Below are 113,495 nucleotides of genomic sequence, written 5' to 3' on the forward strand. Positions count from 1 at the left end.
AGCGGATGGTGTAGCCGATCCGGTCGGCGGCCATCTGCACGGCTTCGGGAAACCCGATCTGCTGGTGTTTTTGGAGGAATCCGAAAACGTCCCCGGATTCGCCGCAACCGAAGCAGTGGAATAGCCCGCGGTCGGGGCTGACATGGAACGACGGTGTGCGTTCGTCATGGAATGGGCACAGTCCCTGCAGCGACGTCCCGGCGGGCCGCAGCTCGACGTAGTCGCCGATGACGTCCGCGATCGGTGCGGCCGCGCGGATGGCTTCCTTGTCGCGGTCGGGGATTCTGCCGACGCGGCTCATAGCTGTGGCCTCCTGCGTGGCCCGGCCGCCGACGTTCCCGGGAAGGTAGTCCGCCGGTGGACGGGCTTGGCGGGTAGGAAGCGCGGGGTCGGCGTCAGTTTCGGCGTGGACGCCATCGTGGTGCGGGCCCGGTCGCACCCTGAGCCTACTGTCATCTCCGACACGAGTTTGCCGTCGCTGTCACGTCGTTCCACGCGTACACCGTCGGGGATCAGACCGGTGGGCATCGGGGAGGAGGTGCGAACGCTGTCTCGATAGGCCTGGGCGACGGTGGCGTTGGTCTGTGCCTGTTTCAGGTCGCTGTCGAATTCTCGGAGTATGTCGGCCGCTGCGGGAGAGTGCTCGGGATGGTTGGCCAGCAGGTCGGTGAGCGTGGCGTACTTCTTGTCGGTGTACAGCGGGATGCTGTTCGTGTCGATGGACTGGTAAATCCACTGGTATGGGCTGTAGTCGTCGGATGTCCATCCAATTCTCGGATCGAGCCCTGTGCCGGTGCCGTCGGAGATGCTGGTCCAGACGCCCTGGAATTTCAGCTCGGCCAAGTGCTGCTCGGCCCGGCCGATCGCCTCATCCAGATACGGGGTGTACGTCCTGTCCAGATCGGTCAGTCTCACGGGCCGGCTCCACTGGTCGATCTCCTTGACAGACCGGGTCGCCTGCTCGAGGCGCCCGGTGGATTGGGCGAAGTCGAGCAATTGCGTGCGTAGGTTGTCGCGGTGCAGGGCCGTCTCGAATGCCGGATCCGCGGCGCCGGGGTCGTTGAGTTGCTGAGAGGCGACCAGGTAATCGGTTCTCAGGGAGTCGATCCGCTTGGTATTGAGGTAGTCGTCGCTGGACCGGCGCACGCGGGGACTCAATGTGGCGATGCGTTCGAGCTGAGCGACGTGCTCGGCGACGGTCATGGCATGGGTCTGCCAGCACAGTCGCTGCGCTCCCGTGACGGGATCGGGCCGGTAGATCGCCGATCCCACAATCGCGTCCGGGTTGAGGGTCCAGCTCTGGTCCAGCAGCCACTGCCGCGCCACGGACTCGCTGGGATGGTAGGAGATGCGGTTGTTGCCGCCGCTGTCGATGAGCGATGCGAAGTAGGGTGTTTCGCTCTCGCCGGCGATCAGGCGCCGCCATACCGCTAGCTCGTTCACCCGCTCGGCCAGTGCCCGGCCCGCCCCGGGCCCGGGGCCGGGCAGCGAGGCGTCGGCGTCGAAGATATCGATGAGGTCGGCGTCCGACAGTTCGGTGAGGTCGTGATGCTGATATTCACCCAGCAGCTCATTGGTATGGCGGCGTTCGGTGGAGCTGAGACCTGCCCGGTTCAGCTGGATACCGAAGGCTTCGTGGGCCTCGGCCAGCCGTTGACCGATCGAAGAGGGTCCTCCGGAGGGCAGACCGCCAGCCTGCTCCGCCGCCGCCCGCAGGTAGGTGTACCGGTGCAGGGATTCGGCGACCGACTGAAACCCGGCCTGGCGGGCGGTGTCGATGATCGCGAGCCGGGTAGCGATATCGGCGGCGGGCGGGTCACCGGTTTCCAGGCTCTGCGCCAGAGACCAGGACTCGGTGACACCGACCTCCTTGAGCCACTGCACGAGGTCGTCGCGGCGGTCACCGATCAGGTATCCGAGCCCGTCGCGTTCGCCAGCGCGCAATGTCGCCGCAGGCATCAGGACGTCGGTGAGCTGACGGAGCAGATCCAGGTCGCGGCGGAGTGCGGCTTGAGGGTCGTCTACCTCGGGCCCCACCACGTATTGCCGCAGGATCTCGGTCGCTTGGGTCAGCTGGCGGCGCTGGCCGTCGGTGTCGGTGGGTGTGCGGGGAGCGGTGGGATCGGACGGTTGGGACATGGGGGTTCTCCAATCACGGTGTGCACTAGCCGACTGCGCCGCGGGCCGTGGCCGGGGCCTGTGGTCGTGGTCGCTCGATGAGGGCGTCGGCGGCGATCAGGCGCGCGTAGACGTGAGGGGTGTGGTGGCGGAGCGCGGGGTCGGCGAGCATGGCGGTGATCTCGCGTCTGCGGTGCTGTTGTGCGTGCAGGCCGGTGCGCCATGGCGATCCGGGGTCGGCGGCGCGGTGCTCGGCGTCGAGGCTGCTGAGGTCTGCGGCCCGGGTCTCGTAGTCGAGGACCAGCGACAGCAGGTGGAGCAGATCGAGATCGGGCAGGCCCAGCAGCAGGGTGCCGTCGAACTCGGTGACGGCGGCGAGGGTGTCTTCGATGTGGGCGGCGGTGCCGGTGACCAGGTGCAGGGATTCGCCGGTGCGGGCGTCGACGATCCGGGCGCGTAGCTGCTCGGTCGTGTTGTGCTCGGCGCGGGCGTGTACCTGGTGCATGAGGATTTCGCGGGCATGGCGGACGCTGGCGACGCGGGCGTGAACCAGCCCGCGGACGGCTGGTGGCGCGGCCGTTTCGGTGTGGCCGGGCAGTTGATCCAGGGCCGCGCGGATATCGCCGTCGGGGCGTTCCAGCAATGTCAGGTCGGCGCCGCGCAGCTCGATGGTGGCGCGGCGCCGGTCGGTGGGAGTGAGCGCGCCGACGCTCAGCAGCGTCGTGATGAGGCCGCGCAGATTGGCGCGGTAGCGGCTGTATTCTTCGCCGCCGCCGTGGTGGAGTCGTTGAACGCACCAGCGGTATTCGGTGAGCAGCAACGCCAGCACCGCGGTATCGGTATCGGCGATGTGGCTGGCCGGTGACAGGTCACCCCGAGCTTCACCGGCAACGGTGAGCGCGGCCACGACCTCGTCGGCAGGACCGGACGCGTCGTACACACCGCGCAGCTGCTGCGTGGTGGTGGCCAGGTCGGCCACCGCGCGGCACGGGGCGTTTCCCGCACGCGCCCCGTGATGCTGCAGCCAGGCACGGGCCAGCCAAGCCGAGCCGAAACGCGCCCGTCGGCGGGCGCGCACCTGACTGTAGGTGGAGTCGAGGATTTCGAATCGGGCATCGAACCGGCCGTCGTCCTGGGGAGGCGGGCACCAGCGGTGCCACAGCATCGCCGCGCCGGGGGCGTCGGAAGTGTCGGGGACAGGGTGCTCTGCTGGAGGTGCTCCCCCAGGACCGGAGGCGGCGTTGTTCGTCATCAGCTGGACTTTCTGTGCGGCAGCGAGGGTGGGAGCGTGGGCAAAGGCATGGGAAGTGCCGGTACTTGCGGTGGTGCGGCGCTGAGTTCGAGGGCGGCGGCACCCAGTACCAGCGCTGCGGCGATCAGGTCCGCGGCGGTGACGGCCGAGCCGACGATGACCGCGCCGACCAGGGTCGCGACCACGGCTTCGTTCAGGCCGATCAACCCCGTGGTGACCGTGCCCAAACCTGGTGCGGCCAGCCAGTAGAAGGCGAACCCGGGACCGAGCAGCAATGCACCGATCGCGGTCAGCACGATCGACTGTCCCGCGGTGGGTCCCGAGCCCGCGCACACCGCGGTGACGAAAAGGGGCGCGCTCAGGACCGCCGCCGCCAGCAACTGCAGCCCGGCCCCGCACTCACCGCCGCGTCCGGCCTCGCGGACCACCACGGTGATCAGTGCGGCGACGCAGGCGGCGCTGGCCACCGCGAGCAGGCAACCGGCCAGGGCGGGCCCCCACGCTGTGTCCGCCGGGGCGTGCCCGGCGATCAGCCACAGCGCCACCACCACCGCACCCAGTTCCGCGCCCACCGCGACGGTGAACCCTCGCCGGCCCCGCACGATCTGCCCGAGGATCATCAGCACCGGCGCGGTGAGATGTAGTGCGACGACCACCGGCAGCGGCCCGATCCGCAAAGCGGCGATGTAGCAGACCAGGTTCACCACTTCGAGGGCCCCGACCGTCAAGAAAACAGCGGGGGCTCTGCGGAATTGCTTGATCGGGCTGTACCCACGCACGGCGGCGAAGCTCAGTAGTGCCACCGCGCCGCCCGCGGCCACCGGAGCCGCGGCCAGCCCCGCCGCGCCGACCCCGGCGATCCCCGCGCTGGCCGCTCCCCACAGACTCGTCGCCACGACCATCAGCACCAGCGCACGACCGGCAGGACGGCGACCCTGACTCCGGTGCGCGCCGGTTGCGGTGGGCGCGGCGTTCGAGAAGGCCATGGCGTCAGACCCGGGTGCCCCGCCGGGCCCCGCCGTGGGCCCGGAACGTGCGGAAGAACTGGGTGCGGCGCTGGCTGGAGGTGAAGCGCTGGGTTCGAGCCGTGTTCTGGTGTCCTGGTGGCGGGGCCGCCCGTGGGACGCCCTGGTCGGTCGAAGCGTGCGTGTCGGTTGGGGAGCCGGGAGTGTGAGGGCGGGGCAAGGAGCGTTCGGCCCAGCGTGTTCTGCGTTCGCGGCCGCGGGAAGCGTGGGCGTTGGCGGCGCGGGCGTGGCTGTCGATGATCGAGCGGACTTCGATGCGGGTGCCCGGGGCGACGCCGGTGTCGAGCAGGTGTTTGCCCAGGCCGTCGACCGCGGCCTGGTACCGGCGTAGCAGCCGGTCACGGTTGCCGTCGTCGGCGGCGACGCTGGTGACCACGGCATTCAGGTTCTCCACCGTGGTGGCCACGATCGCGGCGTCGGTGCGCGGGAGCTGATCGGGGTCGGTGAGCACGCCGGTGTTGTCGAGCAGCTGGGTCAGCCGGGTGACCACGCGGTCGGGATGGGTGGCGAAGCGTTCGCCGGCGATATCGCCGCGCAGAAACGCGCGCACCGCGTCGTTGTCGGATGGCTGGATCGGCAGCGTGTCGAGCTGCTCGGCGAATGCGCGTGCGGCGGTGGTGAACTGGGTGCGCCGCTGTTGCAGAGGGCCGCTGTCCTCGCGGAGAGAGGCCATGATCTCGCGGAGCGGGCCGTGCAGGGTATCCGGTAGGCGTGAGGCCGTCACCGGGTCGCTGGACGGGAAAACCTGTGCGTTGTCGAGGACTTCGGTGACACGGGCGGCCATCGAGGAGGCGATGTCGGCGCCGCGGTCGCGGTGCCGCGCGGAGTCGATGCCGCGTTTGGTGGCCTCGTCGACCCAGATCAAGCCCGGGATCTCGGTTTTGCCTGCGTCGATGTCGTGGATCACGGCGCGGATCTGCGTGCGTTCGACCGGGGCCAGCCCGTGCCCGTGCTCGGCGACGGCGAGAAGCTGGCGGCGCTGGTCGCGCAGCCCATCGATCAGCAGCACCATGTCGTCGGTGACCTCGGTGCCGCCGGTGGCGATGGCATCGGCATGCCGATGCGCGGTCCGCACGTCCTCCAGGTAGGTGCGCAGCAGCCCGGTCACCGCTTCGCGGTCCACCGGCTCGGGCCCGGACGCGGGCGCCGCAGCCGCCCGGCCGCGCGCGACCCCCGGCTCCGCGCCATCCTGCCGGCCGCGAGCGCCGGTCCGTGGCGGCCTCTGCTTCCTGGAGCCGGAGCCGGCATTCGGTGCGCTGCCCGGTTCAGGTGTCGGGCCCGGGTGGTCCCCACCGGTCGCGGGTGGCTCGGTGCCAGAGTCGGGTTGCCCGCCTTGGCCGGTGGGTGGTGAACCGGGGGCGGATCGGGCGTCGTTGCCCGCGCTGTCGGCAGGGTTCGGCGGGCCGGCGGTGGAGGGTTGGGGCTCGGTGGCCGCTGTCGGCTGAGGCGCCGGGCCGGAGGGCGCTGGGGTAGGCAGGTAGATGGCGGTGTCGAGCAGGTCCAGGGAGGATTGGGGAGCGGCGCCGGTGAGGTAATCGACCAGGAACAGCGCCTGGGCGCGGTCTGCGTCGGTGAGCCCGACACCGGAGAGTTGAGTTTCCAGTTCTTCGCGGCGCCGCTGGACGGCCTCGGGTTCCAGCTCTGCGCCGTCGGGGTCGCCTGGGTCGGCAGCCCAGGTGGTGAGTGCCTCACTGGCCTGCCTCTGATCGACCAGCGGCAGCGCGGTTGTGGATAGCAGGTGATTGGTCGCGGCGAGCGCAGCTTGTTCACGCTGCAGTGAAGCCGCTCGCCCGACAGTGGCCTGGACTTCGGTGGCGGGGTAGTCGGGATCGACTGTCACGGTGCTGGCGGCCGGGTCGATTTTCAGCCCGTAGTTGCTGTCGTAGTAGCCGGCCAGCTGATCCAGGGCGGTTCGCGCGACGTCGGAGCTGTCGTGCCAGGCCAGCGCGTCGGTGAGGGCGGCGGCGATATCCTCGCGCGGCTGGTCGAAACGCAGTGTCCGCAGCCGCTGTTCGGCCGCGGCGCGGGCCGCAGTGACCCGTTCGGCGTGCCGGGCCAGGGCTTGTTCGTCGCCGTCGCCGATTCGGGCCTCGGCATCCTTGATCTCGCGGATCTGCTTGGCCGCGCGGCGCATGGCCAGCGCGACCAGCAGGTAGGCCAGGCGCTGGAGAATGCCCTCGGGCGCGGGCCCCGATCGGCGGGCCCCAGCGGGTGCGGTGGCGGTGTCGGCCATGGGTGGTGCTCCTTCACGCGGAATCGAGGGGGCGGCGCAACCGGTTGCGGTGACCGGTGAGCTGCAACGGTGGGTGCGGCGGCCACCGCGTCGCCGGGGCGGAGGGGGACGCGCGCCGGCGAGGCGCGGTGGCCGCCGCAGAAGCGGACAATCCTCGCTCGCGCGCCCGGGATGCCCTGGTGTGCAGGGATATCGGGGCGCGACAGAGACCGTCCGCAGTCAATGGGCATGCGGCCCGGCGCCGGTGGACGGCGCGGCTCGGGGCGGCATGAGGGGGCACCGGTCAGCCCGTCACTTTTTCTTGCGGCTGCGCACGTCGTCGTCGACGAAGTTTTCGAATCCCGTGTCGTCGACGGGCGTCTGGTGCCGGTAGGCGCAAGTGCCGCTGGTGCAGTCGCCGAGGAGCCGACCGACGCTGTCGATGATGTCGGGATACCACTGGACGTGCCACCCGACGAGGTCTTCTCGGTAGGCGGGCTGGGTCTCTTCGGGGTCGATCATGTAGACCGCTTTGTGCGCCACCATGAGCGCGGTGAGATGTTCGCGGACTGCGCGGTGGCGGAACCAGCAGGGCTTGATCTTGGTTGCCAGCTGGAAGGCGTCGCGCAGCCACGTGACCCACTCCGTGAGTTCGGTCCACAGGTCGCGCGCCTGGTCCTGGGTGAGGTCGTTCCACGACCACGGTCCAGGTACCGGTTTCTTCTTCTTGTCGTTGCTGGCGGTCTCGGTGTTGCTGTGTTCGTCGTCGATGACGCCGGAGATCATGGTTGTCACGGCTGGCCTCCTGGGATGGGCGGGTGTCCGTTCTGGTGGTATTTGTCGGGGACCTTGCGGTCTTTCACGATCGAGTCGAAGGCAGCCAGGCAAGCTTGGACGCGCCTTTTGGTCTCGGGGACCTGCCAGACGGTGGGCAGGTGCACGGTCATCGGGCGGGCGTTGCGGTAGAGCAGCAGCCCGTGGTCGGTGTCCATCTCGCGTAGTTCGGCCGCGGTCATGATCGGCTCGTCGTGTAGCTGGTAGCTGGGGCTGCCGCGGCCGATGGTGGCGCGCCATTCTTTGCGGTTGCCGATCAGGCGCGATATCTCGTTGAGTTCGTCGCCGCGCATCCCGGGCAGGATCAGCATCGCCGGTGCGGAGTAGGCGAGCATGAGACCGCCGTGATCGCCCCAACGCTGCTGGTTCTGGCGCTGGTTGTGCGCGAACGCCCACACGGTGATGCCGCGCCCGCCGGAGTCGGAGAAGATGCTGGGCAGATCGGGAATGGGTGCGACGTTGTTGACCTCGTCGAGGATCAGCCGCACCGGCGGGTCGAGGCGGCCGGAGGAATGCTTCTGGGAGGCGCGGTCGGCGACGTGGTGGACTTCGGCGGCGAGCGCGGCGACGAACGGCGCCATCGAGCCCGAGGTCCCCTTGGACACCAGATAGAGAGTGTTGTGGTGTGCGGTGTCGAGGACGAAGGGCTCGACGGCGAAGGATTCGTCTTGGGGGACGTCGATGGCGGTCATCAGTTTCGGTGAGGCCAATGGTTCGAGCAGCCGCGCCGCTGCGGCGATGACGTCGTCGGAGGATTCGGAGCCGGAGTCCAGGATCTGTTCGAGTTCACCGGCCCAGTCCGGCTGTCTGCGGGCCAGGATTTCGCGGGCGACGGTGGTGGTGCGTGAGGACACCCATTTGCGGACCTCGCGGATGCTGATCTTCTCCAAGGCTGCGGCGTGCAGGTAGCAGCGCAGCAGGGTGGCGGCTTTGGCTTCGAAGTAGCCGCTGTTCTTCGCGCCTTCCATGGGCATGGCCTTGGCCATGGCCGCGGCGCGCCGGATCGCGGTGTCGGGGTCCTCGCAGCCGGCCAGGACCGACCAGCGGATCGGGGCGGGCCAGCCGGTGAGGTCTTCGGGATCGAACACCGCCACCGCACCGAGTTTCGCGCGGTCGGCCAGCGTGGCGCCGAGTATGTCGCGGGATTTGGTGGTGGTGGCGAGCACGAACCCGGGTGCACTGTCGACGAGTTGGTAGGCCAGCCGCCAGGTTTTACCCGACCCGGTGGGGCCTTCCACCAGCACCGCGTCACGGTGCTGCAGGTAGACGGTTTGGTTGGGGTCCTCGGCCAGCGCGCCGAGCGGGACGGCCATCTTCGCCGGATCCAGCCGCGCCCGTGCCCGTGGTGTGAACAGTGAGGGCATCTTCATTTGCGCCACCTCCCGCGCGGGGCCAGGGTGCGTTTGCTGCGTGCGGCCAGAGTGGGGAATTCGTTGGCGGCCTTGTCGCTGGCGCTGCGGGCATCCAGGCCGGCGCGACGCAGGTCGCTGCCGGTGGCCAATCCGGAGCGGTTGCGGCGGTGGCGGCGGCGGGCGTCGAACTCCGCGCGGGCCATCGCCGCGGCGGAGGCGACGAGCAGGGTGACGGTGACGATGCACATCCAGGTCAGCCACGCCGGGCCCGGCCGCGGATCGGCCGGCCACGCGGCCGCGGGGTCGCCGGGCTCGCGGACCAATCCGCGCAATGTGTCGCCGATGCCGTGCCAGCCCGGGATTGGAATGCCGTTGCCCCACAGCAGCCCGGACACGGCGCCGCCGCCGAATATCCCGCACCCCAGCGACCAGGCGCAGAACAACCCCAGCTCCAGTCCGGCCGGGAGCAGGGACCGCTCACGCACGGGCGCCAACGGCATCGATTCGCGGGAATCATTGTCTCTCAACGGGTGTGACCTGCCTTTCGATACGAGCGGCTGCACGGGCCCGGAGGCCGTGCCGGGGTGCGCAAAAGGGGGCCGGTCATGCGGCGCGCCCTTTCACGGCGGTGTCGGTGTCGGTGAGCACGATTTCGTGCGGAGAGCGAATGTGTTCGAGCAGGAACGGGTCGCGGTTGCCGATCTTGACCATGGCCTGGCCGCGTCCGAGACGCATGAGCGCTTCCTCGGTGCCCGTCGGCAGCCGGTACATGCGCACGGTTTCGCGGATGTCGTCTTCGCGGTCCTGGCCGAAGAGCACGACGATGCTGGCTTCCTGCATCAGCGCGCGGGCCGGCGAGGTCTCGTCGATATCGCTCAGGTGGTGGAACGCCGACACGGCGCCCATCCCCAGGCCGCGGGAGAGTTTCAGGTTGGCCTGGAACACTTCACCGGTGGAGCCCTGGGCGACATGCCAGCCCTCTTCGACGATGAGTATCGTCTGCTGAAACCGTGAGGACCGGGCGGCCAGCCGGTTGGCCAACCACGTGTTGATGACGGTCATCACGATCCGCAGCGCGGGCCCGTCGGTCGGTAGCGCCGACAAATCGAAGTGCACCAGGCTGTGGTCTTCGAGCGCTTCGGTGACCTCGGGGCTGGTTTCCTGGTCGACGAGGCCTTTGAGGTCGCGGTCGGCCAGCCGCAGCAGCGCCAACCCGGGTTCGGGGCCCCATTCCAGTGCGCGGTCGGCCCAGCGGTCGCCGAACATGGTGCCGTCACCGCTGTTCGGGTTCAGCAGCCGCATGGCCAGATCGCGGATGACCGGTGCGCGCCCGCGTGCGCGGGCTTCGGCGTTGACCACTTCCAGCGCCATCCCGACCGCTGCTTTCTCGCGTTCGTCGAGATCACGGCCCATGCTGTCGGCCAGCACCGCGAGCACGAGCGCTTCCTGACCGGCCGGGACGACACCGTCGAGGCCGCCGGAATGTTCACCGCCGGTGGAGATGGCGGGGTCGAGCAAGTTCACACAGGCTCCCCCACCACCGGTTTTGAACCGGATCGATGCCGCACCCAAAGCCCGTGCGATCGGCGTGTACTCCCCGGCACCGGATTGGGGTTTGCGGTCCAGAACCACCACCTGCCGGCCCGCGACGAGTTGGCGCAGGCAGAACGCGCTTTTGATCATCGACGATTTGCCGCGCCCGATATCGCCGATCAGGCACACATTGATACCGGAGATCTCGTCGCCGTAGAGCGCGAACGGGTCCAGGATCTCGAGTTCCTGGCTGATCTTGTTCAGCCCGGCCGCGACACCTTCCTGGCGCGCGGATCGGCGGCTGGTGGCCAAGTTCAGCGCTTCGGCTTGCCGTGTCGTCGACCACGCGCCCTCGCTGCGCGGCTCGTACCAGCCGAGTTTGTCCAGCCAGCGGCGTCGTTTCGGGGCGCGCCGCCGTGCCGGTGTGGTGCCGCCGGACGGGGCTGCCGGGCGGGTGGTGCGTGGGCCGATTCCGAACAGGCGCCGCAGCAGTGGGCGCCGTGCCCGGGCACCGGCGGGTGCGGGCGGGGTGGTCGGTCTGAGCGTGGATGCCATGGCCGTGTCACCGGGTGTAGGAGGTGGTGGCCAGGCCGCGACCGAGCGGCAGGGTGGCGAACAGGCGGACGTCGTGGTCGTCGGTGGCCCACTCGATTTCGCTGATCGCGGAATCGTTAGCGGCTTCGGTGACCCGCAGGCAGGCCCGTTCGAGGTCTTCCTCGTCGCGGCCGGTGACCGCGACGGCCAGGGAGTAGATCACGCCGTGGTGGCCGGAGCCGGGCATCAGGTCCTGGCGGCGCCGATCCGAGGCCGACAGCAGCACATCGCTGCTGCCGTCGTCGATCTTGCCCTTGCGTGCCTCCTTGACCTTGCGCGCTTCGTCGGCGGTGAAGTCGCCGCGCGCCGCGGTGCGGGCCCGGGCCGCGGGCACGAAATCCAGGCGCACCGACACGGTGCGGATGGTGGGCATCGGCGCGGTTTCATCATCGCCGGGGTCGGCGTCGACCCCGGTCAGCAGCGGCGCCAGCCACAGCGGGCCCAGCGGGGCCGGCTCGATACCGCGGGCGGGGATGATCCCGACCCGGGTCCGCCACCGCCCGTGCGCGGATACCGCGACCGAGTCGCGGCCGCCGATATAGGTGGGCCAGCACGAGTCCCAGGCGGCGTCGCGGTGGCGGGCGAGCTGGAAGTCCGGGTCGATACAGGCGCGGAACACCGCGCACGCGCGGCGTTCTCCATACACTTCGACGTTGCCCATTCCGGCGTTGCTCAGCAGCCGCGACGCGCGCTCGGTCTCGTCACGGACCAGCTGCGCGATCGCCCCGTGGATGCTGGCGTTCTTGGTGCGGGCGATGCGCGCGGTCTCGGCCATGAACGCTTCGGTCTGCGGCAGGCGCAGGCACACATAGCTGCGATGCTCCTCGGCCAGCGGGGTCAGCACGTCCAGCAGCGCACCGTAGGAGGTGACCGCCGGAAGCAGCCGCGCGTCGTCCAGTGCTGCGACCTGGGCTTCGGCCCACCGCTCGTGCGGGGTCATGTCGTGGGGCACGCTGCGGTGCACGAGCTGGATCCCGCGGATGAAAGAGCTCGTTTTGGCCATGTTGGCCAGGAACGCACCGAAGGACGCCGAGGTCGCCGCGTACGCGGTGTCACCGCGCAGGCCGCCGGCGACACCGTCGACGGCGAGCACCACCGAGAAATAGGTGCGCTCTCCGGGGTTGGCGTGGCGCAGGATGAACATGTCGTCGAGGCCGGTGCCGGCGACATCGACCGGCGTGGTGTTGCCCAGCGGGACAGGTAGTTCCCATCCCGGGTCCAGGCCTGCGTCGCCGAATGCGGGATCGGTGGGGTTGCGGTAGACGTGCTCGCCGCGGCGGCGCCGATCGAAGGTCCGCACGGTGTGCAGACGCTGGGATGCCCAGGAGCGTTGCCCGTTCCATTCCATCGTGGCCGCGAACACCGCCGCCAACCCGAGAAGGATCGCCGCGATCGACCAGGTGGAGGTTCCGGCCAGCAGATACAGGGCGATCGCGGCCAGGATCGCGATCGCCCACGTGGCCATCACCGGCTGCGAAAGGCCCAGCCAGGACCGGCGCGCGATCTCCCCGCCGAGGATGTAGCTGCGCTGCTCGATCATTGCTGCTGCTCCGCTTCTCCGGGGGTGGCTTCGGCGGCGGAACGGGCTTTGTTCAGCGCGGCCGCCGAGGCCTGCGCTGCGACCGGCACGCCGATGGCGGTTGCCGCTCCGGCTGCCTTCCATGCCTGACGGCCAACAGTGCGCGCGCTGATCCCGCCGCGCCCCTTCGCCGCCGCCGCGGCAGCGGCGCCGCCTCCACCAGCTGCGCGGCGGTTCAGCATGTCGCCGAAGCGGGCTTCGGTGGCGCTGCGCCCGTCGCTGCGTCCGCTGGTGCGCCAGGCGGGCCCGGGGTCCCCGCCCCGCCCTGACTGCGATCTCCCGCCACCGGCGCCACCGGCGCCTCCGGTGTCCTTGCCGCCGCCACCGCCGCCGCCCCCGCGCCGATACCACATGTGGCTGCTGGCCACCCCGCCCAGCGCACCCGCCATCAGCGACCCGGAATGGGCGCCGAAACCGCTGGCATCCGCGCGGGTCGGCAGCAGAGGCGCGTATTTGACCAGCGACCACGGGGCCAGCCCGACGACGAGGAAGGAGACGACGAGCATGCACATCTTGCCCAGGGTTCCGGTGTCGCCGTGCATGCTGGTCTGGTCGGTCAGCGCGGCGTTGATCACCCCGGTCTGCACGGCGAGCAGGAAGAACAGCAGGGGTTTGGAGAACACGATGCCGAGGAACACCAGCAGCGGCCGCAGCGCTTTGGGCCGCCATTTCGGATGCACCCACATGCCGAACCCGATCCCGGCCGCCACCGCCAGGATCGGCAACGCATTGGCGTGCATGAGCAGCCCGAAGAACACGCCCAGCGCGCCCGCGATCAACAGCAGGAACAGCAGCAATCCCACGATCGCTCCGCCGGGTAGCGCGGGCGCGGTCAGCTCGCCGGTGAAATGGGTGAGGTTGGTGACCATCTGGCCCATGTCCGGACCCGAGACCCGGGTGATCGCTTCTGAGAGTGCGTTGGACAGCTCGACCAGCAGTTGGGCGAGCATCGGCGCGAACAGCATCATCATGACCCCGGCGGGGGCGTATCCGAGCAGGTCACCGGCGATGGACTTCACGGTTTCGCCTTTGGCCGCGGCCCGCCACAGCGCCAGGATCGTCATCACCGCCATGACCACGATGCCGAGACCGGTGGACATGGCATACCAGCGCAGAAACCACGGCGCGGCCGGATCGAACCCGCCGACACCGGCCAGCCCGGTGAGCACCTGGGAGGACAGCTGCACCGCGCCTTCTTTCGACGACACCGCCCAGTCGTCGATCACCGTTTGCGGGTCGGCGACGAAGGCCACCAGATCCGGGATCGCGGTGCCCCACACCCACACGAACGCGTCGACATAGGCCTTACCCGCCTGGAAATGGGGTGTGGAGGCGATCGCATCCTCGATGCGGTCGGTCAGCGAGGTGTTGGCGTCGATCCACTGCGCGGTTCCGGTGAACAGCTGCGCCACCGCCCGGTTCCACCCGACACACCGGCGCAGGTCGTCCTGGCTCGCATCGGCCCGCTCGCAGTCGACGAAAAATGCGTGGCTGCAATATATTGCGGGTACATCGCCACCGCAGGGCTGTGTCCATGCCTGTTCGGGCACCGACTCGAAGTTTGCGGCCTTGCTGATCTCGGCCATGGACTGCTTGTCCGGGGCCGAGGCCCATTCGAACCCCCAGGTGTTCCAGCTCGGGGTCGTCCACCGTTTCAGGTCGTCGGCGCAGTAGGAGGTGCGCATGCTGTAGGCGCGATCTCCGGCGGGAAAGGTGGGCGGAAACGCCGACTCGGGCGGAGCCCGCCCTTCTTCCACGATCTTTGCTGCCTCGTCCACGCCGGCCAGCGGCGCGCCGGAGACCGGCATCGCGGCGCGCACCAGCTCGGTTTTCGTTTCGTCGTCGGCGCTCCAATACAGCAGCCGGCTCTCGACGGCGAAGGCGTCGTTGATGTAGGCGCCGAGGTCGCCGCCGCGGTCACCGCAGGCGCCGGTGAACCAGTCGGCGGCCCGGAACTCCTCACTGCCGCCGATGAAGCGTTTCAAATCCTGGGGGAACCCGGTGGGCAGCGACGATGCCGGTGGGGTCGGGGTGCCGGGCCCGGATTCGGCCGGGGCGGCGACCGCGGGACCCGCCAGCACGGCACCGCAGGCCAGCAGCATCATCGCCACCGTGAGTGCGCGCCGCCACATCCCGATCACCACCCGCGGGCTCAGTTGACGTAGAAGCTGTAGTAGCCGCCGACCAGCGGCTTGGACAGAGGACTGGCCGCATCCGGGGCGACGACCTCATCGGGGGTCGGTCCGACCTGCCCGGTCTTCTCCTGCACCTTCCAGTCCTCGTCCTGCCACACCAGCGAGACCGTGTTACTGGTCCACAAGGTGGTGACCGAGACCGGATCCCCGGGTTCGATGGCGGCCCGTGAGACGCCCATCGTCCACACCGACACCTCGGCAGCGGTGTCGGTCACCGCGCTCACCGACACCGCCGCCGGAAGGACCGTGAGCACGTCTTCTTCGCTGCCGCGGTCTCGGCTGATCGCGATCGATTCCCGCAGCTGCGGCCCGGGATCGGTCGCGACCAGCACCCGTTCCACATCGGTCATGGCGATGCGCCCCTGCCCGGCTTGCGCGAGGGCCTGCACGGCGTTCACTGCCGCGGTGGCCGCGCCCTCGGCATCACGGGTGTAGCCGGCGGGCACGTTGTCCACGACGTGGCTCGGGCCGTGCGCGGCGCGCACGGTGAACCCCGAACCGGGCCCATCGCTGGTGTCGTCGCCGCTGCTCAACGCCACCAGAATGGACAGCAGCACCCCGACGGTCACGCCCGCGAGGATGATCAGCCGCAAATCCCAGCCCTTCGGCTTGTCCCCGGAGTCCGGGGGGCGATGTCCGGGGGCAGCCGCAGTGTCGCGGTGCGGGCGGGTGCTGTGATCCGGCGAGAGGTCGGCGAATCCTTTTGCTGCCACGAGGGTCTCCGTTTCGAGTAGGGGCCGGGGGTCAGCCGCCGACGACGAACAAAATGGCGGCGACGATCGGGCTGGCCAGCCCGGCCAGACCGAGGGACACCATGGCGTCCTGCAGGTCTTCCATCCCCTCGGACAGGTCGTTGGCGTAACCGCGGTTCTTGGCGCGGCGGACCTTGTAGGCGCCGACGATCACCCGCACCGTCGCGCCGATGAGGACCGCCGCCCACAGCGCGGCCACCACCCGCTTCCAGGCCGTGTCCAAGGCGGTACCGAACAGCGAGAAATTCGGGCGGACATCACCGAGCGGGTTGGGGATCCCCTGGGCCGCGGCGGGCCCGCCGCACAGCAGCGTCCACACGGTCAGCGTGTACAGCGTGGCGAGCGCGCGCATCGCGTGCCGCCACCGCCCGGAAGCGCGGCCGCGGGCCCGGTTCCGATGAGAGGTGTGGTCGCTCATCCCGCAGCCTCCCCGCCACGCCGGTACACACCGAGGTCGCCTTCGCGCGGCGAGCGCCGCGCCGGGCCGGCCGGGCGCGGCCCCCAGCGGGCATCGAATTCGGCGGGGGCCTCTCGTGATTGGGGTGCCTGCCCGGCGTGGATGATGGGTTCTCGGCGGGTGAGCACCTCGGCGGTGGCGTCGGCGACGACCGCCGCGACCCGGGTCCAGGCCCGCACGGTCGGTTCGGCGAGCCGGGAGAACACCAGGCGTTCCCCGCCGGCGAGGTCGGCATCGACCGGCACATGCAGCACGGTGTTGATCTCCGCGCGGGCCAGCGCTTCGTGCACGGCTTCGCGGGCCGCCGGGCTGGTGGCGGTGCCTTCGGCGAGCACCACGATCGCCGAGCGCACCAGATCTTCGTGACCGCGCGCGGCGATCCCGTCGAGGGTCCGCAGCACCATATGGGCGGCGTCGCGGCGGTAGGTCAACGGGACCACCAGCTGGGTGGCGTGGCGGATCGACCACCGGAACGCCTCGCCGCGTTCGTTGTTGCCGGTGTCGACGACGACCATCGTGCGGTGGCGGCGCAGCACGGCCAGCACCGCGGTGCACTCGGCCTCACCGATCATGTGCGCCCGTTTGCTGGACTGATCGCTGGCCAGCACCTCGTCACCGGTCGGCTGAGCCAACAGGAACCGGCCGACTGCGGAGGCCACCACATCGGCCGAACACAGTTGCGCGGCGTGTTCGAGCAGATCCCATGTGGTCGGCACAGCTTTCGCCGCCGCGGCCGCCCGGGTCGCCAACGTGCCACGGGTCTCGTTGTTGTCCCAGGCCACGACACCGTGACCGCGGTGGCGACCGAAAATATTGGACAGCATGAGCGCGGTGGGGGTCGTGCCGCCGCCGCCCTTGGGATTGCACACCACGATCAGCGGAGTCCCGGGCAAGGGCTGGCGGATCCGCTCGACCGCCCGCCGGAAATCGATCTCGTCCTGGCTCGGCTTGAGCCGGGCGCCCAGCGCGTTGGCCTTGCCGCGCCACCCCCACTGCGCCGGATCGGACTCCACACCGGCCGGGCGTCCCAGCACGCGACGCAGCTGCTCCTCGCGCAGCTCCTCGAGTTCGGCCGCCGAGATCGCCACCGCGGCGCCGCGATCGGCGCCCACCCCGTAGGGATCGGCCGGATCCGCGGTATCGCCGCCGGTCGGTGCGTCGGGGCGCAGCCGCAACGGAGCGGTGTCCCCGTCGGCGCGGGGGCGCAGTTTCTGATCACGCAGATTGACCGGTCGCTCGGCGGAATAGTCGCCGTGATCGCCGCGGCCACCGGAGTCCTCGCCGAAGAGCACAGGCTGCTGCTCGTGCTCGCCGGAGCGGGGGTCATCGTTGCTCGACATGGTTCACCTCCCACGTGGTGTCGGTGCGCGCCAGCACGACGCCGACCTTGCGCACCACGGTCTGAATCGGTTCCCCGCCCGGGGCGAACCAGCTCTGGGTCACCGCGTACACGCGGATCGCCTGGCTCGGGGTTTGCGGCGGCACGGCATCCACGGCCGGGTCCACTCGCACCGCCGCGGTCGCGTACCGGTCGGCCCACTGCCGCCAGTCCGCGCCGGGCCCGCGCACCGGCGCGGTCGCGGTCACCGACTCCCGCAGCGCCGCCGACAGCAGCGGCGCAGCCCGGGCGGCGGCGTCGTTGGGGCCGGCATCGACGTTGGGGTTCCAGGAAAACCACACCGTCAGCGCCGCGCGGGCGGTGGCATCGGGATCGGCGCGGTCGACCTGCCCGATATCCACGGGCAGCGCCGTGGCCGCCGTCAACTCCGGGCGCGGCGACTGCCCCGGCATATGCGGGGTCGGCGACCAGCGCTGTGCGCTGGCCGTGCCCGCTTCCTGCGGACCGGGGGCAGGCGAGCAGCCGGCCACCAGCGCCGTGCTCGCGCACACCGCACCCAGCAGCGCCCGCGACCCCGATCCTCTCCGCGTTATCGATGTCATCGTTGCCGCCCGAACTCGAACATGTACTGCCCCGGCGCGACTCCGCGCGCTGCTGCCCGCGACGGGCCTGCTACCGGTCGTATGTGGGTGCTGTCGCCGGTGGCCGCGCCCGGGTGCACGAGCCGGCCCGGCATCGGGGCCCGGTGTAGCGCGGCCGCGTCGTGGTCGCCGTAGGCGATCAGGCACGACGGGCCGCCGCAATTGGCGTCGGCGCGGGAGCCGTCGGGCCGGTAGAAATGCAGCCGCCCCCGCAGGAACAGCACCGCGGTGGCGGCCTCCCAGACATAACTGTGGAACCAGGTCGTATCGGTACGCGCGAACGTCAACGCTGTCCCCGTGCCGTGTTCGACGAGTTTCGACAACCACCGGCCGATGTGGCGCCCATAGGGCGGATTGCAGAACACCCGACCGTGCCAGCGTGCGGTGAGCCCATCCTCGGGTGGGCAGATATGCGTGGCCGCGGTGGGCCAGGGCCGCGGGTCCGGGCTGGCGGCCGGGTCGAGATCGAAATCGCCGAGCGAGGCCAGCAGCCCCGGCGGTGTCAGCCACACATGCGAACCCGCGCGCGTCGAGGCGTGCCCGCCGATGCCGTACCCGGTCATGACCGCCTCCCGTTCGGCGAGGAGACCGGGCCGGCCAGCACTGCGGCGCGGGCCGGAATGTTGCGGACATAGGCCATGGTCTCGGGGTTCTGACACACCCGCCCACCGGCCAGGGTGGCGCCCGGCCCGCAGTTGTACATCGACAGCCACAGCTCGGTCAGGTCCCCGGTGAGCGCACCGGCGGCGAGTTCGTCGCGGGCGATCGCGGCCAGTTCGCAGTCGTAGGCGGCCTGCGACATCACCGCGTCGGGGATGCTGCGCGGGTCGCGGCGGCCGTCGCCGTCCCCGTCGACGGCCTTGGCGTCCCAGGTTGCCGGGACGAACTGCGCGGGGCCTTCGGCTTCGGATGTCTCGTTGTAGGCATCGACCCGGAACCCGGACTCGTTCTCCAGCTGCGCGGCGATCAGCGGCCCGGTGACCTGCGGACACGTACTAGCGGCGCGGTTGATCCAGGGCACGAACGCCTCAGGGATGACACCGGCTTCAACGGGGGCGCCGGGGGCCGGTTCGTCACTGCATCCCGACGGTGCAAGCCCGGATTCCGGTGTGGCCCCGTAGGTTTGTCCCGGTGCCGGGGGCCCGCCGCCCTCGACGGTGATGTGGACGTGATCGAAGTGGTTGGCCGTGGGTGAGCCGCGGTCCTCCATCCGGTTGGGTGTTCCGTCGGCGGGGCGGTAGGTCTGCTGCCAGATGATGTAGACGATCTGCAGGGTGTCGCTGTTGGCCATCACGTAGTCGGCGATCGCGTCACCGAGGCGCCGTCCCTCGTCGGTGTCGAAGCCCGGGATCATGGCATCCACGGCGCGGCCGCTGGGATGGTCGGGGAAGTCGTCGCGTTCGCGCCACATCTCGAACCGCTGGATCTGCGGGAACACCGCGGCCAGGGTGCGTGCCACCCGGATCGCGTCGATCTGCATATTCGCCTCGCTGCCCTTCGCCACCGGCAGCGGTGCGAGCTCGGACGAGGAGGCCACAAGCCGCGGGTCGGCGGGCCCCGGGGCGCCTGCCTGTGGTCCGGCGTGCGTGGTGAGCCACGGAATCGGGTCCACCGCGCGGCCGCCGGACAGCCGCCCGCCCGGCACGATCTCGAAATGCAGGTGCGGGCCGCTGCTTTCACCGGCGTTTCCCACCGCGGCGATCGGCTGGCCCGCGGTGACCTCCTGGTCGAGGCGGACCTTCACCCCGCCGGGTTCCATGTGCCCGTAGACCGCCGACACTGTCGAGCCGCCGGAACCGGTGGAGTCCACGATGATCCAGTTGCCGAACCCGTCGGCAGGACCGGCCGCGACCACGGTGCCCGAGGTCGCCGACACGATCGGGGTCCCGGCGGGCGCGGCGAAATCGGCGCCCGCGTGATGGCCTCCGTCGCGCTGCCCGAACGGGCTCGATACCGGCGCGTCGATCGGCCACACGACCGCCCCGTCGTTGTCCGGTGCGGAGGGCATGTCGGGCAGGCAGCGCGGATCGGTGTCTTCGCGGGCACCCGATAATCCGATGACGAACGCGCCGATCAGCAGTACCGGTACTGCGGCCGCCAGCGGTGTCCACCGGCCGGCGGGCTCGGTTCCGGAGGTCATCTCGGTCATATCCCCACCTGCCGGATCCGGTTGGTGAACCAGTCGGTCAGCCAATCCAGTGCGGTGCGCCCGGCACTGTCGACGATGTAGCTGTCGTAGGACTGGTGGGCGTCGGAGGTGAAGAACTGTGCGGCGCTCAACCCCTCGCCGACCAGTTGGGTGAGATCCGCGGCGCCCTGCGAGGTCACCGACCCCAGCAGCACATCGGCGATACCGGCCAGGTCCCGGGCCTGCCCGACCGCGCCCGTGGGGGTGTCCAGCAGCGAGGGGTCGGTGGAGCTCGCGCTACCGGTGAGCGTGTTGACCGCCAGCGAGGCGAAACCGAGCAGTGTCGGGACCAACTCGGCGAACGCCCCACCGACCGCGAGCAGATCCCCTCCGCCGGTGATGGTTTCGACGATATGCCAGAGATTCTCTTGCAGGGTGCCGACCTGGCGGGCCAACCCGACCACATCCAGACTCGACAGGAGCGACAGCACCAACGACGCGATCTGAGCGGTTCCGGTGGGATCGGGAATCATCCGTACCAGCGGCGCCACCATCGACAGATCGATCCCGGCGGCCAACCGCACCAGCGGCTGGCACAACTCGTTGAGACTGCGGAAAATATCGTGGACCGCGCGGACCTTGCCCGGCACGTCGGTGGAGGGGTCGGTGACCGCGGTCCCGATCTGGCGGGCGGTGTCCAGGATTTCCGGGACGTTCGCGGCGAAACCGACGGTGTTGGTCGCGACCGAGGTGATCTGGTCGATCAGCGTGGCCGGTTTGAGCAGCGACAACACATTCGAGGCCTGCGAGAGCGCGTCGCTGCCCAGCGTGGTCAACGCCGAGGTCGAGGAGGTCAGCGTGCCTAGGGCCTGCGACAGCTCGGGGCTCGGCCCACCGGTGAGCCCGCCGGGCCGGTTGAGGTGGGCCACGATCGTGGCGGCCGCGCCGGCGGCGGCGCCGATATCGATCTGCTGCACGGTATCGAGGACCCGCCCGGCGTCCTGATCGGCCGACCCCGGTGCGCTCTCCGACATCTGCTGCCGAACTGCGGGGTTGTCGCCGACCCACCGGCCGAGATCGCCCAGTTTGGTCAGGATGGTACCCACCGATGCCGCGGTCGCGGCCAGCCCGGTGCCGCTGATGTCGCCCGAGCTGATCCGGCGGACTACGGCGTCGATATCGGCGGGTAGTCCGGCCAGTGATTGGGCGCTGAATCCGGCGTCCAGGGAACGGGTCAACTCTGCCGACCCGGCCGAGTCGGGTGCCGAGCCCGAGCCCGGGGTGGAGGGAGTGCGGGTCGGGGTGTCGCCGGGCTGGGACAGGACCTGCCCGAGGCCTGCCAGGATCGGGTGGGTGGCCGCGTCGGTGGCGCAATAGCGGTCACTGGGTTCACACAGTTGGGCGATGACCGCGCTCAGTGCGCAGAACCCATCGGGGCGTGACCCGCGGATCCCGTTGCCGTCCACGGCCGGTCCGACCAGCTTCCCGCCGCTGGTGCCCTGTTTCGGGTCCGCGATGAGCCCCACCGCCAGAATTCGTTGCGCAGGCACCGGGTCGTTGCGGCAGCCGATCGCCGAGGCGAGGTCCCCGGCAGCGTCCGCGCCTTGGGAGTAGCCGGAGAGCACGAATTTCGTTGCCCGGCACCGGTCCGCGATATCGGCCACCGTGTCCCGTGCGGCCGCGACGCCTTGGGCTTGGCTGTCGCCGTAGAGCATCCCGTCCATGGCCTTGGCCGCGTACGCGGGGAACACGGCCTCGAAACTGGCGCCGAACTGCTGCTCCAGTGCAGTCGCCACCGGCGCCAGCAACCCTTGTGGTCGATGAGGGTCCGCGGCCGTGGTGGTCTCCCAGGTGCCCGGCACGAACACCCCCACCACCGCCGGGCAGCCGGCGCCGGTAGTCCCAGCTGCAGGGCTGTTGCCCGGACCGGCCAGCGCCGCCGTGCCCGTGCCGGACATGGCCACGGCCAGAACCCCGACCAGCATCGCCACACGTGTGAGGACCACCCGGCCGACCCGGTGACACGGTCGCCGGGTCGCTGGTGTGGGAAGTGTGGTGGGCGCGGTCATCGCTGACCGATCCGGGTGATCAGTACCGTGCCATTGCGGCTGGTGGTGGTCACGGTCTGCAGGTATCGCTGTTCTCGTTCACCCGGACGGTATTCCGACAGGTCCACCGCCCAGGTATCCGGGCCCGCCGGTGTTACCCGGACACAGTGGGTCGTGCCCTGGGGGACCGAGTCGATACCTGCCTGGATCACCCCGGCAGCAGGGACCGCCGCATCCGGTGTGGTGAACGCACGCGCGGCCGTGCCACTGCGCTCGATGTAGTAGGCGTGCTCGAAACCCAGGATCGCCTCGGGTGCCGAGCCGGTGCCACCGCGTCCGGCGCCCGACACCGTGGCCCCCTCGATCCGGGTGGGGCAGTGCGCGGCCGCCGACGGCGCGACCGCTGGGGGTGCCGGTGTGGCGGAGACCAGCGATACCTCGACGACGCCGGTCTGTGTTTCCTCTGGGGCACCGCCGAACACGGCCACCGCTACCGCCACGACCAGCCCTACCGCGCCGGCGACGCCGAGCACAACCCTGCGGCCGGGGACCGGGCGCGCCCGCACTGGAGCCGCTGCGGTCGGAGCTTCGAGCAGCCGCTCCTCCAGTTCGTCGGCCCAATCCCGCGAACCCGCACCACCGTGGTCCCAGAACTGTTGCGCGGCCGCCGTGGTCGGCGGAGAGGGTGGACTCAAGTCGTCGAGATCCAGCGAGTCCCACCACTGCTCCACCTCGTGGCGTATGTCGCGGTCTGCCGCCATGGCGTTCACCTCACTGCGCTGCCCGGTCGTCAGCACGGCGGCGCGGGAGCGGGCGGAGGCGGCGGCAGTAGCTGGGCAGCGGCCCCTGCCAGCGCATCGACCACCGGCGCGGCCGCCACCCGCACCGCATCGATCACCGGGGCAGCGGCCTGCACAATCGGCGCGGCAGCGGCTTCGACCGCATCGATCACCGGGACCGCAGCCTCGACGACCGCAGGCACCGGATTCGGCATCGGGGCCGGTACAGGCTGAGCCTCGGGTGTGGGTGCCTCATGGCAGCCACAGCCCGAATCGGCCGGGACCGGAGGCGGCGGTGGTGGGGCGCCGAACTCGTGCAGGGCGGGCGGAGGCGGCACCGGTGTGGGGTCGGTGCTCGCGCCGAGTGCTGCGGCGAGTCCACCGCCCGCGGCCGCGCCGACCGCGCCACCCACCACAACACCCGGGATGCCCAGCAACGCCCCGCCGACCGGAATACCCACCGCGACCCCGAGCAAGGCTCCCGGTACGGCACCGACACCACCGGCCAACGAGCCGACCCCGGCGCCGACCAGCGCTCCGGCACCCGCGCCCAGCACCCCGCCGAGCGCGGCGGTCGGGACACCGACGAGCTCCGCGCCCACCAGGGCGCCGAGGGCGCCTCCGGTCACAGTGGACAGCGCGCGACGATCGGACTCGCTGCGCGGAATGCCGAGCGCGTCGTAGCGGATCGCGATTTCGGTTTCAGCCCACCGCAACCACGCCTCGATGTCCTCTTCGAGGTAGGAATCGACGAAGTCGGGAACCACGAACTCGGCGTCTCCGGCACGGATCGTGCGCGGCGCCGACGGCACGGGAGCAGGCGGCGGGGGCGTCGCCACCCCCGGTGCCGGTGCGGGTTCGGCAGGCCACTGCAGATCAGGGGTCGCGGGCTGTAATTCCGGTGCGGCGGTCAGGATTTCCGGCTGCGGTTCGGGAGCCGGGCGGTCGGGGACCGACGGCGGCGGCGGATCGGGCACCAGCACCGCGATGCCCTGCTCGGGCTGTGGCGGCTCGGCCGGGGTGGTCACCCCCGCCTGTGTCTCCGGCGTCACACCGGCCTGGCCGGGCGCGGCCTGCGCGGTGGACGCCATCGCCACGGCGACCGCCACCGGCAAGGCCCCAGCCAGCACGGCGCGTTGCAGGCGTCGGCAAAAAGAATCGTTCATGTCTGTCGTGCCCCTCGATCGATCCGGATGCCGAACCGGGGGATATCGAGTGACCTCGGAAACGCCTGGGGCAGAACGCCAGCGCGTCGTCTCCTGCGCACACCGCGCACCGCAACATCGACTCGGTTCGACGAACTGCGCACGACTCGAACCGTCGGAAAACAGCCCAACCAGCCGCAGCGCTACATCCGGATCCGCGAACGGCAGGACACCGGGAAACCCCGAGAACGGGGGTGCAATTGCAGCCTAAAGCCCACAGCCGGGCTTGGCAATCACTCTTTCACCCTGCCGACGTCGCGTTCGTGTCGGCGGCCTCCATGTCCTACCGCAGGTCGGGCACCGATTGGGCGCAGTCTCAACGAATTACGAAGAGAATTCACGGCCAACGCCTGTGCTAGCGTGAATTTGCACTTCACAGACCAGCACCGGGGATATTTCTTATGGATGAGCACAGTCTCGCGCAGCTCAGTTCTGCCCAATGGCGCGGTGGCGCTTTCGACGCGGACCAGGTCGCAATGGCCGTTGTCACCGCGTGGTGTGCCCGCGCCGCGGACCTGGTGCTGGCCGCGCCGACCCGCCGGGATGTGCGCCCTGACGCCATCGTCACCGACCTCGATCAGAACTGGATGATCCCGATCATCGTCAACGGCGTCGCTCGCGACGAATTCACCGTGTCGAAAGATCTCCTCGGCTCCGGCGTCGCGCTCGTGTGGGTGTTCCTCGGCGCCCCTGACGGCGGGCTCCCCTCCCACAGCAGGACCGAAATCGTCGTGCTGGACCCGGCAACAGCATGGGAGCTTCCAGCGAAAATCGGTGAGCAGGCCCCCGACGGACGCTCCAGTTACCACTGGCCGTCGGTACCCGCGGTGCTGCGCGACGAGCTCGCCGAACACACCGCGACCAGCCCTGAGGAGCTACGCGCGTTGCTCGGACAGCATGCTTGGCGCAAGCCCGGACTCTCCGTCTCCTCGTCCTGATCGAAAACGGCCCGGCTACCGCCATAGAGCCACTGCCGTGTTCTGATGGCCAGCTTCGCACTATCCGCGCTCTCCCCTCAACCGAGCTTGCGATGCCTACCGACCGCCGGACGCTTCGGCCGCGCCAACATCGCCTGACGTCGCTGCTCAGGGGACTGACGGACGACCGCCGCCGCCTGCGGGGACTGGGTACGGGCGGTTTCAGTACCCGACGACGCGGACTGCGAGCGCTGGAGCCGTTGTGCCTGCCCTAACAGATCGCGGACCCGGGCCGGTACCTCGACCGGATCGATACGACGACGGCTGCCCTCGGTGCTCGTGACGACAGCGCCCGCGTGCAGCGACGACAGCATCGCGTCGACGTTCGGGAAATTTGCTGCACCTTCGCTGCGACGCAAGTGCGGATGTGCCTCATAGCCTTGATAGGCCTGCACGGTCCAGCGGTCTTGGGCTGCGCGCAGGATCAGCTCACGATTCGGGTTACGTGGGTCTTTGAAGCCGATCGTGTAGGTGTCGACCGTGTCCTGTGCCGGCGGCTCCATCCGCTCGGCGGGAATCGGCGCGGCGACATACTCGGCGCGCTGCGTGGGGATCTCGTGTTGAGGGGCTTGCCCCAAACCACGCACTATCTGCCGCAGGGCCACTTTTTCCCCGCCGGTCAGGTGCGGGTGGTTGCTGATGCGTGGCTCCAAATGCATGCGCTGATCAAGGAGTGTCGGACGCAGCGCCTCCCGCTCCCGATTGGATCCCCGCTCGGCAGCGACACGAGTCAACTGGTGGAGCCGCAGTAAGGCATCCACATCAGCGCCCCGGCCGTCCGGCCCAGCCCGGAACGGTGCATCCAGCAGTTCGTCGGCACGCTGGCGGATTGCCGCGGGCGCAGGCATCTGGAATACCGGTGAATACCCTTGCATCGGTGTCTCGATCGCGCGCTGCACATCCTCACGCACGGCGATGCGCTCGGTCGCAGTCAGAAGGGGGCTGGGCAGCAAGGCATCGATGCGGGCCCGCACCTCTCCCGCCAGGGCTGCGAGCCTGCGCTGCTCCGGCCCTTGTTTGCTGGCCAGCTCTGATTGCAGGAGATGATGCTGGTCCAGCGCGATCTGCAGATCCGCCTGGACGAAGCCCGAGGACGGGCAGCCGACGATATCGCTGACAGCGTTCGGGCCGCGTGTCTGATGCGCATCGGCCGCGGCCAGCACCGGCCGCAGGGCGGGGAGCTGATCGATCATCCGGGGGTCGGTCACCATCTCCGCGATCTCGGTGCCGAGCCGGCTGTAGCGCGAGGGAGCCAACCCTATCCGTGTGGCGGCGAAGGCTCCCGGGCTCGCGCTCACCGGCTGGAACGCTGGCGAATCGTTGGCTGCTTCCTGGTAGGCCTCGACCAGGCTCGCCAGCCTGTCCCGGTCCACGCCGGCCACGCCGGTGACCAGGCTGCCGTCGTAGTCGACCTGTTCCCCCAGCCTGGTCGCGACATCTGTGGGCCGTCCGGCTTCGCTCCGCACGGTCACGGTCGTGCCATCGGCGCGGTTCTGCACGATCAGAGCCTGCACTTGACCTGCCTCGGCCCCGAGAATCCCGCATTGAGCACCCAGCCACTCGCGGGCATGGCGGGCACTGTCGAACTGCTGCCGACGCACCGCCAGAGGCCGGGTCGGCTGATCACCGGAATCCGAGCCGACACCAGGAGCACCGCCGGCAGCGGAATCCAACAGTGCGGTGTAGGCCCCTGTGGGGCGAGCCAAAGGGACCAGATCGATGGAAGCGACGATCGCGGCCGCCCGGTCACGATCCGTGCCGACCATCCTGTCGGCGGTCAACCTCAGATCATGGCGCAGGCCTTCGCGTTTCCCGGCCAGGGCACCGTCCCATTTGACGCGGGCGGCCTCAGCAGTGACCTGTTCGTAGAGTTGGGCCAACGGCCCGAACTCGGCCGCCGCGTTGAACGGCGCGCCCGATGCGAGGGCTCGCACGACCGTGGGAACCCGGAGGTCCTCCAGAGCCCGGGCGACCTGCTCGGCAGGCCCTTCCAGCGAATACAGCCTCGAGGCGAGGTGAGGCTGAGCGATCGTGTCGCTGATATTCACTCGCACCGTGCCGGAACGACGCTGAGCCCGCAACTGCCGACGTACCCACTCCCGTGCTTGGGACGGGTCGAGGAAATGGTCTTCTGCTGGTGTACTGACGGGATTGCCCTCGGAAAGAACTGCCACCGAGGCGATGTAGCGGGTGACGGGGGTGTCGTCGAAGTTCAAGTTCGGGGAGGTCATGGCGTGGTCCCGCTCTCTGTATCAGCGGCCGCCTCCGCGTGATTCGATGGTGAGTGCGAAACTCCGCCGAAGGATGACGGCCGTACTGGATCAGTGGAAACCACGCTGCGCGGGCGAACCGCGAAGGACAGCAGTGGCGCTACATCCGGATACGCAACCAGCGAGCTACCCGGGAAGCCTTCCCCAAGAACCAGGAAGGTGCATTCCCAGAGTAGGCAGCGGCTCGACATCGTGGCAACACCCCGGTTCCCGCAGCTCGATCCCGATGTTGCGGCTTCGTGGAGGGCCGCAGGCGGCAGCCCAGGACCGCCCGCGCGGTGGCGCGGACGCTGTGTCGTGGACCGCCGGGTACCGATGCCGGTATGTCGCTGGAGATTGCTCGTGTGACCGATATGTCGGTCACGGAGATCCTGTGGTCGGGTTTCCGAGGGTGTGCACGTGTCCACGCTGCTGCGAACGCGCGCTCGGAGACATGGTTGCTCCACTCCCACATTGCCGTGACACCAGCCTTTCACTCGTCGCCTGGAACTGCGCCCAGCCCCGCCGGTCACCCGAAGCGATGGGATGTGCCCGAGCGAGCCACAGCGGGGCGGGTTCTCTGGCTGTCACGGGTGAGGCTGTTTCAGTAGGGATCCGCACCGCCGGAGAACCGATCGGGATCGCTGAGGTGGATGTCGAGAAGAGCTTGTGGCGTCGGGTCGCGTATCAGCACGTCCCATTGCGCGTGCACCCTCGTCCAAGGTGAGCGTTCGTCGAATCGCAGACGCCAGCTGCACCGTGCCGAGTCGGCGCCGGCGAGCAGCCGTGCCCGGGTCGTGGACAACTGTGCGAGGTCATCGGTGTGCACAGTGGGGATTTCATTCATCCACCGGTCCAGCGGCGCTCGTCCGCGTCGTACCCATTCATGCACCAGCCCGGTCCGCACATCGATCACACCGATCCCATGCTCGTGCGGGGTGGGCAATGCGTCGATCAGCCGGGTGGCGATCGCCGGTCTGGGAACCGGTCGCGTGAGGCTGACATCGGTGACCAATGCCGCGACACTTCGCTGACCTGCGGAACCGTAGGCTCGTGCCACGAGGTAGAGGGTGCGACGCGCCTGGGAGAACTCTCCACTCGTCACCGCGAAACCCGAGTACTGCCCTGGTGCCGCGCTGGGATCGAACAACTGCAACAGCTCGGCTCGGTTGTCCAGCCACTCGAAATGGCGCAACAGATCCGGCAACGCCCGTTCGGCCGGAGCAGAGATTCCCGTGTCGAGCATGTCCTCGACAACCGCGGAGGTACACGAGATCCCATTGCCGGGCACCCGCCACAGCACGGTGCCCACCTGCGGGCGCTCCGGCGGGCTCTGCGTCCGAGGGCCGGCCCAGACCTGTACCGCGTGCACCGCGCCACTCGGCCCCGTCACCGGCACGGCGACGATGCGGACATGGGTGCCCGAGGGAGGATATGCGATTCGAGCCTGAGACTCACCGCTGGTGACGGCCGCGTCGACTACTGCGGGTAGATGTTGCGCCACAGCGCTGCTACCGGCGATGCGTGTCCGGGTAAGCCGTGTGTAGCGCCGCGGATGGACTCCTTCGGCGATCACGCGGCGATCGTCTGCTGGACCACCGAGGGTTTCGACCAACACCCACGGTCGCAGCGCATTGGAATGCAACCGGGGCCCGGCCGCCGACACCGATCCGGGGTCGGGGTTGTGCCTTACCGGCTCTGCCATCAACGCCACCGTCCTCTGGGAACCCACGCGGGTAGTCGGCGCCGCCGTGGCGGTAGGCGACGCTCACGGGTGTGCACAACTCCGTCGCCTACCTGACCCTTCAGATCCGTCCATGCGGTGCCCTCTGCGAGGTCCGGGAGGTACACCATCGCGAGTACCTGCACGCGGCCATCGGCGAACTGCTCGATCGTTTCGGCAACTGCTATCGCTCGATACGCGACCCGGGTCGAACCGAGAACCACCAGCACGATGGCGTCGGCGCCGACAACCGCCGCCTCGACCGCCGCCGACTGCGCAGCCGCCAAACCGAAACAGCGTGTGCCGATCACCCGGTCACCGCACAGCGCAGCAAGCAGCACCCCGTCCTCGGCTGGATCGAGGCCCCGCACCGCGGTCAACGCCGTCTCCAACCCGGTAGGTGTCCTGGTCGACGAACGCTCTTCCGCGCTGCGGACCGGGCGTCGATCGCCACCGGCAGCGCGGTCGCCATCCTCACGCGAGGTCGCTGCCATCGATCACACCCTGGGAGCACTGGACATACAGACGGCGGCAATGCCACCCCAGCTCGGCGACGACCTCGTCCAGCTGCCCCGACATCGAGACCTCTGCGCGCCGCCGGTGCGCCTTGGATATCTCGACCACACCGGCGATGAACTGAACCAGCAGCAGCACCGAGGACCGCATCGGGTCGAGATCGGCAGGGCGGAACTGAGCCAGCCCATACGCAGCGCGATGAAGCCGAGAAGGTACTGGGTCCGCGGGAGCCCGGCCGACACACTGATGGTGCACCGCCGAACGGCCCAAAGCCCGCGAAGCCTTGCCCAGCGCGCCGCCCAACGCAGGGTCGCCGGTGGCGCGGCACGCCCATTGCCCCGCTACACCGGCAAGGCGCGCCGCAGCCCACGACCATCGGGCAGCCTCGGCCGGCGTCAACTCACGCAGGTACTGGTTGAAAAGACCTACGTCGGTGAACATTCGGCTCCACACCGAGCGGTGCAGCAGCACGACCTGGTCACGATCGAAATCTCCATATGGTCGGAGCCCCTGCCACTCCGCCGACGCCCGGCCGCGAGCGGGACGTCGATCGTCCCAATCCTCACGGAGATGGGACAACGTCAAGTCGGCAGCCATATCGGTGTCGTGATAGGTACGTCCCAACCCGATCGAGAGCTCCATCGCGTACCCATGCACACGCCCGTCCACCGTCCGGCGGTGCGGCCACATGGCAACTCCGTCTCTGCGGATGCGCCGCACGAACTCGGCCTCCGACAGACTCGCAACAGCCGCGGCCCGGACCAACGTGTGGAGCAGTTGCAGTTCGCCGGAATTGCCGGAGAGCTGCGACTGCGGCAGCGCAGGCTGTGAGCATCGCCGAGCAGGTGTCACATGCGGAATCCGGTCCGGAAGACCCTCGTTCATCTCGTCCATCCCATCTTCCCTTCCCGACCGAACGGCCGAAATACTCAGCTGAAACCAGGTCTATTCACTGCGTCCTGTGATGAGGACGGCGCTCGACCTGGTGTTCCGATCGACGGCGCGTGCCGAAGGGGGACGAGAGGACGCGGATCGACCGGCATATGCGCGACCTCGTCACCGTCACTGATGCCCTGCCAGGTCTCGGGACAGCGCGGCGAACCAGTCCGCAATCAGTCGGGTCTGGCCTCTGTGGGCGTACCCGACATGGTTTGCCACGATGTTTCCGTAATATCCCCAGGTCGCAGGATCGATCATGGCCGCGTTGTCAGCGAGGTTCGCGGGGATCGACGCGCCCACCTGCGTGAGCAATCTCGGGATCTGACTGGCAGGATCGGCCGCGAGTGCGGACAGAACCTGTCCCTCTTTCACCGCCGCTGCAGCGACCTGACCCGGATCTGGACTTGGATAGCGGGGATCGGCCGCATCTGCCAGCCGCTGCGAGATGCTGCGAGTCGGTTCATAGCTGACCTGGCCGAGCCGGACATGGACATCGTTGAGGACAACCGCCACTCGGGCCCGTCCGGCCGTGCCCGCCAGCGCTCCGCCTAGCGAAGCCACTGCCGCGATGGGATCGAGCAGGACCGACTGCGCTGCGATCCCTGCTGCCGTACGCAAGAGGGCGGCACCGGCGGGAGCATCACAACTCAGGTCCCCGGGTGCGCAGAATTCGCCCACACGCCCGTTCAGTGCACCGAAGTCGACGCCCGTGTCTGCGATTCCGCCGCTGGGCGGCACCGGTGGCAGATGCACACCACCAACCGCCGAGCCAGCCGTCCCCGGGGCGGGACTCGGGGTGGATTGACCGGGCCGACCAGGGAAGGGGCCTCCGGCCGCGCGCCGCGTGGGATTGCTGATCAACGCCACTCCTGCAATCCGATCCGCAGGAACAGGTCCCGAGCCCGCCCCCACTTGCGTGGCGAAGTCGCTCACCACCGCTGCGCCCCCGCTGAAGCCAGCGACTGCCAGCAGGGCGTTCGGGCACTGATCGACAGCAGCGGTGGCCATGCTGTCCAGATTCGCGCGACCCGCAGCGACCGAATCAGCGAACGGAAGGATCCCGGCTCCGGTCAGCGCAGCCCCGCCGAAACTCGCCGGATACGGGACATACGCACGTTGAATTGATACGCCTTGGGCGATGGCTGGGCCGAACACCTGGCCCAGCATTCCGCTGTCGATGAACGGGTCAGCTGTAGGAGAAGACTCGGATGTGCCCTGGACACCCAGAACCACAAGGCCAGGACACGACCCTTGGATCGGGCTCGGCGCGCTGGAATGAGCCGTAGTGGTTGCTACGCCGACCATCACCATGACGGCAGCGCCGACGGCAGCTACATGCGAAAAAGAAATCCGCGGAAGTGGCGTGATTCGTAGGCTACTCAAGAAGTTCCTCAGTGCGAAAAACCCGAAGCTGTCGCGCGGGTGAAGTGAAGGATCCTGCGGCAGAGCCCATAGGCTGCACCGGACACGGTCTATCCAGGTTGGGGTCGCCTCGCGGAGCCCTGACCATTCCGTCAAGGCTCCGCGCGCAGTGATCAGAGGAAACTGGTGACCACCCAGAAGACGTCGATCAACGTCTGGACAACGTAGGCGGCCGTATTGATGATTCCCAGCGGATCCATACTTTACTTCCTTTCGCAGGGTGCCCGAATTTCGCACACCGATCTATTGCGCAGTAGCAGCTACGCGCACGTGAAAAAGCTGCATACGTCTATCTTTTGGTGGTCCGAAGCAAGGAGCTAGCCACAGGTCAGCCCTGTGACTCGCAGTGTAAACAGCTCGGAATCACTTCCGCTTTTATCCTCCCCAGCCCGCCTCGGTTTCGTCCGTATTGGGAACGCCAGTGATTGGAGCCCAGGGACTACATATAGCATTCAGTCAAGCGGTACCCGTAGTCAACAGTCAATGGGTGCAAATTTATTCAGAAGCCAATTGCGAGTGCGTACTGGAATTCGGAAATTCCCTGCGCTCTCACAGCTGCGGTCCGTAACGCAACAGCCGCATCGCAATCTTCTTGCGGATTCACCGCCAACTCATGAGGCTGGTTCCGACATAGGCGCCCTGGGACGGCCCATCCGCGATCTCAACGAAGCGATTGGGAGGTGCACCTTGCCACCGAGGCGCTCCTGAATCTTCAACACCATCAACCGATCCAGATTCGGATGTTTGGGCCGGGGCATCGACCCATACCGCTGGCGACACTCTGTATTGCGGGCTTTGGTGATGGGGTGAGGAGAAGCCAAGGCGCGCGGCCGCGGATCAGGTCCAGGTGAGGCACCACCGGGAGAGATTGGAAACCAGGTCGGGCATGCGGTTGACCAGTCGACCGCGGGCAAGGATTTCCGGGAATGGTTCTCTGAGAACGGCCGCCGCGTAACGGTGCTGCCGCTTCATTTCCTGGTGCCGAGGGATTAAGTCGCTGGCGATGTAGTGCCAGCGTTGTTGCCGGTTCGCCCAATTGAAATCGGGAAGTGGCGTGTGTAGCGATAGGGTGCGGCCCGCGACCTTGGCCCTGATCGTGGTGGGAGCGAACACCCCGGCAGCTTGGACTCCGGGGATGATCGGCTGGCCGACCTTTTCGGAATCGGTACTTTCCGCAAGGTGCATCGGGTACAGGGACGGCCGCGACGGCTCACGGAGCAAGCATTCTGGGCAGCAATTGCTTTCGTTCCGGCGTGTGTCGGGTGGTCAGCCCGGGGGGCGAGACTCGGTCGACGTCTGCTCTTTGGCCCGCCAAGGATCTGTTTCGGCATCAACGCACGGCCTCACGCATCTGCTGGGCGAGCGAAAGCCGTGGAAGGCTCGTGCGGCTATTGATTGCTGGCGATGGTCGGGATGAAACCGGTTCCGTCGTCCGTGCAGTGCCCTGCGCACGGGTTGTGCCGATGCCCTTTGGCCTGGTCCGGCCGATGGCTATGATCGTCATTCCTGCCTGCCTTTCACGCCCCTTCGGCGACATGCCAGGGCTGGGTCGATGCTGAAGTCCGTGACACCGTGGGCGCGTCAGCGCGAAGATGCAGTCGCAACCGCAAACGGTTGGGCGCCAGAGTGGTACCGATCCCGCGTCGGACACGGCCGGGTACGGGTTCCATCGTCCAGCGCGAAGCGATCGATGCGAGCGCGAGAACGATTTGTGTGAGCGCGAAGTCGCTTCCGAGGCACTTGCGTGCCCCGCCCACGAACGGGATGTAGGTGCCCGCGGTCGGGCGGCGGTGGCGGTCGACCCACCGGTCGGGGTTGAAACGGTTTGGATCGGTGTAGATGTCGCCCCGGTGATGAATGAGGTAGGGACTGATCGCGAGTGTGGTGCCCTGCGGTATCGGGTGGCCGCCGAGCACCGTATCGGTCCTGGCGGTGCGGGTGAGGATCCACCCGGGCGGGTAGAGCCGCAGGGTTTCGTCGACGATCTGGCGCGTGTAGGAAAGGTTCGGGATGTCGGCCCAGGTGGCAGCCCTGTGACCGAGGACAGTGCTGGTCTCGGTATGTAGCCGCTGCTGGGCCTCGGGATGCTCGGCCACCAGATGCATCGCCCAAGACAAGGTTGCGGCGTTGGTTTCGGCGCCGGCCAAGTACAGAGTGGTGATCTCGTCGACGATCTGGTCCTCCGACAGCGGCTGTCCTGTCTCGTCGTGGGCAGACAGCAGCATCGAGAGAACATCCCCGTGCTGGATGCCCGAATCTCGGTAGTGGGTGATCACTCTCCGGCTGATGGATCGCATGCGTGTACGTGCATTGCGGAACCGGCGACGGCCCGGCAGCGGTGCCCAGTCCAGACCGGGCGGGATGAGCATCCTGACCGGCATCGCCGCCAGCATCTGGGACATGGCCTGGGCGAACGCATTGGTTTCCGCGATGGTCTCGGGCGTCGAGAACAGCGTGCGTGCGATGATGCGGCTCGTGATCGCGGTCATCGCCGGGTAGACCGCGACGACCTCGCCGTCGCGCCAGGCGTCAGTGGCGGTGAGGGTTTGACGCTGCATCTCGGTGGCGTAGGCGAGAATCCGGGACGGATGAAACGCGGGCTGAACCAGTCGCCGTTGGCCGCGATGGTCCTGACTGGGACAGGATCCGACCCCCGACCCGATCACCTCACGTAACCGTGAGTACAGCGGGCCACCTTTGTCGTAGACGCGGTCGTGGACCAGCATGTGATGTACCAGGGTCGGTTCGCACACGACGATGACTCGGGCGGAGCCGACACGGAGGTCGACCAGGTCACCGTGGGCGGGCAGCCTGCGCAGAAAACCCAGTGGGTCGAGCGCCAGCGCTGCTGCGTGACCGATGAGCGGCCGGCTACCCGGCGCTACCCCGTGGGTGTAGGAGGGGGCGGTCATTGCGGTACTTCGGTGATGTGGTCGTCGAATAGCCCTTCGCAGGCCCGCGCTTCCACGATGGGTGGCCGTGCGATCAGGGCATGTCGATAGCGGGGGCTGGTGCGGTGCCACGGTTCGTATCCGCCGGCCCACAGTTCGAGTGCATCGGCGTAGCGCAAGGTGCTGGCACGGTCGGAGGCGCTGAATCCGAGGCAGTCGCAGACTGCGGGCAGTTCGGTGCGGAGGTCGTGGAACCGGCGGGCATGGGAGGTGATGATGTCGAGGACGGTCCGCTGGGAGCGGCCGATCGGACCTCCTGTTTCGGCGTCGATGACCAGTATCAGGTTGCTGTGCTGGCCCCGGGCGATCTCTTTAGGCAGCGAGTGCAGATCGTTGATCAGGTTTCCGATTTGGACGATGCACTCCCGCATCACGGTGATTTGGGGTGAGCGGAATGCCAGCTCGGGGAGTTCGAAGCCGGCCGCGGGTTCGATGATGTCGAGGAACGGGTGCATCCAGCCGCCGTCGCGGCGGATGCTCATATGGATGTCTCTGGGCGCTGGTCCGCCCCGCATGCCACGATCGGCGACCTCGTGGACAATCGCGATCAGGCTTGCTTCCCAGTGCTGCGCGGTGCGACGCCACCAGCTCACCGACGCACGAGATCTGCACTCGCGGATCACTTCACCGAACGCCCGGTGCAGCGGCTGAACGTTGGGACCGGCCACCACGCCGGCGGCGCGGACGATGTCGAGGAACGGCCGAACCCGCTGGGCACAGTCGCTGGCAGATTCGAGTTCATCGAGCGCATCGTCGAGCATGATAGAAACGGCCATGAACCGTCCGACCAGGTCCATTCCGGCGGTCGACGCATCAGGATAGCTGGCGCCCACGAACCCGGCAGTGTTCCACATCTGATACCAGGCAAAAGAATCCGGGGTCGGTGCGAGGTTCCGATCGAGGACCCATTGCTGCACCCGGTCACGACTGGCCGAAATCTCTGATCGGGTGTGCGGTGTGGAGCGCATGCCCAACTCGATGCCTCCACCGACGTGGGCATTGCCACCACCGTAGCGTGTCCGGGTGATCGTTGTTGTCATCGACATCTCCTCGGGTTGTGCGGGTTGCAGCGGTCATTCGGTTTCGGTGAGGCGCAACGCTTCCTCGAGGAGCGCGGTGACGATCTGACTTTCCGCGACGGTCCGGACGACCTCGCCACGCACGAATATCTGGCCCTTGCCGTTGCCGGAGCTGACGCCGATATCGGCCGCGCTGGCTTCGCCCGGTCCGTTCACCACGCAACCCATGACGGCTACGCGCAACGGGTGGGGGAAGCCGTCGAATGCGGCTTCCACCTGTTCGGCGAGGGTGTAGACGTCGACCTGGGAGCGGCCGCAACTAGGGCAGGACACGATTTCGAGCGCTCTTTCGCGCAGGCCGAGGCTTGCGAGGATGCCGATCCCGACCTTGACCTCCTCCACCGGTGGTGCCGACAGCGAGACCCGGATGGTGTCGCCGATCCCTTCGGCGAGCAGGATCCCGAACGCGGTAGCGGATTTGGTGGTGCCCTGGAGAAGCGGGCCGGCCTCGGTGACACCCAGATGCAGCGGATAGTCGCAGCTCTCTGCGAGTAGTCTGTACGCGGCGATCATGATGATGGGGTCATGATGTTTCACCGATATCTTCAGATCACCGAATCCGTGGTCTTCGAACAGGCTGGCCTCCCACAGCGCTGACTCGACCAGCGCCTCCGGAGTGGCGCGGCCGTACTTGGCCAGAAGCCGTTTATCCAGCGAGCCGGCGTTGACGCCGATCCTGATCGGAATGCCCGCCGCTCCGGCCGCTCGAGCGACTTCCTTGACCCGGCCGTCGAATTCTTTGATATTGCCCGGATTCACGCGAACCGCTGCGCAGCCGGCGTCGATGGCGGTGAAGATGTAGCGGGGCTGGAAGTGGATGTCGGCGATCACCGGGATCTGCGACTTGCGGGCGATCGTGGCTAGTGCGTCGGCGTCCTCCTGTCGTGGGCACGCGACGCGCACGATATCGCAGCCGGCCGCGGTCAGCTCCGCGATCTGCTGCAATGTCGCGTCCACGTCGTGGGTTTTCGTCGTCGTCATGGTCTGGACTGCCACGCGGGCATCTCCGCCGATCAGGACTGCGCGACTGTCCCCGCCTACTCGCAGCTGGCGGCACTTGCGCCGCGGCCGCAGCACCGTGCGGGGCAGTACGGGAATCGGCAGATCGATCGGTTTGGCTGTCGTCATGCGGATGTGCTCCCAGCAGAAGTGTCGGATGCGGCGGTCTGACGGCTGGGCTCGATCAGCAGCGCCCGGGCCGCGGCCGCGATGCCTGATCCGGTCAGCCCGCAATGGGCGAGCAGCTGGGCACGGGATCCGTGGCCGATGAATTCGGTGGGAATGCCGAGAGCGCGCATTGGTGTGTCGGGTCGGCAGTGCTCTGCGAGCGTGCTGGAGAGTCGGGAGCCGATGCCGCCGTCCCGGATTCCGTCCTCGACACAGACGACCGCACGATGGTGGGCGGCCAGGACCGTCAGCGCCGGGTTGATCGGCATGACCCATCGCGGGTCGGCCACCGTGGTCGCGATCCCGTCGGCGGTGAGCTCGGCGGCCGCGTCCAGGCAGGCGGCGGCTGTGGCACCGATACAGACGAGCAGGACGTCGGGCTCATCGCGCCGGTGTGGGCTGCGATAGAGGATGTCGACGCCACCGATCTGGGTTTCGGCCGCGATATCGGGTCCGGCGTTGGCTTTCGGGAAACGCAACGCGGTCGGCCCGCTGATGGTGGTGGCTTCGGCCAGCAGCGCCCGCAGACGAGCGGGGTCGCGGGGGCAGGCGATGCGGATGCCCGGGACGCAGCTCAGCAACGCGAGATCGTAGACGCCGTGGTGGCTCGGCCCGTCGGGGCCGGTGATCCCCGCGCGATCCAGGACGATGGTGACGGGCAGCTGATGCAGCCCGATATCGTAGATCGCCTGGTCGAGGCTGCGCGAGAAGAATGTCGAGTACATCGCCACGACCGGATGCAGTCCGCTGCTGGCCATGCCCGCTGCCGAGGCCAGCAGATGTTGTTCGGCGATTCCGGAATCGAACACCCGCTCCGGGTGCGCGCGTGACATCGCGCCCAGGCCTGTCGGCAACCGCATCGCCGCCGTCGCCGCGACGATCTCGGGTCGGGAGTCGGCCAAAGCCGCCAACTCGGTTTCGAACACATCGGTCCAGGTCCGCGGTCCCACCTGTCGCGGCCGCCCGGTGACACGATCGACAACACCGCACGCATGCATCCGGTCGGCATACTGTGCGGCCGGCGGGTAGCCGCGGCCCTTCTCGGTCACCAGATGCACGACCGTAGGCCGTGCAAGGTCGGCGGCCGCCTGCAGCACTTCGATGGTCGCGGCGATATCGTGGCCGTCCACCGGCCCGAGGTAGGCGAAACCCAAGGCGGTGAAAACGTTGTCGGTCCCGGGCTTGTCGTTGTTCCGTAGCTGGGCGAGGTGGGCGCCGATGGCGCCGGCAGTGGGGTCGTAGGACAATGCGTTGTCGTTGGCGACGATGATCGCGGGCAGCGTTGTCGCGCCGAGATTGTTGAGGCCTTCGAACGCGACGCCGCCGGTGAGCGCTCCGTCACCGATGACCGCGACTACGCGGCGATCGGTTTCACCGCGCAGCGCCAGCGCTGCGGCAACTCCGTAGGCCCAGGCCAGGCTTCCTGAGGCGTGGGAATTCTCGACCACATCGTGTTCGGATTCGGCGCGGCTGGGATACCCCGAGAGCCCTCCGGCGGTCCGGAGGCTGTGGAACTCCTCGGCACGGCCGGTCAGCAGCTTATGGGCATAGGTTTGGTGCCCGGTGTCCCAGATCAGCTTGTCAGCTGGTGAACAGAACACCCGGTGCAGGGCGATGGTCAGCTCCACGGTGCCCAGGGAGGCACCCAGATGCCCACCTGTCTCGGTCACCGTGCTGATGAGACGCTCCCGGATCTCTGCGGCCAGATCGGAGAGCTGTTCCACAGCGAGTGCGGAGAGGTCGTGCGGGCCTCGAAGGGATTCCAAGAGCCGAGCAGTTCCCGTGGTGGTGTGTTCAAGTGCGGATGTTGTCATGACCGGTCCTGGCTGGTCGTCACTCCCCGGGGCAGAGCGAACCGCATGGTCTCTGTCGTGGTTTCGCGCACGGTGACGCGCACCGGGCCCCGCGCGCGCAGTGCCTCGATGACCTGGTCGACGAGTCCGGGTGGGGTGGAAGCGCCTGCGGTGATGCCGACGACGGTGACCCCGTGTAGCCACGCCGGATCGAGATCTTCGGGACCGTCGATCAGATAGGATGGTGTGCCCCGGCGGTGCGCAAGTTCGACGAGACGTCGGGAATTGCTGCTGTTGGCCGATCCGATCACCAGCAGTACTTCCGCCTCGGATACCACGGCGTCGGCGGACTGCTGACGGTTGGTGGTTGCGTAGCAGATGTCATCGGAGGGCGGCTGGGCCAAGGCCGGGAAACGTTCACGCAGCGCCTGGATGACCTCGGTGGTTTCATCGACTGCCAGGGTGGTCTGTGTCAGGACCGCCGGCCGGGCATCCGGGGGCAGATCGAGATCGGCCACGTCCGCGGCTGTCTGCACCAACTGGGTGCGCTCGGGAGCCACACCCATCGTGCCCTCGGCTTCTTCATGGCCTTCGTGGCCGATCAGCACGATCTGTTTGCCCTGGCCGGCGAAACGTCGGGCTTCCATGTGCACCTTGCGCACCAGCGGACACGTCGCATCGAGAACTGTCAGGCCGCGCCGGCGGGCCTCGGCGTGCACCGCGGGCGAGACGCCGTGCGCGGAGAACACCACTGTCGCCTCGGAATTTTCGGGGATTGCATCGAGTTCCTCGACGAACACAGCCCCTCGTGCTGCAAGGTCTGCGACGACGGTGCGGTTGTGCACGATCTCGCGGCGGACATACACCGGTCGCCCGTCGGCGTCGGCCAAGGCGTGCTCCACGGTCTCGATGGCGCGCTCGACTCCGGCGCACCAGGACCGCGGCGAGGCGAGCAGCACCGTTGTCTCGGATTCGGCGGGTTCGCCGTTGACGTGATCGGTTTTCATCGCAGTTCCTTCCACCACCAGGCGATTTCGGGATACGGGGGCGGTGTGAGGTCGTCGGGATCCCACACCGTGGGGACGGTGGAGACACTGATCTGCGGCGGGCTGAAACCGGGTGCGCCCGGGCCGGCGGGTTCGAGGTAACGCACTGTGGTGCTGGCCCATTCGATGCCTGCGGGGATCCAGCGAGGCAGCTCGCGGGCATAGCGGGCAACATCGGGACGCGGATCGGCCAGGAGCTGCCGCTGGAGTCGGTGCGCGACCGACACGACCCTCTCGTACAGCTCTACCGCGGCGATCGGATCCACGGTGTCTGTACCCGGAGGCGCGAGAACAGCCAACAGGTTGGTGTTGCCGGTGCCGGCCGCGACCTCTTTGGCTGAGCTGGCAATATCGTTGAGCAACGCGCAGCCGGTCATCACCGCTTCGGTGTACGCTCGAACCGTTCGGTCCCGGGCGTGGCGAGCGGTGAGTGCCTCGACGCCCGATGACGCGGCCGTGAACGGCACCAACGTGGCCACGCCCACCTTCGCCCACCGCATTCTCAGCCACTCCCCCACACTGGGCGGGCCGGGACGTTGCTGCAGCGCTGTATACCACAGCTGACCGGACAGCCAGACCGTGTGGGCCTGGCCGAAAACAGCGAATTCCTCATCGGTGAGTACGGATTCGATATCGTCTCGTAGCGCCCGAAGGCTCACGATCCATCGGTTCCCGGTCGCCGGACCTGGGCTCGGTGCCGCATACATGACGCGCTGCAGCTCGCCCACCTCCGCGGCCAGTCCGGGTAGGTCGGGGTGGTGGTCGCAGTAGTCGTCGAACGCCGATCCCCAGTAGAAATGGCGGCTCGCCGCGAGGACCGTGGTCTCGTGAGCGAACGGCAGGGCGTGAGCGATCCCGTAGGCGCAGCCCATTCGCGTTGACGTACTGCCGGGGTCGAACAGCCGGTGCCGTAGGCACCACGAAACAGCCTGTTCGTCGAGGGCGGCCACATCTCCGGGGTAAGTGCTCAGCGGAAACGGACTGTAGACAGCGACCGTGTCGGGCAGCGTTGCATTGCGCGGCGTGGGGTCGATGTCGATCGGCGTGGGTGGCAGGACTGTCATATCGGCTCCGAGGTCAGGCATCGCGCTCGGTGATGAGACGGGAGATGGCGGTCAGCTCGGCGAGCCCGTCGGCCGTCGGGCGGGCGCTGGCCAGGCACTCGTTCGCTGCGGTGATCTGTTGGTGTCCGTAGTCCAGAAGCCAGCTGCGGGCGCCGGTCCCCTCTACGAGTTCCGCCGCGCGACGCAGCTGGTCGGGACTGAAATCCGTCTTCTGGCGATACATTTGCGCGAGTTCGGCCGCGGCTGGCGAGTCCGCGTTCAGCGCGAACAGCACCGGGAGGCTCTTCTTGCGGCGCTGCAGGTCGGCGAGCACAGGTTTGCCGGTCTCTGCCGCAACCCCGAAAAGACCGAGGTAGTCATCGATCGCCTGATAGGCGATGCCGAGGTGGCGGCCGAATCGGGTCAGCGCATGAATGCGTTCCTCGGTGGCGCCGCCGTAGCGCGCTCCGAGCCCGCACGCCGCCCCGAGCAGAGCACCGGTTTTCGCCTCGGACATGGTCTGGCATTCGCCCAAGGTCACGTCCTGGCGTTTCTCGTAGGAGGTGTCGGCGAGCTCGCCCCCGATCAGCTCTTGCACCGCGTCGAGCAACACCATGCTTGCGCGTACTGTCCGCTGTTGAGACCCGGTGTGCAGTGCGCGGACCGCGGCGTGGAACAACGCATCGCCGACCAGCACAGCAGCCGGGATTCCGAATGCCGCCCACACCGCAGGCCGATGCCGGCGAACGGTGTCGGCATCCAAGAGATCGTCCTGGATCAGGCTCGCGTTGTGCACGAGCTCGATCGCCGCGGCCGCGGGCACAGCGGACAAATCGCTGCCGCCCACGGCTCGGGCGCTGGCCAAGACCAGCGCTGACCGTACTCCTTTACCCCACCCGGTCGTCTCCGGTTTTCCGCCGAGATCGGTCCACCCGAAATGGTAGGCGGCAATCGGCCGAGTCTGCTCCGGCAACGTATCGACTGCCCGGCGAAGTTTCGGTGCCACCAAGAACCGTGCCCGAGCCAAAAGGTCACCAGCGATCACCGGTGATATCCCGTTCTCCCCTATCTGCTGTCGTGCCTGGGCGTGTTCGATGGCTGTCTGTGTGATGCTCATGAGGGCTCCATGGACACGGTGCGATGCGGATTCGAAGGTGAGGTCGGTGGGTGCGGCGCCAGGTCTGACGGCGGTGCCACAGGACTGTTCATCGGTGCTCCGCCGTGTACCTCGGAGAGCTGATCGGCGCGAGAGAACCGCTGGTCGCCGTGGTGACGGTGCATCATTCGGAGTACCGAACGCACCTTGACGCGCCGCCCGTACACCTCGCTGAGGCGAGTCGCGCCCGGGATCACCCGCCGCGCGACCTCCAGACAGGTAATCGTCGCGGCCGCCGCCACCACGACGGCTTGGGCCGCCTTGCTGTCAGGCAGGCCGAGGAAGTCGGAATTGGGCTTCCCCAGGATCAGCCGTGCATAGCCACACAGAAACCCAGTTGCCGCGTGTCGTCCGATCCGGTGGGTCAGATCGTCCTGGTTTCCGATGACGACAGGCCCGACAGCGCCGATGAGTGCCTGCGCCATCTTGACGGAATCCTCGTCCGGATCGCTCAGCTCGTAGGAGACCTGGAGCCAGAACAGCCGCCAGTAGTCGCGTTCGCTGGCCGGAATCTGGCCGGCGGGGGCGCCTAGCAGATAGCCAACATAACGGAAGAACGCGTATACCGCTTCCTTCTCATCACGCGACCAGTGCATTCCGAGGGCCTGGGATCCTGCGATCTGCGCGACAGCGAAAAACACCTGCGTACCCAGAATCTGGCCTCCATTGACGGGGCGGTCCCACGCCTCCCAATCCCAGTCCGATCGCCGGCCCATCCCTGCGCGCACCATCGCGTGCATCAACCGCACCCGCAGGGTCGACCGGAACCCCGGCGCGAACCGATCCAACCCTCCTGGGGCAGTCGCCTGCACGAACCACAGCATGGTTTCGGCGACCCTGCGCGGAGCCATTTGATCTAGGTCCCCACCGACCAGGCATTTGACGACCCGGTGGGCGAGGTAGCCGCCGAGAAGCGCGCCCATGGACAGCGAGATGTTCCCGACAACACCACTGCGGCCGATGACCCGTGCAGCCAAGGCAAGCTGCTGCGGGTCGACCCAGTAGGGCACAGCGTCCACCGAGGCGAAGAACGCGGTCAACTCCGGAGGCGGATCTTCGACGGCGGCGATCCCTTGCTCCACCGCCAATTCGAACAGTGCGCGTCCCTGACCGGCAGGCAGTCGCTGAAACATCGCCACCAGCCCATCGGCCGCGGGATCCCCTATTCGAGTAGCTTCCAAATAGGACTGGCGTTGAGCAGGAGTCGACCGCACGTCGCCCGGGAGTTGGCGCAACAGGAATGTAAACGGAAACCGGGTCAGCATCGGCGGGTGCGGGAGCTGCCGGAGACACGCTGCTGTCATCACTGTCCTCCAGATCCGAGCAGGACACGACCGAGAATCTGTGGCCGGAATAGTGACCGCGGCGGGGAGACCAGCGACATCACCTCCTGAAAAGCAGCGGCGACCAGGGGATCGGTCGTTGCGCGGCTCAAGACTCGATCAAGAAACCGATGCTGAACTTGCGTGAAGGCACCCGATTGGCCACCGATCGTGGCGGGAAACCGCATGTCCTCACTGGCGGACATGAGCCACGAGTCCACCGTTTCCGCTGCGATGCCCTTCTGAGCAGCGCGAGCCGCCGGAATCCCAATCCCGCCATAGCGACGCAGCGCCGAGCGCATCGCCAGCGCTCCTCGAATGAGTACAGACATCCCCTGCCCATAAACGGGATTGAAACTGGCGTTCGCATCACTGAGGACGACCAAACCTTCGGGTGCGGAACGCTCGAAGTACCGTCGCACGCTGGGCCCGGGGCGAAAACCACGCACCTCGCTGGCCGGCTCCGCATTGCGTAATGTCTCCCGCAGGATGGGATCACGAAGCTGCGAAAGCAGTTGGTTGAATCCGCGCTCGCCCGGCTCGGTTTCGCTGCCCCGCATTGCGCCTAAGCTCACGATCCACCTATGCCCCTCGACGGGCAACAGGGCGCCCGTCTGCGGATAGCCCGGAGCCGTCTGCAGGTAGAGCGCGGAGAAGCCGTGGTCAACCGGCGGCCGGTAGAAGAGCCGGCTCGCATAGCTAACGCCTGCGTCAACACGAACTTCCGGCGTCGGCGGGCAGCCCAGTTCACGCAGCCAACGGGTAAGCGACGAAGAACGTCCCGACGCATCCACAATCAACTCGGCATTCACCTCGCGGACCGGAGTGGCACCACCACCACGGGCCCGGATTCTGGCTCCGGTCAGACGTTTCCGGGTGCCCAGAAGGCCGATCGCTTCCCAGCCTTCGAGCACATCGAGCTGAGACCCTCCAAGAATCCGTACCTGTTCGCCATCAACCTGCCGGATCTCGGCCCCTGCGTACACCCGCGCGCGCACGACGTGATCGAGAAGCGCACGAGTGCAGGACGTGATGGTCAGGCTGCTGTCATGCTCGGCCATCAACCCAGCTGCGGTACGCCACCGCAATTCACCGGACATCGCAAAGTTCACCGCACCAGCGGTCCTCAACTCCTCCCGGATATTGGGCAGCAGCGCTTCCAGCGCGCGGTGCCCACCTTCCAGCAGGAGATGTGCATGTCGGGCTTGCGGAACCCCTGGGCGCACGTCCGGTTGAGCCGGGAAGCGGTCACGCTCGACAACAATGATGCGTTCGGCGTGCCCTTGCAGGGCCAACACCGCGCAGAAACCAGCCAGTCCGCCGCCGATTACCAATGCTGTGCCGCGGCCGTGTTCACTGTGGGACAGCAGATGTGCTGAGGAGGACGCCCTCTTGCTGGTGGAAGCCGACGTTACGAGGAGGGGGCCTCTTGTCTCGGCCGATGACGCTTGGTCAGGCATCCGTGCACGTCTCCCTCGGTACTGCCCTGCTTGCCCGAAAATGCCATTGGCCGTGGTGGTTCGACACGATCTCGAGGTCCTCCCTTCTGTAAGCCTGCTTACATGCGAGGCAGTCAACGACTCCGTCGTCCGGATCGTGAGGACCTTGGCGCCTGGCATCTGTAGGCCGGAAATATCCGAGCTGCGGCTGCCGCGAAGGTGCGAACCTCAACCGCCCATTTCAAATTTGGAAATCGACGTGTCGAGTGCCGGTATTTCACGAATTATGGCCTCGGCTCGGATCGTGCGTGAATTCAGATTGTATTGCCCGGGTGTTGGAACGGATTCAAGCATTGATTTTCTGCTGCCACTCTGTCAACCAGATGGCTTTGTCGGATTAATGTAAATCGCGGACCGGGATGTCACCCCAGGTATCGAAGATGGTGTGGGTTCGGAATGATGTGGCGACATTGCTTCCGCGGCCTACACGATCAGTGGCAATTGCGGTGCTGCGGTGCTGAGCTGTTCGGAGGTTCGGCTTCCGGCGGCGAAGACGCATCCGCTGGCGAGCGAATGTCTGAACCCTGGTGCGAACACGCGGCGGACCTGCGATGCGTTGTCCCGATTCGATGTACGTACCGAATGCAGCCGACGCCGTAGAAGGTGGTTCGCAGCCGCTGTCGTGCCGCATTCTGTGCAGACATCTGCACGTGCATGGTGAACTGAGGTGTTTCTGATCCAATTTCAGAGGCTCGCAACATGAGGAGCCGGCGTCGCCGAGCTATCGACATCAGCCCATAAGCGGTATCTCCAAAAAGCTTCATGACGTTACGTTTTCCATGTGCCCCTCGACCTTCCCTTCCTGGCGAGAGGCTCATCCAGCTTTATGGCAAATCTATCGCTATCTCCCGCTCGGGGGGCGTACGCATACAGTTGTAAGTATTAGTGTCGTATATCCGTATTCCGTCCGAGCTGCATGTGTGAGAGTGTCGTGCTGCCGGTTACACAGGCCCTGGCGTGATTTGGCCAGAGGGGTAGTGGGGATCGTGGAGGCTATGCCCATGTGACCTATCGATCGATCAGGGCGCGCCGGCTCGCTCTGTTGCGGGTGTGCGCTCCACGCGCTCACCCGGGGGTGACGAGAGTACGTCAGGAGGGCTACGGTGCACGAGATTTGTCAGGAACGGGCGGACCGGGACACCCCGCTTCACAGTCAATACATGCGTAATTTTCGGCAGCGCAGGAAACTTCGGCGCTCGACGGTGGCGCTCGCCGCCAACTTCAGCACATCGCTGCTGGACCGCTACGAGAGCGGCTTGATTCCCCCGGCCGAACGGCTCGATGCATGGAGTGACGCGTGCGGAGCACCATCATGGCTCCGGGAGAAGCTACGCGAGCTCACGGACTCGGCGCGACACCCACGCGGAAAGGAGATCTGGCCGCCAGTTGCCGACCCCGAGGACTATTGCCATATCGAGGACTTTCGTGGACCGGCCAGCTACCAGCTGTTGCCCACTTTCGACCTGATCTACGCCAACTCGGCGTTCCACACGCTGCTCCCCGGACTCGACACTATGGTCAGCCCTACGGGTGACCCGGTCAACCTGCTCGAATGGCACCTGCTGCATCCTTCGGCCCGCCGAGCCATCAAGAATTGGGACCAGCGGACGCACGTCATGCTGACACGATTCCGGGTGTTCGCCCCTGGCCTCGTACCTCAGCGGCGCATAGACGAGCTCATAGCCGCGTTCTCGGACGCGCACGAGTTCGAGCGGATGTGGACCACTGAACCCAGCGAGGCCGACTACGCAGACCCTCGAATCACGCTTCTTGAGCCGACGCCATATGAGCACCCGGGCTACGAATACGTTGACTACCACGCGCGTATGTTCCGGCTGGACCGCCCTGGCGGCCGACTCTTCAATCTCTTCCACCTGGCCAGGGATCATGCGCCGTTCGCTTCTCGGGCCGCCTGATCAGCATGTTCGGAAGGATTCGTGCTTGGCCAGCCGGGTGGCGATCGGGGTGTTCGCCGCACCGTAGGTCATCGAGTCGCGGAGCTTTCACTCGCCCGGATCACCAGGATTCGAGCGTCTTAGAAGGATCGGTGGTGCACTACGAAAGCTGGTCTGTTGGGCAGAGAATCGACCGTGCCGTCTGCGCGCGCGAACACCGAAGACCAGATCAGCTGGATCTCGGGATGGATGAACCGACAGGCTGGGTGCGTCGATCTCCAGCCGAATGCCGCCGCTGGGCAGCTGTTTTCGGCCTGCCGCAGCCGGCGCCCCCGTGGATTCCGCCAGCCTTAACCCCTCCACGACCTCGTCGTCTCGACCCGCGGCGTTATTTGATGCAGAATGTTCCCCGGATGACGGCGCGTCGGCTGTCGCGCCGTCCACCCTTGCTCAATAATCGGAGCCGCTGGTCCCTGGGAAGTGGGGGCATCAGTGCCGATGGTGAAGGAGAGGCGGCAATGGCACGCACAGGTCGAAACAAGGGCGGAAACAAGGGCCCTCGCTCCCGCGGCTTCACCGTTCGGTTCCCGGAAGCTCTCGGGGACCCTGACCTACTTGCATCGAAGCTTGGCTTCAGCTCTGTCAGTCAAATGTGCGCGGACTTGACCTGCATCCAGGCGGGAAAGCCAAGGCTTGCGCTTGAGGCGCACCAACTTCTGCTGGCATCAGGACGGCGAACTGGGCTTCTATCGCACCCATCGACGCGTCTAGCCTTTGCGGAATCTGTCGAGGCCGAAGAGGCCGATGCCGCATTGAGCCAAGTGACATCAGCGGCGAACAACGCCAATGCCAAACAGCAGGCCCAGGCGGAACATGTGTCGGAGGAGGTTCTCAAGGCTTCCTGATTGAAGAAGAACTATTGCGGATGCTTCCCGCCAAGGAGCTACCGCACTCACAACTAAGCGGGCAAGACGTCCACTGAAAAGTGGAGACCCCCGGCGTGCCAGGCCGGGGGAAGACGTCTCCGAAGCAGCTGGGCGAGCGCGCAACCCTCGTTCCCAGATTCCTTTGTTGCCCGATGAGCCTCTTCCGAAAGGACTGTCATTGGACAGCTCCAACGATAGCGCACGTCCAAAATCTGGTCTACCAGCAACACGATGTGTCGACCAGACGTGGCGGCGACCTGGGTATATAGCGGCGCTGGACCGCCAACTCTTCGTGTCGCCATACATCCTGATCGATGCTGAGAACCATCGGTTGGGCATACTTGACAACTCCGATAACCTCCAGGTCGCACTCTCCGGCGAGAGTGTCGCGGCTCTCGGCGGGAAACTCAGGCCTGGAGTGCTCGGCGCCGACATCGATCCTCCTCAAGGCGAGGAGATTGCTGGCGACCTCTGCGCAGAAGCCCTGGTGGCCTGGTGTGTCAGTGAGTCCCTTCCATACCTGGTTCGCGAGTCCGGCCGCCCAGGTGGACGCCATGTACTGGCGCTGGCGATGTCTACAGGCCACCTCTCGAAATGGGCTAGGCAATGTCGCCGGATTTCGAGGATATTCAAGATCCCGATCGACGATCGCACCAACAAGGTGCTTCGGACACTGCGCTCGCCGCACCGACGGGGGTACTACTCCCCCGTCATCAGCTGCACAATGACGCCTCAGGCTGTAATTGATGCCGGCCTGAGGCATAGCTCGGGCTCTCGCCGGCGCGCAATTCGGACCAGCGGTGGATACCGTGTTGCCCCGGGCCGCGATCTTTCGCGATCAGGCCGCGAGTACGGGCTGGCGTGTGCAATGGCCCGGCTGTCGTATTCGGCGAGAGCCGCCTGGGAACAGGTGAACCTTCGAGGCGGAAAATCTGCCGCCAACGGAGAACTGTGGTGGAGACGCTACGTCTGGATGCCCGCGGTGACGACAGTGGCGGCCGAGAAAGGCTTCAACGAAGACAAAGCATGGAGCTACGCACTGGCTGCGTCCCCTGTCGGCTGCCGCAAGATGGGCCGGAGAGACTGGAGCGGCTTGTGGAAGCGAGCACTTGCGGAGGCCAAACTCGACAGACCACGGCGTTATCGCGTCGACACAGCGGAAGCTGCCCCGGACGTTCTAGCAGAGATCGAGGTGATGCGCCGTGGCCTGCAGATTGCCGCAGACCACCTCGTACGGCCCCTGCGACCTCAGAAGCGGCGGAGCGTCGCGGCGTTGTTGTATGTCCTGGCCCCTGCCATTGTTCAACGGTCAGGCTCGATTAGCTGTAGGCAGCTGGCCATACTCAGCAATCTCGACCCGAAGACGGTGCGTGCGGCCATTGCGGCTGCCGTCGCGGTGGAGGTCTTGGAAGTAACGCACGAGTACGAAGGCGGAGCTCAGGACTGTCGGGCTTACGGGCCCGGCGCACGCGCACTGGCCTACCTTTCGGAGGCCCGGGCTACTTCTTCCCCCACTAGCTGTAGCACCCCCCTCCGCGCCCCCACCGGCCACTGCCACCCCCCCACTCTCCGCTCCCGCCTCACCCACGAGCAACACCGGTGGCGCCTCCGCTGCACTCTCACCTCCTCGCTCCCCGCCGGAGAGTCGCTTGCCTCCAGTCTCTCGCCTCTGGCGAGGCTTCTCCGCTCTCTCTGGTACCAACGGTCGTACTGGCGCTCGCTGGCTCCTCGTGAGCAAGCTGCCCGGCGTGCCCTGCGGCGCCGCCTCCTGCACACGCTGAGCCCCGAGGACACCTCTGCCTGGTTCCACTGGCTTGCTCGCCGCGAGGAGATCTGTGCGGCTGCGGACAAGCTTCTAGCCGGAGAACAAGACGCGGCAGCCCTCACTCTGATTGAACAGGCGCCGAACGTGTTCCATAGGGGAATGCAGCACCCACAGTGGAGGGTCCCTAATCTCAAAGGCCCGGGGTGGCAACCGGAACTTGCCGCCTGATGTCTTACTTTCGTCCGACGTGCAACAGGTAGCGCCGCCGCAATCGCATGAGACAAAGGGGTCCATGCAATCACTGAAGTCCAAGCGGCCATACGATCACGCGGTAATCGAGTGCTGACCTTTCAGCTAGGTCCCGCGATTCACTGGCGGCGACCCAGACGGTGGTAGCGACGATGCTTCGCGCGGGCGTCAGCCGACCGGCGAGCTGGAGTTGGAATCCGGAACGATGCCTCCCGGATATCCGCTCACTCAATCCGCCAGCCCCTGGGCGGCTGGTTCTGGCGCCGCAGACCTGCACGTTCTATGCCCGACTTGTGGAAGGCATTATCGTCCGGGTCAGCTGCGATTTCCCGCTCCGTCAACCGGCTTACGGTCACTTCGTTTGTCGCGGACCGGTGTCTTCGGGACCCGGGGCCCACCCGAGAGCAACACCACCGTGGATCTACCCCATCACGGATGCACGCGACAGTACGGACCGTCGCCATTCGTCTCCGACTCGCAAACGAATCATTAACTGACCTCTCCTGCTGCAATCAGGCGGGTTTGCGGCCGATACCGGCGTAGAAGCCGACTTCGGCATCCAGCCCGGCTGACGGCTCGAGGCCCGGGTTGCGCCAACGGTGAGGAGCCACGATGCCTGGCGCGATGATTTCCAGCCCATCGAAGAAACGGGCAACCTCCTCGCGGGTGCGGGGTTGCGGGTCCATGCCGCTGGCTCGGTAGACCCCGACCGCGGCGTGTGTACCCCGCGGGTCGAAATCGCCGGTGCTGTGACTGAGCACCAGGACGGAGCCTGGAGCGAGAGCATCCAGCAGGACCGAGACGGCCTCATAGGGGTCGTGGCGGTCGCTGACGAAATGCATGATCGCGACCAGCGAGAGCGCGACCGGTTCGGAAAGGTCCAATATCTCCCGCACAGCCGGTGCGTCGAGAATCGTTGTGGGGTCGGTGATATCGGCCTCGACCAGCACTGTGGCGCCTGGTGGTGTACTGCCGAGGAGGTCGTGAGCGCGCGAGATTACCACCGGGTCGTTGTCGACATACACGACGTTGGCGCTTGGATCCACGCTCTGAGCGATCTGGTGTAGGTTGGGCTCGGCCGGGATGCCACACCCGACATCGAGAAACTGGCGGATCCCCTGCCCAGCGAGATACCGGACGGCGCGATGCATGAACTGCCGGTTGGTGCGAGCCATAGTCCGCACGGTCGGAGCGGCCTTCTCGACTTCGTCGGCCGCGATGCGGTCGATCTCGTCGTAGCCGGAACCGCCCAGAAAATAGTTGTAGAGCCGCGCCGGATGGGTTTGGGTCAGGGCTGTGTCGTGTATGAACACGGCTACCTCCTTTGATCTCGTGAATGCTGCATTGCTTGCTGGACGAATTGAGAACGCTGGCCGGGTAGTCCAGGTCAGCCATCGAGCGAATGGGAGTACTGCTCCGGGGGAAAGCCGCCCGGCTCTGTTCCTTCCGCACGTCAGGACTGGGGCTGGGGGCGGCGGATGTTCCATGCCTGCGTTTCGACCACGATGGGAGATCAGGTCCAGGTGACTTGCCACTGGGCTGTGAAGTTGGCGGCCAGGTCGGGTAGGCGGTTGACAACCTTTCCCTGGGCAACGATGTCCAGGAAAGGCGCACCGAGAACTGCCGCCGCGTAGGAGGGCTGATGCATCATCTCGAGGTATCGGGGGATGAAGTCGTGCAGGATGTAGTGCCATCGCGGAACTCGGTCGGCCCAGCAGAGCGCTGGAAGCGGCAATCGCAGCGACAGGTTTCGTCCCGCGAACTTGGCCGTGGCCATGGTGGGTGCGTAAATGCCCGGTGCACGCACCCCGGGGATGATCGGTTGGGCGACAACGGTGCTGGCGTAGCACATGACACGGCCCATACCGCTGCGGCCAGCGGCGGTAGCATCCCACTGTTCCGCCACGATCTGGTTCTGTTCCCGATCGGCGATCCGAACCAATGCATCCGCGAAGCCCGCGTGTCGACCAGAGGCTATGCCCCTCCAGGCTGTACGCGCATTGTCGTCGATCATTCTCGCTTGATACATCTCCTCGACGCCGGCCATGCCTGCAATTAAGAACGCCTCATGCTGGCTGACTACATCGGTGTAGATATGTTTCTGCATGATCATCAGCCGAATCTGAAACCATCTCAGATCCTGGGCGGAAAGCTTTGATGCACCGCGAAGTGTGGCCCGGATGTCGCTGGGCAAGTTTTGCAAACCCGGCAACCGGCCAGAGCTGACAACAAAGTCGATGGTGGCCATCACCCGTCTGATCAGGGGCCGGTCGATGGCCGCAGTGAGCCCATTAAGGTCGGCCATTCCGCCGACAAAAGGTGCAGCTGCCAAACCTGCGAGACCAACCCAATAGAATCCCGGGTGTGCATGCGCAAGGCGCAAATAGTTGGCATATACCGCTTCGAACGTATCCGCATTGACGCGGGCCCCACCGCGGGGATTCCACCTCGCCAGGTCGATCCCCGCGTTGTGAGTAGCGACCACCAGCCAGTGCTGATGCAGCAATGCTGCATACCGGACGGGAGCTACCCCAGCAGCACGCGCATCGTCGAGTGCGTCTCGCAGCGAAGACAGGCTCATCGGGAGATCCGGGTGGATCCCGCCAGCGGTGGATCCGTCTGCGCCGGGGGTCGGCAGGTCGAGCCAGCTGGTGTACCGACGGGAAGAACCGCGCCGTGTGCGCGTCCTGACGTGATGCGTCCTGACGTGATGCGTGCTGACGTGAGCAACGTGAGCACCAGTAGTTGGTGTGCTCGCACGAACGTCGCTCGGGATCGTCATCGTGGAGGCCTTTCACTCGAACTCTATGGTTACCGAGCCGATGACGCGAACCGGAAGCCTCGGCGATCGATTGCCATATGTCATTTTTGTCCCGCTTCCGGCACTGGTATGGCCGTCACCGGTGGGCTGACACTGGCCACATCAAATACTAGGAGAAGACACCAAATTGGGATAACGACCGGGCGCGAAAGAATGCGGACGGACCGCACGCAATTCTGCCGATCGTGCAATTCCTATACGCATCAAGCATTAAATAACCGGGCTGATCTGTCAATTGCCAAATCTCACATAATTACTGTGAATTCAGAACTTCGGATCCGAACGGCGTGGGGTACTTTGCGAAATGTCCGCAATGTGACGGCTAGGTTCGGGCCGGTGACGCCATTGAGAATGTGAAGTTCTGCGGTAACTGCTCAGCGCGACTTTTCTCACCAGTCCGGACCCCCGACCACGACCAAGCAACCGCCACAGACTGACCCGTAACCGGAGTTATCATTGCTGGTCAAGCCATTGTCGTTGTTCTTGGCGCGGTCACAACTGGAACCCCGGGTTGCATCAGAGATGACTCCTGCCGAGTTGGCCAGCGACCGAAGTGCAGTGTCGGCCAAGCGTCTTTGTTTGGAGGTGGTTTCAATCGTCGACTTGACCGTCGGGGATGCGCGGAAGTGCTCGGGCTGGCAGCCCGTGACCCGGGCGGCCGGCGAGATCAAACAAGGCATGGTCCTGGCAGCTGGCCGGGATCCTGAGCAGGGCTGGGATGAGCTGAACATTCTTACGTTGACCGCATTCTTCAACGTTCTCGGGGTGTTGGTTCGTGCCGGTGTCACCTCGGTCGCCGAGGCAGCTTTCCAGCAGCGATTGTGGGCGCCGAATCTGATGGCGGTGGCTCCGGTAGTCGACATTCGGATCGTGCACTGCACAGCGTCAGAATCGGTGATCCGCGACCGGATTGCCGGCCGCGCCGAGCACGACCCTCATCGCCGGGCGCACAACGACAACGAGCTACTGGCGCAGATCGCGGCGGGTAGGTACTCGGTTGAGCAATTCGAATCGGTCGATCTCGACGTACCGGCACTCACCGTCGACACCACCGATGGTTACCGTCCAGGGCTCGACGTGATCGCAGAATTCGCCAACAGGCCCGGTCGCCGCGGCCCGACCTAGTGCTGTACCAGGCAACATTCGCCCTGAGGGTCTGCGACGATGGCTCCATGGACGAGGAAGTCATTCCCATTCTTCGCGTCGAGGATGCTGCGGCGGCGCTCGTGTGGTACGAGCGATTGGGCTTCGCCAAGCAGTGGGAGCACCGCTTCGAACCGGGATTTCCCGCGTTCGTCGAGGTCGCCCGGGGTGGGGTGCGGTTGTTCTTGTCGGAGCACGAGGGCGACGCTCGCCCCGACACGTTGGTCTACCTCCGCATTCGTGATGTCGAGGCCATCGCTTCCGAGTTCTGTGTGCAGACGGAGGAAGCTTCGTGGGCGCGTGAGATCGAGCTGCGCGACCCTGACGGCAACCGGCTTCGGATCGGCACGCCGACGCAATGACACTCGCCGGCAGCGCGGGTCAGGGAAGCTGTGCTGGTGGTGGATACAGATCGGCACTTGCGATTCGGGATCATCGCCCCGTCGGGACCCTTCAGGTATCACCATTCCAGTGGTTGGCACTGGTTGGAGATGTTGACGATTCGCCCGGGGCGACCCAATACTCTGGGTTCCGGCCGTAGTGCGGGGTCGTATACGCTCGATCCCAGCTCGCGCCCGTGCCGATGAGTTCCCGCCATGGTGCGACCTCGACATACATAACCCGCATCGAGTTCAAAGATCCGGTGTGCAGATCCGGGCCGTCGGTGGTGACCGCGTCCTCCGCGACGGCAACCTCGAAGTTTCGTTCCAGCGCTGCGCGGACTGTGGCCTCGACGCAAACATTTGTCTGCAGCCCGCAGACGATCACACGGTCGGCGCCGAGGTCGCGTAGTACCGGTTCGAGTTCGGTGTGGGCGAAGAAGCTGTGCCGGGTCTTGTCCAGCACCAGATCGCCGGGTTCCGGTGCGACATCGTCCATGATCTGTGATCGCCAGAGCTGTTCGGCATCCGACAGCACAGGCAGCCGGTGTGCTCGGCTTGCGCGATGCCGGGCCGACCGCGGCGTCATCGCCGGGCACGGCACCTGGCGTGAATAGATCACGGGGATCCCTTGCGACCTCGCTTCATCGATCAAGGACCGGCATTCGGTGACCACCTCGGGGAGCTTCCACAGCGGCGGCCAGCCGTACGCGTCGCGGACATCCTGCACCAGGTACGAGTTCTGTATATCCATCACGAGCACGGCCAAAGACCCCACGAGCAACCCTCCACTATCCGAAACCGGTTGTACACCAACGTCAACGGCGAATGATCAGTCAATATGAGCATCATCGGAGCTTCCCGGACCGAGTCCATGCTGCAGCATTTCCCCGATGACTGATGGCACGGCGTGCGCTACGGCGCTGGCGGTGAGCGGTCCGCCGTGGCGGTTCTGGTGAGCGCGCATTGCTGCGCGCCCGTGTACGAATGCGGCCATTTCCCCGGCGTCGAGTGCGTTCACCCCGGCGGCCATTAGTGCGCCGGCGATCCCGGCGAGGACGTCTCCTGCTCCTGCGGTGGCCAGCCACGACGGTGCTTCGGCCTGGCTGGCGACTACGCCGCGGGGCCCGACGATGATCGTGGTGTGGCCTTTGACCAGCACGGTGACGTCGAGGGCTTGGGCCAGGGTGCGGCCGTAGTGCAGTGGCCGGGCTTCGATTTCCGTGCGTTGCACCGGCTGGTCGAGCCAGCCCATCATGCGCGCCATTTCCCCGGCGTGTGGGGTCAGCAGGATTCGGTCGGCGCCGGCGGTGCGCTCACCGTCCATGCGGCGGTGCACGCAGGCGTGGAGCGCTCCGGCGTCAACCACGCACGGCTGCCCGGAGCGCAGGGCCGTGTCGATGGCCTGGTCCTGCTCCACGTCGTCCTCCACACCGGAGCCCAGCAGCCACGCCTGCACCTGTCCGGCACCGGGGACGGCTTCGGGGACCGCGGTCAGCACCTGATTGGTGACCCCTGGCGGGCCGATGAATCGGGCGATGCCCGCGGCCCCGGACTCGACCGCCCCGAGTACCGCGAGTACCGCGGCGCCGGGATACCGGTCTGAGCCCGCGACAACACCGAGCACGCCGCGGGTGTATTTGTGCGAGACCCGGGGCGGCACCGGCCACCGGGCTGCGATGTCGCTCGCGCTCAGTCGGCGCACGGTGGGGGCGGCCGGGATGGGCGGTAGTCCTACGCTGACGTAGCGCAGGTCTCCGGCGGCGTGGCTGGCGGGCGGGAGCAGCAGGCAGCCCTTCCAGGCGGCGAAGGTGACCGAGATATCGGCGCGGACGTGGGTGCCGTGGATTTCTCCGGTGTCGGGATCCACGCCGCTGGGCAGGTCGACGGCGATGACGGGTGTATCCGGCGGGATGGCCTCCACCAGGTCGGCGGTGGTTCCGTGAAGGCCTGCGGTGCCGCTTTCTCCGATGATGCCGTCCAGGATCAGATCCGCGGCTCGCAGTGCCTGTATCGGATGGTCGGTCTGCGACCCGTCGATCAGCCGGCCCCCGGCGTGGCGGAGTTTGTGGACGCCGGGCTCGTAGGCGGTGGCGCCGGTGAGGATGGCGTCGACATGGACTCCCTGGCGGCGTAGCCGTATCCCGGCCAGCAATGCGTCGGCGCCGTTGTTGCCGGTGCCGACGAGCATGGCGATCCGGCGGCCGTAGACGCTGCCGTGGCGGCGCCGGAGTTCGTCGGCGACGATGACGGCGAGGCCCGTGGCTGCTTTGCGGAGCAGCCGGTCCGGCGGCCCGGTCTCCAGTTCCTTTGCTACGCAGGTTTTCACGTCTGTGCTGGGAAAGGCCCACTTGCTCACGGCGGCCGTTCCATCAGGTGCTGGAGTCATCAGGCGGCGATCAGGCCGCAGCGGCGCGCCAGTCCCCGGACGTGTGGCCGCGCTCTGGCGTGATCGCGAAATAGCATTTCACGAAGCATCTCTCGGACGATTGTGGAGTCGCGCACCTCTTCGGAGGACACCTTTTCGGCATCCAGGAGAACCAGCACCGCGGCCTCGTCTTCTTTGCGCTGGACGTATCCGCGTGCGGTGTCGACGAGTACGCGGCTTTTCCGCTCCACGCTGGGTACCTGGTCGATATCCAGCCGTGAGGAGTATTCCACTATTGCGTCCGGGCGGCCGAGCTCGGCGGAAATGGCCAGGGCGTGGATGTCGACGTTGCCGCGGCAGAACATGTGCCATGGGTTGTAGGCGGCTCCCAGGGAGCGGGCCGCGTCTTCGGCGACCCGGTGCAATGCCCACGCGCGTCCGTCTTCATCGCTTTGGGCGGCGGAGACGGCGGCGGCCAGGTGCAACATGCCGTAGTCGGCGATCAGGTCCGTTGAGGTGGGGTCGGCGTCGAGTCGTCGTTTGAGTTCGTCGGCGGCGGACAGGCACAGCCGGGTTGCTTCGTCTTGCTGGCCTGCGCGGCGGTAGCTGCCGGACAGGGCCCAGGCACCGAGCGCGATCAAATGCGGATCGTCGGCTTCTCGTGCGCTGTTCATGGCGCGTTCGGCCGCGACCCAGGCCAGGTCTCCTTCGGGCAGGTGATGTAGCCACTGCCGGGTGATCTGGTAGGCGCCGGACAGGCTACGGGCCGCGTGCCGGCGATCGTCTGCGTTCAGGTAGGCGGTGTTGGCGTCGGACAACAGGTCTGGTAGCAGGCGGCCCAGCACACTATGCGCCGTGGGAGAACTGTGCCAGGTCGCCCACGCCTGTGCCACGCGGTTTCCGACGTCGTCCAGCGAGACGGGCGGCGCCGTAGGCCGCTGCGGGACGACGGCGCGCATCATCACCTCCCGCACAGCCGCGACGGCTTCGGTACGGGGCGGTGTGGTTGGCGCCAGCGTGTCGATGGGCCGCCCCAGCAGGTCCTCGAGCTTGCATCCGACCACAGTGGCGATGTTGATCAGATCGGTCAGCCGTTCTGCGCCGAGCCGACCTTGCTCCACGCCGTTTACCCACTGCAATGACTTCCCGATCCCGTTCGCCAGGGACTGACGGGAGACGCCGGCTGCGCGGCGGTAGGCGGCGATGTTGGTGCCAATACCCGGCGGCAGCAGCGACTCAGAACTCATGCAAATCAGCCTACAGCGGAAACTACTAAAAATTTAGCAGCTGTTGAAAGGTCCTTGCTGTCAAGGTTTTTCCCACATGCGACATCCGCACCACACCAGCAGATCACCACCACTACCCCACTTCCGTGTCCGTCCAAACCCACCCACGGAGCCGCAGCAGATGCCCGCACCCGCACCCAGAACCCGTGTCCGCACGCCGGTCGGAGTGGACACCACCAGAGCCAGCATCGCGCGCGTCTACGACCACAGCCTCGGCGGCAAGGACAACTACGACGTCGATCGCGCCGCGTACGAGCAGGTCCTGAAGGTCGCTCCGCGGCAGGGTGATGTGTCGGTGATGCACCGGCGCTGGCTGCACCGTGTGGTGCGGCATCTGGCCAGCACCGCCGGTATCGACCAGTTCCTCGATATCGGGGCCGGCCTGCCGACGGCCGCGAATACCCATGAGGTCGCCCAGCAGCAGAATCCGGACGCCCAGGTCGTGTACGTGGACAACGATCCGGTCTGCATTGCGCACGGGCGGGTGCTGCTGGAGCAGAACGAGAACACCCGCTTCGTGGCCGGGGACCTGTTGGAACCCGGGACTCTGCTGGAGAACAGGGACATTTTCCGGTTTCTCGACCTGGAGCGTCCGATCGGGCTGCTCGTGTGCGGCCTGCTGCACCACCTTCCCGACACAGTGGAGCCGGCGCGAGTGATGCGCGATTACGTCGAGCGTCTGCCCGGCGGGTCGTATGTGGCGATCAGCAATTTCTACGATCCCGGCCCGGAGCACCCGGAACTGCATGACCTCGCCAAACGGCTGGAATTTGCCTTCGTCAACGAGGGTTTGGGGTCGGGCTGGTACCGCACCCGGAACGAGCAACTCGAGTATTTCGCCGAACTGGAACTGATCGAGCCCGGATTCGTCGAGCTCGAGGATTGGTGGCCGGTGGGCCCGCCGTTACGGGCGCGGTATCCCGAGGAGCGAGTGGTCTACGGCGGGGTCGGCTACAAGCCGTGGCGGAGCTGATCTGGGGCGCTGCCGTGTGAAGTCGCCGCCGATTCGGTGGTGCCGCGTGTGCCGCAGGGGGACACGCGCTTTCGAGATCGATGTATTGCTTGGAGTGTTGTTTTGAGCAGGTCGTTTGGGCGTTCGACGCAGGATCTAGCGGGGGATTCGGGGGTTGTTCAGGGGTCGCCGACGGCGCCGGACGGGAGGGCGGTGCCGTTGGCGGGTGCGGCGTTCGCTGCGGATCCGGATCCGGATCGGTTCTACGCCCAGATGCGGGAGTTCGGGCCGTTGGTCCCGGTTACATTGGACGATGACGTGCCGGCCACGCTGGTGACGGGACACGGCAAGGCGTTGGCGATCCTGCACGACAGCGAGTTCTACTCTGCCGACCCGAGGAACGGGCAGAAACACGTGCCCGGCGAGTGTCCGGTGCCCCCGGTGCTGGAATGGCGGCCGACCGCGGGGCGTAGCGCCGGTCCGGATCACGATCGGTTGCGGCGAGCGATTGTCGATGCCTTGGAGGGGGTGGGGCTGCACACGGTGCAGGCCCACGTGGAGGAATGCGCGATCGGGCTGATCAATAGCTTCTGCGAGAGTGGGCGGGCCGATCTGCGCGCCAACTACGCCGCGCCGCTCGTGTACGCGGCGCTGGGCCGGATCATCGGGGTACCCGAGGCGGCGAACGCTCAGCTCTATGAGGCACTCACCGAGCACATCACCGCGACCGATGCTCAGACCGCGGCCCGTGGGTACGAACTCGCTACCGCGGTGCTGGCCGAGGTGGTGGGCCAGAGCCTCATGCCGGTCGGCTGCGTGACGGAGCGGCTGCTCCACCATCCGGCCGGCCTGACCGACGAGGAGGTCATCCATCAGCTCGCGGAGCTCTACCTCTACGGTGCCGAGCCCACCACCTCGTTAGTGCTGAACCCGCTGCGGCTGCTGCTCACCGACGAGCGCTACGCCTCCGATGCCCTCGGCGGGGGGATGGGAATCCGCGACATGATCGAGGAGGCTCTGTTCCGCGATCCGCCGGTGCCGATCGGCTGCGTGCGGTACCCGACAGCGCCCCGCCTCGATGGTGACGGGGGCTGGCTCGTCGCGCATCAACCGGTCGCCATCGGTATCGGGGCCGCCAACAGCGACCCCGCCCTCCGCGCCAGCGAACGCACCGGTAACCGCGCACATCTGGCGTGGGGTGCCGGCAAACATCAATGCCCATCCATCGCTCTCGCAATGCTCATCGCCGCCACCGGGCTCGAACATCTCCTCGATGCGCTGCCGGAGATACAGCTGGCGATACCCGAAGACCAGCTCACCTGGTTTCCAACCCTGTTCCTGCGCGCTATGACCGCGCTACCGGTGACCTTCGCTCCTTCACCGCCGCTGGGCGCCCTGACCGCGCTACCCGTGACATTCCCTCCTGCTCCGCCGCTGCACCTCTCGTAAGGACCCATTCCGTGCAATCTCAGTCCAGTGCACCGCAAGTCTCGATCCCTGCCTCGTATCCCTCGATCGAAAAGTCTGAGCCGCGTTACTGCATGTACGACCAGGCATTCGCCCAAGACCCCCATAGGGTTTACGCGCAGATGCGGGCGAGTGGCCGGTCGCTGGTGCCGGTGCTGCTAGCCGAGGATGTGCCGGCGACCCTGGTGATCGGCTACGCGACCGCGAGGAAGATCCTCAACGACAATGACCGGTTCCCGGCCGATCCACGGGACTGGCAGAAGAAGCTTCCGGCCAAGCACCCGCTGCGGCCGATGATGGAATGGCGCCCCAACCCCCTGCGCACCGACGGTGACGAGCACGGCCGATACCGCAAAGCACTCAAGCGGGCCCTGTCGGTGATCGACCTGCATTACGTGCGCGCGGCCGCCGAACGCACAGCGATTTTGCTGATCAATTCCTTCTGCGAGGACGGCAGTGCGGACCTGGTCAGCCAGTTCGTCGTCCCGTTCACCACCTCGGTGCTCACGACCGACATCATGGGCTGCCCGCCGGAACTCCTCGGCGATGTTCTGACCGCCACGGCGGCCATGTTCGACACCGACGCCACCGTTGAGGTGGAGGCGATGCTGGGCAGCGCGCTGGGCGCGCTGATGGACTCCAAACGCCATCTCCCGGCCCACGCCGATGTGACGGCCAATCTCGTGCACACCGCCACCGATCTGTCGTTCGAGGAGAAGCTCAACCAGCTGGTGACGCTGCTGACGGCGGGGATCGAGGTGCCGCGCAACCATATCGCCAACACCGCCCTGCTGATGCTCACCGAACCTCGCTACCGGCACAACGAGGCCGGTTTCGCGCCGCTGGTCACCGACGCGATGGTCGAGAACCTGACCACCGATCCGCCGATGGCGAACTTCTGCATCAGCTATCCCAAAGCCCAAACCCTCATCGATGGGATCTGGCTGCCCGCGGACCAGCCCGTGGTGATCAGCATGGCCGCCTGCAACAACGACCCAGCACTTCGCCGCACCACCGCCCGCGACTGGGATTACGGCGGCGGCAACGGCTGGCATCTGGGACACGGACTCGGTCGTCACCGCTGCCCCAGGAAAGCGAGCGAGTCCTCGGATCTGATGGTCGGCGAGGCTCTCGGCCAGGTCTTCGACGCGCTACCCGACATGGAATTGGCCGTCCCGATCGAGCAGCTCAACTGGCGGCCCGGCCCGTTCCACCGGTCTCTCACCGCGCTACCCGTGACGTTCCCGCCGTCACCGCCGCTGCCCGTCCCGTAGCCGCAGCGGCGCCGCCGGCCCCTGATCCAACCAGTTCGAACCATCAACCGCTCGGTTGAGCCACCGAAATGAGTTGTGCACCATGACAATCACTACAACCGCCATCACCCCCATCGGATACCAGGGAGACGACGCCACCGTCACCGCGCTGCGCGAGACGATCTACGGCCCTCACCTGGCCACTCACCGCACAGCGCGTGAGACGATCATGCGGCTCGGGGATGTCCCGCCGGATAACCTCACCTACACCGAGGAGACCGGGATCGGCCCGGACCTGCTGCGCAAGCTGTTGTCCGAGATCGGTCTCCCGGCCCGGGAGCTGGCCGCCGACACGCATCTACGGGGCGCCTACGGCGACGGTGCCGCGGTCGGTGCACCGCACCTGCTGACGGTGTGGACCGGTCACCATGATCTGGCGATCGGTGCCCTGCTCGCCCACGGCACCGGCGCGGAGTATCAGCGGGAATTGCTGGCCGAGCTGGATACCGGCGCGTCCACCGGCGTGCTCGCCCTGACCGAATTCGGCGGCACCAACGGTGCCGACCAGCAGATGATCGCCGAATGGGACCCGCCGGCGGACGGGTACTGGCTGTGGTCCCCGACGCGCGGGTCGATCAAGGGCCCACCGAATTTCGCGCATCTCAAGGACCCGAAGATCGTGGTGTTCAGCGCGCGACTGATGGTCGAGGGCCGCGACGAAGGCATCTTCCTTTTCGCCTCCCGCCTGCGCGCGACCGGCGGGAAACTGGCCGACGGCGTCACCATCGGCACAATGTCGAGCAAGCTCGGCGCGGCGATGGATCACGGATGGGCCCAAGCGCACCGATTGTTCATCCCCCGCGATGGATTTCTCGGCGGGGCGTGGGCCTGGTTCGACGGCGAAGGCGCGTTCTGGTGTGAAGAGGCAGATGTGCGGCAGCGGTGCCACCTCTCGCTGAGCCCGCTGATCGGCGGCCGCCAGGACCTGGCGACCGCCAATATCGCTTCCGCCCTCGCCGGGGTAGCCGGGCTGGTCAACTATTCTCGCCAGCGGCCGCATGGCCATAGCGATATGTTGCAGCGTGGCCTGGTCACCTCCGCCGCCCATGCCTACGCGGGCGCGGTGCTGGGCCGCATGGTCCGTGACCTGAGTACCGATCCCGCCCAGCAGCAGCGGCTGCCGTTGTGGATGATGGTCGTCAAACCCACCCTCACCACGATCGCGGAGAAGGCACTGCGGAAATCCGCTGCTCTGCTGGGTGCACAGGGGCTGTTGCGCTGCAACTATTATCCCGACTGGCATGCCAACGCCGTCGCTTCCAAGATCGCCGAGGGCATCAACGATGTCCTCGAGAAATCCGCAGGTCGGGGCCATCACGCGCTGTCGACATTGCGCCTGCCCGGCACCCCGGACACGCGGCCGTGGTGGCTGGAGATGATCATCGCCCGCGAGCAGACCCTGTCCAGCGATCTCTACACCGCCACCGGTATCGAGCAGGGCGGCGAGGACTACGAACCGGAGGGGATGGCGCTGGGGATCGACTCGACCCGGGCCGATCTCGCACACACGGCCGGGACCCGGCTCGTGGTCACCGCCGCCTTGATCGCCGCGGAACAGAGCACCGATCCGCTGGCGGCCACGGTGACCGAAGCGTGCGCCGCGGTCGTGGCTCTGACCTTCCTGGCCCGCAATAGCGACTGGTACAACGCCCACCGGATGCAGACCCCTGAACAGGCCGACGCGGTGCACGCCGAACTGCGCCGCCACCGCGTGATCGTGTCCGCGAACCAGGTTTCGCTGGCCGCATCCTTCGATACCCCCGAACTGCCCGGCGCGCCCGTTTTCGCTCCGGACTTCTTGCAGGCGTGGAGCGACCGCGCCGGCTGGGACGAGACCACATTCGCGGCACAGTGAACGCGCCCATCGATCCCACCCGGGTCCGTGGGTCGCATCGCGATCTGTGGAATGCGTGGCACGCCGCGTGCGAGCAGGAGCCCACGTTCGCCTGTTCCGGGGAAGCGGACTTCGTCCGCCGACAGCACGGCGGCCACGGGCCGGAGTGCATACAGCTCACCGCGGCCCTCGCCTACCTCAGCGGCCTGACCGACGACGCCGATCACGAATACAACCCCGCCTGGTGATGATCGTGAGCTCGCTTGCCATCCACCAACTACTCACTCTGTACCACGCGCCCCCGGACCGAGTCGGACCCCGTCCCCGCACCAGCCGACCGGGGTCGGTGACCACCGCCGGGCCGCAGCCACGGCAGCTCGACGATCTGCCCGGCGCCCCAGAGGCCGGTTCCTATTGAAAGGCAGGAATTCCATGTCTCACGGCCGTCATCCGTTCAGTACCAACCAGAGACGGATCTTCGAGGTCATGGCCGACGGAGGGCGGCATTGGGCTCAGGAGTTGTATCAGCGGCTCGGATTTCCCCGCCGCCACAGTGCGGCGCAAACCTTGGGGTGGATGGGCCGCAACGGCTACATCCAGCTCGCCGACACCGACAACCTCGTGGTCATCGGTCCCGATCGCACCGACCGCGTCTATATGCTCACCGACAAAGGCCGCATGGCGGCCGACAACCTCGACCTCGGCCACGAGTGGTACTTCGACGAGCCCTGCCCCGCCCACCTCGACAGTCGACCCGGTGCCGATCCGGCATCCGCCGGCCCGCTGATCACCATGGTGTGCGTGGCTGCGCTCACCACCGAGAGTGAACTCGTCGTCCTCGAACGCAGCGACTACCCCGGCGAGCCGACGCTGCTGCACCTGCCCGGCCGCGCCGTCGGCGGCAGCGAAACCCCGGCCCACGCCGCCGAGCACGCGCTACGAACCCGAACCGGCTACACCGCCACGCAATGGACCAGTCTCGGAACGGTGTGGCCTCTGCCGGGCAGCTACGCAGTGCAAATACACAGGTTCCTGGCCACCGGCCTCACCGAACAGGACCGAAATCGCCCCGACGACACCGACACACCAGCGGTGACGGTGCGGCATATGTCGATCGAGCACGCCGCTACGGAGGCCACCGTCGCCGGGGGACGCCTGCGGTGCGCCCCGTCGGCCCAGCTGGTGCTGACCCTCGCACGCCACCACCGCCCGGAGCCCGGCGACATCGCCCTGGAACTACTCACGCCCATAACCGAGACCCGCAGATGAGGCCCTGCGATAGATGAGGCCCTGCGATGTGGCTTCTTCGCCGGGGCGCGCGGGAGCCCATCTGGCCCAGCAGTTCCCGGGCGTCCCGGAGGCCATCCGCCGCCAGTCGGTCACCAACTCGCACCTCCAACGGCCGCACCCTGATCACCGCGATCACCACGGCCTGAAATCCGCATTCATCAACCCCTGCACTCGCCGAAGGAGCCCCTGTCATGGAATCGGCCACCGCCGCGCCGCACAGCCCGGAGATCGTGGACTGGGACGATTACACTCTGCCTGAACTGCAAGACCGCACCCACAGTCTCGAAGCAGGAGCGGAGGATATCCGGGGCTATGACCCGGATCTCCTCCCCGGCCAGCTACAAACCCGTGCATATGCCGCCGCGGTATTGCGCGTGTGCCAGCAGCTCAGCGGTCGCCCGATCGACTACACCGAGCTCGAAGAGGCAGTGGCGGCACGGATGGCGCGGCAATCCGACTGGCGGGCCGGTTCGGGATACGCGCGTTTCGTGATCGCCGAGCAAGCGCTCTACACCACCGTCGGCAACCCGGCGGTGATGGTCGCCCAGCTAGAAACGTTGCTGGAGATTCTGGAGCTGGACGGTGGACTCGTGCTATCCGTCGTCCCCCGCGACGCCCCGCTGGTAGCACCGGCCACCAATTTCACTTTCTACGACGAAACCACGGTCACAGTGGAAACGATGACCTGCCAGATCACCGTCACCGATATACAGGGCGGGGCCGGCTACGAGGCCGCGTTCGATCGGCTCGCCGCCCACGCGGTCACCGGCGACGCAGCCGCGGCCCTGATCGAAACCGCACTCGCCCACCACCGCCGGGCGGTCACCGGTGACGAATGAGGACACCACCGCAGAACCGTGGCCGGGCACCGAGGTCTCTGGTCCGCAGCCAACCGTGAGCTCGGCTGAGCCGACAGATCGGCTGCCGGATATGAACCGGCTGTTGACGCTGTGGCACGACCCCGGCATCAAGGGCAACGATCTGGAAGAGGCCACACGAGGCATGGCCTCGGTGTGGCGGAACTGCGTGCGGGATTCGGATTGCAGGATTCCGGCACCCGGCGACCCATGGATCGCCGACCCGGCAGTGAGGACTCGCGCTCGTGAGTGGTCCCGGGCCATGGTGGGTGTGGTCGACGACACCGTGTCCTGGATGCTCGGAAACGAACCAGACACTGCTGTGCTCGTCGATGACGAGTACGACGACATAGTCACCGTCGGCGAGATCATCGACCGGATCGCGACCGCCACTGTCATGATCGATGTGTGGCCACCCCAGAGTGGGCCGTGCCCCCTGATCTCGGGACTCAAAACATTCGGACGACGTTTTGACCGGCTGGCCGCCGACCTGAACGCCGGGACCGAACCCCAACCTCGCCGACGCTCGACCGGACTGCCCCCGGTCCCTCGACCACAACGCATCCAGGTCTTCACGGTCCCCTTGGTGCCGCCATTGATGTGAACGACCGCGCCGGCACACGGGAATCCGGCGGATCAGCAGACCCAGCACCGCGGATTCGACTCCCCGACAAGACAGGGGTTGGGTGAGTACCGAGTCTTCGGTGGCCTCATGGTCGCTGCGTCCGTCAAGGTGACGAAACCTCCTGTATCCCACCTGCCGGACTGCGCACGGTAAGGCGGGATTCTGCCGATCGTGTTGCGGTCCAGGGGTGGACCGGCTGTCCTCTCATCCTTTTCCTCTCCTTCGGGTTGGTCGCTGTTTCCGGCTCTGCCGCGGCACCGTATCCGAATCCCTATCGAAAGCAGGTTCTGTGACTCACGCCCGAAAACCGTTCAGTTCCAACCAGCGGCGAGTCCTCGAAACTATGGCCGATGGGGGCCGGTACTGGGCCGAGATGCTGTACAAGCAGGTCGGCTTCCCACGCCGCCACAGTGCCGCGGCGGCGCTGGGCTGGTTGCACCGCCACGGCTACGCCCGCCCCGCCGATACCGACACCATCGTCGTCCTCGGTATCGACCGCACCGACCTCGTCTATGTCCTCACCCAGAAAGGGCATACCGCGGCGGCGAACCTCGACGCGGGCATCAGCTCCGACGACGAGGACGGCCGACAGCGCGGTCCCCGGCACATGGGCGATTGGTCCGAGGCCCCGGACACCCTTCGCGTGGCCGCCATCACCGGGGGCCGCGAGATCCTGCTGGTCGAGCGGCCCCACTATCCGGCGCCCCGCCCCCTGCTGCAACTACCCGGCGGCGGGTTCGCCGGCGAGATCTCCGAAGAGGCCGCGCAGCGCGTACTACAGGCCCAGACCGGCTACACCGCAACACAGTGGACCTATCACGGCATGAGCTGGCTCATGCCCGGACTGGCCAGCACCGGTGTGCACCTGTTCACCGCGACCGGACTCACCCGAGACCACGAAAACACCGAAGTGCCGACGGTGACAATGCCGTTCAAGCACGCCGTCGATGAAGCGACCCGGGCGGACGGGCGACTGCGGTGCACACCCTCGGCCCATCTCGTCCTGATGCTTGCTGTTGCCCAGCAACATTGTTCGGAGAGCGGACCGAGGTCGATGATGTCCACCAAGAATATCGATGCGGCTACAGATCGGCGCTGAGCTGGTTGTCAGGGTGACCGGAGGTGCACGCCCTCCGGTCACCCCGGCAATGGTTTACACGGAGGCCATGGTCGGCAGGGAAAGTTCGCCGTCACGCACGGCGCTGAGGAATGCGTCCCATTCGTCCCGGGTATAGATCAGCCGGGTGCCCGCCTCGTCGGTCAGGGAGGTTTGGCCGGTGGGCGCATGGTGTTCGATTGCCGGTATGCGGGTGTCGAGGGCGCCGGGGTGTTCGCCGAGAGCGGCAGCGAGGAATTGAGGCCAGACGTCGGCGGGTACGGCGATGACCGGTCGCTGGTCGGCGGGTCCGGTGTATTTGGTGTCGCGGACGAGCACGGGGTCGGCGTCGGTGTTGACTTCGACGCAGGCGGCACCGTGGTCGGAGTAGGTGGATTTGTGCCAGCCGAGCGGCTGGGTGGCGCGGCGGGTGGAGGGGCTGGACTGTGTGTCGCTCAACGTAGGTGTTCCTTGATCATCGCTCGTGATTCGTCAGCGCTCAGCGTTTGTGTCAGAGCGTGCCCGTAGGCGTAGATCAGACTGTTGACCTCGGATTCGTCCTCTACGACATCGGCTTTCGTCGGTGTCTCGGACCATCCGAGGGTCGGTAGCTGCGGGCTGTCGAAATCGAGCAGGTGGAAAGTGGATCCTCCGAGGGCGGTGCCCTCGGAAGCCGTGAACGGGATGATCCGGATCTCGATGGTCTCCGGGTGCTCCTCGATCAGCGATACCAGGTGGCGGAGTTGCTCCTGGAGAACATCGGGGCCGCCGGTTTCCTGCATGAGAGCGGCCTGGCTGAAGATTGCGGTCACGTGGAGCGGGTCCTCGCCGGTGAGCCGGGTCTGGCGTTGCATCCGGATCATCACGTGCTGATCGACCTCGAACGGGCGGATCATGGTGGAGGCGCCGATGATGGTGCGCGCGTATCCCTCCGATTGCAGTAATCCGGGGATGAGCAGGCAGTTGTAGCAGCGGATCGCGTGCGCGCCGTATTCGAGGCCGTACAGCCGCTGCAACTCCGGTGGGATCAGTGCCGGGTACTTCGTCCACCAGCCGCGGTTCTTGGTGGCGATCTCCCGGATCGACACCAGTTCGTCCTGCTCGTCGGGGTCGCAGCCATAGGCCCGGGCCAGCGCCCGCAGCTTGTCCTCGGTGAGGATGCTGGAGCCGTTGACCACCTGCGACCAGTAGGGCTGGGAGATGCCGACAGCTTTGATCACCTCGGCGTCTTCGAGCTGGGAATCGCGGCGCAGCCGGCCGAGTCGGAGCTTGAGCTCCCACTTCGCAACCGTGGGCGATGTCCGTGCCATACCCCGATCCTCCCTCATGCACGTCGCGGAGCGCACTCCGATGCCGAAAATTCACCTGTACTCAATGCTACGTGACTTGCTGCGATAATCGTTCCCGTTGACTCTGCAATTATTGCTGCTTACTCTTGCTTGTGTCGGTCGTCACCGGCCACCAGGCCCAGCCGATCGGCATTTCCGCCGCAGAGTGGTTCTGCGGCCGAGGCAGGGGTGATGCCACATGAACCTCGCAGCACAGTGGGAGGTGCGGTGATGTCCGCGATGTATGCGTACGTCCAACCGGAACTGATCAGTGCGTCGCCGCGCACCATCATCGAAGACCTGGAGGAGTCCGCCCGCGCCTTGGGCGGCTCGGTCTGGGGCCGCGTCTACGCCCAGGGACCTTCCCCAGCCAGCGAACTATGGTCACTGGTGGCGGCATTCGATCACGCCCACGGCGCCACCGTCGCCGCGGACCTGGAGCGCTTCGCAGAAGAATCCGGGACCGATCTGCGCGCACTGGTAACCGCGCCACCACCGACACCCGCCCTGTGGTCGCTACTGGACGCCCTGACCCACCCCGACGCCGGATACCTGCTCGTCCCCTCCCCGGACCACCTCGACGGCCTCGGGATCCCCAAAGCCGCGATCCAACGACTGATTTCACGGTTGGCACCGCAGGTCCACGTGGTTCACCTCGATACACGCCCCGCAGGCAGCCGCGGAATCGTCGCCGACATCGACATACCCGCCGCCGCACTGGCACAGGACATCGTGACGCTGCGAGTCCGGCAGCGCCTGCAACGCGCCGGACTCGTCGATATCGCCGGCGTGGTCGAGGAACTGCTCACCGAGATGCTCGCCGAGGCCGTCCATGCCTCCACACACACGCCCGGCGACCCGGATCACCTGCACATCCAGGTGCTGTGCCCACCGGAAACCACCACGGTGGCCATCGACGTGATCGAGACCCGTGATCACTCGAACGCCCCGATCGGTGACGGCCTGCAGCGGATCTGCGCACAGACCGGAGCCACCCCGCACCGGTGGCGCAGCGAGACCGGCGGCACCCTCACCCGCTGCCTTCTCCCCCTTCCCGATGCGCTGCGGCCCACTGCGCCACAGCCGACACAGCCGAAGAGGTGATCGCGATGGGACCTCACGCAACGACAGTGCTGGTCAGCAGCGTCGATGACTGCGCGCCGTTCCTGCCGCCCGAGGAGCTGATGGCGGCAGTCCAGGGCCACAGCGACTCCCGATCACCGATGGCGGTCCACGCCAGCCGACTGTCCGCTCTCTACCTGCGATGGATCGACGCGCCACCACACGAAGCCCGCACCCTGCACACGCAGATCGGGCAGCGGATCAGCACCATCGACGCCTGGATCCACGGGCTACTACCCCGACCCCTGGGCGGAGTCACACCGGGCACCGACTCGGTCGGCGGCGTCGTGGCCCGGGTCGCCGAAGCATGGGCGTGCGCGCATTGGGCCCTGCATCACGATGTCGACGAAGTGGAACGCCATCGCGCCTGGGACCACCTGGCCGAAATGCAGCTGGGCTACGCGGGATTGATACGCCTCGTACTCAACGGCCTGATCGTCCTGCCGAAATCCTGGCCCGGTCTCGGGTGGCCCGGCGTGACCACCCCGGCACGTGCTCCGGCTCCCGCGACAACTCCGCGTGAACCAACTGCTGAAACCCTTTCGGGAGGAAAAACCGTATGAGCACCTCCGTGCTTCCCACTAATCTATCCACCTGCGTCGCGATCTATCGCCGCGTCCACGGCCTCGATGCCCGGGTCACCAAGACCTGGCGCATCGTCGTACTCACCGGGAAGGTCGGCTGTATCCGGATGCCGGCCGCACTGGGGAACCTGGTCGCGACCGAACTTCAACGGCGCGGCCTTTCCACACCGATCATCGTCGACACCGCCTCCACGTCATGGCGCTTCCTCACTCAGCGTCCCACCAGCACGCCGCTGTTCGACCCCTTGTTCATGCACGGCGCGAAACAAGCCGGGTTCGGCGCCGAGATCTCGCTGCCGACCCCGCGTAGTGCGAGTCGGTATTGGGAGGTGGCTCCGGTCGGAACGCAGCGGTTGCCGAGCGAGACGGTCGTCGATATCGCCCTCGCCCAAGCCGGTTCCCGGGTCCCCTTGTGAACTCACGTCCGCGTAGCGTCCGGCCGCCGTGGGACACCGCAACCGCCCGTGTACGGTCGGCCGGAGTCGCCGAAATCGCCCGGCCCGAGGGCGTCCGGATGCTCATGGTCCGTCACGGCGAAGCCCACTGCAATATCGACGGCGTCGTTTCCGAGGCCGACGACTGCCAGGGACTGACCCCGCCCGGCCGTGTCCAGGCCGATGCCGTCGCGTTGGCGCTGGCCATCGCCCAGCACAACATCGCTGCCGTCTACACCTCACCCGCGGCCCGCGCCGTGCAGACCGCGGTACCGATCGGCGAAGCGGTCGGCGCCCCGGTGATCCCGGAGCTACCCGGCCCGGTGTTCGGCCAGGCCCGAGGCCGAGCATGGGAGGACGTCCTGGCCCGGCTCGACTTCCCGATAGAGCTGACACCGGACACACCCGTGGCACCCGACGCCGAACCGTGGTCGGCCTGGGTGAATCGCGTCGGCGTGAATCTGGACGACCTCGCCGACAAGCATGTCGGTCAGACCGTGGTCCTCGTGGGCCACGAAGCGTCGGTCCAAGCCGCGGAGCAATGGATTCACCGCGGCCCCCGCAGCCCGCACTATCGCGTGATGGTCGTGGATTACGCCTCGATCACCGAATGGGAGCAGTGCGCAGTCGGCACCGCCGCCCGCCGGCAGTGGCTGTGGAGGCGCAACCGGCACAACGACATTGGACACTGCGCCGCGCCCGCCCACGGGGAATGTATCCGTACAGGCTCTTTCTCGCCGCCGACAGTGCCGCCGCGTCGCCGCTTTTGAGATGTCCTGTGAAATCGCAGAATGCAGCATTTGTCCGACCGTGCCGGAACCTTGCGGTCTCGGTACCGAGTCGGTCCAGGACGGACGTCGAGCATGTACTGTTCACCGGCGAGACCGCTTGGCGGCGTGTGTCTACCGAAAACCCTGTCGCTGCCGCGGCCGCCCGTGCTATGCAGGTACCCCGTGCCGAGCTGGTCGAGCCGTGGTTGCGGGCACATTTATGTGTCGGGGAAGCTGCCGCAATTCGTGGCTGGCGGCGAACTCGAAGGTCTTGGCGATCGTGTGGCGTCCTGCTGTTCGCGTCATGCGGAGCTACTTCCTGGTCGAGTCAAACGCCGGTTCATCGAGGCTAAATCGGACGGGCCACTCGAAGAACTTACTGGCAGTCCCGGCTACCCACCGACACATGCTTACGCCGGTACCAACACCGAACGCGGCCGCGTAGGCGAGCCGGGCCACTGCGAGGTCTGCGCAGTCCTCAGCGACGTCCGAGCGCATCCGAATTACGGGTGCAGGGATATCGGCTGCACCCGTCACCACTGACCCCGCAAGACCGCGCGTGGCCGCGGCAACAGCCAGACCACCGGCCTGGGCGGCGGCCCGATCGGATGCTCGCCAAGGTTGCCGGTCTCGGTACACTGCGTGCCCGAAGACGGGGGTGGGGACGACATCGTGACGGTGATCGAGACCCACCTGGGCCGGCGCGAAACTATACGGCCGGAGGCCGCCGCGGATGCCTCAGCACTGGGTCGTCTGGTCAAGATCGGAGGGGAGGACCGTCGGCGGGGTAGGTGATTCACGGTGCATCACCGGTCCCCGCGCTCGACCGAACTCACCGTGCGGGGCCGACGTCGAGCGCGTACTCCTCGGATGGCCGCCGCGGGAACCAGCTCCGCAAGTAGCGACCATCGCCCTCGTCTCGACAGCGCCGGTCGGGAGCCCAGGAGCGTGTGGGCCCATTGTTCGGGGTCGAACAGCTCGATATCGGACAGGCCGGTGGCATGTTGCAGGGCCCGCGGATACACCCGGTCGTAGGCCCGGTTCACCGCGGTGGCCTTCTCAGGGCTCATCAGCATCCACTCCGCGCACATCCGTGTCGGTGTCCATGAGGCCAGACCGGGCCCGGGGTGCTCGGTGACTTCGAGCAGGCCGCGTTTTTGTAGGCCGCGCCAGAGCGAGGCCCATTGTCCGAACGGTGCGCCGTCGATGTGGGGGCGGTCGATCGCCCAGAGTGGTCGGGGCAGGTTGCTGGTGCGGACCACCGCCAGCAGCGGAAGGCCGAAGATGCGGGCGAAGTGGGCGCGGTGTGTGCCGTCGCCGCGGACGGCATAAACCGGCCCGGCCGGCCCTTCGACTCGTTCCAGTGGGACCGGATGCCGCATATTGCCGATCACGAGCCGGTCGGTCCACGTCTCCAGCGCTTCGGCAGTTGTGGCCGAATGCAAGGTCACGCAGAAGCCAGCGAGCGAGCGCCGAACCGGCTCGGCGCGGTCGAACTCCCCCCACTGCTCGGGATCCGGGGTGGTCACGATCCGTTCCGGGTCCACCCAGTCGAGGTAGTACGCGCGCGCCTCAGGGCCGTCGCGCTCCTGCGGCACCGCCCGGGAGCCGAAAACCGTGATGGTCTGTTCCACCTGCGGTGCGGCCGCGTTTACCCGCGCTACTCGCTCGCCCAGCCACGTCAGCAGTTCGGCGCCCGGGTCCGGATCGGGGACCCAGAACATCTGCGCGGCGCGCGGGCCCGGTGCCGGCATATCGGCGCGCAGCGCAACCAGAGCCTCGCGCAATGCTGCACGCTCTGGCCGGTCGGCCGCCGCCCGCAGGCGCTGGACCCATTGGTCGTAGGAATGGTCGAGCTGGGCCTCTCGAATCCCTTCGACGTCCTCGACCACGACCGCCGGCGACACCGACGGACCGGATACAGCAGCCCCGTCGAACCCGAGGCGACGCACAATCGCCTCCATCTCATCCACGGTCGCTGACCAGCCACGCAGGTCCAACCTGCCCAGCTGGGCAGCGAACACGCCCGATTCAGCTCGTTCGATCATCGGGAAACCAACTCCTACAGCAGTATTCGACTGTCCGCTGTCGAGTATCACCCGGACCGACGACAATCTCGTATGCGATCCGAGGAAATCGTCCGGACCCTCGGTCCACAGAACCAGCAGGCACCAGGCGGCGGGACACCGCTGTCCGTCGCACTCGCACAGCAGCAGGCCGGTGGAGGCGTGAGCCACGCGCCGGGGCGCTGTTCCGATACGCGCGATGGGGACTGTCGGACGCTGGGCGCGGCAGACACCGCGAACGCTCTCGCGACGTCGCTCACTGCGCCGAGACAACCCCGGCGGGGCGGCCGCGCAGACCCGAAGGCCATCGGCCGGATCAACCGGATCGACCGCGGCGACGGCGCTCAGGCGGGCGAGCCTCGCGGCGCAAGCCGACTGCCCAGCTACCGTCATATTCCCAGGTAGATGGCTTGAAGTGGCGGCGGTCACGATGCGCCACCTCGCTTTCGTGACAGGTTTTCGATACAATTTTCTGTCATGAGGGCAGCAGTAGGCGACGCCAGCAAGGCGCTGGAGTCCTTTCCGGTCGGTGGGTTCGTGCACACGAACCGCCTGCCGGGGTCCGCTGCTGCCGCCACGTCGGCGGTCAAACGTGCGCACAAGCGCGGAGAGCTGGTGCGTATCCGCAAGGGCCTCTACTTCAAGGGCGCCCAGACCCGCTACGGCACGACCCGGCCCTCGGCCGAAGCGATCGCGGTCGAGGTGCTCGGCAGCACCGGTGCCGGGCCGACCGGGTTCTCTGCTGCCCGCGCGCTCGGGTTGACCACCCAGGTGCCGGCCAGGCCCACCATGGTCGTGACCGGGCCGGTGCCCACCGCCGTGCCCGGGGTGAGGATCTCCAAGCGCAGCAACCTCCGGCGGCTGGCATTGACCTCGCTCGAGATCGCGGTCCTCGAACTGCTACGCGGTGACTGGGAGAGCGCCGTCGACGGCGGTTGGTCCGCGCTCGCGTCCGCGGTCGGCGCTGCGGTGGAGCGCGGCAGGCTGCGTTGGCGCGAACTGACCACCGCCGCCGAAGCCGAGCATTCCCCTGCGCTGCGCCGCAATCTACGGCGCCTGAGTGAGGATTTGCAGGTATCGGGCATGCTGGCCTGATGGCCCCTCTGCTGCGTGAGCATCCCGACGAGCTGGCCGCGCTGATCGGCGCGACCGCCACCCAGCTAGGTATCGACCTCACGTATGTGGAAAAGGATTTCTGGGCCATAGAAGTACTGCGGGCCACTACGTTCCCGGTCGAGGTCACCGGCCAATCCAGCACAGGGCCGGTCACGGTGATCTTCAAGGGCGGCACCAGTTTGTCTCGGGTCTACGGGTTGATCGAACGGTTCTCCGAAGACATCGATCTGCTCGTGGTGTTCCCGGCAGAGGCAGGGGCCGGCGCGGGCGCGAAGGACAAGGCGCTCAAGCAGGTGCGCGATGCCGTGACCGCGCACCTGGGCTTGCCCGCCGAGGCGGTCGTAGCGAAGGAATCGACGCGGGGAGTCAAACGCAACGTCAGCTACCTCTACCCCGCACGCACCACGGCCGCACCGGCCGCGGAGGACGCGATCAAACAGGGTGTGCTGCTCGAGATGGGTACCCGCGGTGGGACCTTCCCGACCGGCCGTCACGAGGTGCGCTCGCTGGTAGCAGATTTCGCGATCAGCCATTTCGGGGACACCGCCGACACCTGGGCGGAGTTCGCCGCGTTCAGCATCGACGTTCTCGCACCTGAACGCACCTTGTTCGAGAAGCTCTCAGCACTGCACGATGGCACATCCCGCGCACCCGATCCGAAGGCGAGCGCCGCGCTGCGGCGAAACGCCCGTCATCTCTACGACATTCATTGCCTGCTCGGCGATGCACAGGTCCGGGCCTCGCTGGAGGCACTCGGCACCGACGGGATCGCGCGATTGTGCGCGGATGTCGACGAGCACAGCGCTGCCGCGGGATTCGACTACACCCCTCGGCCTGCCGCCGGATTCGCCGACGGTCCGCTGCTGTCCGACAACGCACCAGCACGCGAGATCCTGGAAGCCGGCTACCGCGACGCGATGGCGCTGGTTTATGGCGCCCGGCCCTCGATAGAGGAATGCCTGGCCTCCATCCGATCGAATGCTCACCTGCTGTGATCCGGTCTTGAACCGGCAACGGTCTGCCGACACAGCACGCAGGTGCGGTGACCGAAACTCGGCGACGCTGCGGCCGATATGGTTTGCGCCCGGCGGAGATGCCGGCGGGTGCGAGCGTGTCGATATGCTGGGCGAGTTGTGGGTCAGGCGGTCCGAACTCGCCCCGCCCCACGCTGGGTTGCCCGGGCAGTTTGAGCGCGGGGTGACCGGGTTATGTGGTCGCTGTCGGCGGGCTCAGGTTTCCGGTCCGTGGTCGAGCGGTACTTCCAGGACGCGGTCGAACAGTTGCATGATCCGCAGTGCTGCGGAGTCGTCGCGGTGGCGGTCCCAGAAACCGCGGCATATCGCGTGCGGCGGAGGCTGTCCGTCCTTGTAGGTGCTGTGGCACACGACGTAGGAGTCGTCCCGGCAGGCTTCGTCGGCCAGTTTCTCGGCGCTCTCGCGGGTATAGACGGGGTTGCCCGGCCGGAATATGCAGGTCGTGCATTTCTGGTCGAGAAGTCGTGATTTGCCGGTATCGGGGTCGGCGATGCTGCGATGTTCGGGGATGACGAAATCCATCTGGGTTCCTCGGGTGTGAGCAGGGGCCATGGCGCCTGGCCTGTGGGGCGGAACGGGGTTATGCAGTGTCGGGGTCAGGTACGAGGGTCAATGGCGGGTTGGTCAGTTTCTTCCAGGTTTCGAGGTCGTTGAGTGTGGTGACCAGTGCGCGGTCGTCGAGACCTTCGGGTCGGGGACCGACGATTTCGCACAGGGTTTCCCAGGCGATTTCGAGGTGGTCGGTGCTGCGCAATGCGGTGGCGAGTTGGGTGAGCGGGGCTGGTTCGGTGCGCAGTTTGGGTTGGCGGCCCAGGTGCAGAGGTTCGGTGATGCCGAGAGCGAGCGCGGTCAGTTCGGCCGCGGTCGCTTCGGGATTTGCGGGGTCGGGGTTGAGCGGTATGGGGCTGGCGGCGCCGGCGTGGTCGATCAGGATGCCGCCGTAGCGGCGTTTGTCGCCGATGGTGGCGGCGAACAGGTGGACGGTCGCGGGGGTTCCGATCTCGAACAGGATGCGGGGCACGTGGTAGGCGAGCAGGTCGTCGGCACGGTGTCCGCGCAAGGCCCGCGCTGGGTGGGACTGGGGGTCGGTGTCGGTGCGCCAGCCCAGCACAGTGGGTACATCGTCCGAGGCGGGGGCGGTGCCGTCGAGCCGGTTCTCCTCCGTTGAGAGGTGCTGGTGGTGTTCGAGGGCGTGGGTGAGTGCTTCGTGGAGCCAGTTGGCGCGGACGGGGATCGGGGTGAGGTTGCGGTCGATCGCGGTGCGCAACTGGTCGGGCAGGGCGGCGCGGTCGATGGTCAGGACGTCGATGGAGGTGGGATAGCCGTAGTAGTCGGTGGCGGTGCGCGCCATGCCGTGTGGCAGATCGGGTTGTTCGATCAGCCATTCCAGGGCGTGGAACAGGTCGATTTGCCCGGGCTGTGGCGGCAGGGGTGGGTGGGGGTCGGTGCGGGTGGGTTTCGGCGGTTCGATCGGCAGGACCCAGCCCGGCAGCACCGTGATGGCAGAGGGCTCGGACCCCCAGTTGAACTGGGACAGGGTGGTGTCCCACATGGTGTTGCCGAGCTGGGCGAGTTCGTCGGCGATGTCGTCCGGTGCTTCACGGCGGCCGGTGGCGATTTGGTCGATCACTTCACGGCACTGCCGGCGAAGCGTGGCGGCGGTGGCCAGTCCGGGCGGGGTGTGTGAGGAAGACACGGGGGGCGTGTCCTCGCCCAGCGGGCGCGGTTCCCACAGTGCAGCCGCGGCTTTCGCGACCGCTCCTCGTTCCCAGTAGGGCAGCAGATGCCCGACCAACTCGGAGACGACGGCACCGTCGAGCAGTTTCATCCGCACTCCCCACGCGAAGTCCTCGGGGACTTCGGCGCCGAACAAGTCACCATGGTCGTAGCGGATCCAGTCGTTGGGACGGATCCAGGCGATCGCGCCGCGCAGACCGTCGCGGCCGCCGTAGCCGAGGGCGGAGACGACGTCGGGGGAGAGATGTTCGGCAGGCAGTCCCGGCCCGCCAATGTCACCCACGGGCACGACCAGGGTGAGTGTGCGCGGATCGGTGAACTCACCGGTGGTGTAGCGGGCGGCATGCAGCTCTGCGAAGCCACCGTTGCGGGTGGGCACCTTGACGAACTCCCACCCCTGCCGGAACCAGCGCTGGGTGATCGGGGCCCCGGCGGGCGGCGGGTCGAAGGCCGGCAGCGCTGCTTCCGGCGCGCGACCGGTGGCTACGAGCCAGCGCAGTACATCTTCTCGCAGATAGAGCGGCTTTTTGGGGGTGGAGTCCGCGATGGGCTCGGGGAACTCGGCCTCACGCTTGCGCATAGAGGAGATCCGGGCGCGCTGGACCTCCAACAGCGTTTCCAGGTCCTGGGTCGTCACGAGGTCGGGAAGAGCGAAAGCGTCCATGGTTCAAAATGTATCAGATGTATTATTTGTCAACTGACGTATCTTGAGTCAATTATGTCGTTTTTATTCGCTATCTGGTCTCTCGTTGCAGGGTTGAGCAACCACAGCGCAGGGCGCTGTTCGACTGGTGTGACGATCCTCAGGCCCGGCGCATGGCAACCCGGACGATGGTGGCGGCTTTCTGCGGTGGGCGACTCGCCGACGGTGGCAAGGTGAGGCAGTTCGACGTCCAGCCGCTGGCAGCGACTAGGGTCGCAGCCCGTGGACAGGATCGCGATCGTCGGGTGCGGAGGCAGCGGAAAAACCCATATCACCCACCAGCTGGCCACACTGTTGGATCTGCCGGTAACCCACCTCGACGCCATCTACTACGACAAGGACTGGAACCCTCTGACACAGGAGGCGTTTGCCGCCCGGCAACGTGAGCTGGTGGCCGCGCCCCGGTGGGTGATCGAGGGAAATTACGCGGGAACTCTGCCGATCCGGCTGGCCGCGGCCGATACAGTGATCTTTCTCGATCTGCCCGCGCTGACCTGCCTGCTCGGGATCGCGCAGCGACGCTGGCGATACCGCGGCGGACAGCACACAGACGGCGTTTATGACCGCATCACCTGGGATTTCGTGAAATACGTCTGGGGTTACCGCAAAACCATGCGGCCCCGGATGCGTGATCTGCTGGCCGAGTACGGCTCGGCCAGGCTCATCACGCTGACCAGCCGTCGCGCCGCCGCGCGGTTCCTGCGGACCGTGCGGACGGAGCGTTCCACCAACCACTGAAATCCTCTATGGTGAGCGGTTCACGATCGGGGGCAGCCATGGCACCGCGTCGGCGGTGAAGGACTGATGTTCAGGGATCAGGGCGGTGTGATTGTCGAGTGACATGATGGTCACGCCGACTTCGCCTTCCACATCGCCTTTGGAGGCCAGCGTGGAGCCGCAGGTGGAACAGAACCCGCGTCCGATCCCGGGGAAGGTGTAGAACCAGGTCGGTTCGCCGCCGTCGCCGGTCCAGGTGAACGCGTTGGCGGGGAACCCCACCCAGGCCATGACGGGTCCGCCACTCAGACTCTGACAGTCCAGACATGAGCAAAGATGCGGCCAGATCTCGGCGGATTCGGCTCGGTACCGGATCCTGCCGCACCGGCAACCACCTTCGTACATGGCCTGTGTCCTTTCCCCGCATGTTGAGGTCTCCGGTGATTCGTCAGCGCTTGCTGCGGCGCTGGCCGGGTGGTGCCGCCGATCCGGGCCAGGCTACAGGCCGGATGCGGTGGGCCCGTGGCGGTTAGGACAGATCCAGGTGCTGGTTCATGGCCATGGCGGCATGGGCGAGTTCGGGTAGCTCGATGACTTTGACTCCGTGCTGCCGGAGTTTCTCGACGCCGATGCAATCTTCCACGAAGGTGGAGGGTTCGCGCCATGCGATGACAACTTCGGGGAGGCGCGCGACCAGGATACGTTCGGTACACGGCAGTCGTGTCTTGGTCGCCCGCTCCGAACATGGTTCGAGAGTGCTGTAGATCGTGGCGCGGGTCAGGCGCGGATCTTCGGGGTCGAGCTTGTCGAGTGCGGCTTCCTCGGCGTGGATTTTGGGATCGGTTTCGCGGGAGTAGCCGGTGGCGATCTCTTCGCCGTCGGCGACGATCACCGCACCGACGGAGAATGCGCCTTCGACGACGGGGCACAGGCCGGCGAGGGCGATTGCTCGGTTCATCCAGTGGTGGTGGTCGAGTTCTGTCACCGGTTCTCCTTGGGTGGTTCGTAGCGCAGGAGTGCGACATCTCCGATCTGGGTGATGTCGAGCAGCCGCATTCTGTGGGTTGGTCCGCCGGGGAAGGCTGCGGGGTGAAGGAACCGCGGCGCGCCGGGTTCTCCGACGAGGGTGGGCCCGATGGCGAGGTGCAGTTCGTCGGCCAGTCCGGCGGACAGGAACGCGGTGTGGATGGTGCCGCCGCCTTCTACCATGAGGCGTTGGATTCCGCGGTGGCCGAGGTCGTCGAGCAGTGAGCGGAACTCAACTGTGGGGCCCAGGTCGATGACTTCGGCGAGTTCGGTCAGCCGCGTGAGGTTCTCCGCGCCTGTGGTGGTGGTATATACCAGCGGTTTGTGCTGTTCTGTGCCGTGATGCCAGAATTTCGCCGCTGGATCGAGGTTTCCGCTCGCAGTGACGGTGACCTTCATCGGCTGGGCGGGTTTGCCGGCGTGGACACGTTGTGTTGTGAGCTGTTCGTTTTTCACGATGAGCCGCGGGTTATCGCTGCGGATCGTCTCGGCGCCGACCAGGATGGCATCGACGTCGGCGCGTACCGCGTCGACGCGGGCGAAGTCTGCGGCGTTGGACAGCAGCAGCCGCTCGGGGCTGGTGTCGTCGATGTAGCCGTCGATGCTGGTGGCGACCGACAGCAGGACATGAGGTCGCGGCATCAGGCCACCACCGCCCATTTCCGGGCGGCGTCGCGGAACTCGGCGACTTCGGCCACGGATCCGGCCGGGGCCAGCAGACCGTCGAGGTCTCTGATGTTGGACAGAATGCGTTGCGATCCGGTGCTGACCCCGACTCGCATCGCTGCCAGTCCGAGTCCGGCTGCCGGTTCGGCTTCGCCGCCGCGGGCGTGGGCGAGTGCTTGGCGCGACAGGTAGACGGCTTGATCGCGTGTGTACCCGGACTGCATCGCGGTGATCGCCGGTCCGAATTGGTTGGTGGCGCCGCGGTGGTTTCCGAGGGCGGTCAGCGCGTGCGCTCGGTGGACGTCGATGTAGGGGTGGTCCAGGAAGAATCCCCACGATCGATCGACGTCGACGTCGTCGGTGAGTGCGTGGGCACGATCGAAGGCGCGCTCGCTGTCACCGCGCCGACCGGCCAGGGCCGCGCCGTAGCCGGCGAACGCCGCGGCGACTGCGGCGAATCGGGTACCGGGTGGGGCGGCCTGCTCGGCAGCGGTGGCAAGTTCGATGGCTTCGATGCCGTCGCCTTGGTCGTTGGCGATCTGGGCCTTGCGGATAAGGGTGGCGGCGATCGACCAGGAATCGTGGAGTTGGTGTGACCAGGTCAAGGCCCGGTCGGTCCAGTGTTTGGCGCGGTTGAAGTTGCGGCAGTCCTGGTGCAGCCAGGCGGCGAACTCGGCGTAGAGGATCCGCATCCGCAGCATCGCCTGGGAGTCGCCGATTCCGGCGGATCGTAGCTGGCCGATGCGTTCGATGTTCTGTTCCATCAGCGGGATCACCGGCGCGGAACCGTGCAGGTTGTCGCTTTCGATGAGCGCGAGGCGCAGATTCCGGAAATGCTCGACGTGGTCGATGTGGGCGGTGTTCGCGAGTGCGGCTGCGGGCCGGGAGCCGGTGGCCGCGGCGAGCGCTCCGGCAGCGACGCCGGCGACGACGGTGCGACGAGGAACTGACACGAGGACCAACTCTCCAGCGGCGGTCCGGGCGTGCACCCAGACCTGATCGGCTTCGTCGGCACCCGGCACGGCCGGCGATGGCCGACTGTGGGGGTCCAAATCCACCCTAGCTGGTGGGAGTAGACCGGGATCGGTCTGTGGTTGGCTCGAACTGCTGGCAGCGAGAGCGCGGTCGAATCGCTCGATCACCTCCGCGGGCGCCTCGGCCAGCGTCTTGTTCAATCGGGCAGTACTCGACCTTCGCATACATACGGTGGCGCCGTGGGACTCCCAGAGCCACACCGTGCGCACGCCCAGTCCGACGGCCGCAGCGAAATCGTCGACGCTGAGCATCATCGCCTCACGCAACGCCTTCGTCTCGATTCCCGTCCAGCGATCGATGCTCATCGGTCCCGGGTCCGCCCCTGTTGATTTGCTCACTGAGCCTCGAAAACTACACCGGCGCAGCGATGTCCGCTGATATTTCGCCGATCAATCTCGCCGCGCAGCAAAGTTGCAGGAAAGCTGCACTGTTGCTGCATGGTGCTTGCACAGGCAAGGGCGCAATCCTGGAAGTGGCACCCCGGCAACAGGTCAGGCGATACCGGCAACACCCATACCGCCGCCCTCGGATCCGGCACCGCTGTGGACACAGTGTCTGGATCGGGTTGCGGCCGACCTGGCACCGGGGTGCCTCCGAACGGACCGGGCGCGACATCACAGACGCCTCCTCTTCCGGCGCCGCATGCGAACACGCATCGCCGGATGTTCTGGCATCACAGGTAGACGGCCCCGGTCTCGTCGATCCCGACCCGAAAGTAGGCACCATGACCACCGCGCTGATTCCCAAGGTCTTCGATTTCCAGACCTCGGCGGAGACGATCCGAGCCCACCATTGGCGCGTGTTCGCCGACGCCTATCGCGGATGCGACATCAACTGCACCTACTGCCTCTACAGGGGACCGGGCGACTACGGCGCACATGTCGGAGTCTCGCCGGGCTCGGCCGAAGCCGATGCCAGTCTGGGAATCCTCGATCTGGGCACCACGACCGACCCCTACCAGCCGATCGAGGCCTCAGAGAAGGTCACCCGCCGAACCTTGGAAGCCGCGCTCGCCGAGAAGATCCCGGTGTTCGTGCTGACCCGCGCCACCCTGGTAGCCCGCGATATCGACGTGCTCACCGATCTCGCCGCGCAAGGTCTGATCGAAGTGTGTTTCTCGGTCATCACCCTCGACGAGACACTGTCTCGGCGGCTCGAGGTCCGGGCACCGAGCGCGCGTGAGAGGTTGGCCGCGGCGCAGCAGCTGGTCGACGCCGGGATTCCGGTCACCTTCCACACCGCGCCGGTGGTACCCGGCATGAACTCGCCCGCCCAGATGGACGAGTTGGGCTACGAGTTGGGCTCGCTGTCGGGACGGCATGTCTTCAACGCGGTCCTCGGCGCTCAAAAGGCGTGGTGGAAAGGCTTCTACGACGTGATGGAGGCCGCCGCGCGCAGCGGCGAGATCCATGACATCGACGCATTCCGCAGCGCCTACGCCCGAGACCTGCCGTTCGAGCGCGACGCCGCGATCAACTGTGGACTCGACGCGGTGATCAACACGTTGGTGCCGTTCCGCGAGGGCGTCACCCGGGCCGGGGCGATTTTCGTCGCCGAGAACTACCCTCATCTGACCACCGGCGCGCTCGAGGGCGGCATCTACCGGTGGAAGCTGCCGACGGTCTACGACATGGCCGCATGGGTCGCGGCGCAGCCGAGTCCGGTCGACTGGAACGCATTCGAGTCCTGGTACTCGACCTATCGGCCGAGTCCGCAGTTGACCGAACTGGTGCGTGGCCTGTGGTGTTCCGGGGAGCTGTTCGTCGGGACCACCATCACCGCCGCCGAGTCCGGCCGCTACACAGGTGGCGATACCGTTACCGAGACCGCTCGCACCACTCTGGTCGCCCGCCGCAAGGACCGGCGATGAACCCCCAGGTCACCGGGCAGCCGACGGTCATCCGGACGCTGCCGCATCTGCACCAACGCGCCCAGGCCGAGCTGCTGCCCGACGTCTGGGCCTACATCGATGCCGGCGCGGGTGCAGAAGTGACGCGGACCGACAACGAGTCCGCGTTCACTCGATGGCAGGTACTGCCGCGGCTACTGTCCGGGGTCACCACCGTCGACACCGCGACGAGTTTCCTCGGTATCGAGCTCGCCGCACCGCTGCTGACCGCCCCGATCGGCTGCGATCGGCTCCTGCACCCGACCGGGCAGACCGCGGTCGTCACCGCGACGGCCTCACGCAGCACAGTGGCGATCGTGGCCGAGGCCTCGGCGACCTGCCTCGAAGACGTCGCCGCCGCGGCCACCGGCCCGACGATCATGCAGGTCCACGCCCAGGGTGAAGTTTCGGAGTTCGTTGCCCTCGCCGAGCGTGCTCACGCTGCCGGGTACACGGCGCTGTGCGTAACGATCGACTGTCCGGTCCTGGGCTGGCGTGAACGGCTACGCCGACTGTCCATCACGGTCGACCCGGCGCATTTCTCCGGCAACCATACCGACGGCCGGTTCGCCACCGCACTGCTGGGCGAAGCCGGCTCCGCGTGGACGTGGGACACGCTGGCGGCCGCGGCCGCGCGGCTGCCGCTCCCGCTGGTGGTCAAGGGCGTGCTGACAGCCAGCGACGCCAGGCGGGCCCTCGACTGCGGAGCGCGATCGGTGATCGTGTCCAATCACGGGGGCCGACAACTGGATTCGGTCCCCGCGACACTCGACCAGCTACCCGAAGTCCTCGACGCGGTCGACGGCCGCGCGCAGGTGGGTATCGACGGCGGCTTCCGTACCGGAGTCGACTTGTTCAAGGCGCTCGCCCTCGGTGCGGACGTGGTGCTGTTGGGCCGACCCGTGGCTATGGGTATGGCCTTGGACGGCGCCAACGGCGTCGAGCAGGTACTCGACCTGTTCACCGCCGAGCTGCGCCGCACGATGGTGCTGGCCGGATGCGCGCGGATCTCCGATATCAACGCTGATCTCCTGCGGAGGCGGACATGACCACCACACTCGCGGAAGCCTCGTTCATCGACCGCACCGGGGAGGTATGGCGCGGGCGACCGGAGAACCTCCAGGTCGATCCCCGGCCGGTGATCAACGGCCGGCGCCAGGACCGACCGGCGGTGCGGCCGAGACCGTTGGTCTCGGCGATCACGGGAACAACAATCACGGTCCTCGCCGATTGCGAAGTACGCGACGTCGATGTCGCGGTGCGCACGGCGCGCGCGGAATTCGACACCGGCCAGTGGCGACGCATCCCCGGTATTGAGCGGGCGGCAGTGCTGACCACCTGGGCGCAGCTGATCGAGGACAACCGCGACGAGCTCGCCGTGCTGATCTGCCTGGAAACCGGGAAACCGGCCGCAGACTGCCTGGACGTCGATCTGGCGAGTGTGGTGCGGGCCATCCGCTGGTACGCGACCATGATCGGCAAACACAGTGGTGACCACCCAGACACCGGCAGCGAATCGCTCGCCCTCGTCGGCCGGGAACCCGCGGGAGTGGTCGCGGTGGTCACGCCGTGGAACTTCCCCTTGGCCCAGATCGGATACGAGGTCGCACCAGCCCTGGCGTTGGGCAACAGCGTGCTGATCAAACCCTCCCCGCAGGCGCCGCTCGCGGTCCTGAGAGTCGCTGAACTCGCCCATCTCGCGGGACTTCCGCCTGGCGCGCTGGCGGTACTCACCGGCGGTGAGCCGACCGGGGCTTCACTCGGGCTCCACCACGGAATCGACGTGGTCAGCGTGACCGGCTCACCCGCGGCCGCGCGCGCGTTCCTCGGCTACAGCGCCTCCAGCAACAGCAAACGGATCTGGCCCGAACTGGGTGGAAAATCGACCGCCCTCGTGTGCGCCGACGCGCCGGACATCGCCCTCGCCGCGCGCCGACTCGCCTGGGGCGCGTACTTCAACGCCGGGCAGATGTGCACCGGTGTGAGCCGGATCCTCGTCGCACACAGCGTCGTCGACGACTTCCTCAGGCAGTTCACCGAGGCGCTCGACGCTCTGGTCCTCGGGCATCCGATGAACTGGGGAACCGAGCTCGGGCCGATGATCTCGCAGGCCGCCGCCGATGCCGTCACCGCGACCGTCGCCGAGGCGATCGACTCGGGCGCACGGCTGGTCCGCGGTGGACCCGTTACCTCGCCGCCGGTCCAGGGCGCCGCGTTCCTCGCACCGACCCTCCTGCACGGTGGGTCGCCGACCGCTGCAACTCTCACCACGGAGGTGTTCGGCCCGGTCACCACCGTGCTCGGTGTCGAGGGCATCGAGGAGATGGTTCGCCTGACCAGCGGGTTCAACACCGGCATGGCGGCATCGGTGTGGTCGGCCGACTTGAACACCGCGATGCAGCTGACCCAGCAGCTGCGGGTCGCCACGGTGTGGGTCAACGGGTTCGAGACCGACGACCTGACCGTCCCCGCTGGTGGGCGCGGGCCTTCCGGCTACGGCCGGTCCAAGGGCCTCGCCGTGCTCGACAAGTACTCCGACTTGAAAACGGTGTGGGTCAGCCTCTCGGGGGGCTGACCCACACCCGGGGTTCAGTAGGCGCGGGAGAAGATCACCCGTTTTCCGTAGGCGGCCGGTGCATCACAACGAACGCACCGGCCGCTTTCGGCGTCTCCGTCCAGCGGCACACACCGCGGCGTCGCCGCCGTGACGGCCTTGATGTCCTCCTCGCACCGCGGTTGACCGCAGTGCAGGGCCAACGCCCACCCGGTCGCGACCACCGCTTCGAACTCCGCCCAGTCCCTCACGGTGCTGGTGCGGTCCTCCCGGAACGTGGTGGCCCGAGCGAGTAGATACGCCTGGAACTCTTCGAGGATCCCGGGCATGAGGTTGGGCAGGGTCGCCAGGTCGACGGTCTGCTTGCCCTCCTCGCCCAGGCGGCGGACCAGCACCGCTGTCCCGGCGGCGAGGTCGCGCGGCCCCAGCTCGACACGGACGGGCACACCACGCATCTCCCACTCGTTGAACTTCCATCCAGGTGTCTGGTCGCGGTCGTCGACATGCACGCGGACCCCGGCCGACCGGAGCCGGCCCGCCAGTTCGTCGGCGGCCGCCACCACCGCGGCCGCACTGTCACCGCGCATGATCGGCACGATGACCACCTGGTGCGGCGCGAGCCGGGGCGGTAGCACCAGGCCGCGATCGTCGCCGTGAGTCATCACGATGCCGCCCAGCATCCGGGTACTCATTCCCCAGGACGTGGTGTGGCACAAAGTGTCGCGACCATCGACGGCGGCGAACCGGATGCCGAACGCGGCCGCGAAGTTGGTGCCCATGTAGTGCGAGGTGCCGGCCTGCAACGCCTTGCCGTCACGCATCATCGATTCGATCGTGATCGTCTCGACGGCCCCGGCGAAGCGTTCACCGGGCGTCTTCTCTCCCGGCACGACCGGCATCGCCGCCAGCTCCCGCGCGACGCTCTCATAAATCCCGAGCGTCAGCTCCACCTCGGCACGCGCCTGCGCCTCGTCGGCGTGCGCGGTATGGCCCTCCTGCCAGAGGAACTCAGTGGTCCGCAGGAACATGCGCGGCCGCATCTCCCAGCGCACGACGTTGGCCCACTGATTGAGCAGCATCGGCAGATCACGGTGCGAGGAAATCCACTTGGCCATCATCTCGCCGATGATCGTCTCGCTCGTGGGTCGAACAACCAGCGGTTCCTCGAGCTCTTTCCCACCAGCGTGGGTGACCACAGCCAGTTCCGGGGAGAATCCTTCGACGTGCTGGGCCTCGCGCTGCAAATAGGATTCGGGGATGAGCATCGGAAAGTAGGCGTTCTCGTGACCGGTCTCTTTGATGCGGCGATCGAGTTCGGCTTGTAACAGCTCCCAGATCCTGTATCCGTATGGTCGGATGATCATGGTGCCCTTGGCCGGACCACGGTCGACGAGGGCAGCCTTGAGGACAACCTCGTTGTACCAGGTGGAGAAATCATCGCTCTGGGCGGTAACTCCGCGCTCATCCCGTGCCATGCCGATAAGGCTATCGTCCCCAACCAGCAGATTCCCCGCCCGGTTCACCTGCGGGCCTGCGAATTTGACGGAGCAATTGCCGCTGCACAGGCAGGGCCGAGCGCAGACGCCCGGAGGTCGTGGTCGCGCCCTCTCCGCCATTGGTGCAGGCCGCGGTGACCGAGATAGCCTGTCGGCTGAACATAGCGGCGCCCCCGACAGCCTCGCCGGCTGCCGTGCCTGCGCGGTGGGGCTTCCGAAGTCAGGAGAACAATGCGCGCATCGCGGCGGCGCGCTCGGCGATCAGCGCCCGCAGGGCGGTGACCTGTGCGTCGAATCCCGGTGTGCGGGTCATCTGTCCCGGGTGCGAACCTCGAATGAGGCCGGGCCGGGCAAGGAAGTACCCGGCGGCGAGGCTGTCGAGCCTGGCGAGCAATCCGATGTCCTCACTGGCAGGCAGAGCCATCCAGCCGCCAAGGGCGATCAGAAGGGGTCGCCGGATGGTGAGTGTGGCGGGATGGATTCGGAGCGCGGCAGAATCGGCGGTCCACGCGGCGATTGTCGATCCTCGCGGGAGGATCCCTTCGGCGGGGTCATCATGCCAGCCGGTGAGGATGCCGTCGGCGGCGAGGTCCAGCACTGCGCTGGTGGTCCAGCCCACCGCCGGATCGGCGCACAACACCGTGATCGCGTCCGCGAGCGCTGTCTCGGGTAGCCGGTCGTCGGCATCGAGCACTCGCACCAGCTGGCCACGGCAGCGGCTCAGCGCTGTGGTGCGTGCGACCGCCGGGCCACCGTGCGGTTGTTCGCCGGGAAGAATACGCGGATCGGTGCGGACGGCGGCCGGTAGCGGCAGTTCACGGCCGGTGCCGTCCGATTGGACTGCCCACTCCCAGTTCCACCCGGCCGGGAGTACCTGTGTGCACAGGGACCGGTATGCCTCGGCCAGATGCTGCGGATCCACACGGCCGGCGGCGGTCACCACGCTGATCACCTGTGAGTCGCGAGTCGCGCTGAAGATCAGGGTGATTCACGCTACCGGCTACGCTGCAACGACCAGAGACTGCCGGTAACCACCAGGAAGGGATGCTCAACGATGATCGACCGCACGCGCCAGGCTGATCTCCTGCTGGCCGTGGCCGCCGTCGGGCTGCCCTGGCTGGCCTCCCTGCTGGGGGTAGCGACCAGCAGCGCGGTCTTGCCCGACCTCGCGGGTGTGGTGATCAGCATCGTCGTACTCCTCGCGTGCATCGCAGCCGGATACGCGGCGCTGCGCCGATATGGGCGGTTCGAGACGCTGTAGCACTATCGGCTCGGACCCGCGCGATCCACTACCTGCCGTTATCGAGTCGAATCCAGTACGAGCAGATACCGTCGGCGGCTTCGGTGGATTCGACGCTGCCGCAGGCGTGGATGACTCCGCGGGATCCGGCGTTGTCTGCGCGGCAGGTGAGCAACACCCGTTCGATGCCGAGGTCCTTCGCGGCCAGCGTCAGTGTTTGGCGAAGGATCTCTGTCCCGTATCCGAGCCTGCGGTATCGAGGTGCGACGACGTAGCCGATGTGTCCGCCCCAGCGCGTGAGCTTCTCGGTGAGCCGGTGGCGGATGTCGCTGCTGCCGACGAGTACGCCGCCGATCTCGGCGACGAGGAAGGTAAACGGCACGGCGTCGGGCGGCAGGCCTGTTCCTGCCCGCGCATCATTTTGAATGGCAAGGTATTCCGGCCAGGAGATACCGGGCGGATAGTCTTTGGCGAAGACCGTGCCCTCGTCGGTGAGCGCCGTACGCAGTGCGAGAAAGCGTTCTTCGTCGCCGGGCGCCAATACTCGCACGATCAGGGGGTTGGCGCTGGTCATCCGTTGATGGTGGAGCGGCGTTGCGGCGGGTGCAACTGGATATTGCTGCGCGAGGCGAACCTGCCGGCTCGGAACGACCGGCGCGCTACCTCCGGCGCTGATTGCGGCGGGGTGGAGCGGGTGCCCATGTCGTGGAGGTCGAATCCGGCGTGCCCACGCGAGCCCAGAGCGCTGTCTACCTGGTGGTGGTGTTCGGCAGGGTTACTCGTCGAACGATATGGGTTCGGTCGCGGTGCGGTCGCGGTTGTTGAACAGGGCGTGTTCTTCGTCGGTCAGCGGGTCCGCGGCCCAGATCTCGGCCAGTAGGGTTCCGAGCTTGACTCGCCCGGGTGGGAGGACGGTCTCGGTGATGATAGCGCGTATCTCTTCCTCGGCGCTGCGGTCGTGTTCGGCCGCACGATGGCAGATCGCGCGGTGTACCTCGTCGCTCAGATCTCGGATCGTCACGGTCTTCATCGGCTCTCCCTTCTGATGCTTTGCGTGAGCGATCCCGCTCGCCATCGATGATGGCAGTTCGTTCTCGATATTGCCCGGTCGTGCTGGCGTTCTTGTCCATCTGACGCGCGCAGGCCCGGCGTGGGAAAGTGGGCGTAAGCCGGACCGGATGGACTCGCCCGGCGCGGTCGCCAGGGCCGGGCAGGCAATGACCACCGGGTGCCCGAAGGCCATGACCGAGACGAATCGGCAGCGTGGCTCCCGGGTGGTGGTGCGCGCGGCCGATTTCCTCGACGACGCCAACGGGCTCCCTGGAGGAGTTGCGGTGGCCCGGATCAGGAGAGACGAACCTGGTGGTAGGGGTGGTCGGTAGGTTCGGTGCCGGGTAGGTGGCGGATGACCCGTTGCGGGTGCACGTGGGGTGCTCCGAATGTGTCGAGGATCGGAGCGATGGCGTGATCGGGGCTGCTGTCGGCGCGGCAGGTGAACAGGTCGATGTGTGCGGCGTGGTGCTCGGGCCAGGTCGATACGATCAGGTGCGATTCACCGAGCACGATGACCGCCGTGGTGCCGTGGGGAACGAATTGCACTGGCACGACGGCGTGCACGGTGCACCCGAGCCGGTGCACCGTGTTGTGCATGGCCTCGAGCAGGGTATCGGCTGCGGGCTCGGTCGTGCAGCCGGTGAGGTCGTAAAGGACTTGAATCATCGGGTGCCTCAAGCGATTCGCTGTTGAGATGTCTGGCCGGCGGGGATGAGGCCGGCGAGGTAGTCGACGGTATAGGCGCGGTGCAGGCGTCGTGGTTGCTGTGCCCAGCGGGTGACTTCGTTCCACAGGGCATCGAGGGCGGGATCTCCGTGCTGGTTCAGCAGGATGTCGAGATTCATGAACGCTTCGGGAAGGTCGGCGTAGTCCTTGCCGTAGCGCACATAGAGGGATTTCGAGAGTTTGCCGCCGCTGCGGTCGAGTACCAGCGGGGTGAAGAGGCTGACCGGCCAGTCCGCGACGGGAACGCCGAGGGCGGCGAGTGCGGGAGCGAGGACATGTGCGTGCCAGGCGCCGCCCCAGTCGGCGCCGTCGATCGAGATCGAACATGTCTGGTACCGGTCGCGTTCGGCGGCCAGAAGGTAGCCCTTCTGCACGGAGCGGACGGGGGTGTTGGCGTCGTACCAGCCGCCGGTTCCGGCGATGTCGATGTTCTCGCGGTAGGGGCCGTGCAGGGGGCATCGTGAGTCCAGATGGACCATGCCGTCGCTGGTGGTGATGGTGAGGTGGCGGGCGTTCTTGTCCATCAGCCGGCAGTGCGGGCAGCGGGGGCGGATCCGGACGATGCCGTCGGCGGGTGCGACGATCGGCGCGAACCGGTCGAGTCGGGATGCGAGGTGATGCAGGCATTCCCGGACCGGGGGAAGCTGCTGGTAGACGCTGTAGGGCCGGAATTCGTAGCGCACACCGCTGCGGGTCGCGGCCCAGGCTAGCAGCCGGGTGAATCCGGAGACCTGGTCGTCGGGGTCGAGGGCGCCGCCGTCGATGAGGTCGGCGACGGTGCGCACATAGTGGCCGCCGTCGATCTCGATGTGCTCGCCCGGGGCGTTGTCGAGTGCGTCGAACACGACGGTCGCCGGCAGCGACAGGTCTTCGCTGAATCGGGCGGCCAGCGCGAAGACGGCCATCACCGTCACGACGGTGCCGACGTGCGGGCGGCCGTTGAGCTGGGCGGCGGTGGTGATCCGCAGCCGGGTCGCCTCGCGCGCGGCCGCGCGGACAAGGTCGGTGTTGGAGTCGGTCAGGTGCGCGATACCGACCGGGGCGAAGATCAGTTCGTCGGTGCGGGCGATGGTGGCCATTATGTGCTCCTCTTGGTTCCTGCATAGATCCACACGGCGGGAAAGTCGGGGTCGGCGCTGGTGATGCGGTCGAGCACTGTCAGCGTGATGCCGGCCTGGTGGGCCGCCGCGCGATACAGTGGCGCCGACAGCTGGACCCGGTCGCGCGCTGCGGCGGCGACCCAGTTCGCGCCGGCGATCCAGGCGCCGGGTCCGGCCAGCTGATGGACTGCGGCGAATGTCGCGGTGAACTGTGGGGCGTTGGTGCACAGTCCGAGCAGCCCGAATTGGGTGACGAGGTCGAATCCCGCCAGCGGCAGTAGTGGATGGGCGGGCGGTGTTCCGGTCAGGCAGTCCACCGGCAGGCATGCGGTCAGCCTTCGGCACCGGTCGGTGTAGTCGCGGGGGCCGCGGCCGCACAGCTGCGCGGCGGTGGTGTGGACCGGCCCGGGTGTGGCCACCTCGGCGGTGCGATGCAGGAGTTGGAGGCGCAGCGGGTCGGCGTCGACGGCGACGATGGCGCCCGGGGTCAGCGCCAGAGCCCACAGCAGGGTTTGTGACCCGCTGCCCACGTCGACCCACCGGTTTACGGCCGGGATCGCGCTGAGCATCGCCAGAATGTCCTCGGTGGCTTCGCCGAACCGGAACCGGTCGCGGTAGTGGTGTTCGGCATACAGTTCGGCGGCGGTCCGCGCGCCGGGGCGCTCGGGGTGGGCGCTCATGGCCTGGCCTGGGTGGTGAGTGCGTACAGCTCGGTGAACCCGCCCGCGCCGGGTTTCAGGCGCAGGTGGGTGAAGCCGGCGTCGGTGAACGCCGCGAGGATGCCGGCCCGGGTCGGTAGCGCGATATCGACGGTGGCCGTGTGCAGCTCGCGGTTCTGGGCGTCGAGGTAGGCCAACTCCAGCCGCACCCGGGCTTCGGTGGAGAACTGGCGCCGCCGCCGGATCACTGCGCCCTCGGCCGCCGGGGCGAAGTGACGGTCGGTCACCCATATCCCGTCCGGTTGTGCCGGGTCGAAGAATCCTGTCGCCGCGGTGGGCCCCGCGATCTGCGCCACGACCTGCACGCCGGGCCGGCCGATCGCGGCATGCAGGTCAGCGGCTACTGCGGCGAGACCGGATTGGCAGGTCAGCTGATTGATCGCACCATTGGGCACCACCACGAGATCGACATCACCGGGCAACCGGAGCGCGTCGAGCAAACCACCCAGGCCGGTGACGCGCTCCGCGGGGACGCCGGCGGTGTGGGCGTGATCGAGCGCTGCCGCCAGCATGACGGGATTCGCGTCGGCGACGGTTACCGCCACGTGCGATTGGGCGTACTCGGTGAGAAAATGACCGCTGCCACACGGGATTTCCGCGACGTGGCGGCAGGTGTCCAGTAGCTGTGGGAGCCGGCGGGGCCGCGCCACGGTGGCTGTTTCGGCGCGGCTGTATACGGCTCGCTGATCATAGGAGGCCACCACAGCAGAGGCATCGGCGCCGGACGGGGTGTAGAACGCGGCATGCTGGCGGCACACCGGATGGACGAGTTTTCCCTCGGCGGCGATGCGCGCGGTATCGATGACTGGATCGAGGTCGCCGTGCAGCGCCACGCGGGCCAGCCGCACCAGATAGTCGGCGATCCGCCCCGTGTAGGCCGCGGTGGTGGTGACCGGCACCAGCGACGGCAGTGCATCCAATCGCAGGTGCCCGATCCCCGCGGTGATATGCGGAGGGGCCCCGGGTCGCTGGATCGGGCCGGCGGTCGGCAGGTAGCCGGGCCCGTAACCGCAGGTGGCATCAACGATGACCGCCCCGGGCGGCATCACTGCGAGATCGTCGGTGGTGATCATCGGCGGAGTGTCGTAAGTGGAGACCAGGAGGGCGCCGATCACCAGATCCGCGTCCGCCAGCACCGCTTTCCGCTCCTCGCCGGTGTTGACGGTGACCGCGACTCCGGCCGGAGCCGTCGCCCGGTACGCGGCCGCTGATGCCTCGGTGTGGGCGAGGACGGTCACCCGCGCACCCAGCGCCGCCGCAGTGCGGGCCGCGGCGGCCCCGACGTTTCCGCTGCCTATCACCACCACACGCGCGGGTTCCGCGCCGTCGACTGTGGCCACCAGGACACCGCGGCCGCCGAGGTGCGATTGCAGTGCGAGCGCGCCGTGCAGCACCGCCTGCACTCCAGCGATCTGGCCACCAGCCACGGCCAGCGGGAAACCGTCTGCCTCGCGCAGGAATTCGTAGGAGTACGCCGTCACCCCGGAGGAGATGAGTGCCGCCAGCAACTGCGGGTCTCCTTCGGCGTGGAACAGCGCCGCAATCGACTGCCCCGGCCGAAGCCGCAGCACATCGGCCGGATCCGGGGACTTGTAGCGCAGCACCAGCGGCGCCGACCACACCGTTTCCGAGCCGGTGAAACGCACGCCCGCGGCGGCCAGTATGTCGTCGTCGAGGTATACGCCTGTCCCGATTCCCGGCTCGGCGAGCACCTCGAAGCCGGCGCCGGTCAGCGCCGAAGCGACGGGGACAGTGAGCAGGGTGCGCCGCTCCCCGGGCACCGATTCGCAGGGAAATCCGATCGTATTGCCGGTCACCGCAACCCACCTCCGCGTCTATCCACCCCTCCAGGGACTGCATCCAAGAATCCGCGCACAAGGGGCGAAACACCAGATCACTTTCACCGCACAAACTTTCGTGGAATGACGCAATTTCTCGCCGTCGCCGCGAAAACTTCGGTGACAAGACCCCGGTCCGGCGCACCCAGGTCGAGCGCTAAACTGCCCAGCCATACACACCGCCCGAGCGCAGAGGTCGGCGCGGTGACCCGGTCCGAGGGGAGACGCAGTGCCCGTGCCTGACCTGTTCGACGACACCGACAGCGATTTCGGCGCACCGGTGCCCCGGATCCTGATGTCACTGCACGCCGAGTACTACGACCTGATCCTGGGGGGCGAGAAAGTCTACGAGTACCGCAAGCGCTATCCGACCACCGGTGCCTCGTCCTGGTATGTGTACCTCACCGCGCCGACCAGCGTCCTCACCGCGGTCATCGACCTCGCCGCCCCGATCACCGGCACCCCAGCCGAGATCGCCGAGATCGCCGAACGCGCGCGGCCCGGCAACGGAGCGTCGGTGTACGACTATCTCGCTCCCGCCGGCCACGGGATTGCGCTACCGATCGTGCGGGTGCGTCAGTATCCCGGTCTCACCGCGGAGGAGTTGACCGCAGCGCTGGGCAAATGGCATCCGCCGCAAGGCCAAATGCTGATCGACCGCCATCCGCGACTGGCGAAACTCTGCGATGAGCTGACCTCTGCGCCGATTGTGCGCGAACGCCACGTACAACCCGAGGCGTCCGCCGTACCCTGAACTAGGGGGCAGGGAGGTGGGCAATGAGCAGACGGCAACGACCCTCACTGCCCGCCCACGATCGCGACATCTCTCCGCTCCGCCGCGCTCGGCTGACCCGAGGAGCGACGCTGGAGCAGGTCTGCGCCGACCTCGACCAGCGCTCGGCCGACGGATCCTCCGGTGTCCACCCCGGCATGCTGTCGAAATGGGAAACCGGGGTCCACCACACCAGCGACAAATACCGCGAGCTGCTCGCCACCTACTACGCGCAACCCGCCGAACAGCTGTTCGCCCACCAAGACCGCCACACCCGCGAACGCCCCGATCCGCGGCTCGTACTCACCTACGCCGATCTGCACGAAGCGATGCTCGAAGTGGTCGACGGCGCCCGGGACTACCTCGTCGTCACCGGCTCCCGCTCCCGCGACACCGCCTACCTACAGGCCATCGAGAAGGCCCTCAACCGCCGCAACACACTGGTGCACTTCCGCATCCTTTTCGGCCGGCCCCGCCATCGCACGCTCACCGAACACCTCGGGCGGCTGATCGATCTGCGCGACCCCGCAGACCGCAGCCTCGGCGTCAAAACCCTGCACATCAGCATGATCGACAATCCGGACTACCCCGAACGGTTCTTCGTCGCCTCCGAACACGCCGCCGTCGCACCCATCCCGTCGCTGACCAGTGCCGAATCGTTCGACTGCGGTGTCGTGCTCGGCGCCGCAGCCGGCACCCGCTACATCGAACACGCCCGCCAGCTCTACCTCTGCGGCCATAAGCTGGAAACCGACCAAGCCCTCACCGAACTCGCCACATGAGCCGATCCCTCACCGCACAGACGACCGCCAGCAGGAGGCACCCCATCACCGCCCACGACATGCTGGCCGCCGCCCACCACGACCAGGACTCCGTCCTCGCGCTGGCCCGCGAACTGATCGCCATCCCCAGCCGCGGCGGCGTCGACCCGGGCGAACCCATACTCGACCACACCGCCGCCTGGCTCACCGGCCACGGCCTGCCCGTGCGGATCCTGCGCGCCACCACCGGCGCCCCGGTCGGGATCGCCAGCGAAATCCACGGCCACCGACCCGGGAAACGCTGGGTCCTCGACGCCTGCCTCGACACCGCCGTCTACGGCGACGAACACGCCTGGACCCACCCACCCACCGACCCCGTCATCCGCGACGGATGGCTATTCGGCCGCGGCTCCGCCGATAGCAAGGCTGCGGTCTCGATCTTCTGCCACCTCGCCGCCCGCCTGCACCGCGACCGCCAACACTTCACCGGCAGCCTCACCCTGCTACTCGACCTCGACGAACACACCGGCGGATTCGGCGGAGCCACCACCTATTTCGACACCCTCACCGACGTGGGCGGAGTCATGATCGGATACCCCGGCCTCCACCACATCGTCGTCGGCGGCCGCGGCGTCCACCGCGTACGCCTCCACGTCCACGGCATCGCCAGCCACGCCGGCGGCCGCACCACCACCCCCAACGCCATCAGCAAAGCCGCCGACATCATCACCCGACTCTCCGCCGTCGACCTGCCCACCGGTTCCGGCGAATTCCCGCCCGGCAAGCTGACCGTCACCGAGATATCCGGAGGGCAGGGCTACTCGGTCACCCCGGATCTGTGCAGCATCAACATCGACATCCGCACCACCCCCGACTTCGACGACAACGCCGCCGAGACGCTGATCTGCCACATCGTCGACGAGGCCGATCGCGGCTGGCTCGACACCAAACCCACCCTCATCGAACACGTTCAACACTGGCCGCCCTACGCCCACCCGGACTCCGCACCCGCCACCGCGCTGTTCGCCGCCACCCGCGGCCTCGGTATCGACGTGACAGCGAAAATCGCCGGACCCAGCAACATCGGGAACTACCTCGCCGGTCTCGGCGTCCCCGTCACCGCGGGCTTCGGCGTCGACAAGATCGGCGAACATTCCACCGACGAACGCATACGCATCGACACCATCCCCCTCGTCCACGCCGCCTATCACACCGCGGTCCGTGACCTCCTCACCAGCACCAATCCCCGATAGCCCGATGATGCCGGGGCCGGTCTGCGGCCGAGGTTGCCCACGCGTTGGCGCACGGTCGCGTGGTCCCAGCGTAGCCACATGTGCTCGGCACGGAATCGTCCGGAGGTACTGAGATCGGGTCTGTCGAGTTCAGCGATATCGATCTGCGTCGGTGCATGATGGTGAACCGCGCTCCGATGACCGGATATCGCCTTACCGGACAGGAATCCGGCCGTGGTGTACCTTCCGGAAGCCGTCGGTGGCCAGGTACTTGTCGAGTTCGGCGTGGTTTCCCGACCATGCATGCTCACCGATGACGAGGACGCCCCAGCCGGCGTGGGCCGCCTCTGGGAACTCCGGGCCGGCCGGTAGCTCGGTGGTCCAGTCGCCGATGTTCAGCCGAACCCAGCCGTCGGTGACGGTCACCGAGGCAATGCCGGGGGTCTGTGGAGGCGCGCCGTCGGCACCCACGGCAAGGCCGAGGGCAGAGGCCAGGCGCTGCATGTCCGTGTCGATGCCGGCCTGCACGGGGTACAGCAGAATGAACGGCACTTCGCCTGCGGGTGTTTCCCCGACCCAGCCCGTGATGCCGATCAGCCGGTCGGTATCGAGGCCCATCCACCAATTCAGATCATCCACGGGGGTACTTTCGTCGGTCGGTGCCTACGATGGCAAACCCGCATCTGTCGTCAGCGTGGGGCCGATGGAGATTCGGTCTCGCATGGGCCGGCTGGGCGCCATTGGATCGGCTACGAATCCGATTCCCGATCGTGGGCTCCTGGGTGATGTTGGTTTGCGGAGTGGGCGCGGGGTCAGGCCGGTTTCACCGCTCCGGTGGTGAGCTTCGAAATCGCCTGCTGGCTGACTTCGGCGGCAGTAGACAATTCGGCCTGCTTCCATCCGGCGGCATAGAGGCGGCGGATCAGCTCTGTGCGTTGAGCAGGCTGGCCGCGTTCGGTGAGGTTCTCGACGAGTCCGACGAGTCCGACGAGTCCGACGAAACCCGAGCCTCCTACAGGGACCTGGTTGCCGAGATCCGGCGCGTCTATCTGGCTGCTACCGGCGCGGCGGTGTGGCTCGATCACCGTGACGACATCGCCGATCCTGCCCGGATGGCCGGGAACCTGGACCCTGAACAGCGTGAGCGGCTGCGCAGCGCGCAGCGGCGGGTGCTGCACCTGAGGGCCATGATGCTGCGTGCGGCGCACCGATACGACACCGGCCGGCTCGAATCCTGACACCACGCGCGGTCCACGATCCGGCCCCGCGTGGGCGGGTGTGTCGGTGCCTACGGCTACGGTGACCGTCGCTTTCCCCACACACGTGGGGACACCCGTGGTTCCCTTCTTGTTGCCCGACTTCTCAGGTGGTGATCGCATGACTGCGCCGACCGAGTTCCGCTATCGCGACAACTCCCGCTACCACCTCAACAGTGCGCGTGACGAGGCCGCCCGCGCCGGGCACGCGGCGGTCTCGCGCCGCTGGCGTCGCGGGCTGGCCGATGCGGTGTTCAACGCCGGCGACCGCCAGATGCTGCTGGCCGCGGTCCGGGACGGGGCCAGCGTGGCCGAAGCCGCCGCCGCGGTAGGCGTCACGCATCAGCAGGTCTATGGCCGCACCGAATGGGACCCCGATTTCCGCGCCGCTCTCGAAGGAGCACTCGCCGCGTCTTGCCCGGCCGGTGCGTTGTGCGGCACCCCCAGTGGGAAGCGCCGTCACGGGGGCCGGTGCCTGGCATGCCGCCGCGCGCACCGTCGTTCCCCGACCATCCACGAAACCGAAAAGAAAGGCACATGATGGCTGCACCTGTCGACCCCGCCGCGGTGATCGCCGCGACCTACGACTCCTACCTGCTGCGCGATCGGCGGTATCCGGGACTACTGCCCGAGGATCTCGCGCCCTGGCACCTCTACATCATCGACGGCGGGCACAGCGTGCTGGTCACCCTCAGCGCCACCGGCGAGGAGGGCCACGAAGTCGCCGCGCCGGTGAAGACAGTGCTGCGTCACGGCTGGACAGTCCTTGCTGATGGCCGCATCCACGCCGACCTGCCCTATGACCCGAAACTCGGACCGATCACCGAACCCGGTGACGACGAGCACTGACAACGAGACGGGCCCACACGAGGCTCGGGCTGCACCTGATCGCTGCAAGAGCCGAAGATCCAGCACGGGCCCTGCGATACCCAGGTAGAAGGAGATATTCGTAATGACCACCGACGCCCCGGCCGAACTGTGGTGGACAACCGTAGGATTCAGAGGCAACCCATGCCCGGTTGGTCCGTGGCATGGCGCTGAAGCTGCCCGCGCTGCCATCGGCCGGTGGCGTACCCGGATGGCCGGCCGCGACGGTGAACTGGTCAACCAGTACAGCGTGCGGCTCTACGGCTATCGCACCCGCGCATTGGCCCGCGACGCCGACGTTGCCGACAACCCAACCGGTCGAATCGCGCTCTGAACATCCAATCTTCTTGCGATGCCAACCATGAGCCCGATCTACCCGATCGTCACACCTCGCCGCCGCACCAGCTCGGTTCAGTGACCGATCCATCGGCGAATCTGTTCAACCGCCGATCATCTGGTGCGCCCAGTCCGGCAGGACGGTCGGCGCCGCGGGATCGATCATGATGGCCAGGAAGTCGCGGTGGTCGACGCCGACGCTGATGGGGATGTCACGGGTGGCCGCGCGGACGGCACCGGCGAGCAACGGACGCAACCACCTGGGCATTTTTTCACCGCTCACGCCGTCGTCGCCTGGCGCTGTGTGCGTCGTGTCGCCGCGCGGTGTCGGATCGAGTGCTATGACAGCTTTCGCGCAACGGTCATAGCGCTCGGCCGCAGTGATCCATGGGTCGCTGACGAGGATCGGGCCGATGTCGTCGCGCATCGTCGCGTGCGTGTACGGCATGATCTCGTTGGCGACGCGGTGTAGCGAGGTAGGAAGCGGGATACTCGCGACATCAGCAGGAGTCTCACCGCCCAGGACCAGCAGGGGAATGTCCCAGTCGAAACCCGTATCGGTCGCGGGCCATACGGCGGTGCTGTAGTGGATGCTCATCGCAACTTCCCTGGGTGTGGGTCCGATTTCAGTCGGCTGCCTGCTGCGTCGTCTTGCACGCCAGGACCCACGGCGAAGCCACATAGCGGTCACAGGCGATACCGATCCCAGCGGGAGCGAACCCCACTGATGTGGGGAATCCCCGCGTGTGCGGGGACGAGAGCCAACCTGGATACCCAGCGGCTGCGATTATCATGCCCTATCCCACCGACAGAGCTTGCGCGGGGTTGGTCCGTGGCGCCGTGGATTTGAGCGCGCTTGTGGATCTTCGGAGGTTCGCCTGTTTCTACCGGGTGATTAGGATCAGGGGACAGCAAGGAAGTCGGCGAGTGTCGTTGGCCTCGAGCATGTTGGTGCGTGCCGGCCGCCGGTCGCACCCGGGTCGACTCGCATGCTCGCGGCCCGGCTGACTCGGTGAATTGTCTGCGGTGGATGCCGGTGAGATGAAGGAGACCTCGATGGCGATCGACACAACGAGACTCAACGAGATCGAGGCCATGCTCGGCGAGGACATCCTCACCAAGGCCGACCTGGCCACCCGACTACACGCGGCGGGGTTTCCCGAACTCGCCCGGGTGGTTGGGCAACTCACGCGGCGATGACCGCAACAGGCAAGGCGCCGACCGCGTGGAGGGGGCTGAATCCGCGCCAGCGGCTGTACCTGTCGACGATCCTGGATTTCGACCAGGCCGCCGAGGCCGACATCCGCCGCCGATCGGCGAACTGGGAGAAGACGCCACCGGCGTCGGAATGGCGGCAGATCCTCTACGACATCAAGCTGCCGAAAGAGCTGGTCGGCTACTCGTCGGTGCAGGCGACGTTGCGTCAGGCCGGTCAGCACGACTCCGGCTCCGGATCGACGCTGGCGGCGCTGGAACGCCGCGGGCTGGTGAACGTCACTCACGATCTGGTCTGGATCCCGCTGTTGAGCGTGATGGTTCCCCGGATCCGGGTGCGGCTGAGCACTCTCGGGCGCGCGACGGCCCGTCACGGCGCGGGCGTGCGGGCTCCGGTGTCCCCGCCGCGCGGGCTGCTGTCACAGGTCTCGTTTCACGCTATGGCCAAGCTGTACGCCGCCGGCGAGGCCGGTCTGGTCCTGCATGCGAAGGGCACCCCGAGCTGGGACACCCTCCTGCGGCTGCGCAACCGTCCCTACGATCCCTGGATCGACGAATTCACCGCCCCAGGCAAGCACGGAGGGCGTTCCTGGCGGGTCCGGCTGACTCCGAATGCGCGGCGCCACTACCAGATCCACCGGGCCTGCTACGGCGAGCTGTATCCCGATATCGACGCGCCCGAGACCAGCGAGGCCGCGCACGTCACCCACTGCGGGCTGGCCGATCACCGGAGACGCACACCCACCCACCTGCTCGCCGAGGCCGATGTACGCATTCTGTCCGAGCTGGTGCGCCTGACCGGCGAGGGCAGCTGCTGGCTGCAGCAGCTTCTGCTGCGCGACTATATGGACGAGGAGGAACCAGTACCCGAGTGCGTGCGCGGAATGCGGCCGGGCTTGCTGCGCAACCAGGTCAAAGACCTCGCCCGCACCGACAAACCGATCCAGCGCCTCACTGGCTGGCCCTCCGGCCCCTTGGCGGAGATGATCGAGCTGACCGACGAGGCCGTCACTCGCCGTTGGTCGCGTGCTGCGTCGCTGCTGGTGCTCACCGAACAGGGCAGCGAGCATTACGCGCGCCATCGCGAAGAGTATCGGCAGTTCTATCCCGACCTGCACCTCGCACCAGGTCTCGTAGATGCGGGCACAAGAGCTGAGCCCGGCCCGGCCTGATTCATGCGGTAGCAGCCACGTGGCCGGGGTGCCTCCGCGGAGCCCTGGAATCCCCGGTCCCGACGATCGGCTGGCTGCCCCGGCCGTGCGGCCGCCGCCGGGCCGTGCTCAGTCAGCGATGCGGGGCGTCGGCGGCCTGCACGTGCGCCGATACGATCGCGGCCAGGGTTTCGGGTTCGGTGTCGCGGAAGGTGAGCTCGATGCACTGGCCATCGACATCGACTCGGATCAGGCCTGAGCCCCACACCGAGGCGTTGTCGAGCGAACTGCTGTCCGGCCGGTCGATCAGTGAATCTCTGGCCCATGAAGCGCGCATATGTAGCGGAGCGTCCTCGCTGATGGCCTCGAACCCGAACGGACCGCGCTCGAATCCGTGCCGGAGTAGGCAGTCGTCGATAGCGGTGATGACTGCGGCGAGCTGGTCATAGGTGGGCGGATGGAGGTCGAACCACGGCTGCCACGACAGACGGTCACCACGAAAGTTACGGTCTCGCACGAGTATGAGGATCCCAGCCGGCCGAAGTCACGATCGCGCACGGGTGCCGCGGGATGGCCGCGAGACCAGCAGCGGACAGTCCCGGGCGAGCCGGTGGTGGAAGCGCAGTGTCTCGCGGACGATCATGTATCGCCGATCCTGCACTCGGCATTCAGCAATCGCGCGGGCCGGCATGCCCGCGGTGGCGAGCACCGCCGGGTTTTCGCTTCTATGCGGCGGGAACGCAGATTGCCCGTCCGTCTGGTGTGAGCCGCGATGAAGGAGGGTCCGCTCGTATTCAACAGGACCACCACTACCGGCATCGCATCACCTGTGATCGCCCGCGCAGCCGAGGTACTGCGCGGCAGGCATTGAGGGCGACGAGCATTTTTGCAGGATCGGCAGTGGCGAAATCGGTGAGTCGCGGGCACCGAATCGCGATGATGCCCGCATGGATTCGACGATGCCGGATATGACAGCGACTCATCACCCGACAGCACTGGAGTTCTTGCATTCCACCGTGGATCGGCTCACCGCGACAGACCCGGCGGATTCCGCCGATGCGGTGCAGATCATTCACGAGGCACTGGCTCTCACCGCGACCGCGAACAGTCTGATCGACAAGGCACTGATGGAATTCGAATACGAGGTGTATTGGCCAGGTCAAGACTTCCTCACCGGCGCGCGAGAACAGTACTTGACCCGGGCCGTGGACCGGCTCGCGTCCGCGCTTCCCACCCCGATATCCGGGCTCGCCCACGACCAGGTCACTGTGCTGACAGGCCCCGAAGTAGCGCCGCAGCAGTATCAGCCACATCAGCCCGACGGCTATGACGGAGTGGTCTGTGACCCGGATGCGCCGGAGCGGGCTCGCCAGTTGCTTCTGCACCGCACACAGTCCGTCGCCTCGGCGAACACGAGAGTATGGACCCAGGTGCACAACCTCCTGGTCCAGCTCGCCGATCAGGCTTCGGACCCACAGCACCGCACAGCATGCCGGGTAACAGCCATGCTCGTCGATGCGATTCTGAATCCGGATCCGGGTAAAAACCCGGAGGACATCCACCAGCGAATCCTCACCATCGAAGCCGCCGATAAGACCGTCGGCGAGCCGCGCTCACACCCGAAACCATCGACGCGGTAACGGCACTCGCTGCCCGGGGCCGGTCGTAGCCGGGTTGCATTATGAAGGTCCTGCGGTCCCGGGGTTCTGGAGTTGGCGCGAGGTCTTCGGCGGGGGATGCTTAGGAATGTGGCTTCGCCGACTGTGTATGTCGATGTTCTCGGCTACCCGCATGTCTGCCGCAGGTGCAGCGTCCAGCAGGACTGGGTGTGGGCGGTACAGGCCCGAGCGATTCCTCGAGACGGGTTCCGGGAGGCGTTCGCCACCGATCAGGAATACCCGGTTCGAATCGCCCGGGACCTGCTGATCGCCGCCGGACACCCCGACCGGGCAGCGTTGCTGGGACAACGACGCGAACGCGGCCGGAGTTTCAACCCGAACATCTGTGGCTCGTGCCGCCACCAGGAGGATTGGTATTCCTTCGAAGGCGTGCTCACCGCTGGATATCACGAGACCAGGCACGCGATCGCCTCCGCGGCATGCCCGGTCGCGAGGCGGCGTGAACTGGTCGACCTCGCCCGCGACAACGGAGCGCACTGGGTCTGACCTCAGGAGGCCCGACGAGACGGACGTGAGGCCGCCCCGCTCAGCGCCAGCGGTGCATCGTATGAGTCCATGCCACGGGCCGCCGCCCGCGATCGGGGAAGATCACCCAGTTCGGTGAACACGCTGGTGAGCAAAGCCAGCCGGTCGAGGAATCCGGACGCGATCGCGTGGTCAGGGCGCGAACGGCGGATCCGATGGAGCGGTCCACGACGCGGAAGCCTCCCAAGCGGGTGCGGGATCCCGGCGGGTGATGCTGACAACTCCCGGAGCCTGGTCACGGCTCTTTCGGCATGGCATCGACAAGGAGGCCGCGCACAACATTCACGAGGTGGTCGAGGTGATCTTCGACCATGTCGGTGGCCCTCGGGTTGCCCTCGGTCAGGTCGGCGGGCATGCATCCCCAGATGAAGGCATCGAGCTTGGTCACGTCGGCGAGGGTGACCGGCTCGTCGCCGGGGGCGGTCAGTCGGCCGATCAGCCATTCGAGGCTGGAGTCGAACTCGGCCTTGATCTCGGTGGCCAGCGATGGATCGCCGATGGTACGAGTGACACGGGCCGGGAACTCGAGATCAGGGTCGAGCTCGAGCAACGCGATCGTGTGTGCGGGGTCCACCTCGTCATTGTCCCTCGTCCTGACCGCTGACCCCAGACGCGTATCGCCACGCCTCCGCAAGTAGAGCTGAGATCTCACGTTCCGGTGACAGCCCTCGCCTCGCTGAAACTTCGGTTTCACACTGGAGGAGTGCCCCGCGCACGCCCGAACCGCTACACCCATGCGATGCTCCGCGCCGACCTGCGCCGGATCATGCGGCGCCTGCGCGCCGACGCCACCGAGCGCGGCGAGTACCTGCGCTACCCGGCCGACGATGATCTCGCCGCGCTGCACGCGCTGGCCAGGATCGCCCACGCCACCGACTCGCTGATCGACTGGCACATCGTCGGCGCCCGCCGACGCGAACACCAGCTGCCAGACGGCACCATCGACCCAGGAAAACCGGTCTCCTGGGAACGGATCGGGGACGCGCTGAACATCACCGGCCAGGCCGCCGGGAAACGCGCCCGCGCTCGGCGGCTCGCCATCACACCGCCACCACCGATGACACCCGAGCGGTACCAGCAGCTGGTCGCCGAGGGGATCCGGCTTGTCTCACAGCGCGGCCGCGGCCGCCGGTAGAAATCAACTCAGAACGGGCACCTGCGTTAGCGCCGGATTCCGGGCAGAGTCACTACCCCCGTGACAGCCGCGCCACACAACAGCGCACGCGACGCGGTCCGCAGAACTCGACACAGCTGGTGGTGTCGAAGTCGAGCAGCCAGGACTCGAACTTCCAGCCCTCGTAGTCCGGCGTTCGGCAGCTCACGACCCAAACCAACAGCGCCTGCGTCTGCCCGATCGCCCGTATTCGCCATGGCCCGATCTTGCCCGCCCCGCGGTCCGGCGCCGGCACCGGACCGAATACCAGGTCAGGATGACAGCGGGTTTCGGCGCGGGACCGCAGCGGGCCCTCACGGCGATGTCGAGGCATTGACAGGTATCAGCATGCCTGGAACGGCATACAGGCACTGGGTGTAACCGGCGGCGGCGCCTGGTGCGGGGCAACCGGTCGCGACGGCTGAACTTGGCCGGCTGGGGATCGCGCCGGGTCACCGATGCGCGACGACGACGCTTCGCTACCACAACGGACCACCATGAGCAGCAGGAACGCCAAGACGATGATCGCCAGGACCGAGATCGCGGTATCGAGCCCCGGCCACTGGGTCCACCGGCGGGCAGCGGGCTCGGTAAAAGGCGGTGGGGCCGCCGCCGGGAAGGACGGATATCGTTCGCCGACCGGTCGACGCGGTCGTCTGGGCTGCTCGATGGAATCCGATACAGGCCGCGCGTGGAAGACGTCGTCGAGATCGTCGTCGCTCCACCGGCGGGCGTCCCGGCCGTCGGCGCGCGGCGGCGCGGTGCCGGGCGGCGCATCCGCGGCCGATCGACCGCTGATCGGTTGCGTGAGCGGGCTCAGCCTGCCCCGCGGTATCGGCGGTGACAAAGGCGGGTGCATGCCCCGGCGGGCAGTGGCCGGGACCGGGGCCGGGGCGAACGGGTCGTCCCCGGACCCGATGGGTTTCGGGGCGACGGTCGGTGGCCGCGGGACCGTGAACCCTTCGTGAGCCAGCTGGTCTGGGCTGGGTAGGTATTCGTCGAGATCGAGTAGGTCGAAGGCGCGTTGGATATCGTCTCCGCTCCAGCAGGGTTGGTCTCCCGGTTTCGGGGTGAAGTGCTCGAGTAGTGACCGGTCGTTGCCGGGTGGGGCGGCGACAACGAAGATGCCGTCGGTCAGCTTCGAGGAACGGATGGTCAGATCGGCTTTCGCAAGGGGTGCCAGGACGACCAGCAGCTCGACCCATTCCGGTAGGCGCGCGGCCTTGAAGTTGTCCTTGACCGCGTACATGTAGGGGCGGCCTTGGGCAACCGGGTTGGCAGCCGAGTCCAGAGAGTAGAGGTCCGCAGGCGCGCTCCCGACCCGCCATGTGCCGTTGATGCGTGGATCGAGCACTCCGCTCTGGGCACTGCAGAACCCCTTGACCTCGATCACGGTGCAGCCGTATGGAGTCCACACCAGCACATCGAGCCCGTAGACCCGGTTCTTCGTCATGCTCTGCACATTGCAGCCCACCACCGCAACCCCACCGACCCCGCCGCTGCCGGTCCGCCACGAGGCCAGCAAACGGCCCACCATGGCCTCGGTGGACTCGGGGTCGGCCTCGCTGCTGACAACCACGATCATCACAGACCCCCAGAACTCGACACCGCAGCCTTCAAGCCTACTGCGCCAGGCCTTCGTGGGTTCACGAAATGCGTTCGGCACCAATATAATAAGCACCGCGAGACATGCTCTGGCCGATACACCGATTGGGCCTGGCGCAGAAACCGAACCGGCCGCAGTCGATTACACCAGCGGTGGTCGAGTTTTGCTCGCCCGATGTCCATCTCGATGTCGCTGCGATCGACTACCGTGACCGGTGATCCGACCCATACTCATTCCAGAAGTGGAGACGTTGTATGCGTGGACTTTCTCGGGCCCGGGCTGGTGTGGTCGCAGCTTCGGCGGTGGTCGCCGCTCTGTTCTCGCCTGCGGTTGTGGCGGCCGAGCCTCCAGCGATCCCGGATGCCGGCACCGCGCGGTCGATGCTCGATGGCCTCGCGGTCGCCCAGGAGGACTCGGCCGGCGGGTACTCCCGGGAGAAGTTCCCGCACTGGAGCAGCACCGGGGCGTGCACCACTCGCGAGACCGTGCTGGGCCGCGACGGCACCGGCGTGACCGCAGACGCGGAATGCCGCCCCACCGGCAGTTGGTATTCGCCCTACGACGACCAGACCGTCACCGATCCCGCCAAGGTCGATATCGATCACGTCGTCCCACTGGCCGAAGCGTGGCGGTCCGGAGCCCGGGAGTGGAGCACCGAACAGAGGCAGCAGTTCGCCAACGATTTGGGCGGCCCCCAGCTGATCGCAGTCACCGCGCGGTCCAATCGATCCAAGGGCGACCAGGATCCGGCCGCGTGGCTCCCCACGAACACCACCTACCACTGTACGTATGCGCGAATGTGGATCGCGGTGAAGTCGACTTGGCACCTCAGCCTGCAACTGGCGGAGAAGGACGCACTCACCCGTGCCCTGGCGGGCTGCTGAACCGGGCGCCGCAGAGCTCGTCCCGAGTGGCGAGACCGCGGCGTGCTCTCCGCTCGCCTCGGGCTGTGGTATAGCGACCCGCCTGCGGCAATTCCGGAGGGCCGAGTGTTTTAGATGCCCTCTCCCTACCTTCCGGCTCATTCTTTTCGAACGACGCGATGGCCTTTACACAGTGCGGGGCAGTATCGCCTTCCATCGGTCCCACAAGCATGGCGCTGATCGGGTTGCGCTCGCTGTCGATCTCGGCCACCGCGCGCTCCAGTGCCGGCGGTGTCGGGTCGCGGAAGGTCAGCGCGTCGAGAAGACGGCGGCCGGCGTCGGGCGTCTTGGCCAGGGTCGGCAGGATCGCTTCGAGGTCGTGGGCGCACACCGTCGCGTTCGGCACGGTGTGCGGTCCGAGTAGGTCCTCGAAGAGGAAGGTGTCCACCAGCGGGATGGGTTCCAGGGTGACGACCAGGCCGCGGACCGGCCGATCCGTCGGGATCTGCTCCAGGCCGGGGATCCGGTCGGCGGTGGTGTCGATCTGATCGCGGGCCTTCTGGACCCGGGTGGTGAGCAGGGCCAGGCCGTCCTCGTCGCCGAGGCGCGCGGCGGCGGTCGAGCGCATGCTCTGGGTTTCGACGAGTAGTACGAGTTCGGGGAAGATGTCACCCGCGCCGACGACACCGGATGTGTCCTGCGCACACGGCTCGGTACCGGCCTGGTGCGTGGCGCTGATACCGGCGAGCAACTTCGAGTCCTCGTTCTGCACCGGGCTGTTCGGCCCGTTCGCGAGGATCCTCGGTAACTGATGGTCTCACGTCTGCGACCCGCCAGGGTTTTGGACCTGTACAGGGTCGGTGCGTTGTAGGATGGCCGCGGTACCGTGCAAACACGGGAGATTCACGGAACGTATTGCTGTAGTTCGCTTTTCGACGATCGAGGAGCAGTGATGGCGGATACCGATCTTGTCGAGTTGCCGTTGACCTTCGATGTTCCCGAGGTGTTTCAGGGAATGGATCTGACCGTTTCGGCTGAAGAGACGGTGAACGAATTGCTGAAAGAGTTGGAGGAGACGACTTCTGCTACCGAGCAGCAGAAGGCGCACGCCGTGCTGGCGCAACGCGCGTTGTTCGAATCGCTGGCCTCGGCCGGGTCGGTGTATGCGGGGACGCTGGTGACCAGAGCCGACGACGGGACGAAGTTGGCGTCGGCGTTGCTGACGGTTGCCGTGCGCCCGTCGGAACTGGCCAACGAGGGCACCGTGGAGCGTCTGGTCCGCACACTCGGCGCCATTCACGACGAGGCAGAGGTGGGCGCGATCAAACTGCCCTGCGGGCCGGCGGTAGCGCTGACCGAGGACTCGCGAGTGGACAAGCCGGTCAATCTCTTGTCCGATGGCGGTGGCCCGACCACGGTGCGAGCCTTGCACGTGTTCGTGCCGATACCGGGCCGGCTGGCCATGGCCGATTTCAGTATCTCGTCCGAGGATCGAGAGAACTGGCAGACCTACGCCGGGATACTCGCCGCTGTGCTGAAAACAGTGAAGTTCACCGAGAAGGACACGACGAAAAAGGGGTGATCGCGGTGAAGACGCTCTACTCGTCCGCAGAAGGAAACGGAAACTACCCGATGCCGGTTCTCGGGTACCAAGCAGGGCGTGACGACCTGATCGTCGGCGCGGTGCACTCCAAACTCAACCAGTACACCCGCGACCCTCGATTCATGGTCAAGATGTGGGGAATCGACCCGGCGGCCGTCCGGCCGGAAGACTATCTCCGCATCGAGAACCTCATCCGGGTCTTTGTGTTCGAGGAGGACCGTATCCTCGCGGCACTGCGCCGGCTCGACGAACGACTGGCGAAACTGAAGAAGTCCGATACCGCGTTCGCGACCGCCCTCACCAGCTACCTCGAATCACTGACCGCCGCCGCGGAGAAGCGATGCCCGCCCCCCGACCCTCCCGAAACCCCGATCGGCCATGACCCCTTCGCCACTACCCAGTACGGCGAACAGGTCGACTACGGGGACGACGACGACGACGAGGACGAGGCTGCTGTGGAGGCCGAGATCGAGGCCGACACCGCCGCCGCGGATGAAGCGAGGGCCCGCAGGCGCAGAAGGGAAGCAATCCAGCGACGCAGCTATGCCCATCCGAACAGCATCATAGATTTCACCGACCCTGAGGTCGCGCGACCGTTGGGAGACGACGAGACCCCGGTAACGCCCGAAGCCGGCTTCCAAGGCGAAATGTGGCGACTGATGGACATCGCCTACGACAGCATTCGCATTCCACACAACGATCTGCGCGAACTGGTGGATCTCGTGCTGGCCGTCCAAGCCGAATATCAGCTGCAATGCCTGCTGATCGACCGGGAGATGTCGCGGGTGATCGATACCCGCGGCCGGGAATTCGACTGGCTGACCGAGGTCGCCGTGCGCAAGTATCTCCGCGAGCAGGGCGAGAAGAACAGTCGTGAGGCCGGGAAAGTGCGATCCCTGTTCCTGATGGCCGGCGGGGTGGGCGCAGCCGCGGTACTCGTCGAGAAGGCGATCGACGATCCCCTCACCGTGCTCGGCGACCTGCTGGGAATCATCTCCGCGGTCAGCGGCGTGCTCGCGCTGATCCCCGCGCTCACACCACTGTGCGGGCCGATCGCGGTGGTTTCCATCCTGGCCAGCCTCGCCCTGCACACCGCCGACGCCATCGTGAAAGGAGACTGGGACGCCGGCACAGTCGTGGGACTGGGCGCCGACGTCATCGGTGCGATCCCCGGCATCGGCGCACTGTCGAAAGCGGTCAAGGCCGGAACCATGGCCATGCGCGCCGGCGGCACCATGCGTGTCGCCCTCCGTCACAGCGGGCAAGCCTTCCGCACCGCTGTAGCCGGAGCCTCCGCTGCCGAAGCCGGAATGCTGTCGAACTACCTCGGTTCCAAAGGAGCCGCCGTCGTTGGAGCCAGCGCCGAACGCGGCATCGTCGCGGGCAAGGTCATCCAGGGTGCCTTCGACCTCACAACCCAGGTACCCGCCGTCATCAACCTCGTCCCCGACACCAGTGCCGGTGCGGGAGCACCCGCCGCCGCGGGAGCCTATACGACCCGCGGCGTCGGCGAACTCGCCGGCGCCAAGGTCGGCAGCTTCTTCGAAGCCGGAGGCAAGGCATTCGCCAAGGGCGGCAATGGATCCCTGAAGACCCTCAGCACCATCCTTCGCGCCGCCTGACCAGCACAACGGCATCACCGGACACATCTCACATCATCGCGGCAGTACAGGAATGGTGTCATTCCAGAAACGGCCACATCGGCTACTGAAACACTGCGGCGACTACCAGCTCTCGCCCGGCAGCGACGTCCTCGCAGCTTGAGCTCCCCGCGATCGCGGGGATCTACTTCAATGGTCAGGCAAGGTCGTCGAGCAATGACGCGCTGGCGGCGGTGGTTTCCCGGATTTTGACCTCCAGCGCGTCGAGCAGATCGTCGAGTTCGTCGTGGGCCGGCCGGTCACGCCAGCGGGCGGCGACCCCTCGGTCGTAGTAGCCAGGGTCGAGGTCGATCGGTTCGACCACCGGCGGCGCGGGCACCTGCTCCGGGACCGGCGCCGTGCGGGGACGGTTGCGGTGGCGCCGCGGGTTTCCCGACAGGTGCGCGGCGGCGATGGCGGCGGCCGTGGTGGGGTGTAGTGGGTGAAGCCGTCCGATCGGGGCGTGTCCGGCGGGATAGCCGTAGGCGTCGAAAGCGGTGAGTAGCGGCTGCGTGGCCCATCGGGAGTCGAAATCGGCTGGAGCAAGGGTGTTCTCGGTGAGTTGTTCGGCAAGGATCGCGTGTCCGTAGCCGCGGGGGGCGAGGTTGGTGACCGCGGCCCAGCGGCGCAGGATCTGGACCGGGCACAGCAACGACTCGTCCGGCCGGGCCGGCAGGACCAGCATGCCGTCGTCGACGATCACCGCGGTGTCGGTGACCTGGATCTGTTCCTGACGCAACCCGGCCAGCCGCGGGAACGACAACCCAGCGGCGGCGAGAGTGAGCAGGACAGCGTCGCGGCGTCCAAACAGGCCGCGGACCCAGCCGCTCACCGGGAGTTCGGTGAGCACGGCATCGACGGCGGTGCGGGTGCGGGCCCGGCGGGCGGCGCGGGCCGGGTTGTAGAGTTCGCGGACCGCTTCGGCGCGGCCGGGCGCAGGTAGTCCGGCGCGCCGGTGCGCGGCGTTGATCGCGGTGACCCGGCCGCGTTGGGTTGCTGGGCTTTTCGGGTTGGCAACCAGGTAGGCCACGACTACGCCGGGTGGTGCGGGCCAGGACGGCAGGTGCCGGGCGGTGCACCAGTCGTCGAACTCTTCCCAGGCGGACCGGTACCGGTCGGGCAGATCGCCCGGGTTGGGGTTCGGGGTGGTCATAGGGGGATCTTGTTGGCCGCGTTGTTGCGGTAGCCGGGGTTCTGGTCGTAGCGCAGCACGGTCTCGACGCGTTTGTGCCCGGTCTGGCGCATGATGTCCGGGACCGGTACACCATCGCGGCGCAGTTGCGTGACGAACCCGCCCCGCAGGGAGTGCCCGGCGATGAGTGCGATGCGCTCGGGCGCGAAACCTGCCTGCTCGCAGCGTCTTTTCAAGACGTCCTTGATCGTCTGATCGGCGATCGGACGGCCGGTGTCGGCCGGCAGGTTGCGGGTGGCCTTGGCCAAGCCCCGCCACACCGCGGCCTTCGCGCGCTGCTGTGTCGGCAGCTCGCGCTGGCAGTGGTGGACGCCGGGATCGCGTTGCTCGAGCTCGGCCAGCAGTTCGATGACGCCCTTGCGGGACTCTCGGATCTGGTTGACGACAGGTTCTTTCCGTCGATCCGCGGCGGCGACCGCGGTGTCGTGGACGGCCAGCAGGTCGAGCCAGTCGAGCAGGGTGCACCACGGGCAGTACCGGGGATCGTCGCTGCGCGGCAGGAAGACGTATTCCATCGTGGTCCGGGAGGTCTTGGATCCGCGGATCCGCATCTGGATCCATTTCTGATCAGGATCATCTTCGTCGGCGACAATGGTCAGGTCGCGGAACTGGATAGCGGCGATCTCGGAGCGGCGGCGCCCGGAGTAGAACCCGCACACGATCAGCGCGGTATCCCGGCGCGCGGCAACCTGTGCCTTCCAATCATTTTCGGCCGCATGAGCGGTGATGGAGTCGACGAGCGTGCGCACATCGCCGGCGAGCAGCGGACTGGCGGGTCGGGCTTCTTGGCCGGCGTCGGTGCGGTGCTGATCGATCGAGGCCAAGGCCTTCCGCACCACCGGCGCGGTGGTGGGATCGGGGTATCCGGCGTCGAGGTGGGTGTCACGGATCGCGGCGGACCACACCCCCAATGTCGAGGTCGGATACCGGTAGAGATCCTCATCGCGCTCATCGCGCAGGGCTTCGGCTTCGGCGAGGAACGCCGCGATCGTGTCCGGATCCGCGGGCAGCGCCTGATACCCGTGCTCGGTGCACCACTCGCCAAATCGCATGACCGGCGAGTGGTAGGTGCGGGTGGTGTTCGCCGCGGTCCCGTCTGCCAGCAGCGCATCGACCAGCCGACGATGGTCGGCGGTGAGCAGGTCGTCGTCCGCTCGCTCCTCGGCGGTCACCGCACGTAGCGCGGTCCCGGTGCCGGTGCGCCGGATCCCGGAATCGGGGCCGGGAACCGCGGGATCGGCGGATACTGGCACCTGCCCGTGTTCTGTCACTGTGACAGACCTTTCTGGTGAGGATGGACTCGGTTGCGCGCCGGAGCTTGCTGACCGGGCGGCACGTTCACGACGTGCCGACCTCGCGCTCGGCCCCGGCGACCGGTGCGCCGCACGGCGGGGCGGGTTCCGGGGCGGCCGAGCCCTCGCGCATCTCGGCGCAGGCCCGGGTGTAGACCCGCACGCGGGTGCCGCGCTGGTTCGGATACGGGCGGCTGGTCCCGGTGAG

General features: G+C 67.1%; 106 protein-coding genes (1 of these 106 running past the window's edge). 40 read left to right on the forward strand and 66 right to left on the reverse strand.

Features of this window, described 5'->3' with window-relative positions:
- The 20 genes from ACWEWT_RS14780 to ACWEWT_RS14875 form a co-directional block, all read right to left on the reverse strand.
- Positions 1-301, reverse strand: a 301-nt coding sequence (locus ACWEWT_RS14780; RefSeq protein ID WP_452559189.1) for a CHC2 zinc finger domain-containing protein, incomplete at its 3' end; no start/stop codon positions are given.
- Positions 298-2,139: a hypothetical protein gene (locus tag ACWEWT_RS14785; RefSeq protein WP_452559191.1), complete on the reverse strand. Its 1,842-nt coding sequence runs from the start codon at positions 2,137-2,139 to the stop codon at positions 298-300. The genes ACWEWT_RS14785 and ACWEWT_RS14780, both read right to left, overlap by 4 nt.
- 25 nt (positions 2,140-2,164) lie before the next feature.
- Entirely contained in the window at positions 2,165-3,370 is a 1,206-nt protein-coding gene (locus ACWEWT_RS14790; RefSeq protein WP_452559193.1) for a hypothetical protein, read from the reverse strand.
- Positions 3,370-4,356, reverse strand: a complete 987-nt coding sequence (locus ACWEWT_RS14795) for a hypothetical protein (protein ID WP_452559195.1) — start codon at positions 4,354-4,356, stop codon at positions 3,370-3,372. Before ACWEWT_RS14795 ends, ACWEWT_RS14790 begins: the two co-directional genes overlap by 1 nt.
- Positions 4,357-4,360: 4 nt before the next feature.
- The gene (locus ACWEWT_RS14800) at positions 4,361-6,628 is read right to left on the reverse strand and encodes a hypothetical protein (RefSeq protein WP_452559196.1); all 2,268 of its coding nucleotides are present in this window, start codon (positions 6,626-6,628) and stop codon (positions 4,361-4,363) included.
- A 291-nt stretch (positions 6,629-6,919) separates the two neighbouring features.
- Positions 6,920-7,402 (reverse strand): hypothetical protein, encoded by a 483-nt coding sequence (locus ACWEWT_RS14805; protein ID WP_452559198.1) that lies wholly within the window; start codon positions 7,400-7,402, stop codon positions 6,920-6,922.
- Entirely contained in the window at positions 7,399-8,811 is a 1,413-nt protein-coding gene (locus ACWEWT_RS14810; RefSeq protein ID WP_452559200.1) for a type IV secretory system conjugative DNA transfer family protein, read from the reverse strand. Before ACWEWT_RS14810 ends, ACWEWT_RS14805 begins: the two co-directional genes overlap by 4 nt.
- The gene (locus tag ACWEWT_RS14815; protein WP_452559202.1) at positions 8,808-9,320 is read right to left on the reverse strand and encodes a hypothetical protein; all 513 of its coding nucleotides are present in this window, start codon (positions 9,318-9,320) and stop codon (positions 8,808-8,810) included. Before ACWEWT_RS14815 ends, ACWEWT_RS14810 begins: the two co-directional genes overlap by 4 nt.
- 76 nt (positions 9,321-9,396) lie before the next feature.
- The gene (locus ACWEWT_RS14820) at positions 9,397-10,881 is read right to left on the reverse strand and encodes an ATP/GTP-binding protein (RefSeq protein WP_452559204.1); all 1,485 of its coding nucleotides are present in this window, start codon (positions 10,879-10,881) and stop codon (positions 9,397-9,399) included.
- A 7-nt stretch (positions 10,882-10,888) separates the two neighbouring features.
- On the reverse strand, positions 10,889-12,460 hold the full coding sequence (locus tag ACWEWT_RS14825) for an SCO6880 family protein (protein WP_452559205.1): 1,572 nt from the start codon (positions 12,458-12,460) through the stop codon (positions 10,889-10,891).
- Positions 12,457-14,643, reverse strand: a complete 2,187-nt coding sequence (locus ACWEWT_RS14830; RefSeq protein ID WP_452559207.1) for a hypothetical protein — start codon at positions 14,641-14,643, stop codon at positions 12,457-12,459. Before ACWEWT_RS14830 ends, ACWEWT_RS14825 begins: the two co-directional genes overlap by 4 nt.
- Positions 14,644-14,651: 8 nt before the next feature.
- Positions 14,652-15,407: a hypothetical protein gene (locus ACWEWT_RS14835; RefSeq protein WP_452559208.1), complete on the reverse strand. Its 756-nt coding sequence runs from the start codon at positions 15,405-15,407 to the stop codon at positions 14,652-14,654.
- 31 nt (positions 15,408-15,438) lie between these two features.
- On the reverse strand, positions 15,439-15,864 hold the full coding sequence (locus tag ACWEWT_RS14840) for a hypothetical protein (RefSeq protein ID WP_452559209.1): 426 nt from the start codon (positions 15,862-15,864) through the stop codon (positions 15,439-15,441).
- Positions 15,861-17,243, reverse strand: a complete 1,383-nt coding sequence (locus ACWEWT_RS14845) for a MinD/ParA family ATP-binding protein (RefSeq protein ID WP_452559211.1) — start codon at positions 17,241-17,243, stop codon at positions 15,861-15,863. The genes ACWEWT_RS14840 and ACWEWT_RS14845 overlap by 4 nt, the downstream gene beginning before the upstream one ends.
- The gene (locus tag ACWEWT_RS14850; protein ID WP_452559212.1) at positions 17,227-17,844 is read right to left on the reverse strand and encodes a hypothetical protein; all 618 of its coding nucleotides are present in this window, start codon (positions 17,842-17,844) and stop codon (positions 17,227-17,229) included. The genes ACWEWT_RS14845 and ACWEWT_RS14850 overlap by 17 nt, the downstream gene beginning before the upstream one ends.
- Positions 17,841-18,446 (reverse strand): DNA N-6-adenine-methyltransferase, encoded by a 606-nt coding sequence (locus tag ACWEWT_RS14855; RefSeq protein ID WP_452559213.1) that lies wholly within the window; start codon positions 18,444-18,446, stop codon positions 17,841-17,843. The genes ACWEWT_RS14850 and ACWEWT_RS14855 overlap by 4 nt, the downstream gene beginning before the upstream one ends.
- Complete coding sequence (locus ACWEWT_RS14860; RefSeq protein ID WP_452559214.1) at positions 18,443-20,032, reverse strand: peptidoglycan DD-metalloendopeptidase family protein; 1,590 nt, start codon at positions 20,030-20,032, stop codon at positions 18,443-18,445. Before ACWEWT_RS14860 ends, ACWEWT_RS14855 begins: the two co-directional genes overlap by 4 nt.
- A complete protein-coding gene (locus tag ACWEWT_RS14865) occupies positions 20,029-22,017 on the reverse strand; it encodes a cutinase family protein (protein WP_452559216.1) in 1,989 nt (662 codons plus the stop codon). Before ACWEWT_RS14865 ends, ACWEWT_RS14860 begins: the two co-directional genes overlap by 4 nt.
- 59 nt (positions 22,018-22,076) lie before the next feature.
- Positions 22,077-22,820 carry a hypothetical protein gene (locus tag ACWEWT_RS14870; RefSeq protein ID WP_452559217.1) on the reverse strand — a complete coding sequence of 248 codons (744 nt, stop codon included), beginning with the start codon at positions 22,818-22,820 and terminating at the stop codon, positions 22,077-22,079.
- A gap of 29 nt (positions 22,821-22,849) precedes the next feature.
- Positions 22,850-24,004, reverse strand: a complete 1,155-nt coding sequence (locus ACWEWT_RS14875) for a hypothetical protein (RefSeq protein WP_452559218.1) — start codon at positions 24,002-24,004, stop codon at positions 22,850-22,852.
- 440 nt (positions 24,005-24,444) lie between these two features.
- On the opposite strand from ACWEWT_RS14875, the gene ACWEWT_RS14880 reads away from it, so the two are divergent.
- Positions 24,445-24,981 (forward strand): hypothetical protein, encoded by a 537-nt coding sequence (locus tag ACWEWT_RS14880; protein ID WP_452559219.1) that lies wholly within the window; start codon positions 24,445-24,447, stop codon positions 24,979-24,981.
- A gap of 77 nt (positions 24,982-25,058) precedes the next feature.
- Here ACWEWT_RS14880 and ACWEWT_RS14885 read toward each other — a convergent pair whose 3' ends face one another.
- The 15 genes from ACWEWT_RS14885 to ACWEWT_RS14955 all read right to left on the reverse strand — a co-directional run bounded on the left by ACWEWT_RS14885 (position 25,059) and on the right by ACWEWT_RS14955 (position 44,724).
- Positions 25,059-27,251, reverse strand: coding sequence for a hypothetical protein (locus ACWEWT_RS14885; protein WP_452559220.1), 2,193 nt, complete (start codon positions 27,249-27,251; stop codon positions 25,059-25,061).
- A gap of 622 nt (positions 27,252-27,873) precedes the next feature.
- On the reverse strand, positions 27,874-28,974 hold the full coding sequence (locus tag ACWEWT_RS14890) for a GAF domain-containing protein (RefSeq protein WP_452559221.1): 1,101 nt from the start codon (positions 28,972-28,974) through the stop codon (positions 27,874-27,876).
- On the reverse strand, positions 28,974-29,486 hold the full coding sequence (locus tag ACWEWT_RS14895) for a hypothetical protein (RefSeq protein WP_452559223.1): 513 nt from the start codon (positions 29,484-29,486) through the stop codon (positions 28,974-28,976). The genes ACWEWT_RS14890 and ACWEWT_RS14895 overlap by 1 nt, the downstream gene beginning before the upstream one ends.
- Positions 29,467-30,402 (reverse strand): hypothetical protein, encoded by a 936-nt coding sequence (locus ACWEWT_RS14900; RefSeq protein ID WP_452559225.1) that lies wholly within the window; start codon positions 30,400-30,402, stop codon positions 29,467-29,469. The genes ACWEWT_RS14895 and ACWEWT_RS14900 overlap by 20 nt, the downstream gene beginning before the upstream one ends.
- A 168-nt stretch (positions 30,403-30,570) precedes the next feature.
- Positions 30,571-31,758 carry a cutinase family protein gene (locus ACWEWT_RS14905; protein WP_452559493.1) on the reverse strand — a complete coding sequence of 396 codons (1,188 nt, stop codon included), beginning with the start codon at positions 31,756-31,758 and terminating at the stop codon, positions 30,571-30,573.
- Positions 31,759-32,706: 948 nt separating this feature from the next.
- Positions 32,707-33,054: a hypothetical protein gene (locus ACWEWT_RS14910; RefSeq protein ID WP_452559227.1), complete on the reverse strand. Its 348-nt coding sequence runs from the start codon at positions 33,052-33,054 to the stop codon at positions 32,707-32,709.
- Positions 33,055-33,386: 332 nt separating this feature from the next.
- Positions 33,387-34,781, reverse strand: a complete 1,395-nt coding sequence (locus ACWEWT_RS14915; RefSeq protein ID WP_452559229.1) for a cytochrome P450 — start codon at positions 34,779-34,781, stop codon at positions 33,387-33,389.
- Positions 34,778-35,860: a terpene synthase family protein gene (locus tag ACWEWT_RS14920; RefSeq protein WP_452559231.1), complete on the reverse strand. Its 1,083-nt coding sequence runs from the start codon at positions 35,858-35,860 to the stop codon at positions 34,778-34,780. The genes ACWEWT_RS14915 and ACWEWT_RS14920 overlap by 4 nt, the downstream gene beginning before the upstream one ends.
- A 33-nt stretch (positions 35,861-35,893) precedes the next feature.
- Positions 35,894-37,027 carry a flavodoxin-dependent (E)-4-hydroxy-3-methylbut-2-enyl-diphosphate synthase gene (gene ispG, locus ACWEWT_RS14925; protein WP_452559233.1) on the reverse strand — a complete coding sequence of 378 codons (1,134 nt, stop codon included), beginning with the start codon at positions 37,025-37,027 and terminating at the stop codon, positions 35,894-35,896.
- Positions 37,024-38,880: a 1-deoxy-D-xylulose-5-phosphate synthase gene (locus ACWEWT_RS14930; RefSeq protein ID WP_452559234.1), complete on the reverse strand. Its 1,857-nt coding sequence runs from the start codon at positions 38,878-38,880 to the stop codon at positions 37,024-37,026. Before ACWEWT_RS14930 ends, ispG begins: the two co-directional genes overlap by 4 nt.
- Positions 38,877-39,866 (reverse strand): 4-hydroxy-3-methylbut-2-enyl diphosphate reductase, encoded by a 990-nt coding sequence (ispH, locus tag ACWEWT_RS14935; RefSeq protein ID WP_452559236.1) that lies wholly within the window; start codon positions 39,864-39,866, stop codon positions 38,877-38,879. The genes ACWEWT_RS14930 and ispH overlap by 4 nt, the downstream gene beginning before the upstream one ends.
- On the reverse strand, positions 39,863-40,969 hold the full coding sequence (locus tag ACWEWT_RS14940) for a terpene synthase family protein (RefSeq protein WP_452559238.1): 1,107 nt from the start codon (positions 40,967-40,969) through the stop codon (positions 39,863-39,865). The genes ispH and ACWEWT_RS14940 overlap by 4 nt, the downstream gene beginning before the upstream one ends.
- A gap of 13 nt (positions 40,970-40,982) precedes the next feature.
- Positions 40,983-41,993 carry a polyprenyl synthetase family protein gene (locus ACWEWT_RS14945; RefSeq protein WP_452559239.1) on the reverse strand — a complete coding sequence of 337 codons (1,011 nt, stop codon included), beginning with the start codon at positions 41,991-41,993 and terminating at the stop codon, positions 40,983-40,985.
- A 68-nt stretch (positions 41,994-42,061) separates the two neighbouring features.
- Positions 42,062-43,408 carry an oxygenase MpaB family protein gene (locus ACWEWT_RS14950; RefSeq protein ID WP_452559241.1) on the reverse strand — a complete coding sequence of 449 codons (1,347 nt, stop codon included), beginning with the start codon at positions 43,406-43,408 and terminating at the stop codon, positions 42,062-42,064.
- Positions 43,408-44,724, reverse strand: coding sequence for an NAD(P)/FAD-dependent oxidoreductase (locus ACWEWT_RS14955; protein ID WP_452559243.1), 1,317 nt, complete (start codon positions 44,722-44,724; stop codon positions 43,408-43,410). The genes ACWEWT_RS14950 and ACWEWT_RS14955 overlap by 1 nt, the downstream gene beginning before the upstream one ends.
- A gap of 1,361 nt (positions 44,725-46,085) precedes the next feature.
- Between ACWEWT_RS14955 and ACWEWT_RS14960 the strand changes: the two genes are divergently transcribed.
- Entirely contained in the window at positions 46,086-46,841 is a 756-nt protein-coding gene (locus tag ACWEWT_RS14960) for an MmyB family transcriptional regulator (RefSeq protein WP_452559245.1), read from the forward strand.
- 3,431 nt (positions 46,842-50,272) lie between these two features.
- On the opposite strand, the gene ACWEWT_RS14965 is transcribed toward ACWEWT_RS14960, so the two are convergent.
- Together ACWEWT_RS14965 and ACWEWT_RS14970 are read right to left on the reverse strand one after the other, a co-directional pair.
- Complete coding sequence (locus ACWEWT_RS14965; RefSeq protein ID WP_452559246.1) at positions 50,273-51,073, reverse strand: SAM-dependent methyltransferase; 801 nt, start codon at positions 51,071-51,073, stop codon at positions 50,273-50,275.
- 200 nt (positions 51,074-51,273) lie between these two features.
- Complete coding sequence (locus ACWEWT_RS14970) at positions 51,274-52,341, reverse strand: hypothetical protein (protein ID WP_452559248.1); 1,068 nt, start codon at positions 52,339-52,341, stop codon at positions 51,274-51,276.
- Positions 52,342-53,139: 798 nt separating this feature from the next.
- Here ACWEWT_RS14970 and ACWEWT_RS14975 point away from each other — a divergent pair.
- Positions 53,140-53,706, forward strand: coding sequence for an AAA family ATPase (locus ACWEWT_RS14975; protein ID WP_452559249.1), 567 nt, complete (start codon positions 53,140-53,142; stop codon positions 53,704-53,706).
- Positions 53,707-53,753: 47 nt separating this feature from the next.
- Complete coding sequence (locus ACWEWT_RS14980; RefSeq protein WP_452559251.1) at positions 53,754-54,086, forward strand: glyoxalase superfamily protein; 333 nt, start codon at positions 53,754-53,756, stop codon at positions 54,084-54,086.
- 91 nt (positions 54,087-54,177) lie between these two features.
- Here the strand turns inward: ACWEWT_RS14980 and ACWEWT_RS14985 are convergent, their stop codons facing one another.
- Genes ACWEWT_RS14985 through ACWEWT_RS14995 form a run of 3 tightly spaced genes read right to left on the reverse strand, consistent with a single transcriptional unit; the run spans position 54,178 to position 57,719 of the window.
- Entirely contained in the window at positions 54,178-54,882 is a 705-nt protein-coding gene (locus ACWEWT_RS14985) for a cysteine hydrolase family protein (protein ID WP_452559253.1), read from the reverse strand.
- Between the two features lie 54 nt (positions 54,883-54,936).
- On the reverse strand, positions 54,937-56,463 hold the full coding sequence (locus tag ACWEWT_RS14990) for a bifunctional ADP-dependent NAD(P)H-hydrate dehydratase/NAD(P)H-hydrate epimerase (RefSeq protein ID WP_452559254.1): 1,527 nt from the start codon (positions 56,461-56,463) through the stop codon (positions 54,937-54,939).
- A gap of 29 nt (positions 56,464-56,492) precedes the next feature.
- Complete coding sequence (locus tag ACWEWT_RS14995) at positions 56,493-57,719, reverse strand: helix-turn-helix domain-containing protein (protein ID WP_452559255.1); 1,227 nt, start codon at positions 57,717-57,719, stop codon at positions 56,493-56,495.
- A 160-nt stretch (positions 57,720-57,879) separates the two neighbouring features.
- On the opposite strand from ACWEWT_RS14995, the gene ACWEWT_RS15000 reads away from it, so the two are divergent.
- From ACWEWT_RS15000 to ACWEWT_RS15045, 10 genes are all read left to right on the forward strand, one after another.
- The gene (locus ACWEWT_RS15000; RefSeq protein ID WP_452559257.1) at positions 57,880-58,731 is read left to right on the forward strand and encodes an SAM-dependent methyltransferase; all 852 of its coding nucleotides are present in this window, start codon (positions 57,880-57,882) and stop codon (positions 58,729-58,731) included.
- 192 nt (positions 58,732-58,923) lie between these two features.
- Positions 58,924-60,159: a cytochrome P450 gene (locus tag ACWEWT_RS15005; protein WP_452559258.1), complete on the forward strand. Its 1,236-nt coding sequence runs from the start codon at positions 58,924-58,926 to the stop codon at positions 60,157-60,159.
- A gap of 140 nt (positions 60,160-60,299) precedes the next feature.
- Entirely contained in the window at positions 60,300-61,451 is a 1,152-nt protein-coding gene (locus tag ACWEWT_RS15010; protein WP_452559259.1) for a cytochrome P450, read from the forward strand.
- 82 nt (positions 61,452-61,533) lie between these two features.
- The gene (locus ACWEWT_RS15015; RefSeq protein WP_452559261.1) at positions 61,534-63,345 is read left to right on the forward strand and encodes a hypothetical protein; all 1,812 of its coding nucleotides are present in this window, start codon (positions 61,534-61,536) and stop codon (positions 63,343-63,345) included.
- Positions 63,342-63,572: a hypothetical protein gene (locus ACWEWT_RS15020; protein WP_452559262.1), complete on the forward strand. Its 231-nt coding sequence runs from the start codon at positions 63,342-63,344 to the stop codon at positions 63,570-63,572. Before ACWEWT_RS15015 ends, ACWEWT_RS15020 begins: the two co-directional genes overlap by 4 nt.
- A 5-nt stretch (positions 63,573-63,577) precedes the next feature.
- Entirely contained in the window at positions 63,578-63,742 is a 165-nt protein-coding gene (locus ACWEWT_RS15025; protein ID WP_452559264.1) for a hypothetical protein, read from the forward strand.
- Between the two features lie 14 nt (positions 63,743-63,756).
- Positions 63,757-64,593, forward strand: coding sequence for a hypothetical protein (locus tag ACWEWT_RS15030; protein ID WP_452559266.1), 837 nt, complete (start codon positions 63,757-63,759; stop codon positions 64,591-64,593).
- 212 nt (positions 64,594-64,805) lie between these two features.
- Positions 64,806-65,453, forward strand: coding sequence for a DUF5753 domain-containing protein (locus ACWEWT_RS15035; RefSeq protein WP_452559267.1), 648 nt, complete (start codon positions 64,806-64,808; stop codon positions 65,451-65,453).
- Between the two features lie 91 nt (positions 65,454-65,544).
- A complete protein-coding gene (locus tag ACWEWT_RS15040) occupies positions 65,545-66,075 on the forward strand; it encodes a hypothetical protein (protein WP_452559269.1) in 531 nt (176 codons plus the stop codon).
- A 310-nt stretch (positions 66,076-66,385) separates the two neighbouring features.
- On the forward strand, positions 66,386-67,195 hold the full coding sequence (locus ACWEWT_RS15045) for an NUDIX domain-containing protein (RefSeq protein ID WP_452559270.1): 810 nt from the start codon (positions 66,386-66,388) through the stop codon (positions 67,193-67,195).
- A 54-nt stretch (positions 67,196-67,249) separates the two neighbouring features.
- Here the strand turns inward: ACWEWT_RS15045 and ACWEWT_RS15050 are convergent, their stop codons facing one another.
- Positions 67,250-67,651: a DUF397 domain-containing protein gene (locus ACWEWT_RS15050; RefSeq protein ID WP_452559272.1), complete on the reverse strand. Its 402-nt coding sequence runs from the start codon at positions 67,649-67,651 to the stop codon at positions 67,250-67,252.
- Positions 67,648-68,502: a helix-turn-helix domain-containing protein gene (locus ACWEWT_RS15055; RefSeq protein ID WP_452559273.1), complete on the reverse strand. Its 855-nt coding sequence runs from the start codon at positions 68,500-68,502 to the stop codon at positions 67,648-67,650. Before ACWEWT_RS15055 ends, ACWEWT_RS15050 begins: the two co-directional genes overlap by 4 nt.
- A 249-nt stretch (positions 68,503-68,751) precedes the next feature.
- Between ACWEWT_RS15055 and ACWEWT_RS15060 the strand changes: the two genes are divergently transcribed.
- The 4 genes from ACWEWT_RS15060 to ACWEWT_RS15075 all read left to right on the forward strand — a co-directional run bounded on the left by ACWEWT_RS15060 (position 68,752) and on the right by ACWEWT_RS15075 (position 71,430).
- The gene (locus tag ACWEWT_RS15060) at positions 68,752-69,624 is read left to right on the forward strand and encodes a hypothetical protein (protein ID WP_452559274.1); all 873 of its coding nucleotides are present in this window, start codon (positions 68,752-68,754) and stop codon (positions 69,622-69,624) included.
- 5 nt (positions 69,625-69,629) lie between these two features.
- Positions 69,630-70,205: a hypothetical protein gene (locus ACWEWT_RS15065; RefSeq protein ID WP_452559276.1), complete on the forward strand. Its 576-nt coding sequence runs from the start codon at positions 69,630-69,632 to the stop codon at positions 70,203-70,205.
- Positions 70,202-70,642, forward strand: a complete 441-nt coding sequence (locus tag ACWEWT_RS15070) for a hypothetical protein (RefSeq protein WP_452559277.1) — start codon at positions 70,202-70,204, stop codon at positions 70,640-70,642. The genes ACWEWT_RS15065 and ACWEWT_RS15070 overlap by 4 nt, the downstream gene beginning before the upstream one ends.
- 98 nt (positions 70,643-70,740) lie before the next feature.
- Complete coding sequence (locus ACWEWT_RS15075; RefSeq protein WP_452559279.1) at positions 70,741-71,430, forward strand: histidine phosphatase family protein; 690 nt, start codon at positions 70,741-70,743, stop codon at positions 71,428-71,430.
- Between the two features lie 806 nt (positions 71,431-72,236).
- Here ACWEWT_RS15075 and ACWEWT_RS15080 read toward each other — a convergent pair.
- Positions 72,237-73,478, reverse strand: a complete 1,242-nt coding sequence (locus ACWEWT_RS15080) for a hypothetical protein (RefSeq protein WP_452559281.1) — start codon at positions 73,476-73,478, stop codon at positions 72,237-72,239.
- A 495-nt stretch (positions 73,479-73,973) separates the two neighbouring features.
- Between ACWEWT_RS15080 and ACWEWT_RS15085 the strand changes: the two genes are divergently transcribed.
- A complete protein-coding gene (locus ACWEWT_RS15085) occupies positions 73,974-74,591 on the forward strand; it encodes a DUF6088 family protein (RefSeq protein ID WP_452559283.1) in 618 nt (205 codons plus the stop codon).
- Complete coding sequence (locus tag ACWEWT_RS15090) at positions 74,591-75,607, forward strand: nucleotidyl transferase AbiEii/AbiGii toxin family protein (protein ID WP_452559285.1); 1,017 nt, start codon at positions 74,591-74,593, stop codon at positions 75,605-75,607. The genes ACWEWT_RS15085 and ACWEWT_RS15090 overlap by 1 nt, the downstream gene beginning before the upstream one ends.
- 234 nt (positions 75,608-75,841) lie before the next feature.
- Here the strand turns inward: ACWEWT_RS15090 and ACWEWT_RS15095 are convergent, their stop codons facing one another.
- Together ACWEWT_RS15095 and ACWEWT_RS15100 are read right to left on the reverse strand one after the other, a co-directional pair.
- Positions 75,842-76,168, reverse strand: coding sequence for a hypothetical protein (locus ACWEWT_RS15095; RefSeq protein ID WP_452559286.1), 327 nt, complete (start codon positions 76,166-76,168; stop codon positions 75,842-75,844).
- 58 nt (positions 76,169-76,226) lie between these two features.
- Positions 76,227-78,047 (reverse strand): hypothetical protein, encoded by a 1,821-nt coding sequence (locus ACWEWT_RS15100; RefSeq protein WP_452559288.1) that lies wholly within the window; start codon positions 78,045-78,047, stop codon positions 76,227-76,229.
- Positions 78,048-78,308: 261 nt separating this feature from the next.
- Between ACWEWT_RS15100 and ACWEWT_RS15105 the strand changes: the two genes are divergently transcribed.
- Positions 78,309-78,824: a hypothetical protein gene (locus ACWEWT_RS15105; RefSeq protein WP_452559290.1), complete on the forward strand. Its 516-nt coding sequence runs from the start codon at positions 78,309-78,311 to the stop codon at positions 78,822-78,824.
- A gap of 6 nt (positions 78,825-78,830) precedes the next feature.
- On the opposite strand, the gene ACWEWT_RS15110 is transcribed toward ACWEWT_RS15105, so the two are convergent.
- The 4 genes from ACWEWT_RS15110 to ACWEWT_RS15125 form a co-directional block, all read right to left on the reverse strand.
- Complete coding sequence (locus ACWEWT_RS15110; RefSeq protein ID WP_452559292.1) at positions 78,831-79,208, reverse strand: GFA family protein; 378 nt, start codon at positions 79,206-79,208, stop codon at positions 78,831-78,833.
- Positions 79,209-79,332: 124 nt separating this feature from the next.
- The gene (locus tag ACWEWT_RS15115; RefSeq protein WP_452559294.1) at positions 79,333-79,788 is read right to left on the reverse strand and encodes a deaminase; all 456 of its coding nucleotides are present in this window, start codon (positions 79,786-79,788) and stop codon (positions 79,333-79,335) included.
- Positions 79,785-80,471, reverse strand: a complete 687-nt coding sequence (locus ACWEWT_RS15120; RefSeq protein ID WP_452559296.1) for a RibD family protein — start codon at positions 80,469-80,471, stop codon at positions 79,785-79,787. The genes ACWEWT_RS15115 and ACWEWT_RS15120 overlap by 4 nt, the downstream gene beginning before the upstream one ends.
- Positions 80,471-81,835, reverse strand: coding sequence for a helix-turn-helix domain-containing protein (locus ACWEWT_RS15125; RefSeq protein ID WP_452559297.1), 1,365 nt, complete (start codon positions 81,833-81,835; stop codon positions 80,471-80,473). The genes ACWEWT_RS15120 and ACWEWT_RS15125 overlap by 1 nt, the downstream gene beginning before the upstream one ends.
- A gap of 419 nt (positions 81,836-82,254) precedes the next feature.
- Here ACWEWT_RS15125 and ACWEWT_RS15130 point away from each other — a divergent pair, with 419 nt between their 5' ends.
- Genes ACWEWT_RS15130 through ACWEWT_RS15140 form a run of 3 tightly spaced genes read left to right on the forward strand, consistent with a single transcriptional unit; the run spans position 82,255 to position 85,993 of the window.
- The gene (locus ACWEWT_RS15130; RefSeq protein WP_452559299.1) at positions 82,255-83,400 is read left to right on the forward strand and encodes a radical SAM protein; all 1,146 of its coding nucleotides are present in this window, start codon (positions 82,255-82,257) and stop codon (positions 83,398-83,400) included.
- On the forward strand, positions 83,397-84,467 hold the full coding sequence (locus ACWEWT_RS15135; RefSeq protein WP_452559301.1) for an alpha-hydroxy acid oxidase: 1,071 nt from the start codon (positions 83,397-83,399) through the stop codon (positions 84,465-84,467). Before ACWEWT_RS15130 ends, ACWEWT_RS15135 begins: the two co-directional genes overlap by 4 nt.
- Positions 84,464-85,993, forward strand: a complete 1,530-nt coding sequence (locus tag ACWEWT_RS15140) for an aldehyde dehydrogenase family protein (protein WP_452559303.1) — start codon at positions 84,464-84,466, stop codon at positions 85,991-85,993. Before ACWEWT_RS15135 ends, ACWEWT_RS15140 begins: the two co-directional genes overlap by 4 nt.
- A gap of 14 nt (positions 85,994-86,007) precedes the next feature.
- Here the strand turns inward: ACWEWT_RS15140 and proS are convergent, their stop codons facing one another.
- Together proS and ACWEWT_RS15150 are read right to left on the reverse strand one after the other, a co-directional pair.
- Positions 86,008-87,447 (reverse strand): proline--tRNA ligase, encoded by a 1,440-nt coding sequence (gene proS / locus ACWEWT_RS15145; RefSeq protein WP_452559495.1) that lies wholly within the window; start codon positions 87,445-87,447, stop codon positions 86,008-86,010.
- Between the two features lie 241 nt (positions 87,448-87,688).
- Positions 87,689-88,411, reverse strand: a complete 723-nt coding sequence (locus tag ACWEWT_RS15150; protein WP_452559304.1) for a glycosyltransferase family A protein — start codon at positions 88,409-88,411, stop codon at positions 87,689-87,691.
- A gap of 111 nt (positions 88,412-88,522) precedes the next feature.
- Between ACWEWT_RS15150 and ACWEWT_RS15155 the strand changes: the two genes are divergently transcribed.
- Positions 88,523-88,729 carry a hypothetical protein gene (locus ACWEWT_RS15155; protein WP_452559306.1) on the forward strand — a complete coding sequence of 69 codons (207 nt, stop codon included), beginning with the start codon at positions 88,523-88,525 and terminating at the stop codon, positions 88,727-88,729.
- Positions 88,730-88,757: 28 nt separating this feature from the next.
- On the opposite strand, the gene ACWEWT_RS15160 is transcribed toward ACWEWT_RS15155, so the two are convergent.
- The 6 genes from ACWEWT_RS15160 to ACWEWT_RS15185 form a co-directional block, all read right to left on the reverse strand.
- Positions 88,758-89,282 (reverse strand): GNAT family N-acetyltransferase, encoded by a 525-nt coding sequence (locus ACWEWT_RS15160; protein ID WP_452559308.1) that lies wholly within the window; start codon positions 89,280-89,282, stop codon positions 88,758-88,760.
- 201 nt (positions 89,283-89,483) lie between these two features.
- On the reverse strand, positions 89,484-89,738 hold the full coding sequence (locus ACWEWT_RS15165) for a FitA-like ribbon-helix-helix domain-containing protein (protein ID WP_452559310.1): 255 nt from the start codon (positions 89,736-89,738) through the stop codon (positions 89,484-89,486).
- A 314-nt stretch (positions 89,739-90,052) separates the two neighbouring features.
- Complete coding sequence (locus tag ACWEWT_RS15170; RefSeq protein WP_452559312.1) at positions 90,053-90,427, reverse strand: S-adenosylmethionine decarboxylase family protein; 375 nt, start codon at positions 90,425-90,427, stop codon at positions 90,053-90,055.
- An 8-nt stretch (positions 90,428-90,435) separates the two neighbouring features.
- Positions 90,436-91,566: a hypothetical protein gene (locus ACWEWT_RS15175; RefSeq protein WP_452559314.1), complete on the reverse strand. Its 1,131-nt coding sequence runs from the start codon at positions 91,564-91,566 to the stop codon at positions 90,436-90,438.
- On the reverse strand, positions 91,566-92,267 hold the full coding sequence (locus tag ACWEWT_RS15180) for a hypothetical protein (RefSeq protein ID WP_452559316.1): 702 nt from the start codon (positions 92,265-92,267) through the stop codon (positions 91,566-91,568). The genes ACWEWT_RS15175 and ACWEWT_RS15180 overlap by 1 nt, the downstream gene beginning before the upstream one ends.
- Positions 92,264-94,123 carry an NAD(P)-dependent oxidoreductase gene (locus ACWEWT_RS15185; RefSeq protein WP_452559317.1) on the reverse strand — a complete coding sequence of 620 codons (1,860 nt, stop codon included), beginning with the start codon at positions 94,121-94,123 and terminating at the stop codon, positions 92,264-92,266. The genes ACWEWT_RS15180 and ACWEWT_RS15185 overlap by 4 nt, the downstream gene beginning before the upstream one ends.
- Before the next feature lie 250 nt (positions 94,124-94,373).
- Here ACWEWT_RS15185 and ACWEWT_RS15190 point away from each other — a divergent pair, with 250 nt between their 5' ends.
- Genes ACWEWT_RS15190 through ACWEWT_RS15200 form a run of 3 tightly spaced genes read left to right on the forward strand, consistent with a single transcriptional unit; the run spans position 94,374 to position 96,930 of the window.
- Positions 94,374-94,898, forward strand: a complete 525-nt coding sequence (locus ACWEWT_RS15190) for a hypothetical protein (protein ID WP_452559319.1) — start codon at positions 94,374-94,376, stop codon at positions 94,896-94,898.
- A 23-nt stretch (positions 94,899-94,921) separates the two neighbouring features.
- Positions 94,922-95,698, forward strand: coding sequence for a helix-turn-helix domain-containing protein (locus ACWEWT_RS15195; RefSeq protein WP_452559320.1), 777 nt, complete (start codon positions 94,922-94,924; stop codon positions 95,696-95,698).
- Complete coding sequence (locus ACWEWT_RS15200; protein ID WP_452559322.1) at positions 95,695-96,930, forward strand: M20 family metallopeptidase; 1,236 nt, start codon at positions 95,695-95,697, stop codon at positions 96,928-96,930. The genes ACWEWT_RS15195 and ACWEWT_RS15200 overlap by 4 nt, the downstream gene beginning before the upstream one ends.
- A 192-nt stretch (positions 96,931-97,122) precedes the next feature.
- On the opposite strand, the gene ACWEWT_RS15205 is transcribed toward ACWEWT_RS15200, so the two are convergent.
- Positions 97,123-97,527, reverse strand: coding sequence for a hypothetical protein (locus ACWEWT_RS15205; protein WP_452559324.1), 405 nt, complete (start codon positions 97,525-97,527; stop codon positions 97,123-97,125).
- 152 nt (positions 97,528-97,679) lie between these two features.
- Between ACWEWT_RS15205 and ACWEWT_RS15210 the strand changes: the two genes are divergently transcribed.
- The 4 genes from ACWEWT_RS15210 to ACWEWT_RS15225 all read left to right on the forward strand — a co-directional run bounded on the left by ACWEWT_RS15210 (position 97,680) and on the right by ACWEWT_RS15225 (position 99,366).
- Positions 97,680-98,147: a hypothetical protein gene (locus ACWEWT_RS15210; protein WP_452559326.1), complete on the forward strand. Its 468-nt coding sequence runs from the start codon at positions 97,680-97,682 to the stop codon at positions 98,145-98,147.
- Positions 98,148-98,286: 139 nt separating this feature from the next.
- Positions 98,287-98,706 carry a hypothetical protein gene (locus tag ACWEWT_RS15215; RefSeq protein WP_452559327.1) on the forward strand — a complete coding sequence of 140 codons (420 nt, stop codon included), beginning with the start codon at positions 98,287-98,289 and terminating at the stop codon, positions 98,704-98,706.
- On the forward strand, positions 98,703-99,014 hold the full coding sequence (locus ACWEWT_RS15220; protein ID WP_452559329.1) for a hypothetical protein: 312 nt from the start codon (positions 98,703-98,705) through the stop codon (positions 99,012-99,014). The genes ACWEWT_RS15215 and ACWEWT_RS15220 overlap by 4 nt, the downstream gene beginning before the upstream one ends.
- Before the next feature lie 103 nt (positions 99,015-99,117).
- Positions 99,118-99,366, forward strand: coding sequence for a hypothetical protein (locus tag ACWEWT_RS15225; RefSeq protein ID WP_452559331.1), 249 nt, complete (start codon positions 99,118-99,120; stop codon positions 99,364-99,366).
- Between the two features lie 105 nt (positions 99,367-99,471).
- Here the strand turns inward: ACWEWT_RS15225 and ACWEWT_RS15230 are convergent, their stop codons facing one another.
- Positions 99,472-99,966: a hypothetical protein gene (locus ACWEWT_RS15230; RefSeq protein ID WP_452559333.1), complete on the reverse strand. Its 495-nt coding sequence runs from the start codon at positions 99,964-99,966 to the stop codon at positions 99,472-99,474.
- Positions 99,967-100,424: 458 nt separating this feature from the next.
- On the opposite strand from ACWEWT_RS15230, the gene ACWEWT_RS15235 reads away from it, so the two are divergent.
- Together ACWEWT_RS15235 and ACWEWT_RS15240 are read left to right on the forward strand one after the other, a co-directional pair.
- The gene (locus ACWEWT_RS15235) at positions 100,425-100,568 is read left to right on the forward strand and encodes a hypothetical protein (RefSeq protein ID WP_452559335.1); all 144 of its coding nucleotides are present in this window, start codon (positions 100,425-100,427) and stop codon (positions 100,566-100,568) included.
- Positions 100,565-101,755 carry a hypothetical protein gene (locus tag ACWEWT_RS15240; protein WP_452559337.1) on the forward strand — a complete coding sequence of 397 codons (1,191 nt, stop codon included), beginning with the start codon at positions 100,565-100,567 and terminating at the stop codon, positions 101,753-101,755. The genes ACWEWT_RS15235 and ACWEWT_RS15240 overlap by 4 nt, the downstream gene beginning before the upstream one ends.
- Before the next feature lie 112 nt (positions 101,756-101,867).
- On the opposite strand, the gene ACWEWT_RS15245 is transcribed toward ACWEWT_RS15240, so the two are convergent.
- A complete protein-coding gene (locus ACWEWT_RS15245; RefSeq protein ID WP_452559338.1) occupies positions 101,868-102,251 on the reverse strand; it encodes a hypothetical protein in 384 nt (127 codons plus the stop codon).
- A gap of 451 nt (positions 102,252-102,702) precedes the next feature.
- On the opposite strand from ACWEWT_RS15245, the gene ACWEWT_RS15250 reads away from it, so the two are divergent.
- Positions 102,703-103,374 carry a hypothetical protein gene (locus ACWEWT_RS15250; RefSeq protein WP_452559340.1) on the forward strand — a complete coding sequence of 224 codons (672 nt, stop codon included), beginning with the start codon at positions 102,703-102,705 and terminating at the stop codon, positions 103,372-103,374.
- 108 nt (positions 103,375-103,482) lie between these two features.
- The gene (locus ACWEWT_RS15255; RefSeq protein ID WP_452559342.1) at positions 103,483-103,899 is read left to right on the forward strand and encodes a hypothetical protein; all 417 of its coding nucleotides are present in this window, start codon (positions 103,483-103,485) and stop codon (positions 103,897-103,899) included.
- Between the two features lie 274 nt (positions 103,900-104,173).
- On the opposite strand, the gene ACWEWT_RS15260 is transcribed toward ACWEWT_RS15255, so the two are convergent.
- On the reverse strand, positions 104,174-104,512 hold the full coding sequence (locus ACWEWT_RS15260) for a hypothetical protein (protein ID WP_452559344.1): 339 nt from the start codon (positions 104,510-104,512) through the stop codon (positions 104,174-104,176).
- Between the two features lie 129 nt (positions 104,513-104,641).
- On the opposite strand from ACWEWT_RS15260, the gene ACWEWT_RS15265 reads away from it, so the two are divergent.
- Positions 104,642-105,073 carry a hypothetical protein gene (locus ACWEWT_RS15265; protein WP_452559345.1) on the forward strand — a complete coding sequence of 144 codons (432 nt, stop codon included), beginning with the start codon at positions 104,642-104,644 and terminating at the stop codon, positions 105,071-105,073.
- 361 nt (positions 105,074-105,434) lie between these two features.
- Here the strand turns inward: ACWEWT_RS15265 and ACWEWT_RS15270 are convergent, their stop codons facing one another.
- Complete coding sequence (locus ACWEWT_RS15270; RefSeq protein WP_452559347.1) at positions 105,435-106,676, reverse strand: hypothetical protein; 1,242 nt, start codon at positions 106,674-106,676, stop codon at positions 105,435-105,437.
- A gap of 401 nt (positions 106,677-107,077) precedes the next feature.
- On the opposite strand from ACWEWT_RS15270, the gene ACWEWT_RS15275 reads away from it, so the two are divergent.
- Positions 107,078-107,581: an HNH endonuclease family protein gene (locus ACWEWT_RS15275; protein WP_452559349.1), complete on the forward strand. Its 504-nt coding sequence runs from the start codon at positions 107,078-107,080 to the stop codon at positions 107,579-107,581.
- Here the strand turns inward: ACWEWT_RS15275 and ACWEWT_RS15280 are convergent.
- On the reverse strand, positions 107,556-108,332 hold the full coding sequence (locus ACWEWT_RS15280) for a hypothetical protein (RefSeq protein WP_452559350.1): 777 nt from the start codon (positions 108,330-108,332) through the stop codon (positions 107,556-107,558). The two genes, ACWEWT_RS15275 and ACWEWT_RS15280, sit on opposite strands and share 26 nt — an antisense overlap.
- A gap of 180 nt (positions 108,333-108,512) precedes the next feature.
- Here ACWEWT_RS15280 and ACWEWT_RS15285 point away from each other — a divergent pair, with 180 nt between their 5' ends.
- Positions 108,513-109,142 (forward strand): hypothetical protein, encoded by a 630-nt coding sequence (locus ACWEWT_RS15285; RefSeq protein WP_452559352.1) that lies wholly within the window; start codon positions 108,513-108,515, stop codon positions 109,140-109,142.
- Positions 109,143-109,192: 50 nt separating this feature from the next.
- A complete protein-coding gene (locus ACWEWT_RS15290) occupies positions 109,193-110,785 on the forward strand; it encodes a hypothetical protein (protein WP_452559354.1) in 1,593 nt (530 codons plus the stop codon).
- A gap of 175 nt (positions 110,786-110,960) precedes the next feature.
- Here ACWEWT_RS15290 and ACWEWT_RS15295 read toward each other — a convergent pair whose 3' ends face one another.
- The 3 genes from ACWEWT_RS15295 to ACWEWT_RS15305 all read right to left on the reverse strand — a co-directional run.
- Positions 110,961-111,956, reverse strand: coding sequence for a recombinase (locus ACWEWT_RS15295; protein ID WP_452559356.1), 996 nt, complete (start codon positions 111,954-111,956; stop codon positions 110,961-110,963).
- Positions 111,953-113,266 carry a tyrosine-type recombinase/integrase gene (locus tag ACWEWT_RS15300; RefSeq protein ID WP_452559358.1) on the reverse strand — a complete coding sequence of 438 codons (1,314 nt, stop codon included), beginning with the start codon at positions 113,264-113,266 and terminating at the stop codon, positions 111,953-111,955. The genes ACWEWT_RS15295 and ACWEWT_RS15300 overlap by 4 nt, the downstream gene beginning before the upstream one ends.
- Before the next feature lie 67 nt (positions 113,267-113,333).
- Positions 113,334-113,495: the 3' portion of a hypothetical protein gene (locus ACWEWT_RS15305; RefSeq protein ID WP_452559360.1), read on the reverse strand. It continues 144 nt past the right edge of the window; only the last 162 of its 306 coding nucleotides appear in the window; the start codon falls outside the window, past its right edge; it ends in the stop codon at positions 113,334-113,336.

This window comes from Nocardia sp. NPDC003963, from assembly GCF_053605105.1.

Excerpts from the sequence above, each read along its gene's own strand:
- ACWEWT_RS14785 (WP_452559191.1), bottom strand. The coding sequence starts at position 2,139 with ATGTCCCAACCGTCCGATCCCACCGCTCCCCGCACACCCACCGACACC.
- ACWEWT_RS14790 (WP_452559193.1), bottom strand. The coding sequence starts at position 3,370 with ATGACGAACAACGCCGCCTCCGGTCCTGGGGGAGCACCTCCAGCAGAG.
- ACWEWT_RS14795 (WP_452559195.1), bottom strand. The coding sequence starts at position 4,356 with ATGGCCTTCTCGAACGCCGCGCCCACCGCAACCGGCGCGCACCGGAGT.
- ACWEWT_RS14800 (WP_452559196.1), bottom strand. The coding sequence starts at position 6,628 with ATGGCCGACACCGCCACCGCACCCGCTGGGGCCCGCCGATCGGGGCCC.
- ACWEWT_RS14810 (WP_452559200.1), bottom strand. The coding sequence starts at position 8,811 with ATGAAGATGCCCTCACTGTTCACACCACGGGCACGGGCGCGGCTGGAT.
- ACWEWT_RS14820 (WP_452559204.1), bottom strand. The coding sequence starts at position 10,881 with ATGGCATCCACGCTCAGACCGACCACCCCGCCCGCACCCGCCGGTGCC.
- ACWEWT_RS14825 (WP_452559205.1), bottom strand. The coding sequence starts at position 12,460 with ATGATCGAGCAGCGCAGCTACATCCTCGGCGGGGAGATCGCGCGCCGG.
- ACWEWT_RS14840 (WP_452559209.1), bottom strand. The coding sequence starts at position 15,864 with ATGAGCGACCACACCTCTCATCGGAACCGGGCCCGCGGCCGCGCTTCC.
- ACWEWT_RS14845 (WP_452559211.1), bottom strand. The coding sequence starts at position 17,243 with ATGTCGAGCAACGATGACCCCCGCTCCGGCGAGCACGAGCAGCAGCCT.
- ACWEWT_RS14850 (WP_452559212.1), bottom strand. The coding sequence starts at position 17,844 with ATGACATCGATAACGCGGAGAGGATCGGGGTCGCGGGCGCTGCTGGGT.
- ACWEWT_RS14855 (WP_452559213.1), bottom strand. The coding sequence starts at position 18,446 with ATGACCGGGTACGGCATCGGCGGGCACGCCTCGACGCGCGCGGGTTCG.
- ACWEWT_RS14860 (WP_452559214.1), bottom strand. The coding sequence starts at position 20,032 with ATGACCGAGATGACCTCCGGAACCGAGCCCGCCGGCCGGTGGACACCG.
- ACWEWT_RS14870 (WP_452559217.1), bottom strand. The coding sequence starts at position 22,820 with ATGGCGGCAGACCGCGACATACGCCACGAGGTGGAGCAGTGGTGGGAC.
- ACWEWT_RS14875 (WP_452559218.1), bottom strand. The coding sequence starts at position 24,004 with ATGAACGATTCTTTTTGCCGACGCCTGCAACGCGCCGTGCTGGCTGGG.
- ACWEWT_RS14880 (WP_452559219.1), top strand. The coding sequence starts at position 24,445 with ATGGATGAGCACAGTCTCGCGCAGCTCAGTTCTGCCCAATGGCGCGGT.
- ACWEWT_RS14885 (WP_452559220.1), bottom strand. The coding sequence starts at position 27,251 with ATGACCTCCCCGAACTTGAACTTCGACGACACCCCCGTCACCCGCTAC.
- ACWEWT_RS14890 (WP_452559221.1), bottom strand. The coding sequence starts at position 28,974 with ATGGCAGAGCCGGTAAGGCACAACCCCGACCCCGGATCGGTGTCGGCG.
- ACWEWT_RS14895 (WP_452559223.1), bottom strand. The coding sequence starts at position 29,486 with ATGGCAGCGACCTCGCGTGAGGATGGCGACCGCGCTGCCGGTGGCGAT.
- ACWEWT_RS14900 (WP_452559225.1), bottom strand. The coding sequence starts at position 30,402 with ATGGACGAGATGAACGAGGGTCTTCCGGACCGGATTCCGCATGTGACA.
- ACWEWT_RS14905 (WP_452559493.1), bottom strand. The coding sequence starts at position 31,758 with ATGGTGATGGTCGGCGTAGCAACCACTACGGCTCATTCCAGCGCGCCG.
- ACWEWT_RS14910 (WP_452559227.1), bottom strand. The coding sequence starts at position 33,054 with ATGCACCTTGCGGAAAGTACCGATTCCGAAAAGGTCGGCCAGCCGATC.
- ACWEWT_RS14915 (WP_452559229.1), bottom strand. The coding sequence starts at position 34,781 with ATGACCGCCCCCTCCTACACCCACGGGGTAGCGCCGGGTAGCCGGCCG.
- ACWEWT_RS14920 (WP_452559231.1), bottom strand. The coding sequence starts at position 35,860 with ATGACAACAACGATCACCCGGACACGCTACGGTGGTGGCAATGCCCAC.
- ispG (WP_452559233.1), bottom strand. The coding sequence starts at position 37,027 with ATGACGACAGCCAAACCGATCGATCTGCCGATTCCCGTACTGCCCCGC.
- ACWEWT_RS14930 (WP_452559234.1), bottom strand. The coding sequence starts at position 38,880 with ATGACAACATCCGCACTTGAACACACCACCACGGGAACTGCTCGGCTC.
- ispH (WP_452559236.1), bottom strand. The coding sequence starts at position 39,866 with ATGAAAACCGATCACGTCAACGGCGAACCCGCCGAATCCGAGACAACG.
- ACWEWT_RS14940 (WP_452559238.1), bottom strand. The coding sequence starts at position 40,969 with ATGACAGTCCTGCCACCCACGCCGATCGACATCGACCCCACGCCGCGC.
- ACWEWT_RS14950 (WP_452559241.1), bottom strand. The coding sequence starts at position 43,408 with ATGACAGCAGCGTGTCTCCGGCAGCTCCCGCACCCGCCGATGCTGACC.
- ACWEWT_RS14960 (WP_452559245.1), top strand. The coding sequence starts at position 46,086 with ATGCGTAATTTTCGGCAGCGCAGGAAACTTCGGCGCTCGACGGTGGCG.
- ACWEWT_RS14970 (WP_452559248.1), bottom strand. The coding sequence starts at position 52,341 with ATGAGCCTGTCTTCGCTGCGAGACGCACTCGACGATGCGCGTGCTGCT.
- ACWEWT_RS14980 (WP_452559251.1), top strand. The coding sequence starts at position 53,754 with ATGGACGAGGAAGTCATTCCCATTCTTCGCGTCGAGGATGCTGCGGCG.
- ACWEWT_RS14995 (WP_452559255.1), bottom strand. The coding sequence starts at position 57,719 with ATGAGTTCTGAGTCGCTGCTGCCGCCGGGTATTGGCACCAACATCGCC.
- ACWEWT_RS15000 (WP_452559257.1), top strand. The coding sequence starts at position 57,880 with ATGCCCGCACCCGCACCCAGAACCCGTGTCCGCACGCCGGTCGGAGTG.
- ACWEWT_RS15010 (WP_452559259.1), top strand. The coding sequence starts at position 60,300 with ATGCGGGCGAGTGGCCGGTCGCTGGTGCCGGTGCTGCTAGCCGAGGAT.
- ACWEWT_RS15015 (WP_452559261.1), top strand. The coding sequence starts at position 61,534 with ATGACAATCACTACAACCGCCATCACCCCCATCGGATACCAGGGAGAC.
- ACWEWT_RS15030 (WP_452559266.1), top strand. The coding sequence starts at position 63,757 with ATGTCTCACGGCCGTCATCCGTTCAGTACCAACCAGAGACGGATCTTC.
- ACWEWT_RS15035 (WP_452559267.1), top strand. The coding sequence starts at position 64,806 with ATGGAATCGGCCACCGCCGCGCCGCACAGCCCGGAGATCGTGGACTGG.
- ACWEWT_RS15040 (WP_452559269.1), top strand. The coding sequence starts at position 65,545 with ATGAACCGGCTGTTGACGCTGTGGCACGACCCCGGCATCAAGGGCAAC.
- ACWEWT_RS15055 (WP_452559273.1), bottom strand. The coding sequence starts at position 68,502 with ATGGCACGGACATCGCCCACGGTTGCGAAGTGGGAGCTCAAGCTCCGA.
- ACWEWT_RS15060 (WP_452559274.1), top strand. The coding sequence starts at position 68,752 with ATGTCCGCGATGTATGCGTACGTCCAACCGGAACTGATCAGTGCGTCG.
- ACWEWT_RS15065 (WP_452559276.1), top strand. The coding sequence starts at position 69,630 with ATGGGACCTCACGCAACGACAGTGCTGGTCAGCAGCGTCGATGACTGC.
- ACWEWT_RS15070 (WP_452559277.1), top strand. The coding sequence starts at position 70,202 with ATGAGCACCTCCGTGCTTCCCACTAATCTATCCACCTGCGTCGCGATC.
- ACWEWT_RS15075 (WP_452559279.1), top strand. The coding sequence starts at position 70,741 with ATGCTCATGGTCCGTCACGGCGAAGCCCACTGCAATATCGACGGCGTC.
- ACWEWT_RS15080 (WP_452559281.1), bottom strand. The coding sequence starts at position 73,478 with ATGATCGAACGAGCTGAATCGGGCGTGTTCGCTGCCCAGCTGGGCAGG.
- ACWEWT_RS15085 (WP_452559283.1), top strand. The coding sequence starts at position 73,974 with ATGAGGGCAGCAGTAGGCGACGCCAGCAAGGCGCTGGAGTCCTTTCCG.
- ACWEWT_RS15090 (WP_452559285.1), top strand. The coding sequence starts at position 74,591 with ATGGCCCCTCTGCTGCGTGAGCATCCCGACGAGCTGGCCGCGCTGATC.
- ACWEWT_RS15095 (WP_452559286.1), bottom strand. The coding sequence starts at position 76,168 with ATGGATTTCGTCATCCCCGAACATCGCAGCATCGCCGACCCCGATACC.
- ACWEWT_RS15100 (WP_452559288.1), bottom strand. The coding sequence starts at position 78,047 with ATGGACGCTTTCGCTCTTCCCGACCTCGTGACGACCCAGGACCTGGAA.
- ACWEWT_RS15110 (WP_452559292.1), bottom strand. The coding sequence starts at position 79,208 with ATGTACGAAGGTGGTTGCCGGTGCGGCAGGATCCGGTACCGAGCCGAA.
- ACWEWT_RS15120 (WP_452559296.1), bottom strand. The coding sequence starts at position 80,471 with ATGCCGCGACCTCATGTCCTGCTGTCGGTCGCCACCAGCATCGACGGC.
- ACWEWT_RS15125 (WP_452559297.1), bottom strand. The coding sequence starts at position 81,835 with ATGAGCATCGATCGCTGGACGGGAATCGAGACGAAGGCGTTGCGTGAG.
- ACWEWT_RS15130 (WP_452559299.1), top strand. The coding sequence starts at position 82,255 with ATGACCACCGCGCTGATTCCCAAGGTCTTCGATTTCCAGACCTCGGCG.
- ACWEWT_RS15135 (WP_452559301.1), top strand. The coding sequence starts at position 83,397 with ATGAACCCCCAGGTCACCGGGCAGCCGACGGTCATCCGGACGCTGCCG.
- ACWEWT_RS15140 (WP_452559303.1), top strand. The coding sequence starts at position 84,464 with ATGACCACCACACTCGCGGAAGCCTCGTTCATCGACCGCACCGGGGAG.
- proS (WP_452559495.1), bottom strand. The coding sequence starts at position 87,447 with ATGGCACGGGATGAGCGCGGAGTTACCGCCCAGAGCGATGATTTCTCC.
- ACWEWT_RS15155 (WP_452559306.1), top strand. The coding sequence starts at position 88,523 with ATGATCGACCGCACGCGCCAGGCTGATCTCCTGCTGGCCGTGGCCGCC.
- ACWEWT_RS15160 (WP_452559308.1), bottom strand. The coding sequence starts at position 89,282 with ATGACCAGCGCCAACCCCCTGATCGTGCGAGTATTGGCGCCCGGCGAC.
- ACWEWT_RS15165 (WP_452559310.1), bottom strand. The coding sequence starts at position 89,738 with ATGAAGACCGTGACGATCCGAGATCTGAGCGACGAGGTACACCGCGCG.
- ACWEWT_RS15170 (WP_452559312.1), bottom strand. The coding sequence starts at position 90,427 with ATGATTCAAGTCCTTTACGACCTCACCGGCTGCACGACCGAGCCCGCA.
- ACWEWT_RS15175 (WP_452559314.1), bottom strand. The coding sequence starts at position 91,566 with ATGGCCACCATCGCCCGCACCGACGAACTGATCTTCGCCCCGGTCGGT.
- ACWEWT_RS15180 (WP_452559316.1), bottom strand. The coding sequence starts at position 92,267 with ATGAGCGCCCACCCCGAGCGCCCCGGCGCGCGGACCGCCGCCGAACTG.
- ACWEWT_RS15195 (WP_452559320.1), top strand. The coding sequence starts at position 94,922 with ATGAGCAGACGGCAACGACCCTCACTGCCCGCCCACGATCGCGACATC.
- ACWEWT_RS15200 (WP_452559322.1), top strand. The coding sequence starts at position 95,695 with ATGAGCCGATCCCTCACCGCACAGACGACCGCCAGCAGGAGGCACCCC.
- ACWEWT_RS15205 (WP_452559324.1), bottom strand. The coding sequence starts at position 97,527 with ATGGGCCTCGATACCGACCGGCTGATCGGCATCACGGGCTGGGTCGGG.
- ACWEWT_RS15215 (WP_452559327.1), top strand. The coding sequence starts at position 98,287 with ATGACTGCGCCGACCGAGTTCCGCTATCGCGACAACTCCCGCTACCAC.
- ACWEWT_RS15220 (WP_452559329.1), top strand. The coding sequence starts at position 98,703 with ATGATGGCTGCACCTGTCGACCCCGCCGCGGTGATCGCCGCGACCTAC.
- ACWEWT_RS15225 (WP_452559331.1), top strand. The coding sequence starts at position 99,118 with ATGACCACCGACGCCCCGGCCGAACTGTGGTGGACAACCGTAGGATTC.
- ACWEWT_RS15230 (WP_452559333.1), bottom strand. The coding sequence starts at position 99,966 with ATGAGCATCCACTACAGCACCGCCGTATGGCCCGCGACCGATACGGGT.
- ACWEWT_RS15235 (WP_452559335.1), top strand. The coding sequence starts at position 100,425 with ATGGCGATCGACACAACGAGACTCAACGAGATCGAGGCCATGCTCGGC.
- ACWEWT_RS15240 (WP_452559337.1), top strand. The coding sequence starts at position 100,565 with ATGACCGCAACAGGCAAGGCGCCGACCGCGTGGAGGGGGCTGAATCCG.
- ACWEWT_RS15250 (WP_452559340.1), top strand. The coding sequence starts at position 102,703 with ATGACAGCGACTCATCACCCGACAGCACTGGAGTTCTTGCATTCCACC.
- ACWEWT_RS15270 (WP_452559347.1), bottom strand. The coding sequence starts at position 106,676 with ATGATCGTGGTTGTCAGCAGCGAGGCCGACCCCGAGTCCACCGAGGCC.
- ACWEWT_RS15275 (WP_452559349.1), top strand. The coding sequence starts at position 107,078 with ATGCTCGATGGCCTCGCGGTCGCCCAGGAGGACTCGGCCGGCGGGTAC.
- ACWEWT_RS15285 (WP_452559352.1), top strand. The coding sequence starts at position 108,513 with ATGGCGGATACCGATCTTGTCGAGTTGCCGTTGACCTTCGATGTTCCC.
- ACWEWT_RS15290 (WP_452559354.1), top strand. The coding sequence starts at position 109,193 with ATGCCGGTTCTCGGGTACCAAGCAGGGCGTGACGACCTGATCGTCGGC.
- ACWEWT_RS15295 (WP_452559356.1), bottom strand. The coding sequence starts at position 111,956 with ATGACCACCCCGAACCCCAACCCGGGCGATCTGCCCGACCGGTACCGG.